At 68.7% G+C, this 111,635-nt stretch carries 105 protein-coding genes, 1 pseudogene and 1 riboswitch (2 of these 107 cut by a window edge); of the genes and pseudogenes, 38 read left to right on the top strand and 68 right to left on the bottom strand.

All coding sequences use genetic code 11. The annotated features are described in order from the left end of the window. The 5 genes from CGR01S_RS01985 to CGR01S_RS02005 form a co-directional block, all read right to left on the bottom strand. Positions 1-499, bottom strand: the 5' portion of a protein-coding gene (locus CGR01S_RS01985) for a YoaK family protein (protein WP_042421881.1). 308 nt of this gene lie to the left of the window's left edge; 499 of the gene's 807 nt are visible here — the first part of the coding sequence; it begins with the start codon at positions 497-499; its stop codon lies beyond the left edge, outside the window. A gap of 1 nt (position 500) precedes the next feature. Beyond that, positions 501-1,601: a glycolate oxidase subunit GlcE gene (gene glcE / locus CGR01S_RS01990; RefSeq protein WP_042421882.1), complete on the bottom strand. Its 1,101-nt coding sequence runs from the start codon at positions 1,599-1,601 to the stop codon at positions 501-503. Between the two features lie 286 nt (positions 1,602-1,887). Beyond that, positions 1,888-3,312: an ammonium transporter gene (amt, locus tag CGR01S_RS01995; protein ID WP_042421883.1), complete on the bottom strand. Its 1,425-nt coding sequence runs from the start codon at positions 3,310-3,312 to the stop codon at positions 1,888-1,890. A gap of 35 nt (positions 3,313-3,347) precedes the next feature. Further along, complete coding sequence (gene glnK / locus CGR01S_RS02000) at positions 3,348-3,686, bottom strand: P-II family nitrogen regulator (RefSeq protein ID WP_042421885.1); 339 nt, start codon at positions 3,684-3,686, stop codon at positions 3,348-3,350. 13 nt (positions 3,687-3,699) lie between these two features. Next, on the bottom strand, positions 3,700-4,431 hold the full coding sequence (locus CGR01S_RS02005; RefSeq protein ID WP_042421886.1) for a TorF family putative porin: 732 nt from the start codon (positions 4,429-4,431) through the stop codon (positions 3,700-3,702). Between the two features lie 191 nt (positions 4,432-4,622). Between CGR01S_RS02005 and CGR01S_RS02010 the strand changes: the two genes are divergently transcribed. The 4 genes from CGR01S_RS02010 to CGR01S_RS02025 all read left to right on the top strand — a co-directional run bounded on the left by CGR01S_RS02010 (position 4,623) and on the right by CGR01S_RS02025 (position 8,561). Further along, complete coding sequence (locus CGR01S_RS02010) at positions 4,623-6,161, top strand: YifB family Mg chelatase-like AAA ATPase (RefSeq protein ID WP_042421888.1); 1,539 nt, start codon at positions 4,623-4,625, stop codon at positions 6,159-6,161. Positions 6,162-6,439: 278 nt separating this feature from the next. Beyond that, on the top strand, positions 6,440-7,213 hold the full coding sequence (locus CGR01S_RS02015; RefSeq protein WP_042421890.1) for a ferredoxin--NADP reductase: 774 nt from the start codon (positions 6,440-6,442) through the stop codon (positions 7,211-7,213). Continuing rightward, the gene (locus tag CGR01S_RS02020) at positions 7,210-7,998 is read left to right on the top strand and encodes a transporter (protein ID WP_052382473.1); all 789 of its coding nucleotides are present in this window, start codon (positions 7,210-7,212) and stop codon (positions 7,996-7,998) included. The genes CGR01S_RS02015 and CGR01S_RS02020 overlap by 4 nt, the downstream gene beginning before the upstream one ends. Before the next feature lie 11 nt (positions 7,999-8,009). Continuing rightward, positions 8,010-8,561, top strand: coding sequence for a shikimate kinase (locus CGR01S_RS02025; RefSeq protein ID WP_042422307.1), 552 nt, complete (start codon positions 8,010-8,012; stop codon positions 8,559-8,561). Here CGR01S_RS02025 and CGR01S_RS02030 read toward each other — a convergent pair. Together CGR01S_RS02030 and metH are read right to left on the bottom strand one after the other, a co-directional pair. Next, positions 8,515-10,629 (bottom strand): putative bifunctional diguanylate cyclase/phosphodiesterase, encoded by a 2,115-nt coding sequence (locus CGR01S_RS02030; protein ID WP_052382474.1) that lies wholly within the window; start codon positions 10,627-10,629, stop codon positions 8,515-8,517. The genes CGR01S_RS02025 and CGR01S_RS02030 overlap by 47 nt on opposite strands. Before the next feature lie 104 nt (positions 10,630-10,733). Continuing rightward, complete coding sequence (metH, locus tag CGR01S_RS02035) at positions 10,734-13,475, bottom strand: methionine synthase (RefSeq protein WP_084690518.1); 2,742 nt, start codon at positions 13,473-13,475, stop codon at positions 10,734-10,736. Between the two features lie 31 nt (positions 13,476-13,506). Then, a riboswitch (S-adenosyl-L-homocysteine riboswitch) is annotated at positions 13,507-13,584 on the bottom strand. 183 nt (positions 13,585-13,767) lie between these two features. Here metH and CGR01S_RS02040 point away from each other — a divergent pair. Then, on the top strand, positions 13,768-14,184 hold the full coding sequence (locus CGR01S_RS02040; protein ID WP_042421892.1) for a hemerythrin domain-containing protein: 417 nt from the start codon (positions 13,768-13,770) through the stop codon (positions 14,182-14,184). Here CGR01S_RS02040 and CGR01S_RS02045 read toward each other — a convergent pair. Continuing rightward, the gene (locus CGR01S_RS02045; protein WP_156967483.1) at positions 14,177-14,641 is read right to left on the bottom strand and encodes a PACE efflux transporter; all 465 of its coding nucleotides are present in this window, start codon (positions 14,639-14,641) and stop codon (positions 14,177-14,179) included. The genes CGR01S_RS02040 and CGR01S_RS02045 overlap by 8 nt on opposite strands. 143 nt (positions 14,642-14,784) lie before the next feature. Here CGR01S_RS02045 and CGR01S_RS02050 point away from each other — a divergent pair, with 143 nt between their 5' ends. After that, positions 14,785-16,092, top strand: a complete 1,308-nt coding sequence (locus tag CGR01S_RS02050; RefSeq protein WP_042421894.1) for a Glu/Leu/Phe/Val family dehydrogenase — start codon at positions 14,785-14,787, stop codon at positions 16,090-16,092. Positions 16,093-16,184: 92 nt separating this feature from the next. On the opposite strand, the gene CGR01S_RS02055 is transcribed toward CGR01S_RS02050, so the two are convergent. The 16 genes from CGR01S_RS02055 to CGR01S_RS02130 all read right to left on the bottom strand — a co-directional run bounded on the left by CGR01S_RS02055 (position 16,185) and on the right by CGR01S_RS02130 (position 31,658). Next, positions 16,185-17,348, bottom strand: coding sequence for a hypothetical protein (locus CGR01S_RS02055; RefSeq protein ID WP_245616739.1), 1,164 nt, complete (start codon positions 17,346-17,348; stop codon positions 16,185-16,187). A gap of 130 nt (positions 17,349-17,478) precedes the next feature. Then, entirely contained in the window at positions 17,479-18,543 is a 1,065-nt protein-coding gene (locus tag CGR01S_RS02060) for a homocysteine S-methyltransferase family protein (RefSeq protein WP_042421896.1), read from the bottom strand. Positions 18,544-18,602: 59 nt separating this feature from the next. Beyond that, entirely contained in the window at positions 18,603-19,871 is a 1,269-nt protein-coding gene (hutI, locus tag CGR01S_RS02065) for an imidazolonepropionase (protein WP_042421899.1), read from the bottom strand. A 61-nt stretch (positions 19,872-19,932) separates the two neighbouring features. After that, positions 19,933-20,502: a HutD/Ves family protein gene (locus CGR01S_RS02070; RefSeq protein WP_042421901.1), complete on the bottom strand. Its 570-nt coding sequence runs from the start codon at positions 20,500-20,502 to the stop codon at positions 19,933-19,935. A 5-nt stretch (positions 20,503-20,507) separates the two neighbouring features. After that, positions 20,508-21,443, bottom strand: coding sequence for a formimidoylglutamase (gene hutG / locus CGR01S_RS02075; protein WP_042421903.1), 936 nt, complete (start codon positions 21,441-21,443; stop codon positions 20,508-20,510). 26 nt (positions 21,444-21,469) lie between these two features. After that, complete coding sequence (locus tag CGR01S_RS02080) at positions 21,470-22,252, bottom strand: amino acid ABC transporter ATP-binding protein (RefSeq protein WP_042421905.1); 783 nt, start codon at positions 22,250-22,252, stop codon at positions 21,470-21,472. After that, positions 22,249-22,917: an amino acid ABC transporter permease gene (locus CGR01S_RS02085; RefSeq protein WP_042421907.1), complete on the bottom strand. Its 669-nt coding sequence runs from the start codon at positions 22,915-22,917 to the stop codon at positions 22,249-22,251. Before CGR01S_RS02085 ends, CGR01S_RS02080 begins: the two co-directional genes overlap by 4 nt. A gap of 20 nt (positions 22,918-22,937) precedes the next feature. After that, the gene (locus CGR01S_RS02090; RefSeq protein ID WP_042421910.1) at positions 22,938-23,696 is read right to left on the bottom strand and encodes a glutamine ABC transporter substrate-binding protein; all 759 of its coding nucleotides are present in this window, start codon (positions 23,694-23,696) and stop codon (positions 22,938-22,940) included. A gap of 83 nt (positions 23,697-23,779) precedes the next feature. After that, the gene (locus CGR01S_RS02095) at positions 23,780-24,529 is read right to left on the bottom strand and encodes an IclR family transcriptional regulator (protein ID WP_174435679.1); all 750 of its coding nucleotides are present in this window, start codon (positions 24,527-24,529) and stop codon (positions 23,780-23,782) included. Between the two features lie 98 nt (positions 24,530-24,627). Next, positions 24,628-26,325, bottom strand: a complete 1,698-nt coding sequence (hutU, locus tag CGR01S_RS02100) for a urocanate hydratase (protein ID WP_042421915.1) — start codon at positions 26,323-26,325, stop codon at positions 24,628-24,630. 33 nt (positions 26,326-26,358) lie between these two features. Continuing rightward, entirely contained in the window at positions 26,359-27,894 is a 1,536-nt protein-coding gene (hutH, locus tag CGR01S_RS02105; protein ID WP_042421918.1) for a histidine ammonia-lyase, read from the bottom strand. 56 nt (positions 27,895-27,950) lie between these two features. Then, the gene (hutC, locus tag CGR01S_RS02110) at positions 27,951-28,742 is read right to left on the bottom strand and encodes a histidine utilization transcriptional repressor HutC (protein WP_042421920.1); all 792 of its coding nucleotides are present in this window, start codon (positions 28,740-28,742) and stop codon (positions 27,951-27,953) included. A 79-nt stretch (positions 28,743-28,821) separates the two neighbouring features. Further along, complete coding sequence (locus CGR01S_RS02115; RefSeq protein WP_042421923.1) at positions 28,822-30,168, bottom strand: sensor histidine kinase; 1,347 nt, start codon at positions 30,166-30,168, stop codon at positions 28,822-28,824. Next, on the bottom strand, positions 30,165-30,845 hold the full coding sequence (locus tag CGR01S_RS02120; protein ID WP_042421925.1) for a response regulator transcription factor: 681 nt from the start codon (positions 30,843-30,845) through the stop codon (positions 30,165-30,167). Before CGR01S_RS02120 ends, CGR01S_RS02115 begins: the two co-directional genes overlap by 4 nt. A 30-nt stretch (positions 30,846-30,875) precedes the next feature. Continuing rightward, positions 30,876-31,169 carry a hypothetical protein gene (locus CGR01S_RS02125; protein WP_042421926.1) on the bottom strand — a complete coding sequence of 98 codons (294 nt, stop codon included), beginning with the start codon at positions 31,167-31,169 and terminating at the stop codon, positions 30,876-30,878. Positions 31,170-31,184: 15 nt separating this feature from the next. Next, positions 31,185-31,658 carry a Spy/CpxP family protein refolding chaperone gene (locus tag CGR01S_RS02130; RefSeq protein WP_042421928.1) on the bottom strand — a complete coding sequence of 158 codons (474 nt, stop codon included), beginning with the start codon at positions 31,656-31,658 and terminating at the stop codon, positions 31,185-31,187. Between the two features lie 218 nt (positions 31,659-31,876). On the opposite strand from CGR01S_RS02130, the gene recQ reads away from it, so the two are divergent. Further along, complete coding sequence (recQ, locus tag CGR01S_RS02135; RefSeq protein ID WP_042421930.1) at positions 31,877-33,739, top strand: DNA helicase RecQ; 1,863 nt, start codon at positions 31,877-31,879, stop codon at positions 33,737-33,739. A gap of 42 nt (positions 33,740-33,781) precedes the next feature. Here the strand turns inward: recQ and ipdC are convergent, their stop codons facing one another. The 8 genes from ipdC to CGR01S_RS02175 form a co-directional block, all read right to left on the bottom strand. Beyond that, entirely contained in the window at positions 33,782-35,449 is a 1,668-nt protein-coding gene (gene ipdC / locus CGR01S_RS02140) for an indolepyruvate/phenylpyruvate decarboxylase (RefSeq protein WP_042421932.1), read from the bottom strand. Between the two features lie 4 nt (positions 35,450-35,453). Next, on the bottom strand, positions 35,454-36,890 hold the full coding sequence (locus CGR01S_RS02145; RefSeq protein ID WP_084690519.1) for a tyrosine phenol-lyase: 1,437 nt from the start codon (positions 36,888-36,890) through the stop codon (positions 35,454-35,456). Between the two features lie 277 nt (positions 36,891-37,167). Beyond that, positions 37,168-38,085 carry an amino acid ABC transporter substrate-binding protein gene (locus CGR01S_RS02150; protein WP_084690520.1) on the bottom strand — a complete coding sequence of 306 codons (918 nt, stop codon included), beginning with the start codon at positions 38,083-38,085 and terminating at the stop codon, positions 37,168-37,170. 171 nt (positions 38,086-38,256) lie between these two features. Beyond that, positions 38,257-38,937, bottom strand: a complete 681-nt coding sequence (locus CGR01S_RS02155; protein WP_042421934.1) for an anaerobic ribonucleoside-triphosphate reductase activating protein — start codon at positions 38,935-38,937, stop codon at positions 38,257-38,259. A gap of 9 nt (positions 38,938-38,946) precedes the next feature. Then, complete coding sequence (nrdD, locus tag CGR01S_RS02160; RefSeq protein WP_042421936.1) at positions 38,947-39,129, bottom strand: anaerobic ribonucleoside-triphosphate reductase; 183 nt, start codon at positions 39,127-39,129, stop codon at positions 38,947-38,949. An 85-nt stretch (positions 39,130-39,214) separates the two neighbouring features. Next, positions 39,215-41,233 carry a ribonucleoside triphosphate reductase gene (locus tag CGR01S_RS02165; RefSeq protein ID WP_042421939.1) on the bottom strand — a complete coding sequence of 673 codons (2,019 nt, stop codon included), beginning with the start codon at positions 41,231-41,233 and terminating at the stop codon, positions 39,215-39,217. A 134-nt stretch (positions 41,234-41,367) separates the two neighbouring features. Further along, entirely contained in the window at positions 41,368-41,778 is a 411-nt protein-coding gene (locus CGR01S_RS02170) for a hemerythrin domain-containing protein (protein WP_042421941.1), read from the bottom strand. Positions 41,779-41,831: 53 nt separating this feature from the next. Continuing rightward, positions 41,832-44,132, bottom strand: a complete 2,301-nt coding sequence (locus tag CGR01S_RS02175) for a nitric-oxide reductase large subunit (protein WP_042421943.1) — start codon at positions 44,130-44,132, stop codon at positions 41,832-41,834. Positions 44,133-44,374: 242 nt separating this feature from the next. Between CGR01S_RS02175 and norR the strand changes: the two genes are divergently transcribed. The 4 genes from norR (at position 44,375) to CGR01S_RS02195 (ending at position 48,778) form a co-directional block, all read left to right on the top strand. After that, positions 44,375-45,964: a nitric oxide reductase transcriptional regulator NorR gene (gene norR / locus CGR01S_RS02180; protein WP_042421946.1), complete on the top strand. Its 1,590-nt coding sequence runs from the start codon at positions 44,375-44,377 to the stop codon at positions 45,962-45,964. Between the two features lie 101 nt (positions 45,965-46,065). Next, a complete protein-coding gene (locus CGR01S_RS02185) occupies positions 46,066-47,349 on the top strand; it encodes an AAA family ATPase (RefSeq protein ID WP_042421948.1) in 1,284 nt (427 codons plus the stop codon). Positions 47,350-47,526: 177 nt separating this feature from the next. Further along, a complete protein-coding gene (locus CGR01S_RS02190; RefSeq protein WP_042421950.1) occupies positions 47,527-48,072 on the top strand; it encodes a hypothetical protein in 546 nt (181 codons plus the stop codon). Positions 48,073-48,079: 7 nt separating this feature from the next. Continuing rightward, a complete protein-coding gene (locus CGR01S_RS02195; RefSeq protein ID WP_042421952.1) occupies positions 48,080-48,778 on the top strand; it encodes an RNA ligase family protein in 699 nt (232 codons plus the stop codon). On the opposite strand, the gene CGR01S_RS02200 is transcribed toward CGR01S_RS02195, so the two are convergent. From CGR01S_RS02200 to CGR01S_RS02245, 10 genes and pseudogenes are all read right to left on the bottom strand, one after another. Then, entirely contained in the window at positions 48,752-49,450 is a 699-nt protein-coding gene (locus CGR01S_RS02200; protein ID WP_245616740.1) for an ABC transporter ATP-binding protein, read from the bottom strand. The two genes, CGR01S_RS02195 and CGR01S_RS02200, sit on opposite strands and share 27 nt — an antisense overlap. 22 nt (positions 49,451-49,472) lie before the next feature. Further along, on the bottom strand, positions 49,473-50,219 hold the full coding sequence (locus CGR01S_RS02205; RefSeq protein ID WP_042421956.1) for an ABC transporter ATP-binding protein: 747 nt from the start codon (positions 50,217-50,219) through the stop codon (positions 49,473-49,475). Then, positions 50,216-51,157 (bottom strand): branched-chain amino acid ABC transporter permease, encoded by a 942-nt coding sequence (locus tag CGR01S_RS02210; RefSeq protein WP_042421959.1) that lies wholly within the window; start codon positions 51,155-51,157, stop codon positions 50,216-50,218. Before CGR01S_RS02210 ends, CGR01S_RS02205 begins: the two co-directional genes overlap by 4 nt. After that, entirely contained in the window at positions 51,157-52,023 is an 867-nt protein-coding gene (locus tag CGR01S_RS02215; RefSeq protein ID WP_042421961.1) for a branched-chain amino acid ABC transporter permease, read from the bottom strand. Before CGR01S_RS02215 ends, CGR01S_RS02210 begins: the two co-directional genes overlap by 1 nt. Positions 52,024-52,034: 11 nt before the next feature. Further along, the gene (locus tag CGR01S_RS02220; protein WP_042421963.1) at positions 52,035-53,177 is read right to left on the bottom strand and encodes an ABC transporter substrate-binding protein; all 1,143 of its coding nucleotides are present in this window, start codon (positions 53,175-53,177) and stop codon (positions 52,035-52,037) included. Positions 53,178-53,194: 17 nt separating this feature from the next. Continuing rightward, positions 53,195-53,959, bottom strand: a complete 765-nt coding sequence (locus CGR01S_RS02225) for an enoyl-CoA hydratase/isomerase family protein (protein WP_052382477.1) — start codon at positions 53,957-53,959, stop codon at positions 53,195-53,197. Beyond that, complete coding sequence (locus tag CGR01S_RS02230; protein ID WP_084690522.1) at positions 53,956-55,554, bottom strand: class I adenylate-forming enzyme family protein; 1,599 nt, start codon at positions 55,552-55,554, stop codon at positions 53,956-53,958. Before CGR01S_RS02230 ends, CGR01S_RS02225 begins: the two co-directional genes overlap by 4 nt. Before the next feature lie 72 nt (positions 55,555-55,626). Then, the gene (locus CGR01S_RS16280) at positions 55,627-56,307 is read right to left on the bottom strand and encodes a TetR/AcrR family transcriptional regulator (RefSeq protein ID WP_084690523.1); all 681 of its coding nucleotides are present in this window, start codon (positions 56,305-56,307) and stop codon (positions 55,627-55,629) included. 405 nt (positions 56,308-56,712) lie between these two features. Then, positions 56,713-57,526: pseudogene (locus CGR01S_RS02240) on the bottom strand (IS5 family transposase); the annotation flags it as partial. Positions 57,527-57,598: 72 nt separating this feature from the next. After that, on the bottom strand, positions 57,599-59,053 hold the full coding sequence (locus CGR01S_RS02245; protein ID WP_052382479.1) for a diguanylate cyclase domain-containing protein: 1,455 nt from the start codon (positions 59,051-59,053) through the stop codon (positions 57,599-57,601). A 182-nt stretch (positions 59,054-59,235) separates the two neighbouring features. Between CGR01S_RS02245 and CGR01S_RS02255 the strand changes: the two genes are divergently transcribed. The 9 genes from CGR01S_RS02255 (at position 59,236) to CGR01S_RS02290 (ending at position 67,679) form a co-directional block, all read left to right on the top strand. After that, positions 59,236-60,435 carry a threonine ammonia-lyase gene (locus CGR01S_RS02255; protein ID WP_042421966.1) on the top strand — a complete coding sequence of 400 codons (1,200 nt, stop codon included), beginning with the start codon at positions 59,236-59,238 and terminating at the stop codon, positions 60,433-60,435. An 86-nt stretch (positions 60,436-60,521) separates the two neighbouring features. Next, the gene (locus CGR01S_RS16830; RefSeq protein WP_169742444.1) at positions 60,522-60,665 is read left to right on the top strand and encodes a hypothetical protein; all 144 of its coding nucleotides are present in this window, start codon (positions 60,522-60,524) and stop codon (positions 60,663-60,665) included. A 79-nt stretch (positions 60,666-60,744) separates the two neighbouring features. Further along, entirely contained in the window at positions 60,745-61,467 is a 723-nt protein-coding gene (gene queC, locus CGR01S_RS02260) for a 7-cyano-7-deazaguanine synthase QueC (RefSeq protein WP_042421968.1), read from the top strand. Positions 61,468-61,727: 260 nt separating this feature from the next. Beyond that, a complete protein-coding gene (locus CGR01S_RS02265) occupies positions 61,728-63,599 on the top strand; it encodes a phosphoenolpyruvate carboxykinase (GTP) (RefSeq protein ID WP_042421969.1) in 1,872 nt (623 codons plus the stop codon). Positions 63,600-63,737: 138 nt separating this feature from the next. After that, the gene (locus CGR01S_RS02270) at positions 63,738-64,736 is read left to right on the top strand and encodes a hypothetical protein (RefSeq protein WP_156967484.1); all 999 of its coding nucleotides are present in this window, start codon (positions 63,738-63,740) and stop codon (positions 64,734-64,736) included. Positions 64,737-64,764: 28 nt separating this feature from the next. After that, entirely contained in the window at positions 64,765-65,607 is an 843-nt protein-coding gene (locus CGR01S_RS02275; protein ID WP_042422323.1) for a metallophosphoesterase, read from the top strand. 35 nt (positions 65,608-65,642) lie between these two features. Further along, positions 65,643-66,065, top strand: a complete 423-nt coding sequence (locus CGR01S_RS02280; RefSeq protein ID WP_042421971.1) for a universal stress protein — start codon at positions 65,643-65,645, stop codon at positions 66,063-66,065. Between the two features lie 191 nt (positions 66,066-66,256). Next, positions 66,257-66,712, top strand: a complete 456-nt coding sequence (locus tag CGR01S_RS02285; RefSeq protein WP_042421972.1) for a fasciclin domain-containing protein — start codon at positions 66,257-66,259, stop codon at positions 66,710-66,712. Between the two features lie 28 nt (positions 66,713-66,740). Beyond that, positions 66,741-67,679: a fasciclin domain-containing protein gene (locus CGR01S_RS02290; RefSeq protein WP_042421974.1), complete on the top strand. Its 939-nt coding sequence runs from the start codon at positions 66,741-66,743 to the stop codon at positions 67,677-67,679. A gap of 77 nt (positions 67,680-67,756) precedes the next feature. Here the strand turns inward: CGR01S_RS02290 and CGR01S_RS02295 are convergent, their stop codons facing one another. The 3 genes from CGR01S_RS02295 to CGR01S_RS02305 form a co-directional block, all read right to left on the bottom strand. Next, positions 67,757-68,380 carry a TetR/AcrR family transcriptional regulator gene (locus tag CGR01S_RS02295; RefSeq protein WP_042421976.1) on the bottom strand — a complete coding sequence of 208 codons (624 nt, stop codon included), beginning with the start codon at positions 68,378-68,380 and terminating at the stop codon, positions 67,757-67,759. Between the two features lie 62 nt (positions 68,381-68,442). Continuing rightward, on the bottom strand, positions 68,443-69,369 hold the full coding sequence (locus CGR01S_RS02300) for a LysR family transcriptional regulator ArgP (protein ID WP_042421977.1): 927 nt from the start codon (positions 69,367-69,369) through the stop codon (positions 68,443-68,445). Positions 69,370-69,528: 159 nt separating this feature from the next. Beyond that, positions 69,529-70,461 carry a M14 family zinc carboxypeptidase gene (locus CGR01S_RS02305; protein WP_052382480.1) on the bottom strand — a complete coding sequence of 311 codons (933 nt, stop codon included), beginning with the start codon at positions 70,459-70,461 and terminating at the stop codon, positions 69,529-69,531. Positions 70,462-70,666: 205 nt separating this feature from the next. Here CGR01S_RS02305 and CGR01S_RS02310 point away from each other — a divergent pair, with 205 nt between their 5' ends. Beyond that, on the top strand, positions 70,667-71,149 hold the full coding sequence (locus CGR01S_RS02310; RefSeq protein ID WP_169742443.1) for a flavin reductase family protein: 483 nt from the start codon (positions 70,667-70,669) through the stop codon (positions 71,147-71,149). A 25-nt stretch (positions 71,150-71,174) separates the two neighbouring features. Here the strand turns inward: CGR01S_RS02310 and minE are convergent, their stop codons facing one another. From minE to minC, 3 genes are read right to left on the bottom strand one after another with little or no spacing between them, the layout of a single operon-like run. Then, a complete protein-coding gene (minE, locus tag CGR01S_RS02315) occupies positions 71,175-71,441 on the bottom strand; it encodes a cell division topological specificity factor MinE (protein WP_042421981.1) in 267 nt (88 codons plus the stop codon). 3 nt (positions 71,442-71,444) lie between these two features. Beyond that, positions 71,445-72,260 carry a septum site-determining protein MinD gene (gene minD / locus CGR01S_RS02320; RefSeq protein ID WP_042421983.1) on the bottom strand — a complete coding sequence of 272 codons (816 nt, stop codon included), beginning with the start codon at positions 72,258-72,260 and terminating at the stop codon, positions 71,445-71,447. Positions 72,261-72,302: 42 nt separating this feature from the next. Further along, complete coding sequence (gene minC / locus CGR01S_RS02325) at positions 72,303-73,052, bottom strand: septum site-determining protein MinC (RefSeq protein WP_042421985.1); 750 nt, start codon at positions 73,050-73,052, stop codon at positions 72,303-72,305. 118 nt (positions 73,053-73,170) lie between these two features. Between minC and CGR01S_RS02330 the strand changes: the two genes are divergently transcribed. After that, on the top strand, positions 73,171-74,094 hold the full coding sequence (locus CGR01S_RS02330) for a DMT family transporter (RefSeq protein WP_042421987.1): 924 nt from the start codon (positions 73,171-73,173) through the stop codon (positions 74,092-74,094). A gap of 105 nt (positions 74,095-74,199) precedes the next feature. Here CGR01S_RS02330 and CGR01S_RS02335 read toward each other — a convergent pair whose 3' ends face one another. After that, positions 74,200-75,567, bottom strand: a complete 1,368-nt coding sequence (locus CGR01S_RS02335) for a TrpB-like pyridoxal phosphate-dependent enzyme (protein ID WP_042421990.1) — start codon at positions 75,565-75,567, stop codon at positions 74,200-74,202. 107 nt (positions 75,568-75,674) lie between these two features. Then, a complete protein-coding gene (locus tag CGR01S_RS02340; RefSeq protein WP_042421992.1) occupies positions 75,675-77,771 on the bottom strand; it encodes an acetoacetate--CoA ligase in 2,097 nt (698 codons plus the stop codon). Positions 77,772-77,889: 118 nt separating this feature from the next. On the opposite strand from CGR01S_RS02340, the gene ubiM reads away from it, so the two are divergent. From ubiM to CGR01S_RS02360, 4 genes are all read left to right on the top strand, one after another. Beyond that, positions 77,890-79,125, top strand: a complete 1,236-nt coding sequence (ubiM, locus tag CGR01S_RS02345) for a 5-demethoxyubiquinol-8 5-hydroxylase UbiM (RefSeq protein ID WP_042421995.1) — start codon at positions 77,890-77,892, stop codon at positions 79,123-79,125. Between the two features lie 147 nt (positions 79,126-79,272). Next, positions 79,273-80,559 (top strand): solute carrier family 23 protein, encoded by a 1,287-nt coding sequence (locus CGR01S_RS02350; protein ID WP_042421997.1) that lies wholly within the window; start codon positions 79,273-79,275, stop codon positions 80,557-80,559. A 105-nt stretch (positions 80,560-80,664) separates the two neighbouring features. Further along, positions 80,665-82,182 (top strand): succinyl-CoA:acetate CoA-transferase ScpC, encoded by a 1,518-nt coding sequence (gene scpC, locus CGR01S_RS02355; RefSeq protein ID WP_042422000.1) that lies wholly within the window; start codon positions 80,665-80,667, stop codon positions 82,180-82,182. A 107-nt stretch (positions 82,183-82,289) separates the two neighbouring features. Then, positions 82,290-82,715 carry a hotdog fold thioesterase gene (locus tag CGR01S_RS02360; RefSeq protein WP_042422002.1) on the top strand — a complete coding sequence of 142 codons (426 nt, stop codon included), beginning with the start codon at positions 82,290-82,292 and terminating at the stop codon, positions 82,713-82,715. 153 nt (positions 82,716-82,868) lie between these two features. Here CGR01S_RS02360 and CGR01S_RS02365 read toward each other — a convergent pair whose 3' ends face one another. The 3 genes from CGR01S_RS02365 to CGR01S_RS02375 all read right to left on the bottom strand — a co-directional run bounded on the left by CGR01S_RS02365 (position 82,869) and on the right by CGR01S_RS02375 (position 85,694). Next, a complete protein-coding gene (locus tag CGR01S_RS02365) occupies positions 82,869-83,303 on the bottom strand; it encodes a bacteriohemerythrin (RefSeq protein ID WP_156967486.1) in 435 nt (144 codons plus the stop codon). Between the two features lie 42 nt (positions 83,304-83,345). Then, positions 83,346-84,920, bottom strand: coding sequence for a methyl-accepting chemotaxis protein (locus CGR01S_RS17165; RefSeq protein ID WP_281174248.1), 1,575 nt, complete (start codon positions 84,918-84,920; stop codon positions 83,346-83,348). Positions 84,921-85,127: 207 nt separating this feature from the next. Further along, positions 85,128-85,694, bottom strand: a complete 567-nt coding sequence (locus CGR01S_RS02375; RefSeq protein ID WP_042422010.1) for a cob(I)yrinic acid a,c-diamide adenosyltransferase — start codon at positions 85,692-85,694, stop codon at positions 85,128-85,130. A 172-nt stretch (positions 85,695-85,866) separates the two neighbouring features. Between CGR01S_RS02375 and CGR01S_RS02380 the strand changes: the two genes are divergently transcribed. After that, complete coding sequence (locus CGR01S_RS02380) at positions 85,867-86,205, top strand: EF-hand domain-containing protein (protein ID WP_042422011.1); 339 nt, start codon at positions 85,867-85,869, stop codon at positions 86,203-86,205. Between the two features lie 100 nt (positions 86,206-86,305). Next, a complete protein-coding gene (locus CGR01S_RS02385) occupies positions 86,306-87,730 on the top strand; it encodes an FAD-binding oxidoreductase (RefSeq protein WP_042422014.1) in 1,425 nt (474 codons plus the stop codon). A gap of 126 nt (positions 87,731-87,856) precedes the next feature. On the opposite strand, the gene CGR01S_RS02390 is transcribed toward CGR01S_RS02385, so the two are convergent. After that, the gene (locus CGR01S_RS02390; protein ID WP_042422016.1) at positions 87,857-88,678 is read right to left on the bottom strand and encodes a PaaX family transcriptional regulator; all 822 of its coding nucleotides are present in this window, start codon (positions 88,676-88,678) and stop codon (positions 87,857-87,859) included. 100 nt (positions 88,679-88,778) lie between these two features. Between CGR01S_RS02390 and CGR01S_RS02395 the strand changes: the two genes are divergently transcribed. The 8 genes from CGR01S_RS02395 to CGR01S_RS02430 all read left to right on the top strand — a co-directional run bounded on the left by CGR01S_RS02395 (position 88,779) and on the right by CGR01S_RS02430 (position 96,609). Continuing rightward, a complete protein-coding gene (locus tag CGR01S_RS02395) occupies positions 88,779-89,555 on the top strand; it encodes a crotonase/enoyl-CoA hydratase family protein (protein ID WP_042422018.1) in 777 nt (258 codons plus the stop codon). 81 nt (positions 89,556-89,636) lie between these two features. Continuing rightward, the gene (locus CGR01S_RS02400; RefSeq protein ID WP_084690525.1) at positions 89,637-91,205 is read left to right on the top strand and encodes a class I adenylate-forming enzyme family protein; all 1,569 of its coding nucleotides are present in this window, start codon (positions 89,637-89,639) and stop codon (positions 91,203-91,205) included. A gap of 68 nt (positions 91,206-91,273) precedes the next feature. Next, positions 91,274-92,485 (top strand): ABC transporter substrate-binding protein, encoded by a 1,212-nt coding sequence (locus CGR01S_RS02405; RefSeq protein WP_042422020.1) that lies wholly within the window; start codon positions 91,274-91,276, stop codon positions 92,483-92,485. A 62-nt stretch (positions 92,486-92,547) separates the two neighbouring features. Next, positions 92,548-93,351 (top strand): ABC transporter ATP-binding protein, encoded by an 804-nt coding sequence (locus CGR01S_RS02410; RefSeq protein WP_042422023.1) that lies wholly within the window; start codon positions 92,548-92,550, stop codon positions 93,349-93,351. After that, positions 93,344-94,054, top strand: a complete 711-nt coding sequence (locus CGR01S_RS02415) for an ABC transporter ATP-binding protein (protein ID WP_439644719.1) — start codon at positions 93,344-93,346, stop codon at positions 94,052-94,054. The genes CGR01S_RS02410 and CGR01S_RS02415 overlap by 8 nt, the downstream gene beginning before the upstream one ends. Before the next feature lie 4 nt (positions 94,055-94,058). Continuing rightward, on the top strand, positions 94,059-94,931 hold the full coding sequence (locus tag CGR01S_RS02420) for a branched-chain amino acid ABC transporter permease (protein ID WP_042422026.1): 873 nt from the start codon (positions 94,059-94,061) through the stop codon (positions 94,929-94,931). Between the two features lie 3 nt (positions 94,932-94,934). Further along, entirely contained in the window at positions 94,935-95,987 is a 1,053-nt protein-coding gene (locus CGR01S_RS02425; protein WP_084690527.1) for a branched-chain amino acid ABC transporter permease, read from the top strand. A 124-nt stretch (positions 95,988-96,111) separates the two neighbouring features. Further along, positions 96,112-96,609 carry a GNAT family N-acetyltransferase gene (locus CGR01S_RS02430; RefSeq protein WP_052382481.1) on the top strand — a complete coding sequence of 166 codons (498 nt, stop codon included), beginning with the start codon at positions 96,112-96,114 and terminating at the stop codon, positions 96,607-96,609. Between the two features lie 25 nt (positions 96,610-96,634). On the opposite strand, the gene CGR01S_RS02435 is transcribed toward CGR01S_RS02430, so the two are convergent. After that, positions 96,635-97,873 carry an MFS transporter gene (locus CGR01S_RS02435; RefSeq protein ID WP_042422028.1) on the bottom strand — a complete coding sequence of 413 codons (1,239 nt, stop codon included), beginning with the start codon at positions 97,871-97,873 and terminating at the stop codon, positions 96,635-96,637. 171 nt (positions 97,874-98,044) lie between these two features. Here CGR01S_RS02435 and CGR01S_RS16290 point away from each other — a divergent pair, with 171 nt between their 5' ends. Continuing rightward, positions 98,045-98,191 carry a DUF3149 domain-containing protein gene (locus tag CGR01S_RS16290; RefSeq protein ID WP_084690528.1) on the top strand — a complete coding sequence of 49 codons (147 nt, stop codon included), beginning with the start codon at positions 98,045-98,047 and terminating at the stop codon, positions 98,189-98,191. Between the two features lie 24 nt (positions 98,192-98,215). Here the strand turns inward: CGR01S_RS16290 and CGR01S_RS02440 are convergent, their stop codons facing one another. The 13 genes from CGR01S_RS02440 to mnmG form a co-directional block, all read right to left on the bottom strand. After that, on the bottom strand, positions 98,216-99,202 hold the full coding sequence (locus tag CGR01S_RS02440) for an alpha/beta hydrolase (protein WP_084690529.1): 987 nt from the start codon (positions 99,200-99,202) through the stop codon (positions 98,216-98,218). 14 nt (positions 99,203-99,216) lie between these two features. After that, entirely contained in the window at positions 99,217-100,191 is a 975-nt protein-coding gene (locus tag CGR01S_RS02445) for a YfdX family protein (RefSeq protein ID WP_042422032.1), read from the bottom strand. A gap of 15 nt (positions 100,192-100,206) precedes the next feature. Beyond that, positions 100,207-100,815, bottom strand: coding sequence for a penicillin-binding protein activator LpoB (gene lpoB / locus CGR01S_RS02450; RefSeq protein ID WP_042422034.1), 609 nt, complete (start codon positions 100,813-100,815; stop codon positions 100,207-100,209). A 21-nt stretch (positions 100,816-100,836) separates the two neighbouring features. Then, positions 100,837-101,229 carry a YcfL family putative periplasmic lipoprotein gene (locus CGR01S_RS02455; RefSeq protein ID WP_042422037.1) on the bottom strand — a complete coding sequence of 131 codons (393 nt, stop codon included), beginning with the start codon at positions 101,227-101,229 and terminating at the stop codon, positions 100,837-100,839. Between the two features lie 28 nt (positions 101,230-101,257). Beyond that, a complete protein-coding gene (locus CGR01S_RS02460) occupies positions 101,258-102,793 on the bottom strand; it encodes a COG3014 family protein (RefSeq protein WP_042422039.1) in 1,536 nt (511 codons plus the stop codon). Between the two features lie 257 nt (positions 102,794-103,050). Then, entirely contained in the window at positions 103,051-103,800 is a 750-nt protein-coding gene (locus tag CGR01S_RS02465; protein ID WP_042422041.1) for a class I SAM-dependent methyltransferase, read from the bottom strand. A gap of 9 nt (positions 103,801-103,809) precedes the next feature. Next, positions 103,810-105,117, bottom strand: coding sequence for a hypothetical protein (locus CGR01S_RS02470; RefSeq protein ID WP_042422043.1), 1,308 nt, complete (start codon positions 105,115-105,117; stop codon positions 103,810-103,812). A gap of 223 nt (positions 105,118-105,340) precedes the next feature. Next, positions 105,341-106,261: a ParB/RepB/Spo0J family partition protein gene (locus CGR01S_RS02475; protein ID WP_042422330.1), complete on the bottom strand. Its 921-nt coding sequence runs from the start codon at positions 106,259-106,261 to the stop codon at positions 105,341-105,343. Positions 106,262-106,266: 5 nt separating this feature from the next. Then, positions 106,267-106,806, bottom strand: coding sequence for an RBBP9/YdeN family alpha/beta hydrolase (locus tag CGR01S_RS02480; RefSeq protein WP_042422045.1), 540 nt, complete (start codon positions 106,804-106,806; stop codon positions 106,267-106,269). Positions 106,807-106,839: 33 nt separating this feature from the next. Beyond that, a complete protein-coding gene (locus CGR01S_RS02485; protein WP_042422047.1) occupies positions 106,840-107,649 on the bottom strand; it encodes a ParA family protein in 810 nt (269 codons plus the stop codon). 12 nt (positions 107,650-107,661) lie between these two features. Continuing rightward, a complete protein-coding gene (locus tag CGR01S_RS02490) occupies positions 107,662-108,276 on the bottom strand; it encodes a LysE family transporter (RefSeq protein WP_042422049.1) in 615 nt (204 codons plus the stop codon). A gap of 56 nt (positions 108,277-108,332) precedes the next feature. Beyond that, on the bottom strand, positions 108,333-109,010 hold the full coding sequence (gene rsmG, locus CGR01S_RS02495; RefSeq protein ID WP_042422050.1) for a 16S rRNA (guanine(527)-N(7))-methyltransferase RsmG: 678 nt from the start codon (positions 109,008-109,010) through the stop codon (positions 108,333-108,335). After that, positions 109,007-110,971, bottom strand: coding sequence for a tRNA uridine-5-carboxymethylaminomethyl(34) synthesis enzyme MnmG (mnmG, locus tag CGR01S_RS02500; protein ID WP_042422053.1), 1,965 nt, complete (start codon positions 110,969-110,971; stop codon positions 109,007-109,009). Before mnmG ends, rsmG begins: the two co-directional genes overlap by 4 nt. A gap of 218 nt (positions 110,972-111,189) precedes the next feature. On the opposite strand from mnmG, the gene CGR01S_RS02505 reads away from it, so the two are divergent. After that, positions 111,190-111,635: the 5' portion of an NADPH-dependent FMN reductase gene (locus CGR01S_RS02505; RefSeq protein ID WP_042422055.1), read on the top strand. 139 nt of this gene lie beyond the right edge of the window; only the first 446 of its 585 coding nucleotides appear in the window; the start codon lies at positions 111,190-111,192; its stop codon lies off the right edge, out of view.

The following is a 111,635-nucleotide window of genomic DNA, read 5'->3' on the forward strand; positions in this document are numbered from 1 at the left end:
CCAGGTCGGTGACCACGCCGGTCATGTGCGTGGTGCGGATCTGCGACGAGGACATCTTGGTCACCGTGGCGTTCTGCAAGCCCATGATGAAGGACAGCAGCAGCACGGTGACCGGCACGGCAAACGGCGTGCGCCAGTTGAGCGTGACCGCGCCGACCAGGCCGAACACCAGCATGAGCAGCGCCACCAGCAGCAGCGGCAGCGCATAGCTGCTGTGCAGGTGGCGCTGACGCGCCCAGTTGACCAGGATGGCGGTGAGCGCGGCGCCGCTGGTGAAGGCCAGCAAGGCGCCCACGGCGCCGAGCACCAGCACCATGTTGCCCAGCACCAGGTTGTCGGCCAGCATGGAGATGAAGCCCGTCATGTGCGAGGTGTAGAGCTTGACCACGAGGAAGCCGCCGGCGTTGACCGCACCCGCGTTGAAGGCCAGCAGCAGGCCCAGGCGCCGGTTGCTGGCCACCGTGCGGTGCTGGCCGGTGAGATGGCGGAAACGGCGCATGTCAGACGGTCATGCGGCCGGGGTTGAAGATGCCGGCGGGGTCGAAACTCTGGCGCAGCCGCGCATGGAGGGCGCGCAGCGCCGGGGAGAGGGCCTCGGCGTCCGCCGCAGCCCCGGCCGGCGGGCCGTCGGCCGCTCTGAACAGCGCAGCACTGCCGCCCGCCTGGCGGGCGGCCGCGCGCAGTGCGCCGCCCTGCCCGGGTGCGGCCAGCACCCAGCGCAGTGCACCGTGCCACTCGATGAGCGGCGGCGCCACGCCGCCCGGCAGCGCCAGCACGGGTGCGGTGGCCGGCAGCGACAGGCGCCACAGGTCCAGCCCGGCCTGCACCCCGGCGGTGAACCAGGGAAGGGTCTGGTCGCGGCAGGCATCCCAGTCGGCCGCGGCGCCGGGCTGGCGCTCGCCGCCCATGCTGCGGCATGCCGCCTCGACGGCCGCCGCGGCGCCGCGCAGGCGCACATACAGGGTGTCCACACCGGCATCGCGTACCCAGCAGCTCGCGTTGAGCGGCAGCGGCTGGCCGCCCCAGGCGTGCAGGCGGCGCAGCGCCTCGGCCTGATCGCATTCGAAGCGCAGCGTGGCCTCGGCCGGCGCCACGGGCAGCACCTTGAGGCTCACTTCGGTGATCACCCCCAAGGTGCCCCAGGCGCCCGCCATGAGGCGCGAGACGTCATAGCCCGCGACGTTCTTCATGACCTGGCCGCCGAAGGCCAGGTGCTCGGCGCGCCCGTTGATGAGCTTGAGGCCCAGCACATAGTCGCGCACGGCCCCCACGCTGGCGCGCGCCGGGCCCGACAGCCCGGCCGCCACCATGCCGCCCACCGTGCCGCCCGGGCCGAGCCGCGGGGGCTCGAAGGGCAGGCACTGGCGCTGCGCGGCCAGCGCGGCCTCCAGCGCGGCCAGCGGCGTGCCGGCGCGCACGGTGACCACCAGCTCGCTGGGCTCGTAGGCGACGATGCCGGCGCAGGCACGGGTGTCGAGCAGCTCGCCCTGCACGGCCGCGCCGTGAAAATCCTTGCTGCCGCCGCCCCGGATGCGCAGCGGCGCCGGGCGCGCCGCGGCGGCGCGCACCTGTTCGATCAGGGTGTGAAGGGCACTGTCCATAGCCTTGCATGGTAAGCCGTGGTGGCCGGCGATGCACCGCGGCCGCAGGCTCGCACGGCATGAATTTCCTGCAAGGCGGCCGTGAGTTTTCCGGCGGGGCCACGCAGCACAGGCCCGCCAGGCCGCGAAATGCTATTGATTGAATAGCTGCTGGCGCTTGATATACAAGCCCTGCGTGCCATTTTTGCCCAAAAAAAGACCCGCCGGGGGCGGGCCAAGCGCCCCAGGAGTCGCAGGGCATGGCACCCGGCCCTGGCGCCACCAGTCGCCCGGGCCGGTGCACGGGTCAGCGGGTGTAGGCCGCCTCGCCGTGGGAGGAGATGTCCAGGCCCTGCCGCTCGGCCTCCTCGCTCACGCGCAGGCCCACCAGCGCATCGGCAATCTTGTAGGCGACGAAGGCCACCCCACTGGACCAGACCACGGTGATGAGCACGCTCTTGGTCTGGATCCAGACCTGGGCGCCCACGGAGAAGGTATCGGGCGTCAGGCCGCCGGTGCCGCCCAGGTTTTGCGAGGCGAACACGCCGGTCAGGATGGCGCCGACGATGCCGCCCACGCCATGCACGCCGAAGACGTCGAACGCATCGTCGGCGCCGAGCATGCGCTTGAGGCCGCTGACGCCCCAGAGGCAGACCACGCCGGCGATCAGGCCCAGCACGATGGAGCCCATGGGGCCCACGAAGCCGGCGGCCGGCGTGACCGCCACCAGGCCCGCCACGGCGCCCGAGGCCGCGCCCAGCATGGAGGCCTTGCCCTTGTGCAGCGCCTCGCCGCCGATCCAGGACAGCGTGGCCGCCGCCGTGGCCAGCACGGTGTTGATGAAGGCCAGGCCGGCCACGCCGTTGGCGGCGCCGGCCGAACCGGCGTTGAAGCCAAACCAGCCCACCCACAGCAGCGAGGCGCCCACCATGGTCAGCGTCAGGCTGTGGGGCGTGAGCGCCTCCCTGCCGTAGCCGATGCGCTTGCCCACCATGTAGGCGCCCACCAGCGCGGCCATGCCGGCGTTGATGTGCACCACGGTGCCGCCCGCGAAGTCGAGCGCGCCATCCTTGGCCAGCAGGCCGCCACCCCAGACCATGTGCGCCATGGGGATGTAGCTGAAGCTGAACCACAGCACGGAGAAGATCAGCACGGCGGAGAAGCGGATGCGCTCGGCGAACGCGCCCACGATCAGCGCCACGGTGATGGCGGCGAAGGTGGACTGGAAGGCCACGAACACGTATTCCGGGATCGTGGGCAGCAGGCCCGAGAGGGTGTCGGGGGCGATGCCCTTGAGGAACATCTTGTCCAGCCCACCGAAGAACCGGCCTTCACCGCCGAAGGTGAGGCTGTAGCCATAGAGGGCCCAGAGCACGCTGATGAGGGCGAAGATCACGAACACCTGCACGAGCACGGACAGCATGTTCTTGGCGCGCGCCAGGCCGCCGTAGAACAGGGCCAGGCCGGGAATGGTCATGAGGATGACCAGCAGCGTGGAGGTGAGCATCCAGGCGGTATCGCCCGTGTCGAGCTTGGGCGCGGGCGCCGCGGCCTCGGCAGGGGCGGCGGTTTCGGCGGGTGCCGGGGCCGGCGCGGCAGCCGGGGCCGCAGGGGGCTCGGCCGCCGCGCTGGCGGCCACGGGTTCGGACGCGGCCGGCGCCTGGGCCAGGGACCACGACCCCGCGCCCAGCAGGCTCAGCCCCAGGAGGAAGGAAGCCAGGAGTTTTTTCATGGCGGTTCTCGCTTTCGGTGGAGGAGGGGTGGGGCTCAGAGGGCGTCCTCGCCGGTCTCGCCGGTGCGGATGCGGACCACCTGTTCGAGCGTGGAGACGAAGATCTTGCCGTCGCCGATCTTGCCGGTGCGCGCTGCGCTCTCGATGGCCTCGATGGCATGCTCCACCAGGGCGTCGGCCACGGCGGCCTCGATCTTCACCTTGGGCAGGAAGTCCACCACGTACTCGGCGCCGCGGTACAGCTCGGTGTGGCCCTTCTGGCGGCCGAAGCCCTTGACCTCGGTCACCGTGATGCCCTGCACCCCGATGTCCGAGAGCGCCTCGCGCACCTCGTCGAGCTTGAACGGCTTGATGATGGCAGTCACCATTTTCATTTTCAGGTCCTCCTCACAGGGTCTTGGTCAGGGTGACGATCAGGCGCGACTGATTGGCCGGGCCGAAATACGCCTTTTTGTTCGCGCCCACCACGGCCGCGCCGAGCGAGAGGCCGCCGCCGAAGTCGTAGGCCGCGCCCAGGCTGTAGTCCATGTAGTTGGGCACACCCGTGTCCCGGATGTCGCCGGCAAAGCGCGTGAAGCCCACCGAGGCCTTGAGCGTGACCGCAGGCGCGACTTCCTGGACGAACGCGAGGGCCAGGTAGCCCGTGTTCGTGCCCTTGCGACCCGAGCCGGCCTTGGCGCCGGCCCAGCCGAAGTAGTCCTTGGAGACGGTGTGCGAATACTTCGCCGTCAGCGGGCCCCAGGTGGCGGCGGCGTAGAGCTCGGTGGTGTTGCCCGAGGTGTTTCCGGGGTAGACGTAGGTGAGCGCACCCAGGTCCATGTCCAGCCCGCCGGCCTTGAATTTGTAGCCGCCGTACAGGTCCATCTCGATGGAGTTGCCGGGCAGCCAGTCCACGCTGGAGTTCCAGTTGCCCACGTACCAGCCGGAGTCGCCAAAGGTGTAGTCCAGCCCGCCCTGCACGGCGGGCTTGACGGCCCGGGCCTTGCTGGCGTCCTGGTCCTGGCCCCGGTACTTGTAGTTGGTGGTCAGGCCCAGGTTGCCGGTGAGCTGCGCGCTGGCAGCCAGGGGCAGGGCAGCGGCGAGGGCCAGGCCCAGGGCCTTGAGGGATGCGTGGTTCATGCTCACTCCTTTGAAGTTCTGTTGCGGTAAGCCCTCACAGCACAGACCATGCCAGGCCTGCGCAGGGGCCCGGCGCACTGCGCCAGCCCCGCAGCGGCTACAGTGCGCAAGGGCCGCGGCGTTTGCAATGCACCATGCTGGTGCATGCGCCGCGGGCTGGACCGTGCACTCGATTGGGGAGAACGCCACCGATGAGCCTCGCTTTGGTGCAAAGCCGCGCCCTGCTGGGGTTGGCGGCGCCGCCGGTCACCGTCGAGGTGCACCTGGCCAATGGCCTGCCGAGCTTCACCCTGGTCGGCCTGGCCGACGTGGAGGTGAAGGAGGCACGCGAGCGCGTGCGCTCGGCCTTGCAGAACGCCGGGCTGGAGTTTCCGCACAACAAGCGCATCACCGTCAATCTGGCGCCGGCCGACCTGCCCAAGGACTCGGGGCGCTTTGACCTGCCGATCGCCCTGGGCATTCTGGCGGCCAGCGGCCAGATCGACGCCGCGCGCCTGGCGGGCTGGGAGTTTGCGGGCGAGCTCTCGCTCTCGGGCGAACTGCGCCCCGTGCGCGGCGCGCTGGCCACCAGCCTGGCCCTGCAGACGCAGCAGGAACAGGCGCGCCTGGTGCTGCCCCCGGACAGCGCCGAAGAGGCCGCGCTGGTGCCCGCAGCGGCGGTCTGGCGCGCGCGCCACCTGCTCGATGTGGTGCGCCAGTTCGCCCCCGCCGATCCGGCGGCCTCCCCCGGCGCCGAACCCGACGGTGCCGGCGGCTGGTCCCGCCTGGCGCCCCAGGCCCCGCACCGCGCCGGCAGCTACCCCGACCTGGCCGACGTGAAAGGCCAGGCCGCCGCCAAGCGCGCGCTGGAGATCGCCGCCGCTGGCGGGCACAGCCTGCTCATGGCCGGGCCGCCGGGCGCGGGCAAGTCCATGCTGGCGCAGCGCTTTGCCGGACTGCTGCCGGACATGGAGGTACAGGAGGCGCTGGAGAGCGCCGCCGTGGCCAGCCTGGCCGGGCGCTTTGCCCTGGACGGCTGGGGCCGCAGGCCCACCTGCCAGCCGCACCACACGGCCAGTGCCGTGGCCCTGGTGGGCGGGGGCTCGCCGCCGCGGCCTGGCGAGATCTCGCTCGCGCACCATGGCGTGCTGTTCCTTGATGAGCTGCCCGAGTTTGCGCGCGCTGCGCTGGAGGCCCTGCGCGAGCCGCTGGAGACGGGGCGCATCGCCATCGCCCGGGCGGCCCAGCGTGCGGAGTTCCCGGCGCGCTTCCAGCTCATCGCCGCCATGAACCCCTGCCCCTGCGGCTTTGCCGGTGCGCGCGAGCGTGCCTGCCGCTGCACACCCGAACAGATCGCGCGCTACCAGGGCAAGCTCAGCGGCCCCCTGCTCGACCGCATCGACCTGCACGTGGAAGTGCCCGCGCTGGCGCCGCAGGACCTGCTGGGCGCACCACCGGGTGAGGCGAGCGCCGCCGTGCGCGCGCGCGTGGCCCAGGCCCGCGCACGGGCGCTCGCGCGCCAGGGCCGCACCAACCAGGCCCTGCAGGGGCAGGAGATCGACGCCCATGCCCAGCTCGAACCGGCAGCCGCGCAATTCCTGCAGACCGCTGCCGCGCGCCTGGCCTGGTCGGCGCGCGCCACGCACCGTGCCTTGAAGGTCGCGCGCACCATTGCCGACCTGGCGGGCACCCGCACCACCCAGGTGGCGCACGTGGCCGAGGCCATGCAATACCGCCGCCTGCTGCAGTGACCGCCCCCCGGTAGGGCGCCGCCGCGGCGGGCGCGCGGCGCTCTGGATCACGGTCATTGCACGGTTTGTTGGCGCAGATCAGACGCCCGGCCGCAATTCCCGCCGGCCCCGCGCGCCAGGCGCCGGCAAATCCCCGACAATTAGGGGAAAACCCGCGTTGCAATGCGCCCTGGCGAGGAATTTTGTTTTATTCCTTGCCGGAATAACAAATCGAAGAAACTAGCGCTATTGCCATTATTGGCTTTCGATTTTTCCTGCATCCAACCTCCGTCCATCCCATGAGCGCATTCCACGAAGAGCGTGTCCTTTCCGTGCACCACTGGACCGACCGCCTGTTCTCCTTCACCACCACGCGCGATCCGGCCCTGCGCTTTTCCAACGGGCACTTCACCATGATCGGCCTGAAGGTGAACGACAAGCCGCTGCTGCGCGCCTACAGCATCGTGAGCGCCAACTACGAGGAACACCTGGAATTCCTGTCGATCAAGGTGCCCGACGGCCCGTTGACCTCGCGCCTGCAGCACATCCAGGTGGGCGACTCCATCATCGTGGGCAAGAAGCCCACGGGTACGCTGCTCATCGACTACCTGCTGCCTGCCAAGCGCCTGTACCTCATGTCCACGGGCACGGGCCTGGCACCGTTCATGAGCGTGATCCGCGACCCCGACACCTACGAGAAGTTCGAGGAAGTGATCCTGATCCACGGCGTGCGCCAGGTGGCCGAGCTGGCCTACCACGACTACCTCACCCAGGAGCTGCCGCAGCACGAGTTCCTGGGCGAGCTGGTGCAAAAGCAGCTCAAGTACTACCCCACGGTCACGCGCGAGCCCTTCCGCCACCAGGGCCGCATCCCCGCCCTGATCGAGAGCGGCAAGCTGGCCGCCGACCTGGGCGTGCCCGCGCTCAACCCGCTGGAGGACCGCGTGATGCTGTGCGGCAGCCCGGAGATGCTGGCCTCGCTCAAGACGCTGCTGGAAAAGCGCGACTTCGAGGAAGGCAATACCACGCGCCCCGGCGACTTCGTGATCGAGCGCGCCTTCGTCGAGAAATGAGCCGCCTGCGCCCCGCCCTGCTCCGCCCGGCGCTGGCGCTGCTGGCCGCGGCCAGCGCCGCGCTGCCTGCCCTGGCCCTGCAGCCGCTGGTCACCGACGACACCGGCACCCAGGGTGCGGGCGGCCAGCAACTGGAGCTGTCCTGGAGCCGCGGGCGCCTGCACACGGGCGCCGGGCGCACGGCGGTGCACACCCTGGCGCCGACCTACACCTACGGCCTGGCCGAGGCGCTGGACGCCTACGCCAGCCTGCCCTACCAAAGCCTGCGCGGCGACGGCAGCCGCGCCCGCGGCTGGGGCAACGCAGTGCTGGGCGCCAAGTGGCGCTTCTGCGAGAGCCCGGCCCGCCGGACCAGCCTGGCCCTCAAGCCCGAGCTGCTGCTGCCGGTCAGCCCGGCGCGCGAGGCCGCCGGCCTGGGCGCGGGCAAGGTGTCGGCGCAGCTCACGGCCATTCTGAGCCAGGAGATGCCCTTCGGCGCCCTGCACGCCAACCTGGGCTGGGGCCGCGAGCGCAGCCACAACGCCGCGGACCAGGCAACGCTGCGGCGCGTCTCGATCGCCCCCGTGTGGTCGCTCTCGAGCACGTTCCAGCTCGTCGCCGACCTGGGCCTGGAGAGCCGCCAGGCGGACGGCAACGGCGTGCGCACGCATTTCGTGGAGCTGGGCGCCATCTACAGCCCCGGCCCGGACCTGGACTTCGCTGTGGGGGCCCTGCGCACGCAGGACAACGCCGCGCCGCGCAGCCAGGGCACGACGCTCACCGCCGGTGTGACCTGGCGCTTTTGATGCACACCGCCATGCCTACAACCTTCCCCACGCGCTGCGCGCTCGTCGGCATGCCCGGCTCGGGCAAATCCACCGTCGGGCGGCAACTGGCCCAGCGGCTCAAGGTGCCCTTCGTGGACCTGGACCAGCGGCTCGAGGAGTCCCTGGGCACCAGCATCCGCGCCTTTTTTGCTGCCGAAGGCGAGGAGCGTTTTCGCGCACTGGAAGCCGAGATGCTCGCCCAGGTGGCGCAGGAGGGCGGCGGCATGGTGCTCTCCACCGGCGGCGGTACCGTGCTGCGTCCCGAGAACCGCGCCGCGCTGCGCCGCTTCGGCACGGTGCTGTACCTGCGCGCCTCGCCCGACGACATCTTCCGCCGCATCCGCCACGACAAGACGCGCCCGCTGCTGCAGGTGGCCAACCCGCTGGAGCGCCTGCGCGAACTCTACGCCCAGCGTGACCCGCTGTACCGCGAGGCGGCGCATTTCACCATCGAGACGCACCGCCCCACGGTGGCCACGCTGGTGCACATGATCGTCATGCAACTGGAGCTGGCGGCCCCCCATCCGCCCGAGGCGGGCTGACGACCGCCCCGGCCCGGCGCTGGCGTTCCAGCCAGTCCAGCAGGGCCGCCAGCGGCATGGGGCGTGCGTACAGGTAGCCCTGGGCGGCGGCGCAGCCCTCGGCCTCCAGCAGCGCCCACTGCGGCGCGATCTCCACCCCTTCGGCCAGCGTCTGCAGGCCCAGGCTGCGCCCCATGGCGATCACCGCGCGGCAGATGGCCGCGTCGTTCGGGTCGGTGAGGATGTCGCGCACAAAGGACTTGTCGATCTTGATCTGGTCGATGGGCAGGCGCTTGACGTAGTTGAGCGAGGAATACCCCGTGCCGAAGTCGTCGAGCGAAAAGCCCACGCCCAGGGCCTTGAGCTCGTTCATGGTGGCAATCGTCTGTTCGATCTGCGTGAGCAGCATGCTCTCGGTGATCTCCAGCGTGAGCAGCGCCGGCGGCACGGCGCTGGCCTGCAGCAGCGCGCGCAGCTTGTCCACGAAGCCGTCCTGGTGGAACTCGCGCGCACTCACGTTCACGGCCATGGACAGGCCGGCGGTGCGCGCGTCCGCCTGCCACGCCCCCAGGGTGCGGCAGGCCTGGGCCAGCACCCACTGGCCCATGGGCACGATGAGGCCGGTTTCCTCGGCCAGCGGGATGAACTCCTGCGGCGGCACCAGGCCGCGCTGCGGGTGCTGCCAGCGCAGCAGCGCCTCCACGCCCATGCAGCGCCCGCTGGCATCGACCTGGGGCTGGAAATGCAGCTCCAGCTCGCCGTGCGGCACGGCAGTACGCAGCTCGGCCTCCAGCCGGGCGCGCGCGCTGATGCGCGCCTGGATCAGCGGGTCGAAGAAGCGCACCGTATTGCGCCCCGCGGCCTTGGCCTGGTACATGGCCAGGTCGGCGCGCTTGAGCACCTCCTGCGCGCTGACGCTGTGGCCGAGGAACATGGTGACGCCCACGCTGGCGCTGCCCTGGTAGAGCACGGAGTCGATGGCGCAGGGCTGGGCCATTTGCTCGAGCACCTGGGCGGCGATGCGGTCGGCCTGGGCGACGGCGGCCTCCAGCGTCTCGTCGAGCTGCTGCACGAGCAGCACGAATTCATCACCCCCCATGCGCGCCACGGTGTCGCCCGCACGCACGCAGGTGCCCAGGCGGCGCGCCATTTCGGTGAGCAGCCGGTCGCCCATGTCGTGGCCCTGGGTGTCGTTGAGGTTCTTGAAGTGGTCCAGGTCCAGGTAGAGCAAGGCGCGGTAGCGCCCGCTGCGCGCGCTCGCCGCCATGCTTTGCTCCAGCCGGTCGCTCAGCAGGCGGCGGTTGGGCAGACCGGTGAGCGGGTCGAAGAAGGCCAGTTGCCAGGCCTGCAGTTCCGCCTGCTTGCGCGCGGTGATGTCGCGCCACACGCAGTACAGCGCGTCGTGCCCCTGCAGCTCGATGCGCGCGAGCGTGACCTCGACGGGAAAGCACGCGCCATTGGCACGCCGGTGCTCCCACTCAAAGCGCACCACCCCATCGCGCAGGGCGCGCTGCATCATTTCTTCGGCCTTCTCGAACGAGGGGCGGCCATCGGGCTGGAATTCGGGCGAGAGGCGCGCGGGATGGCGCAGGATGTCGTCGCGCCGCGTGTAGCCCAGCACCTGCACGGCAGCGTGGTTGCAGTCGGTGAACTGCCCGTTCTCGATGAGCCAGCACGGATCGGGCGAATGGTCGAACAGGTCGCGAAAGCGCTTTTCGCTGTGCCGCAGCGCCTGGGCCTGGTCCTGCGGCGCGCCCTGCGCCCAGCGGCGCGCCGCCAGCACATGGGACAGTGCCAGGGCAAACCGCGCCAACAGAGGGTCGCAGCCGGCAAAGGCCTGCGGGTCGTGCAGCTCCAGGCACAGGGCACCGAGCGCCTGGCCGTCCAGGGCCAGGTCGAAGACCCGAGCCGGCGCCAGCGGGCCCGCGGCCGGTGCGGCGCGCCAGTGCACGCGGCGCACGCCGGGCAGGCGGGCCAGGACCGCCTCGAGGTGCGGCCCCAGGGCAGGCTCCGGCAGGGCGGCGGCCTCGGCCAGCAGCGCCCACAGGTGCTGCGCCCAGGTGTCGCCGTGCTCCGGGTCCATGGCCATGCCTTCGCTCCTGCGCTGAAGATGCCAAAAAGTGTCGTGCCAGGTGGCCGCGGCGTCAAGCCGGCCGGTGCGGGCCGCCGCCGCCCGCCCGGCAGCGCCGGCGCTCAGCCCAGGTTGGGCGCGAGCCGGCGGCGCAGTTCCTCGGCGTCCATGCCGCGGCGCCGGGCCATGTCCTGCACCTGGTCCTCGCCGATCTGGCCCACGCTGAAGTAGGTCGCCTGGGGGTGGGCCAGGTAAAAGCCGCTGACACTGGAGGCCGGAACCATGGCCATGCTCTCTGTCAGGTCCATGCCGATGTCCTGGGCGCCGAGCACGCGGAACAGGTCGCGCTTGACCGTGTGGTCCGGGCAGGCGGGATAACCGGGCGCCGGGCGGATGCCCTGGTATTTTTCCTGGATCAGCTCCTCGTTGCTCAGGCCCTCGCCCGCCGCGTAGCCCCACAGGTCGGTGCGCACGCGCTGGTGCAGGCATTCGGCAAAGGCCTCGGCCAGGCGGTCGGCCAGGCCCTTGAACAGGATGTTGCTGTAGTCGTCGAGCGCGGCCAGGAATTCCTGCTCCTTCTTCTCCGCGCCGATGCCGGCGGTGACGGCGAACAGGCCCGCATAGTCGCGGATGCCGGACTCCTTGGGAGCGACAAAGTCGGCCAGGCAGCGGCTGGGGCGCATGACACCGTCGATCATCTGCTTTTGCGCCTGCTGGCGCAGGCCGTACCAGGTCAGGAGGACCTCGCTGCGCGTCTCGTCGGTGTAGAACTCGATGTCGTCGCCCACGCGGTTGGCCGGGAACAGGCCGATCACGCCGTTGGCCGTGAGCCAGCGGCCTTCGATGATCTTCTTGAGCATGGCCTGGCCGTCGGCATAGACCTTGCGCGCCTCCTCGCCCACCACCTCGTCCTGCAGGATGGCGGGGTAGGCGCCGGCCAGGTCCCAGGTCTGGAAGAACGGCCCCCAGTCCAGGTACCTGGCAATCTCGGCCAGATCGAAGTTGCGGAACACGCGCCGCCCCAGGGCGCGCGGCGCCACGGGCGGCGGGTTGTCAAAGCGCAGCGGCGTGGCGTTGGCGCGCGCCTGCGCCAGCGGCCACAGCGGCACCTTCTTCTTGCGAGCGTGCAGCGTGCGCACATGCTCGTAGTCGGCCTGCACCTCGGCCAGGAAGGCGTCCCTGCCCTCGCCCAGCAGGCTTTGCGCCACGCCCACGCTGCGCGAGGCGTCGGGCACGTAGACCACGGGGCCGTCGTACTGCGGCGCAATCTTGACGGCCGTGTGCACGCGCGAGCAGGTGGCGCCGCCGATCAGCAGCGGGATCTTCTTGATGCGGAAGTACTCGTCCTTGTGCATCTCGCCGGCCACGTACTGCATTTCCTCGAGGCTGGGCGTGATCAGGCCCGACAGACCGATGATGTCCGCGCCCTCGGCCTTGGCCTTGGCCAGGATCTCGTGGCAGGGCACCATCACGCCCATGTTCACGACCTCGAAGTTGTTGCACTGCAGGACCACGGTGACGATGTTCTTGCCGATGTCGTGCACGTCGCCCTTGACGGTGGCGATGACGATCTTGCCCTTGCTCGACACGTCCAGGCCCGCGGCTTCCTGCTGGCGTTTTTCCTCCTCGATGTAGGGGATCAGGTGGGCCACGGCCTGCTTCATCACGCGCGCCGACTTCACCACCTGCGGCAGGAACATCTTGCCCGCACCGAACAGGTCGCCCACGATGTTCATGCCGTCCATCAGCGGGCCTTCGATGACGTGCAGCGGGCGCCCGCCGCCCTGCACCACGATCTGCTGGTAGGCCTCCTCGGTGTCCTCGACGATGAAGTCGGTGATGCCGTGCACCAGCGCGTGCGACAGGCGCTCGCCCACGGTTTTCGGATGCTCGGGCGTGCCGCGCCATTCCAGCTTCTTGCTGTCGTCCTTGGCGGCGCCCTTGGCGGCCTCGGCGATCTCCAGCAGGCGCTCGGCCGCGTCGGGGCGGCGGTTGAGCACCACGTCCTCCACGCGCTCGCGCAGCTCGGGCTCCAGGTCGTCGTACACGCCGACCATGCCCGCGTTGACGATGCCCATGTCCATGCCGGCCTTGATGGCGTGGTACAGGAACACGGTGTGGATGGCCTCGCGCACCGGCTCGTTGCCGCGGAAGCTGAACGACACGTTGGACACGCCGCCCGATACCTTGGCGCCCGGCAGGTGCTGCTTGATCCAGCGCACGGCCTCGATGAAGTCCACGGCGTAGTTGGCGTGCTCCTCGATGCCGGTGGCGATGGCGAAGATGTTGGGGTCGAAGATGATGTCTTCGGGCGGGAATCCCACCTCATCGACCAGGATGCGGTAGGCGCGCTCGCAGATCTCGGTCTTGCGCGCGAAGGTGTCGGCCTGGCCCTTCTCGTCGAAGGCCATGACCACGGCGGCTGCGCCGTAGCGGCGGATGAGCGTGGCCTGGCGCTTGAACTCCTCCACGCCCTCCTTCATGCTGATGGAGTTGACGATGCCCTTGCCCTGCAGGCAGCGCAGGCCGGCCTCGATGACCTCCCACTTGGAGCTGTCCACCATCACCGGCACCTTGGCGATGTCGGGCTCGGAGGCGATGAGGTTCAAAAAGCGCACCATCGCGGCCTTGCTGTCGAGCATGGCCTCGTCCATGTTCACGTCGATGATCTGCGCGCCGTTTTCCACCTGCTGGCGCGCCACCGACAGGGCCTGCTCGTACTGATCGTTCAGGATCATGCGCGCAAAGGCCTTGGAGCCGGTGACGTTGGTGCGCTCGCCGACGTTGACGAACAGGCTGTCCTGGCCGATGAACACGGGTTCCAGGCCGGAGAGCTTCATGGGAGGGGGAGGGGCAACGGTCATGGGACTCACCTGTGCTGCGGGTTGGAGAGAAGACAGGTGAGCGCCGTTGACAAGATCAGCCCAAGCCTGACGGGCCACGCACGGGCCCGCTGCAACGCTCCTTGGGAAGGCGGCAATTTTACTGCCCTTCCCTCGGGCGCCCGGCACCTGCGGCCCTGCCCCTGCCGCTGACCGGGATTCCCCCACCCCGGCAGCCCTGCGCACACCGGGAAAATGGTATCTTTTTGTACGCCATCGCACACGGGCAGCGACCCCACCGTCGCAGCATGGGCGCACCACCAGGAGACAACCGATGAATCTCGACCGGTTCAAGCAGCAGCATGTGGAGATCCTGCAGACCATTGCACAGATGCGCAAGCATGTGCACGCCGGCATCCCGGAAAACGCCGATGCCATCGCGCAGGGCATCATGGCCCTGCGCACCAAGGTGAACCTGCACCTGTCGGTCGAAGACCGGGTGCTGTATCCGCAGATCCACAAGCTGGAGGACGAGCGCCTGGTGCGCCTGGCCAAGACCTACCAGGACGAGATGCAGGGCCTGACCAGTGCCTTCGTGGATTTCTGCACCCGCTGGACCTTTGCCAACGCGATTGCGGCCCAGCCCGAGAAATTCCGCCAGGACGCCAACACCGTGATGAAGGCACTGCACGAGCGCGTGCAGCGCGAGAACACCGAGTTCTATCCCCGGCTGGAACAGTCCGTCAGCTAGCGGCCGGCGCGCCCAGCGCCGATGCGGGCAGGCCGAACACCTTGTCGAAGCCCCAGTTGAAGACAAAGGTGTAGCACAGGAAGAAGGCGATCAGGCCCAGGTCCATGACCAGCGCCTCCCACAGGCTGATGCCGAACCACCACGCGAACATGGGCACCAGCGTGACGACCAGCCCGCCCTCGAAGCCCACGGCATGCGCCACGCGGCGGCGCAGGCTGCGCCCGCGCACGCGCTGACGCGCCTCCCAGCGCTCGAACAGGGTGTTGAAGAACACGTTCCAGGCGATGGCCACGGCCGACGAGGCCACGGCCATGATGCCCGAATGCTCCAGGCCCTGGCCCGTGTAGCCCGCCAGCCCCCAGGTGACCACGGCGATGGCGATGAGTTCGTAGATGGAGACGTAGACCACGCGGCGGCGCAGGCCCTGCAGTCCGGGGATGGGCGGTGGAGAAGACATGGGAGCGCAATGGTAGCCGAGCCGCGCAGAGACCGTCGCGGTTATGCAAAGCGCGCATTACCCCACAAATCACCGGCCTTGGACAAGCGCAAACGGTGGGCATATTCTCTGCGGCTTGACTTGATCCCACGAGGAAACCCGCCATGTCGCATCCCAGCGGAACGCCCGGCAACATCACCCACCCCCTCCCCTCCTACCTCGACCCCCAGCACCTCGGTCCCTGGGGCATCTACCTGCAGCAGGTGGACCGCGTCACGCCCTACCTGGGCAGCCTGGCACGCTGGGTCGAGACCCTGAAGCGCCCCAAGCGCGCCCTGATCGTGGACGTGCCCATCGAGATGGACGACGGCACCATCGCGCACTTCGAGGGCTACCGCGTACAGCACAACCTGAGCCGCGGCCCCGGCAAGGGCGGCGTGCGCTTTCACCAGGACGTGACGCTGTCGGAGGTGATGGCCCTGTCGGCCTGGATGTCGATCAAGAACGCCGCCGTGAACGTGCCCTATGGCGGCGCCAAGGGCGGCATCCGCGTCGATCCCAAGAAGCTCTCGCGCGCCGAGCTCGAACGCCTCACGCGCCGCTACACCAGCGAGATCGGCCTGCTCATCGGCCCCACCAAGGACATTCCGGCGCCCGATGTGAACACCAACGGCCAGATCATGGCCTGGATGATGGACACCTACTCCATGAACGTGGGCGCCACCGCCACGGGCGTGGTCACCGGCAAGCCGGTGGACCTGGGCGGCTCCCTGGGCCGCGTGGAGGCCACGGGCCGCGGCGTGTTCACCGTGGGCTGCGAAGCGGCAGAGCGCATTGGCATGCAGATCGCCGGCGCGCGCGTGGCCGTGCAGGGCTTTGGCAACGTGGGCGGCACGGCCGGCCGCCTGTTCGCCGACGCCGGTGCCAAGGTCGTGGCCGTGCAGGACCACACGGGCAGCATCTACAACGCCCGGGGCCTGGACGCCGCCGCCCTGCAGGCGCATGTGCAGCAAACCGGCGGCGTGGCCGGCTTTGCCGGGGCCGAGGCCATGGCGAACGGCGATTTCTGGGGCGTGGACTGCGACATCCTCATCCCCGCCGCGCTGGAAGGCCAGCTCACCCAGGACAACGCCGGCAAGGTCAAGGCGCGGATGGTGATCGAGGGCGCCAACGGCCCCACCACCCCCGAGGCCGACGACATCCTCAACGACAAGGGCGTGCTGGTGCTGCCCGACGTGATCGCCAACGCCGGCGGCGTGACGGTGAGCTACTTCGAATGGGTGCAGGACTTCTCCAGCTTCTTCTGGACCGAGGACGAGATCAACGCCCGCCTGGTGCGCATCATGAAGGAGGCGTTTGCCGCCGTCTGGCAGGTGGCGCAGGAGAACAAGGTCTCGCTGCGCACGGCCACCTTCATCGTCGCCTGCAAGCGCATCCTGCACGCGCGCGAAATGCGCGGCCTGTACCCCTGATGGCCCCCTGACCCGCGTTTCGGAGCCCGGCCCACCCCGCCGGGCCTCCTGCGAAGAAGGCCCCTGGCGTCCGATCGGCGCCAGGGGTTTTTTCATGGCAGCCCGCCCCGCGCCGCCACCGGCGTGACCGTGCGCAAGGCCAGGCAAAAAGGCTGCTCGCAGGCTGCGCGCCCCGCGTAGGGGCAGCCGGGGGTGTGGCACAGCGCGGCCTCGCGGTCGCGGGCGGCGTCGGTGTCGCGCGGGGCCTGGCCGCTGGCCTGGAGCTGGGCCATGTGCAGCCAGGGGTCTTGCCGGGGCTGCAGCAGCTCGCGGCCATAGACGGTGGCCGCCGCCGCGCCCTGGCCCGGGGGCTGCAGGTCGAGCTGGAGCAGCGCGCTGGTGCGCGGCGCCTGGGGCCCTTGCGGCTGCAGCACCAGCGCCCAGGTGCCGGAGGCCAGGGCCGCCGGCGGGCCGGTGAACGCGCCCGCCAGTGGCGGCGGGGCCGCGGTTGCAGCCGCTGGGGCGGGCAGCGCCTGGAGCCAGGGCGCCGGCACGCGCAGCGCGAGCGAGAAGGCGCGCGCGCCCGCGGCGGTCTGCACCACGCCCTGGCCCACCAGCCAGGTCTGCAGGGGCGGCAGGCCGGGGGCATCCGGCGCGCCATCGACCAGGGGCAGCAGCGCCGCAGGCCAGGGCTGTGCGGCCCCCATGCGCTGCGGCTGCACGGATGCCGTGAGCTGCTGCACCAGCGCGGAGAGCAGTTGGCGCAGCGGTGCGCCCACGCCCGCGGCAGGCCAGGGCGCGCGCACGGGAACGGCGCCGGCCATGCCGGATGCGCCCGGCTGCGGCGCCGGCCTGCCGGGCACCGCGGGCACCGCGGGCACCGCGGGCACCGCGGGCACCGCGGGCACCGCGGGCGCAGGGGGCCGGGGCGCCGCCGGCGCATGGCCCTGGGACGCCCCGGGAGCGGCGCCCAGGTGGCTGCGCGCCTGGGGGGAGAGGTGCAGCGCGTCCTGCGCGGGAGGCGGGGGCGCTGCGGCGGGCCCGGGGGCCGCAGGGGACGGCAGGGGCATGGCGGCGGCAGGGGCGCCGGGCGGCAGGCCCGGGCTGGCGGGCGGCGGAGCGGGCGCGCGTTCGCCGCCCAGCAGCATGCCCTGGCGCTGCAGCGCGGCCTCCGCCAGCGCGAGGGCCAGGGCGGGCGGCGCGCCCCGGGGTGGGTCGAGGTTCACGGACATGCCGGCATGCGGGTGCGGGCCGCGTGCACGGGGGGTGCGCGGCATCCGCATTCTGCAACGTTTGCCCGCGCCGGGCCGGTGGCGCCCCCAAGCCGCTACTTGCTATTCATTCAATAGCTGCTTGCGCTTGCCTGCCATGCCCTGCAGGCCCATTTCACCCCATGCGGCGGCGGCTTCAGGCGGCTGCGGGGTAGAACAGCGGCCGGGCGCGCACCGGCGCCACGGCGCGGGCGATGGCGCCGATGTGCTCGGGCGTGGTGCCGCAGCAGCCGCCGACGATGTTCACCAGGCCTTCGGCGGCAAATTCGTGCACCAGGCGGCTGGTGACCTCGGGCGTCTCGTCGAAGCCGGTGTCGCTCATGGGGTTGGGCAGGCCGGCGTTGGGGTAGCAGCTGATGTAGGTGCCCTGCGCAGCCTTGGCCAGCTCCTGGAGGTAGGGACGCATGAGGGCGGCGCCCAGCGCGCAGTTCAGGCCCACGGCCAGGGGCTGGGCATGGCGCACGCTGTGCCAGAAGGCCGTGACGGTCTGGCCCGAGAGGATGCGGCCCGAGGCGTCGGTGACGGTGCCGCTGATGATGACGGGCAGGCGCTCGCCCGTCTTGTCGAATACTTCTTGAATAGCGAACAGCGCGGCCTTGGCGTTGAGCGTGTCGAAGATGGTCTCGACCAGCAGCACGTCGGCGCCGCCCTCGATCAATGCCTCGGCCTGCTCGAAGTAGGCGGCGCGCAACTGCTCGAACGTGATGTTGCGCGCGCCGGGGTCGTTCACGTCGGGGCTGATGCTGGCCGTCTTGGGCGTGGGGCCGAGCGCGCCGGCGACGAAACGCGGGTGCTCCGGGGTGGAAAACTTGTCGCAGGCGGCGCGCGCGAGCTGCGCCGAGCGCAGGTTCATCTCGCGCGCCAGATGGGCCATGCCGTAGTCGTCCTGGGCGATCGTGGTCGCGCCGAAGGTGTTGGTCTCGATGAGGTCGGCGCCGGCCGCCAGGTAGCGCTCGTGGATGTCGCGGATCACGTCGGGGCGCGTGAGCGAGAGCAGCTCGTTGTTGCCCTTGACGTCGCGCGGAAAATCCTGGAAGCGATCGCCCGCGCCGTCGGGCCCGGTGTAGCCCGCGCCCCGGTACTGCGCCTCGCCCAGCTTGAAACGCTGGATCATGGTGCCCATGGCGCCGTCGAGGATGACGATGCGCTTTTCAAGAATGGCGGGGAGCTGCTGGGCGCGGGTGTAGTGGAGGGCTTGCATGGGGTGGGATTGTAGGAAAGCCCCCCAAGACGCAAGCGCAGCGGGGTCTTGCGCCCTTGCTAGGGCAAGGGGGCGCCCGTGCCGTGCGCGATGCGCCCCTGGCGCACCACGGTGCAGGCCGGCCGCTGGCCCAGCCAGTAGGCCAGCTCCGCCAGCTCGTCCACGGGCCACAGCACGAAGTCGGCCGCGCGGCCCGCGGCCAGCAGGCCATGCGTGTCCTGCAGGCCCAGCGCCCGCGCTGCATGCCGGGTGATGCCGGCCAGCGCCTCGGGCACCGTCAGGCGGAACAGGGTGCACGCCATGTTGGCCATGAGCAGCAGGCTGAGGGCGGGCGAGGTGCCCGGATTGTGGTCGGTGGACACGGCCATGGGCACGCCCGCGGCGCGCAGTTGCGCGATGGGCGGCAGGTGCGTGTCGCGCAGGGTGTAGTAGGCGCCGGGCAGCAGCACGGCCACGGTGCCCGCTGCCTGCATGGCGGCAATGCCCTGCGGGGAGAGGTGCTCGATGTGGTCGCACGACAGCGCCTGGTAGCGCGCCGCAAGCTGCGCCCCGCCCATGTCGGAGAGCTGCCCGGCGTGCAGCTTGACGGGCAGGCCCAGGCGCTGGGCGGCGGCGAAGACCTGTTCGGTCTCGGCCAGTGAGAAGGCGATGCGCTCGCAGAACGCATCCACCGCGTCCACCAGGCCTTCTTCGGCAAGCTGGGGCAGCATCTGCTGGCACACCAGGTCGATGTAGTCCTGGCTGCGCCCGGCGTATTCCGGCGGCAGAGCGTGCGCCCCCAGGAAGGTGGTGCGCACCGTGATGCCCAGCGCGCCCCCCAGGCGGCGCGCCACGCGCAGCTGCTTGCGCTCGTGCTCCAAGGCCAGGCCGTAGCCGGACTTGATTTCGATGGCGCACACGCCCTCGGCCATCAGGGCCTGCAGGCGTGGCAGGGCGCTGGCGTACAGCGCGTCCTCGCTGGCCGCGCGCGTGGCGCGCACGCTGGAGACGATGCCGCCCCCGGCGCGCGCCACCTCCTCGTAGCTCGCGCCGTCCAGGCGCAGGGCGAATTCATGCGCGCGCTGGCCGCCGTACACCAGGTGGGTGTGGCAGTCGACCAGGCCGGGCGTGGCCCAGGCGCCCTGGGCGTCGTGGCGCGGCAGCGCACCATGGGCCGCGGGCAGCGCCTCCTGCGGGCCCAGCCAGGCGATGCGCCCGCCCTGCACCACCAGCGCGGCGCACGCGCCCTCGGCGACGGGCACATCGGGCGCGGCCAGGCTGCCGGCCAGGCGCAGGTTGTGCCAGATGCCGTCGGCGCTGGCGCGCCCCGGAGCTTGCATTGCCGTCATATTTGCTCCTGTATTGATAGCTGCTTACGCTTGTCCATAGAGCGCTGCAGGCCGATTTCACTCAAAACAGCGGGGCCACGCCCACCCAGGCCAGCGCGGCGTCCGCACCCGGCGCGGGGCACAGCGGCGCGCCCGGCTGGGCGGCGCTCCACCACAGGCCCTGGCCCGGGGCAAAACATTCGCCCGCGCGCTCCCAGCGCCCGGCCAGCACCATGCACAGGCCGGCCGCGGTGCTGCCGGGCACGCAGGCGGCGCGCAGCACCCGCAGGCTGCCACGCCACTGGCCGCGCCGCAGCATGAGGTTGAAGTCCTCGGCCGCGCCGGCGCTGAGGCGGCACTGCACCGGCGCTTCGCCCGCGAAGGCGAACGGCTCCCAGGGGCGCGCGAGCCAGTGGTCCACGCTGCCGTCGCTGCTCTGCAGGTGCACGCCCCGGCCCTGCAGCAGCATGATGTGCCGGTCCACCCCGGGAAAGGGCGAGAAGGCCCCGGGGGCCGCCAGGGTGGCCACGCTCACGCGCCAGCCGAAGTCCTCCAGCGCGGCACCGGGCGGCCAGCACACGAGTGCGCGCGTGGCGCCGCCGCCGTTCTTCCAGGGCGTGGCGGGGGTGGCGGCCAGGTCCAGGCGCTGCACGGGCCTCAAGCGCCGCGTGCCAGGCGGGCGGCCAGGCGGGCCACCACCTTGGCGGTCAGGCCATCGCGGTCGAAGGTGGGGTTGAATTCGGCCAGGTCCGCGGCCACCAGCTTGCCGCTGGCGAGCACGGCGTCGGCCACGGCCTGCACGCACCACAGCGGCACGCCCAGCGGCGCGGGCGCCGATACGCCGGGGGCGACGGCGCCGGGCAGCACGTCGATGTCGATGGTGAGGTACACGGCGTCGCAGGCCTGCAGGTCCTGCGCCAGCGCCGCCAGGGCCTGCGCCAGGCCGGCTTCGGTCTGCAGGGCGTCGTCCAGCCAGTAGCGCACGCCCAGCGCATCGGCGCGCTCGAACAGGGCCTGGGTATTGGCATAGCGGCTGATGCCCAGCACGCGGTAGTCGAACGGCCGGCCCTGGGCGGCGCACCATTCCTGGATCTGGCGGAACGGCGTGCCCGAGTTGCCCTCCCGCGCCTGGCGCAGGTCGAAATGTGCGTCCAGGTTGACGATGAGGATGCGGCGCGCGTCCGGCCGCGCCTGCGCCACGCCCTGGAAGCTCCCCCAGGCGACCTCGTGCCCGCCGCCCAGCACCAGCGGCAGACAGCCTTGCGCCAGGGCCTGGGCCACCTGCTGCGCCAGCGCCTGCTGCGCGGCGTCCAGGTCGCCGGCGGTGCAGGCGATGTCGCCCGCGTCCCACAGCGCCGGCTCGCCCAGCAGGGGCAGGTTGGCCAGGGCCTTGCGCGCGGCTTCGGGGCCCAGCGCAGCGCCGACCCGGCCGCCGTTGCGGCGCACGCCCTCGTCCACGGCAAAGCCGATCAGGGCCACGCCGCCCCGGCTGGCGCAGGTGAAGGGCTGCACCTGCTGGTGCCAGCGCCGGCTGGGGCCGGTTTCCTCGGCGTCGATGCGGCCTTGCCAGGCCGCTGCTTGTGTCGTCGTCATGGCGTATTCGTGTCCTTGGCGCAGGCTCAGGCGCGCGTGAGCACCGCCTGGAGGAACGAGCGCGTGCGCTCCTGGGTCGGCTGGGTGAAGATGGTGGCGGGCGGGCCGGATTCGATGATGCCGCCGCCATCCATGACCACCACCACATCGCCCACCTCGCGCGCGAAGTCCATCTCGTGCGTGACCACCATCATGGTCATGCCTTCGCGGGCCAGCACCTTCATGACCTGCAGCACCTCGCCCACGAGTTCCGGGTCCAGGGCCGAGGTGGGCTCGTCGAACAGCATCACGCGCGGCTTCATCGCCAGGGCGCGGGCGATGGCCACGCGCTGCTTCTGCCCGCCCGAGAGGCTGGCCGGCATGGCGTCCGCCTTGTGCGCCAGGCCCACTTTCTCCAGCAGCACGCGCGCCTGGGCCTCGGCTTCGGCCTGCGGCTGCTTGTGCAGCTTGCGCGGCCCCAGGGTGACGTTGTCGAGCACCGAGAGATGCGGGAACAGGTTGAAGGACTGGAACACCATGCCGACTTCTTCGCGCAGGGCGTTGAGTTCGCGCTCGGGCAGCATCTGACCCTCGTTGACCAGCGTGCGCCCGCAGATGTCGATGCGCCCGCCCTGGGGCTCTTCCAGGCCGTTGCAGCAGCGCAGAAAGGTGCTCTTGCCCGAGCCGCTGGGGCCGATGACGACGACCACCTGCGAGGGCTGCACGTCGAAGTCGATGCCGTTGAGCACCACATGCTCGCCATAGGCCTTGCGCAGGCCGCGGATGCGCACCATGGGTTCGGTGCTGGAACTTGCGGTATGTCCCTTCATTGGACCATCCCCCCTGCGCGCAGGCGCAGCTCGATGTGGCGCAGCGCCAGGGTGGTGGCGCCCGTCAGAATGAAATACACCACGGCAATCGCCAGGTAGACCTCCAGCGAGCGGTAGGACACGCTGATGATCTTCTGCCCCTCGTGCATGAGGTCGTGGATGGTGAGCAGCGAGACCAGGGCCGAGTTCTTGATCAGGGCAATGAACTCGTTGCCCAGCGGCGGAATCATGCGCACGATGGCCTGGGGCAGCACCACGGTGCGCATGGCCATGCCCGAGGACATGCCGATGGAGCGCGCTGCCTCCATCTGGCCCTTGTCGATGGACTGGATGGCGCCGCGCACGATTTCGGACACATAGGCGCCGGAATAAATGCCCAGGCCGATCACGCCGCACACGAAGGCGGGCAACAGAATGCCCAGTTGCGGCAGGCCGAAGAACAGCAGGAACAACTGCACCAGCAGCGGCGTACCGCGGATGGCCGCCACATAGGCCGTGCACACGCCGTAGACGAGCCGGTTGCGCGGGTTCAGGCGGCCGATGCCTGCCAGCAGACCGAGCACGCAACCCATGAGCAGCGAGACGGCGGTGACTTCAACCGTCACCACGGCGCCCTGCAGCAACTGGGGCCATCCGGCCCAGACGGGGGAAAAATCGAGTTCCATGGATCAGTCCATCCCAGGCATCACTTGGTGGCGGCGCTGCCGCTGAACCACTTTTTCACGATGGCGGCATAGGTGCCATCGGCCTTGAGCTTGGCAATCGCCGCGTTGACCGCCTTGGTCAGCTCGGGCGTGTCCTTGCGCAGGGCCATGCCGTATTCCTCGGTGGTGAGCTGCTCCTCCAGCACGCGCAGGCCGGGGCGCGTGCGCACGTACTGGTAGGCCGCGGGCTTGCCCGTCACGGCGGCGTCGGCACGGCCGATGTCCACCAGGTTGAACATCTCCTGGTTCTTCTCGACTTCGACGCGCTGCACCTTGGGGTAGTTCTGCGTCAGAAAGCCCACCGATTTGGTGCCCACCTGCACGGAGACTTTCTTGCCGTCCAGGTCGGCCAGCTTCTTGATGGTGGTGTTGTTGTCCTTGACCATCACCACCAGGCCGCCGGCGTAGTAGGGCTCGGTGAAGTCGACGACCTTGCGGCGCTCGTCGGTGATGTAGATGGCCGAGACGGCCATGTCGAAGCGCTTGGACATCAGGCCCGGGATCAGGCCCTTGAAGTCGATGTCCACCCACTCGACCTGCTTGCCCATGGCCTTGCCGATGGCCTCGACGAGTTCGATGTCAAAGCCCGTGCGCTTGTTGTTCTCGACGAACTCCATGGGCGGGAAGGTGGCGTCCGTGCCGACGCGCAGCACGTTGTCCTGGGCGTGCGCGCCCAGCGTGCTCAGCGCCAGCGCGGCCAGGGTGGAAATCAGAAAGGGACGGCGGTGGGTGGTGGTCATGGCAAGGTCTCCGTGGGGGGGGGTCAGGGGTTCAGGGAAGTCACACTTTGGGGGGTGCGGTGGCGGGGCATGGGGCGGCGGCGTCAGGACGGCGCCCACTGGCGCGCGATGCGGGCGGCAGCGACCACCACCATGCGGATCAGCTCGGGCTCCTGCCCTTGCGCCCGCAGGATGGGGGCCATCAGCGTGATGGCGCCGACGGCGCGGCGCGACGCATCGAACAGCGGCACGCTGCAGCCCCATACGCCGGCATCGACCTCACCGGCGCTCACGGCAAAGCCCGCGCGGCGGATGGCGTCGAGTTCGTCCTGCGCCGCCTGGCGCTCGGCCGTGCCCGGGCCCCATTCGCGGTCGAGCACCGCCGCGCGGGCGGCCTCGGGCAGGTGGGCGAGCACGCACTTGGCCGAGGCCCCGGCGCGCAGGGGCACGCTGCGCCCTTTCTCGAACGAGCAGCGCAGCGAGTGCTGGCTCTCCACCATGTCCAGGCAGATGGCCTTGTCGTTCACGGCGACGATCAGGCCCACGCTCTCGTGCGATTGCTGCGCCAGCTCGACCATGCCGGGGCGCGCCTGGCGCACCAGATGGGACGCCAGATCGAAGCCCAGAGCGAGCTGCAGGCTCAGCGGACCGGGCGCGTAGTGGCCGTCGCTCTCCAGCACGAAACCCCAGCGCTTGAGCCGCGCCAACTGGCGGTACAGCGTGCTGCGCGCCAGGCCCGTGCGCTCCATGAGCTCGGCCACGGCCAGCGCCTGGCCGTGCTGGGCCAGCACGGCCAGCACCTGCAACACACGGTCGGAGGTGGGAACGGCGGGAGGGGGCGCAGTCTTTGACATGGCGGCAGTATCAAAGAATGCGGTCCCAATTTCCAGATTCTTTTTCCCATTGAATGGGACTGCGCCCGCCTATTTGACAACCCTAGGGAAAACCCTGATCAACGCAGCATGGGCAGCTTGAGCCCCTGCTTTTTCGCTGTGGCGATGGCCAGCTCGTAGCCCGCGTCCGCATGGCGCATCACGCCCGAACCGCAGTCGTTCACCAGCACGCGCGCCAGGCGCTCAGCCGCCGCATCCGTGCCGTCGGCCACGATGACCATGCCCGAGTGCTGGCTGTAGCCCATGCCCACGCCGCCGCCGTGGTGCAGGCTCACCCAGGTGGCGCCGCCGGCGGTGTTGAGCAGGGCGTTGAGCAGCGGCCAGTCGGAGACGGCGTCGGTGCCGTCCTTCATGGATTCGGTCTCGCGGTTGGGGCTGGCCACGCTGCCGGTGTCCAGGTGGTCGCGGCCGATGACGATCGGGGCCTTGAGTTCGCCGTTCTTCACCATCTCGTTGAAGGCGAGGCCCGCAAGGTGGCGCTCGCCCAAGCCCAGCCAGCAGATGCGCGCGGGCAGGCCCTGAAAGGCGATGCGCTCGCGCGCCATGTCCAGCCAGCGGTGGGTGTGCTTGTTCTCGGGGAACAGCTCCTTGATCTTGGCGTCGGTCTTGTAGATGTCCTCGGGGTCGCCCGAGAGGGCCACCCAGCGAAACGGCCCCTTGCCCTCGCAGAACAGCGGGCGGATGTAGGCAGGCACGAAGCCGGGGAAGTCGAAGGCGTTCTGCACGCCTTCATCGAACGCGACTTGGCGAATGTTGTTGCCGTAGTCCACCGTGGGGATGCCCATGGCCTGGAAGTCGAGCATGGCCCGCACATGGACGGCGCAGCTTGTGGCGGCGGCGGCCTTGAGCGAACCATGCTGCGCGGGGTCTTTCTGCGCGGCCTGCCACTGCGGCACGGTCCAGCCGCTGGGCAGGTAGCCGTGGATGAGGTCGTGCGCGCTGGTCTGGTCGGTGACGAGGTCGGGTTTGATGCCCCCGGCCTGGGCGCGGCGCACCAGCTCGGGCAGGATGTCGGCGGCGTTGCCCAGCAGGGCGATGGAGACGGCTTCCTTCTTGCCGGTGTGTTCCTTGATCAGCTCGATGGCATGGTCGATGTCGCGGGCCTGCTTGTCCACGTAGCGGGTGCGCAGGCGAAAGTCGATGCTGCTTTGCTGGCACTCGATGTTCAGCGAGACGGCGCCGGCCAGCGTGGCGGCCAGGGGCTGGGCGCCGCCCATGCCGCCCAGGCCGGCGGTCAGGATCCACTTGCCCGAGAGGTCGTTGTGGTAGTGCTGGCGTCCGGCCTCGACGAAGGTCTCGAAGGTGCCCTGCACGATGCCCTGGCTGCCGATGTAGATCCAGCTGCCGGCGGTCATCTGGCCGTACATGAACAGGCCCTTGCGGTCGAGTTCGTTGAAGTGCTCCCAGGTGGCCCATTGGGGCACGAGGTTGGAGTTGGCGATCAGCACGCGCGGGGCGTTGGCATGGGTCTTGAACACGCCCACGGGCTTGCCCGATTGCACGAGCAGGGTTTCATCGTCGTTGAGGTCCTTGAGCGATACCAGGATCTGGTCGAAGCACTCCCAGTCGCGCGCGGCGCGGCCGATGCCGCCGTAGACCACGAGGTCCTGCGGGCGCTCGGCCACCTCGGGGTCGAGGTTGTTCTGCAGCATGCGGTAGGCGGCCTCGGTGAGCCAGTTCTTGCAGTGCAATTGGCTACCGCGCGGGGCGCGGATCACGCGGGAGGCATCGTGGCGGGGGTCGGTGGTGGTGGTCATGGCAAGTCTCCGGGGGTGTGCAACCAAGGGGGTTCAGGCGGTGTGGCTGGGCAGGCAGGCCAGCAGCGGCGCGGGCCAGGTGCTTTGCTGGGCCCAGGCGCGCATGGCTTCGATGTCGGGCGCCAGGTAGCGGTCCTGCTCCAGGAAGGCGACGCGGCGGCGGATGGCGGCGAACTGTTCTTCCACCAGCGAGGACGATGGCAGCGAACGGTCGAATTCCATGCCCTGCGCGGCCGACATGGCCTCGATGCCCACCATCACCGCCGCGTTGCGCACCATATCGAGCAGGCGGCGCGCGCCGTAGGTGGCCATGGAGACATGGTCCTCCTGGTTGGCCGAGGTGGGCAGGCTGGTCACGCTGCTGGGGTTGGCCAGACACTGGTTCTCGGCGGCCAGGGCGGCGGCCGTGACCTGGGCGATCATGAAGCCCGAGTTCACGCCGCTCTCAAGGATCAGGAAGGCCGGCAGGCCCGACAGGCCGGGGTCGAGCAGCAGCGACAGGCGGCGCTCCGAAATCGCCCCGATCTCGGCCACGGCCAGCGCGATGATGTCGGCCGCGAAGGCCACGGGCTCGGCGTGGAAGTTGCCGCCCGAGATGACCTCCCCGGTGTCGGTGAAGACCAGTGGGTTGTCCGACGCCGCATTGGCCTCGGTGCGCAGCACGCGCGCGGCGTGCTGCAGGTTGTCCAGGCAGGCGCCCATGACCTGGGGGATGCAGCGGATCGAATACGGGTCCTGCACGCGGCCGCAGTGCGGGTGCGAGGGGTCGATCTGGCTGCCGTCGAGCAGCGCGCGCACGGCGGCGGCCACGGCGATCTGCCCGGCCTGGCCGCGCGCTGCGTGGATGCGCGCGTCGAACGGCTTGACCGAGCCCTTGATGGCTTCGAGCGAGAGCGCGCCGGCGACCAGCGCGGCGCAGAACACGTCTTCCGCACCGAACAGGCCGGCCAGCGCCAGCGCCGTGGACACCTGCGTGCCGTTGAGCAGCGCCAGCCCTTCCTTGGGGCCGAGCACGAAGGGCTGCAGGCCCACGGCGGCCATGGCTTCGCGCCCCGGCACCACCTTGCCATTCACCGTGGCCTGGCCCTCGCCGATGAGCACGCAGGCCAGGTGCGCCAGCGGCGCCAGGTCACCCGAGGCGCCCACCGAGCCCTTGGCCGGGATGACCGGCAGCACGTTGGCGTTGGCGAGCGCCAGCAGCGCATCGACGATCTCGGGGCGGATGCCCGAATGCCCACGCGCCAGGCTCACGGCCTTGGTCGCCAGCACCAGGCGCACCACGCCGTCGGGCAGCGCCTCGCCCGTGCCCACGCTGTGCGACAGCACCAGGTTGCGCTGCAGCTCGGCCAGGCGCTCGTGGGCAATCTTCGTGCTCGCCAGCTTGCCGAAGCCGGTGTTGATGCCGTAGACCACCTGGTCTTCAGCGACGATGCGCTGCACCGTGGCCTGCGCGGCGCGCATGCCGGCCTGCGCCGAGGCGTCGAGCGCCAGCGGCACGGCGCCTGCGTGAATGCGGCGCAGCTGCGCCAGCGTGACATGGCCGGGGTCGAGGGTGAGAGGGGTGGTCATGGTGCCAGTCCTGTCTATACAAGTAGGTGTCAAAGAAAAAAGGCCAACGATCAGGCTTAACCAGCCACCGGGTGGCCGTCGGTGCGGAAGCGGCTGCCGAGCCGGTAGCGCGAGGCCGGGTGCAGGCAGCGCACCACGGTCACGGGCACGCCGCGCGACCAGGTGCGGCGCGTGAGCAGCAGGCAGGGCTCGTGCGCCGGCATCTCCAGCAGCGCGGCCTGCTCGGGGGTGGGCAGCACGGCATCCACCACATGCTCCACCTGGTCGAAGGGCACGCTGCGCAGCAGGTATTCGGAGGGCGGCACGGCGGCGAAGTCCTGCGCCAGAAAGTCGGGCGCCATGGCCGGGTTCACATGGCGGTCTTCAAGCTGCACCGGCACGCCGTTCTCGCGGTGCACGCACTGCGTGTGGAACACGGAAGCTCCCGTGCCCAGGTCCAGCGCAGCAGCCACCTCCAGCGTGGCGGCGGCGCGCCGGGCGGCGAGCACGTCGCAGCGGTAGTCGTGCCCGCGCTGGCGGATCTCGCTGGCCAGGTTGGCGATCTGCAGCAGCGTGGACTGGGGCTTGTCCTCGGCGACGAAGCTGCCCACGCCGGCCACGCGCACGATGCGGCCTTGCTCGACCAACTCACGCAGCGCGCGGTTCACCGTCATGCGCGAGATGCCGAACTGTGCCACCAGCTCGTGCTCGGAGGGCAGCCGGTCGCCCGCGCGCCAGCTGCCGTCCTGGATGCGGCGCACGATGAAGTCTTTCACCTGCTCGTACAGCGCCAGGGCGGGCACGGCCGCCGGGCTGGAAGCCGGGCGGCGGGAAGGGCTGGCGGAGCGGGGCGAAGTGGTGCGGGTCATGGTGCGATGAACTTGTATATACAGGCTAACCGAAATCCCCCGCAAGGGTCAACCCCCGGGTTGCCCGGGGACGGTGGACTCAGCCCGCGGCCGTGCCGGGCGGCACCGGCAGCACCACCCGCGCCTCCAGCCCCGGCTGGGCGTTGCGCAGTTCCAGGCTGCCGCCATGCGCCTGCGCCACCAGGCGGCACAGGTACAGACCCAGGCCCACGCCGCCGGTGGCGCGCTGGCGCGCGCTGTCGGGGCGGTAGAAGGCCTGCGCGAGCTGGGCCAGGTGCTCCGGCGGCACGCCGGGGCCATGGTCGCGCACGGTGATTTCAAGCTGTTCGTCCTGCCAGCGCAGGTGCAGCTCGGGCGGCGGTGTGCCGGGCTCGCTGTGGCGCAGGCTGTTGTCGAGCAGGTTGCGCAGCAGCAGGCGCATGCGCGCGCGGTCCAGCGGCAATGCCGGCAGCGTGGGCGGCGCCTGCACGCGGATGGCGCCGGCGCCGGGGTGGCGGTCGCCCAGTTCGACGATGACATCGCGCGCCAGCGCGGCCAGGTCCACGGGCTCGCGGTGCAGCGCGGCATGGGGGGCGGCGAGGCGCTCGCTCTCCAGCAGGTCGGTGATGACGCGCGCCATCTCGCCCAGGTCGCGCAGCAGCGCCTGGCGCTGCGGCTCGGTCTCGGGGACTTCGGGCAGCAGCTCGGCGTTGAGGCGCGCGCGCGTCAGCGGGCTGCGCAGCTCGTGGCTCAGGGCCAGCAGCAGGGCGCGCTTGGCATCCAGCATCTGGCGGATGTCGCTGCCCATGGTGTTGATGGTGGCGGCGAGCTGGCCCAGTTCGTCGGGCCTGTGCGCGTGGCGCACGGGGATGGGCGGGTCGAACGCGCCCGCGCCGAAGCGCAGGGCACCGGCGCGGATGTCGTCGAGCGGGCGCAGCAGGCGGCGCACGTAGAGGTAGGCCAGCGCCGTGAGCGCCAGCAGCACGCCCAGCGTGAACCAGGCCATGCGCGGGCGGCGCTCCCAGGCGAGCACGCTGAGGCCGAATTCGAGCCGGTGCCCGTCGGCCGTGCGGCGTTCGAGCAGGCCCTGCATTTCGTCACGGCCGCGCCAGCGCTCCAGGTGCGGGCGCGGGGCCAGGTCCGGGTGCGATTGCCATTGCACCTGCGGGCCGGTGATGCGCAGGGTGATGGGCAGGCGCTGGGTGAGCGCGCGGGCGCGCTCCTCGCTGGGCGGGCTGCCGACCTCCTGTGCCAGGCGGTCCACGTAGTCGGCCAGCAGCGGGCGGGCGGCCGCGCGCCAGCCCGTGGCCACCACGGTCTGCACGCCGCCGATGAAGGTGACCGCCAGGCCCAGGGCCAGCAACAGGAACACGGTGACCAGTCGCCAGCGCAGCGAGCGCCGCAGCGTCGCCCAGGCGCGGCGGTGCGGCGCCTGGGTGCGGTTCACGGCTGCTCCCGGCGCAGGGCGAAGGAGTAGCCGGCGTTGCGCAGGGTCTTGATGCAGTCCAGCGGTTCGAGCTTCTTGCGCAGGCGGCTGACCACGATGTCCACGGCGCGCGTGTAGAGCTCGGCCTCGTGGCCGCGCAGCTGGTTAAGGATGTCGTCGCGACTGAGCACGCGCCCGCTCTCGCGCGCCAGCAGGTGCAGCAGCTCGAATTCGGTGCCGGTGAGCTCCACCGGGCGGCCCTGGCATTGCACGCTGCGGCGCACCGGGTCGATGCGCAGGCCCTCGAACACCAGCGGCCCCGCCGCCACGGCCACGGGACGGCGGCGGCGCAGCACGGTCTGCACGCGCGCGACGAGCTCGCGCGGCTCGAAGGGCTTGGGCAGGTAGTCGTCGGCGCCGAGTTCGAGGCCGACGACGCGGTCCGTCACCTCGCCGCGCGCGGTGAGCATGAGCAGGGGGATGTCGCTGCGCTGGCGTATGGCGCGGCACAGGGCAAAGCCGTCCATCTCGGGCAGCATGACGTCGAGGATGGCGGCGTCGAAACCGCCCTGGGCCAGCCGCTCCAGCCCATCACTGGGGCGCAGCGCCTGCTCCAGCACCAGCTCGTAGCGCCGGAAGTACGCCGCCAGCGGCGCGCCGAGCTGTTCGTCGTCGTCGATGAGCAGGATGCGGTGCATGGGTGCATTCTCGCGCACGGCCTCTGGCCCTCACGCCCTGCGGGCCTGCGCGCGGTGGCGCAGGATCATCTGCCGCAGGCGCCGCTGGGCCGGAGCGTGCAGGGCGTCGAAGCGGTCGGCCGCCTCCAGCAGCGCGGGCAGCGTGTGCGCCGCCTGCTGGGGCCGGCGCGCCACCAGACCCAGGGCGTGCTCGCGGTCGAAGCGCGGGCCCCAGACCAGCGTCAGCAGTTCGTCGTGCGGGCTGGACTCGTCCGCCAGCAGCGCCGGGCCATGGGCCCGCCATGCGCGCGCCAGCCGGTGCAGGGGATCATGCGGGGCGGTCATGGCGCGGCTCCCGCTTCAGCCGTGGCGGCCCATCCAGCCGCGGCGCCGCTCCATGAAGTCGCGCAGCTTCTGCTGCTGCTCGGGGTGGAGGCTGTCGTAGAAGTCGGCCATGGCGGCGATCACGCCCGGCCCGCCCGCCTGCACGGCGCGCAGCCTGTCGTCGAGCAGCGCCTGGGCGCGGGTGCGGTCAAACCGGGGGCCGGCCACCAGGGCGCGCATATCGGCACGCGGGTCGCCCGCCGGGCCCGCCATGGCGGCGCGCTGGGCCTGCAAGGCGTCGGCCAGCGCGGCGAGTTTCTGCTTCTGCGCCTCGTTCAGGTCGAGCTGGCGGCCGATGCGCTCCATCACCTTGCCGCGCACCTCGGCCATGCGCTCGGCGTCCATGGGGCCGTGGCGGTGGTCATACCTGCCCGCGCAGGCGGTGAGTCCGCCGGCGAGGACGAAAGCGCCCAGCAGGGCGGCGAGGGTTTTCTTGATCCAGGGTTGCATGGTGCAGGTCCTTTGTCGGAACGGCGTGGAACATGGCCCCCATGGTGCGGCGCGCACGCCATGGCGTCTTCTCCGCGCGGTTTCGGTTTATTTCGGTTTGTTTCAGGCGCGGGCGATTGCCGATAATCACGCCCGGTGCAGCGCCCGCACCGTTTCAAGCAAAATCGGCCTCCAGCGCTTATGCAACAAGCGCTGACAGCTATCAAATCAGCAGCATCTTGTCCCCCGCCCACTCCATCCTGAAAGACGTTTTCGGCTACGAGCGCTTCCGCGGCCCGCAGGAGTCCATCGTGGAGCATGTGGCCGCGGGTGGCGACGCGCTGGTGCTCATGCCCACGGGCGGCGGCAAGAGCCTGTGCTACCAGGTGCCGGCCATCGTGCGCCAGCAGCAGGGCCTGGGGGTGACGGTGGTCGTCTCGCCGCTGATTGCGCTCATGCACGACCAGGTGGGCGCGCTGCACGAGGCGGGCGTGGAGGCGGCCTTTCTCAATTCCACGCTGGACTGGCAGCAGACCCTGGACGTGGAGCGGCGCCTGGCGCGCGGCGCCATCACGCTGCTGTACGCTGCGCCCGAGCGCGTGACGACCGAGCGCTTCCTGGGCCTGCTCGACGACCTGCACGCGCGCGGGCAGCTCGCCCTGTTCGCCATCGACGAGGCGCACTGCGTGAGCCAGTGGGGGCATGACTTCCGCCCCGAGTACCGCCAGCTCGCGGTGCTGCACCAGCGCTACGCGGGCGTGCCGCGCATCGCCCTCACGGCCACGGCGGACGCGCTCACGCGCGCCGACGTCCTCGCGGGGCTGCAGTTGCAGGACGCGCGCCTGTTTCTCAGCAGCTTCGACCGGCCCAACATCCGCTACCGCATCGAGGAGAAGAAGGAGCCGCTGGCGCAGCTGCTGCGCTTCATCGAGCGCGAGCACGCGGGCGATGCCGGCGTGGTGTACTGCCAGTCCCGCAAGCGCGTGGAGGAAATGGCCCAGGCCCTGCAGGACGCGGGCGTGCACGCCCTGCCCTACCACGCCGGCCTGCCCGCCGAGGTGCGCCAGGCGCACCAGGACCGCTTTCTGCGCGAGGACGGCGTGGTGATGGTGGCCACCATCGCCTTCGGCATGGGCATCGACAAGCCGGACGTGCGCTTCGTCGCGCATGTGGACATGCCCAAGAACATCGAGGGCTACTACCAGGAGACGGGCCGCGCCGGGCGCGACGGCCTGGCGGCCGATGCCTGGATGGTCTACGGCCTGCAGGACGTGGTGAACCAGCGCCGCATGATCGACGACGGCGAGGCGGGCGAGGAATTCAAGGCCGTGATGCGCAGCAAGCTCGACGCCCTGCTCGCCCTGGCCGAGGCCACCGGCTGCCGCCGCCAGCGGCTGCTGGCCTACTTCGGCGAGCAGTCCGCGCCCTGCGGCAACTGCGACAACTGCCTCGCCCCTCCGGCCGTGTGGGACGGCACGGACGCGGCGCGCAAGCTCCTGTCCACCATCTACCGCGTGCACGAAGCGAGCGGCCTGACCTTCGGCGTGGGCCACCTCATGGACATCGTGCGCGGCAAGCTCACCGACAAGGTGCGCCAGTTCGGGCACGACCAGCTCTCCACCTTCAACCTGGGCGCGCAGTATTCCGAGGCGCAGCTGCGCGGCGTGCTGCGCCAGTTGCTCGCCCTGGGCGCCGTGGGCGTGCAGCGCGTGGCCATGGAGAACGGCCACAGTTTCGACACGCTGACGCTCACGGCGGGCTCGCGCCCCGTGCTGCGCGGCGAGCAGACCGTGCTGCTGCGCGAAGCCTCGGCGCACGCCGCGCCCAAGAAGGCGCGCCGCGCCGCCGCCCCGCCCGTGGCCGCCGCCAGCCTGGGCGCCGACGCGCAGGTGCGCTTCATCAACCTCAAGGCCTGGCGCGCCGAGGTGGCGCGCGCGCACAACCTGCCGGCCTACGTGATCTTCCACGACGCCACGCTGGCGGCCATCGCCGAGCGCTGCCCGGCCACGCTGGAGGACCTGCAGGGCATCAGCGGCATGGGGGCGAAGAAGCTCGAGGCCTACGGCGCCGAGGTGCTGCGCGTGTGCGCGCAGGGCGGCTGACGCACGCGCGCCAGGCGCCATGCGGCACCTGGCGCTGCAGCCTCAGGCCCGGGCGTGCGCCGCGGATGCGGCGCGCGCGCGCAGCGCGTGGATGCCCGCGGAAAAGCGCTTGAGCGTGGGCGTGCTGTCGCCCGGCGGGATCATCATCTCGATGAGCTGGAAGCGCCCGCGCTCGGCGAAGGCGGCGTCCAGCGCAGCCTGGAACTCGGCCCGCGTGTGCACGCGGTGGCCGCGCCCGCCCAGGGCGTCGGCCGCCTGTGCCAGGTGCCAGTCGCCCAGCGCGGCGCAGCGCGACTCCGTCTGGAAGGCGCGGATCATCTCCCAGGTCTGGTTGTTGAGCACGATGACGATGGGGTCCAGGCCCAGGCGCGGGCAGTTGCCCAGCTCCCAGCCCGTCATCTGAAAGGCGCCGTCGCCCACCAGCACCACGGTGCGCTCGCCCAGCGCCACCTGCGCGCCCATGCCCGCCGGCACGCCAAAGCCCATGGTGGCGTAGTAGCCCGGCGCCACCAGCAGCGTGGGCAGCAGCTCCATGGCCGCGAACAGGCAGTCGCCCATGTCCGAGACGATGGGCATGGGCCCGTGCGCGCGGATGCGGTCGTTCAACGCCCGGCTGAGGTCGCCCGCGCACAGCGGGGCGTCGTCGGCCAGGAGGCCGGTGGGCGGCGGCGGTGCGGCCGGTGCGGGTTCGGCCGCCACCACGCGCCCTGGCGGCACGCGCTCGAGCAGGGCCTCCACCAGCGCCGCCAGCGGAATGTTGGGGTACAGGTGGTGGCCCACGCGCACCTCGCGGTGGGCGGCGATCAGGGCGCGGCGAAAGTCCATGCGCTGGGCCGAGACGCCGAAGTTCACGTCCGAGAGGATGGCGCCCAGCATCACCGGCAGGTCAGAGTCGTCCAGCAGCGCCGTGGTCGCGGCGTCGCCCGCCACGCCCAGGTAGGTGCCGCGCAACTGCACGCCGCGGCGCAGCGCATCGTCCGCCAGCAGGCCGCGCCCCATGAAGGTGGTGAGCACCGGAATCTGCAGGCGGCGCGCCAGCTCGGCCACCTTGTCCTCGATGCCGAAGCGGCGCACTTCCACGTCCAGCACCAGCACGGGCCGGCGGGCCGCGCGCAGGCGCGCCAGCCATTCGTCGGCGCATTCCTGCACTGCCTCGTTGCTGTAGGCGCTGGGCGGCAGCACGGGCACCTCGGCCATGGGGGCGAGGGCCATGTCGCGCGGCACTTCGATGAGCACGGGCTGGGAATACTCGCGGCAGCTGCGCAGCACGCGGGCGATGTCCGCGGGCGCGGTGGCCGGGTCCGAGAGGCGCACCTGGTCGCAGGTGATTTCCTGGTAGATGCGCCACTGCGAATCCACATGCCGCACCTGGTGGTGCAAGAGCAGGCCGGCGTGCGCCTCCACCGCGCCGGGGCAGCCCGCCAGCACCACCAGCGGCGAGCGCTCGGCGTAGGCGCTGGCCACGGCGTTGACCGTGTTGAGCGCGCCCGCGCCGTAGGTGACGGCCACCACGCCGATGCCGCCGTGCATGCGCGCGGCGGCATCGGCCGCAAAGCCCAGGCCGGGCTCGTGGCTCAGCGTCACCAGGGGCAGGATGCCGCTCTCTTCGATCTGTGCGAACAGCGGCAGGATGAAGTCCCCGGGGATGCCGAAGATCTCGCGCGCGCCATGGTTCTTGAGCGCGCGCAGCAGCGAGAGACCGAGCGTCATGGGTTCAGGCGGTCTCGAGTTCGGCCACCTGCGGCGCCGCCGCGGGCCGGGACGCCGTCTGCGCGACCAGGGGCTCGAAGCGCGCGGTGAAGAAGCGCAGGAACTTGGGCTCGTACACCATCTTCATGCCCCGGATCTCGTGGCGGCGCGCGTACAAGTCCTTGCAGGCCTGGGCCACCACATCGAGGTGGGCATAGGTGTACACGCGGCGCGGGATGGTCAGGCGCACCAGCTCCAGCTTGGGCCGGTGGTGCTCGCCCGTCTGCTTGTTGCGCCCGGCCGAGACGATGCCGCGCTCCATGCTGCGCACGCCGCTCTCCAGGTAGAGCTGCGCGGCCAGCGTCTGGGCAGGGAATTCGTCCTGCGGGATGTGGTCGAGGAACTGGCGCGCATCCAGGAACACGGCGTGCCCGCCCACGGGCTGGACGATGGGGATGCCCGCGGCCACGAGCTGGTCGGCGAGATACCGGCACTGGGCGATGCGGTGGTGGATGTAGTGGTAGTCCACCGACTCCTCGATGCCGCGCGCCATGGCCTCCATGTCGCGCCCGGCCAGGCCGCCGTAGCTGGGCATGCCCTCGAACAGCACCACCATTTCGCTGGCGCGCTGGTAGAGCTCGTCGTCGTTCATGCACAGGAAGCCGCCGATGTTGACCAGGCAGTCCTTCTTGCCGCTCATGGTGCAGCCGTCGGCGTAGCTCATCATCTCCTTGAGGATGTCGCGGATGCTCTGGTGGTGGTGCGTGGCCTCGCGCTCCTTGATGAAATAGGCGTTCTCCACGCAGCGCGTGGCGTCGAACATGACCTTGATGCCCAGCGGCGCGCACAGCGCATGCACGGCGCGCAGGTTGGCCATGCTCACGGGCTGGCCGCCGGCCAGGTTCACGGTGACGGCCACGCACACGTAGGGAATGCGCTCGGGCCCCACTTCGTCGATGAGCTTTTGCAGCTTGGCAATGTCCACATTGCCCTTGAAGGGCAGGTCGATCTGCGAATCGTGCGCCTCGTCGATGATGATGTCCACGAAGGTGGCGCCGTTCAACTCCTGGTGCGCGCGCGTGGTCGTGAAGTACATGTTGCCGGGCACGTAGTCGCCGGGCTGGATGCACAGGCGCGAGAGCAGGTTCTCCGCGCCGCGGCCCTGGTGCGTGGGGATGATGTGCTTGAAGCCGTAGTACTCGCGCACGACTTCCTGCAGGTGGATGAAGTTCTTGCTGCCGGCGTAGGCCTCGTCGCCCAGCATCATGCCGGCCCACTGGTTGTCGCTCATCGCCGTGGTGCCGCTGTCGGTCAGCAGGTCGATGTAGCACTGCTGCGAGTTGAGCAGGAAGGTGTTGTAGCCCGCCTCCTGGATGTACTGCAGGCGCTGCGCGCGCGTGGTCATGGCGATGGGCTCGACCACCTTGATCTTGTACGGCTCGGCGGGGTAGGACGGGTGCATGGATGTCTCCGGAAATGGGGGAAGGGAGCTGTGCGCACGGCGGGAGTCAGGGATGCATTTGATTTAAATCAAAAATCATCCGCGCATCGCCATGCACACGCTGCGAGACATGCACTGTATTTCCTAGTACTTAAAATTTATTTTTTATATTTTCATTTTTACGCAATTTTCATGCGAAGCAATACAAGCCGCCGCACCCCGGCTGGGTGTGCGGCGGCGGGTGGGGCACCCCAGGCAGCGCCCTGGGCAGGGGGCCTGCGGCGCCGGGGCCATGGGCTCAGGGCTGCTGGTAGAACTCCAGCGGCTTGTCGTTGGGTTGGGCAAAGAGCTGGCGCAGCGTGCCGCCCAGCGGCAGGTTCAGGCTCACGTTCTTGGGCGGAATGGGGCTCACGAACCACTTGGCGTAGAGCTTCTCCATCTCGCCCGACTGCATGAGGCGCGTGATCACGCCATCCACCGCGGCCTTGAAGGCGGGATCGTCCTTGCGGAACAGCAGCGCAATGGGCTCGGCGCCCAGCGGTTCGCCCACGATGCGGTAGCCCTCGGGGTCCTTGGAGTTGGCGATGATGCCCGCGAGCAGGTTGTCGTCGAGCACAAAGGCCTCGGCGCGGCCCGATTCGAGCAGCATGAAGCTCTCATGGTGGTCCTTGCCCAGCACCGTCTTGATGGGCGTGCCCACCGCGCGCTCCTGCTTGCGCAGCAGTTGCACGGCCGTGGTGCCGGTGGAGGCGGCCACGGTGCGCCCGCCGAGCTGGCTGATGGACTTGAGGTCCGCGTCCTTGCGCACGGCCATGCGCACCTCGCTAACGTAGGTGGTCACGGCAAAGGCCACCTGCTGCTGGCGCGCCAGGTTGTTGGTGGTCGGGCCGCAGCCGATGTCCACCGTGCCGTTGCTCACCAGGGGCATGGTGCTCTGTGCCGTGATGGCCATGTATTCGAGCTTGGCCGCGGGCACGATCTCCTTGAGCACGCGCTCGCACAGCTCCACGTGGTAGCCCACGAACTTGTCGTTCGCGCCCAGCGCATAGGCCATGGGCGGCGAGGCCTCGCGCACGCCCAGCACCACCTTGCCGCTGGACTTGATCTTGTCCAGCGTGGGCGATGGGGCCTGTGCATGGGCCGCAGGCAGGGCCAGGGCGCAGGCGATGGCGGCCGCGGCGGTGATCCAGGCCAGGGGGGTGTAGGGGCGTGCCATGGGGGGTTGTCTCCTCAGGTGTTGTGAATGGCGTTCTCGCGGGCCGGGCGCGCGCCCGGCCACGAGCTGGCACTATCCACGGACGCGGCATGGGCGCATAGCGCCATTTAGGAACGACCTCGTGACTAATCCGAACGATGCACGCCGCGGCCGCCGGTGGCAGCGCGGCCTTCAGGCGCGCAGCGCGAAGTGCTGGAACAGCGGCTGCAGGCGGTGCTGGTGCGCGTGCAGCGCGGCCTGCGCGCGCGCGGCGCTGCCCGGCGCGCGCGCATCCGCACAGGCCTGCAGCACCCAGTGGCGCACGCCCAGGGCGGCCAGCTCCTCGCCCAGGGACAGCAATTCCTCTGCGGGGAACAGCCCGGGGTGCCAGGTGGTCCGGCACTCGTGCGTCACGCCGCTGGCCAGCAGCCGCGCGAGCGACTGGCGCACGCGCGCACCGGCGCCGCGCGCGGCGGCGATGGCGTCCAGGCGCGCCCACGGCGCCTTGATGTCCAGCCCCACCCAGTTCAGCAGCGGCAGCACGGCCGCCAGGCGCTCGGGGTACATGCCGCCGGTGTGCAGCGCGGTGGCGTAGCCCAGGGCGCGCACGGCGGCCAGCGCCTCGGGCAGCGCCGCCTGCGCCAGCGGCTCGCCGCCCGAGAACACCACGCCGTCGAGCAGGCCCCGGCGCTTGTGCAGAAAGGCCCACACCGCCTCCGAGCCCAGGGCGCCGGGCGCGCTGGCGTCGAGCAGTTCCGGGTTGTGGCAGTAGCCGCAGCGCCAGGGGCAGCCCTGGCAGAACACCACGGCCGCGAGGCGGCCGGGAAAGTCGATGCTGGTCAGCGGCGTGAGGCCGCCGATGCGCAATGCCATGGCCGCGCCTCAGCGGGCCTCGGCGAAGAACTGACGCTCGTTGTGCTCGCCCTGCTTGCCGATGTTGAAGCTGGCCACGGGGCGGTGGTAGCCCATGACGCGGGTCCAGACCTCGCAAGGCTGGCGTTCGGCGTCGCTGAGCTGCACGTCAGCAAAGGCCGCGGCGCTTGGTTCGGGGGTGTGGTGGTTCATGCGGAACTCCTGGGGGGTGAATGAATTGCTATGGATTAAATAGCTGCTGGCGCTTATCCATCAAGCGCCAGAGCCACTTTTTGCTTCAAGCCGCGAGTCGCTCGCGCTTGGCCTGCAAACGCTCGGCGTCGCACTTCGGGCAGAACGGGTGCTCGCCCTCCAGGTAGCCGTGCGTGGGGCAGATCGAGAACGTAGGCGTGACCGTGATGTAGGGCAGGCGGAAGTTCGTCAGTGCCCGCCGCACCAGCTCGCGGCAGGCCGCGCCGCTGGACAGGCGCTCGCCCATGTAGAGGTGCAGCACGGTGCCGCCGGTGTACTTGGACTGCAGCTCCTCCTGGCGCTCCAGCGCCTCGAAGGGGTCGTCGGTGAAACCCACGGGCAGCTGCGAGGAGTTGGTGTAGTAAGGCTGGCTCGCGGTGCCGGCCTGCACGATGGCGCTCCAGCGCTTCTTGTCCTCCTTGGCAAAGCGGTAGGTCGTGCCCTCGGCGGGCGTGGCCTCCAGGTTGTAGAGGTGGCCGGTTTCTTCCTGGAAATCGACGATGCGCGCGCGCACATGGTCGAGCAGGCGCACGGCGAGCTGGTGGCCGCGCGCGCTGGTGATGTCGTGCGCGTCGCCGGTGAAGTTGCGCACCATCTCGTTGATGCCGTTGACGCCCAGCGTGCTGAAGTGGTTGCGCAGCGTGCCGAGGTAGCGCTTGCTGTAGGGGAACAGGCCCTGGTCCATGAGGCGCTGGATGAGTTTGCGCTTGGTCTCCAGGCTTTGTTTGCCGAGTTCGAGCAGACGGTCGAGCGCGGCCAGCAGCGCGGGTTCGTCGCCCGCGTGCAGAAAGCCCAGGCGCGCGCAGTTGACGGTGACCACGCCGATGCTGCCGGTCTGCTCGGCGCTGCCGAACAGGCCATTGCCGCGCTTGAGCAGCTCGCGCAAATCGAGCTGCAGGCGGCAGCACATGGAGCGCACCATGTTCGGCTCCAGCTCCGAGTTCACAAAGTTCTGAAAGTACGGCAGGCCGTACTTGGCGGTCATCTCGAACAGCGCGGCGGCGTTGTCGCTCTCCCACGGGAAATCCTTGGTGATGTTGTACGTGGGGATGGGGAAGGTGAACACGCGGCCCTTGGCGTCGCCCGTGGTCATCACGTCGATGTAGGCGCGGTTGATGAGATCCATCTCGGCCTGCAGCTCGCCGTAGCAAAAGGGCATTTCCACGCCGCCGATCACGGGCACCTGCGCGCGCAGGTCTTCGGGGCAGGTCCAGTCGAAGGTGAGGTTGGTGAACGGCGTCTGCGTGCCCCAGCGCGAGGGCACGTTGAGGTTGTAGACCAGCTCCTGGATGCACTGGCGCACGGCCGCGTAGTCCATGCCGTCCTTGCGTACGAAAGGCGCCATGTAGGTGTCGAACGATGAGAACGCCTGCGCGCCCGCCCACTCGTTCTGCAGCGTGCCGAGGAAGTTGACGATCTGCCCCACGGCGGAGCTCATGTGCTTGGGGGGCCCCGCCTCCACCTTGCCGGGCACGCCGTTGAGGCCCTCGTGCAAGAGTGTGCGCAGCGACCAGCCCGCGCAGTAGCCGCTGAGCATGTCGAGGTCGTGGATGTGCAGGTCGCCGCTGCGGTGCGCCTCGCCGATCTCGGGCGTGTAGACATGCGAGAGCCAGTAGTTGGCCGTGACCTTGCCCGCCACGTTGAGGATCAGCCCGCCGAGCGAATAGCCCTGGTTGGCGTTGGCGTTGACGCGCCAGTCGGCGCGCGTGAGGTACTCGTTGATGGACGACTCCACGTTCACCAGCGTCTGGTGGTCGGCGCGCAGCGTGGCGTGGCGGTCGCGGTAGGCGATGTAGGCGCGCGCGGTCTGCAGGTGGTTGGCGGCGATCAGCGTGTGCTCCACCACGTCCTGGATCTGCTCGATGCCGGGCGCCTCGCCGTGGAAGCGGTGGATCAGCACCTTGCCCACCTGGGCGGCCAGGAGCTGCGCCTCGTCGGCGCCGAACTCGCCTGTGGCCTGGCCGGCGCGGGCAATGGCCGACTGGATGCGCCCGGCGTCGAAGGGCGTGCGCGCGCCGCTGCGCTGCAGGACCTCGCGCGGCAAGGGGGTGACGGGGGATTCCATGGCTACCTCCGGGACTAAATCACTAAATATAGTGTTTATGATGCATTGCAAGCACTATAGGTAGTTTGATCAAAAACAAAAAGACCCGCCAACGGGGGTGGCGGGCCAGAGCCGGGGCCGGCGCGGCTGGGAGGCTACAGCGCCTCGATGCGCGGATAGAACTCGTGGTTTTCGCGCTGCATGCGCTCATGCACCAGGCGCAGCACGCGGTTGGCGTCGTCGCGGAAGCCCTGCTCGTCGCGGCGCAGGCTCTCGGCCAGGTTCCAGCGGCGCGCAAAGGCCTCGTAGGCCTGGGCGATGGGGCCCATGTCGCGCTGGTATTCCTGGCCCATGCGCGCCAGAACGGGGTTGTTGCCACGCTGCAACGCAGGGTACAGCGCCTGGTCTTCCACGGCCAGGTGCAGCTTGATGGTGGAGCTCATGGCCACGATGAGCCGGGCGATCTCGGCGGCGTTGTGCGCCACCCCCGCATGCGCGAGGCTGCGCAGGGCGGCGATGCTGCCCAGGATGCTCACGTGCTGGTGTTTGAATTTGTCGATGTTCATGGGTTTCTCCGTTGCAAAGACGGCGCGGGCGGCCGGCCCCCCGCGCCCAAGGATCAGCGCCGCGCGCCGGCCAGCGGGGCTCCCGTGGGTTCGGCCGGGGTGCGCGTGCCGAACACGCCGATCACCACCTGCCAGGCCATGGCGAGCGCGCCGACGATGAAGACCACGTCGCCGAAGGTGCGCACCCAGCGCAGCTGCTGCAGCAGCGGCTGCTGCATGAAGGCTTCGCTGCGCGCATGCCACAACCCCTCGGTGAAGCTGGCGTGGAACTGGATCAGGCCTATGGGCAGCAGGCTGGTGGCGATCATCAGCACCAGGCCGGCGTTGAGCCACCAGAAGCCCGTCTTCATGAGGCGCTCGTTGAACTCCAGCTCCGGACGGATGTAGCGCAGCACCAGCAGCGTGAAGCCCAGCGCCAGGAAGCCGTACACCCCGAACAGCGCAGCGTGCGCGTGCACCGGCGTGGTGTTCAGGCCCTGGATGTAGTAGAGCGAGATCGGCGGGTTGATCATGAAGCCGAACACGCCTGCGCCCAGCATGTTCCAGAACGCCACGGCGACGAAGCACATGAGCGGCCACTTGAGCCGGGCCATCCACGGCGCGCGCTGCTGCAGGCTCCAGTGCTCCCAGGCCTCATGGCCCAGCACGACCAGCGGCACCACCTCCAGCGCGCTGAAGGCCGCGCCCACGGCCATGACCGGCGTGGTCGTGCCCGAGAAGTACAGGTGGTGGAAGGTGCCGGGCACGCCACCCAGCATGAACAGCGAGGCCGAGGCCAGGCTCGCCGCCGTGGCCATGCGCGGCGACACCAGCCCCAGCGTGGAGAAGATGAAGGCCAGCGCCGTGGTGGCAAAGACTTCAAAGAAGCCCTCCACCCACAGGTGCACCACCCACCAGCGCCAGTACTCCATCACCGACAGGTGGGTGCGCTCGCCGTAGAAGAAGCCCGCGCCGTAGAACAGGCCGATGGCCACCACCGAAGCGGTGAGCAGCGCCAGCAGGTTCTTGTCGCCGCCGGGCCGGCGCAGCGCCGGCACGATGCCGCGCAGCATGAGCACGAGCCAGAACGCGATGCCGGCAAACTTGCCGATCTGCCACAGGCGCCCCAGGTCCACGAACTCATAGCCCTGGTGGCCCAGCCAGAAGTTCCATTCGGGCGGCATGATCTGGGCAATGGCCAGGTAGTTGCCCACGAACGAGCCCACCACCACCACGACCAGCGCCCAGAACAGCACGTCCACGCCCAGCTTCTGGTAGCGGGGGTCCTTGCCGCCGTGGATCAGTGGCGCGAGGAACAGGCCTGCGGCCAGAAAGCCCGTGGCGATCCAGAACAGCGCGCTCTGGATGTGCCAGGTGCGCACCAGTGCGTAGGGGAACCACTGCGAAACGTCCAGGCCGTAGAACTTCTGCCCCTCCACCGTGTAGTGCGCGGTAAAGCCCCCCAGCAGGACCTGGAAGGAGAACAGCGCCACCACCAGGAACAGGTACTTGCCCAGGGCGCGCTGCGAGGGCGTGAGCGCGATGCGCGCCAGCGGGTCGTGCGGCGGGGCGGCGGGGTCCTGCTCGTCGTGCTTGCGCAGGAAGGCCCAGGCCCAGATCAGAAAGCCCACGCCGGCCATCATGACGACCACGCTGGCGACGGACCAGATCATGTTCTCCGCCGTGGGCTGGTTGCCCACCAGCGGCTCGTGCGGCCAGTTGTTGGTGTAGGTGGCGCCGGTGGCGCCGCCGTCCTGGGCGGGGCGCTCGGTGGCGGCGGCCCAGGCCGTCCAGAAGAAGAAGCCCGCCATCTGTGCGCGCCGCTCGGCGCTGGGCAGGGTGTTCTCCTTCATGGCGTAGTGCTCGCGCGTCTTCTGGTACTGCGGCGCGTCGCTGAACAGCGCGCTGTAGTACGCCGCATTGCGCGCCATGGCCTGCGCGCGCAGGGCGGACACCGTCACCGCGCCCGTGGCCGGGTCGTAGGTGTTGGTGCGGTACTCCGTCTTCAGGCGCGCGCGCAGCACGGCCTGGGCATCGGCGTCGAGCTGGTCGAAGGGCTTGCCGTGCTGCTGCTGCGCGGCCAGGTCCAGCCAGGCCAGCAGCTCGCGGTGCAGCCAGTCGGCCGTCCAGTCGGGCGCCTGGTAGGCGCCGTGGCCCCAGATGGAGCCGAGCTGCATGCCGCCCACCGACTGCCAGGCGGTCTGGCCGTCCAGAATGCTCTCTTGCGTGTAGAGCACGCGGCCGTCCTCGGTCTGCACGGTGTGCGGAATGGGCGGCGCGGTGCGGTAGACCTCGCTGCCGTAGTAACCCAGCAGGCTGAAGCAGACGATGAGCACGCCGATCAGCGTGAACCAGAGCTTGCGGTAGTTACCCATGGCGCACCTCCGGGTGGCGCATGTGCTGTGCACGCACGCGCGATGCCTGGGCGGCCTGCCCTCTCTGGGGCCTGTGGATGTTCACGATCGATGTTTTCATGGGGTGGGTGTGCCAGAGTGAATGACGCTACTGCTCTTGCACGCTCCGGGCCAGGTTGGCAGGCCCTGCAAATCAAGGGTTTACCCGTGTCATGGTATGGTTTACCCTAAAACCATTTGGTTTTATTTACCTGAGTCGGGTCATGAACACCCTTTTTGACGCTCCCTGGCTGGTGGACCTGGCCACCCAAATGCCCCCCCAGCAGCGCCTGCAACGCCTCATCGGCGGCCTGCGCGCGCATTTCTGCTGCGGCGCCGTGGCGCTGCTGCGGCTGGAGGAAGGGCATCTGCGCCCCATGGCGGTCGATGGCCTGGTCAGCGAGGCGCTCGGGCGGCGCTTTGCCGTGCACCAGCACCCGCGGCTGGCGGCCATCCTGGCGCGCGCCGGCGAGATCACCTGCTTTGACCACGACAGCAGCCTGCCCGACCCCTACGACGGCCTGCTCGACACCCTGGTGGGCGAGCCGCTGCCCGTGCACGACTGCATGGGCGTGGCGGTGCAGGTAGACGGACGGCCCTGGGGCGTGCTCACGCTGGACGCGCTGCAGACCGGCACCTTCGACGCCCGCGCCCGCGCCGAACTGGCGCGCTGCACCGTGCACGTGCAGGCGGCCGTGCGCGTGACGCGGCTGGAGCAGCAGGTGCAGGCGCTCAGCCGCGCCTCCAGCCAGCTCCCGGGCGAATCCGCCGACGAGCAGGACCTGCGCACCGCGCTGGACGACAGCGAGATCCTGGGCCAGAGCGAGGCCCTGCTGCGCCTGCAGCACGAGGTCAAGGTGGTCGCGGGCTCGGACCTGCCCGTGCTGCTGCTGGGCGAGACGGGCGTGGGCAAGGAGCTGTTCGCGCGCTTCCTGCACCGCCACTCGCCGCGCCGCCACAAGCCGCTGGTGCACGTGAACTGCGCGGCGCTGCCCGAGTCGCTGGCCGAGAGCGAGCTCTTCGGCCACCGCCGCGGCGCCTTCTCCGGTGCGGTGACCGACCGGCCCGGGCGCTTCGAGGCGGCCGAGGGCGGCACGCTGTTCCTCGACGAAGTGGGCGAGCTGCCCCTGAGCGTGCAGGCCAAGCTGCTGCGCACGCTGCAGAACGGCGAGATCCAGCGCCTGGGCGCCGACGAGCCGCGCCGCGTGAACGTGCGCGTGGTGGCCGCCACCAACCGCAGCCTGCGCGACCACGTGCGCGACGGGAGCTTTCGCGCCGACCTGTACCACCGCCTTTCGGTCTACCCCGTGCCCATCCCGCCGCTGCGCGAGCGCGGCGACGACGTGCTGCTGCTGGCCGGGCGCTTTCTGGAGCTCAACCGCGCCCGCCTGGGCCTGCGCAGCCTGCGCCTGTCGGCCGACGCGCAGGCCGCGCTGCGCCGCTACCACTGGCCAGGCAATATCCGCGAACTGGAGCACGTGATCAGCCGCGCCGCCCTCAAGGCCCTGAGCCGGGGCGCGCGCCAGCACCACATCGTCACGCTCGAAGCCGCGCTGCTCGACCTCGATGCCCTGCAGGCCGGCGCCGCGCCGGCCCCCGCGCCCGCAGCGCCCGCAGCGCCCGCCCTGGCGCCAGACGGCGCCGGCACCGCCGCGCCCCGGACGCTGCGCGATGCGCTCGACGCCTGCCAGCGCCACAGCATCCAGGCGGCGCTGGAGCGCCACGCCGGCCACTGGAGCCGCGCCGCACGCGAGCTCGGCATCGACCCGAGCAACCTGCACAAGCTCGCCCGGCGCCTGGGGCTCAAGGCCTGAGCAGAGCCACGGACTCCTTCTGAGCTATATTTTCGATAGCTTGCCGCGCTCGTATTCACTGCCCTGCAGGCCTATTTAACTATGAACCAGAGGACCGCGCGATGATCGACCAGCTCCACCTGCGCCGCATCAAGGCCTGGCACGACAGCGGGCCCGTGCAGCTGGCGCCGGTGACCATGCTGCTGGGCAGCAACTCCTCGGGCAAGTCCACGCTGCTGCAAAGCCTGCTGCTGCTGCGCCAGACGGCCCTGGCGCCCGACCGCAGCGTGCACCTGAACCTGGGCACGGACGAGGGGCGCGACGCGGTGCACATCGGCCGTTTTGCCACCCTGCTGGCGCAGGGCCTGCCGGCCCCGCAGCACTGCAGCATCGCGCTGCAGTGGCAGCGGCCCGAGGGCGAGCGCGGCGCGCGCGGGCGCTACGCCTGCACCTGGGGCGCCACCGCCCAAGGCGCGCCGGTGGTGCAAACCCTGGAGCTGGCCAGCGTGGCGCGCAGCTTTCGGCTCGTGCGGCGCGCGCACGGCGCCTACGCCCTGTATGTGGACGGCGCCACCCGCCCGCGCGGCGTGGGCCCCGAGTTGGCGCCCGAACGCGCCATCGCCCTGCCGCCGCAGGCGCTGGCGCTGCTGGGCGCCGACGCGCAGCACCTGCAGGACCTGAGCCTGGCGCTGTACCGCACGCTCGAATCCCTCATCCACCTCGGGCCGCTGCGCCGCCTGCCCGCGCGCGAGCTCGCCTGGAGCGGCGCCGCCCCGGGCGAACTGGGGCCGGACGGCCAGCACGCCGGCGCCGCGCTGCTCGCCAGCGCCCTGGTGCGCTCGCCGCAGCAGGGCAGCGTGCTGCGCAGTGTGGCGCACTGGCTGGAGCGCATGGGCATGGCCGAGCAGCTCAGCGTGCAACCCGTGGGCCGCACGGGCCGCTACGAACTGCGCGTGCACCACGACGGCGTGGCCGCCAACCTGCGCGACGTGGGCGTGGGCGTGGCCCAGGTGCTGCCCGTGCTGGCCGTGGCCTACAGCGCCGCGCCGGGCAGCACCGTGCTGGTGGAAGAGCCCGAGCTGCACCTGCACCCCCTGGCCCAGGCCGTGCTCGCCGAAATGTTTGCCGAGGTCAGCCAGCAGCGCCAGGTGCAGTTCGTGGTGGAGACGCACTCCGAGCACCTGTTCCGCCGCATGCAGACCCTGATCGCGCGGCGCCAGGTGAGCACCGCGCAGTGCCGCATGCTGTTCGTCGAGCGGCGCGGCGCCCAGGCCGTGCTCACGCCGCTGGACGTGGACGCGTTCGGCGCCGTGCGCAACTGGCCGCCGCGCTTTTTTGGCGACGCCATGGGCGAGGCGCGCGAGCAGGCCCGGGCGCGCTTGCAACGCCTGCGCGAAGAAGCATGACAACCCCCTGGGGCGCTTCGCGCCTTCCCCCTTCTCGGGCAGCGCTGCGCGCTGCGCAAGGGGGACGCCACCAGCGCCTGAACCTTGAGGTACTGGCGGCCCTTGCGCGGTGGCCGCTGGCCTGGCCGCGCCATCTGCATGCAACACAGACACCCTGCACCGAAAGGAACCATTGAGATGCAGGCCCGCCTGGTGGATACCAATGTGCTCATCGTCGCCAGCGCGGCCGACGCGGGCTCGCCCTTTCACGCCGAGGCCACACCCGTGGAGGAAGTCGCCCTGCGCGCGCAGGTGCTGGACTGGCTCGAAGCCTTCGAGGCCGACCCCGCGCGCCACGCCGTGCTTGACGTGGACTGGCTGGTGTGCGGCGAATACCGCCACAAGCTCACCGAGCAGGACTACGGCTGGCTGGCCATGATGCACAAGATGGACCGTGGCGAGGTCGTGTGGGTGGACGTGCTGCTCGACAGGAACGGCAACGCCGTGCTGCCGCCCGAGCTCGCCGCGGCAGTGACCGACCTGGCCGACCGCAAGATGGTGGCCGCCGCGCTGGCGGCGCTCGACGCCGGCCACCCCTGCCGGCTCGTCAACGCCAGCGACACCGACTGGATCGACTGCGAAAGCGCGCTGCGCGCCGTGGGCCTGGAAGTCGAGCACCTGCTGCCCGCATGGCTGCTCGCGCGCTGGCGCCGCAAACACCCGCCCGAACGGCGCGCAAAATAGCCTGTCTATGCCCGAATTCTTCCGCTTCCCCCACACCCCCCACATCGCCTGGCTGGCCACGGGCGCGCCGCGCGACGACAAGGTGCTCTCCGCCGCCGAGGCCGACGAGCTCCTCAGCGGCCCCGTGGTGCTCGAGGAAAAGCTCGACGGCGCCAACCTGGGCTTTTCCGTCTCGCCCGACGGTGTGCTGCGCGCCCAGAACCGCGGCCAGTACCTGCCCCAGCCCTTCCACGGCCAGTTCGCCCGCCTGGGCCCGTGGCTCGCCGCGCACGAGGACAAGCTGTTCGATGGCCTGGGCGCGCACCTGGTGGCGTTTGGCGAATGGTGCGCGGCGCGCCACTCGCTGGACTACGCCGCCCTGCCCGACTGGTGGCTGCTGTTCGACGTGTACGACCGCCAGGAGCAGCGCTTCTGGAGCACCGCACGGCGCAACGCCTGGGCGGCCGAACGGGGCCTGGTCACGGTGCCGCGCCTGCACGCGGGCGAGGCCACGCTGGACCAGTTGCGCGACTGGGTGCACAGCCGCCACAGCCAGTTCCGCCAGGGCCCGCTGGAGGGCATCGTCATCCGCCGCGAGAACGCCGATTGGCTGCAGGCCCGCGCCAAGCTGGTGCGTGCGGATTTCACGCAGACCATCGAGGCGCACTGGCGCACGCGCGCGCTGGAGTGGAACCGGGTGTTATTGCCCCAGAAGGCTGAGGAGTAAATGGGGGTCGCGCACCACCTCGTCGGAGGTGTATGAATCCGAAACGGCCCCCGACTCGACGACATACGCCCGGCTGGAGCACTTGAGCGTCGAATAGACGTTCTGCTCCGCGATCAGGATGGAGCAGCCCTGGTTCACGATGGCCAGGATGGTCTCAAAGAGCTTGTCGGTCATGATGGGAGAGAGCCCGAGCGAGGGCTCATCCAGCAAGAGCAATTTGGGCGCACCCATCAGGGCGCGCGCAATGGCGACCATCTGCTGCTCGCCCCCGCTCAAGGTCCCGACCTCCTGCTGACGGCGCTCACGCAGGATGGGAAACAGCGCCTCCAGCTTGGACAGTTCCTCCTGCAATTGGTGCTTGGACAGCCGGCGCTGGAACGCACCCAGGGTGATGTTGTCCAGCACGCTCATGCGCGGGAATATCTGCCTTCCTTCAGGGCACAGGATCAGGCCATTGCGAACGGCGGTCGCGGTATCCCAGGCACTGCAGTTTTCTCCGTTGAATTCCACCTCTCCCGAGGTCATGGCCTGGACGCCGGAAATGGTCTTGAGCAAGGACGATTTGCCTGCTCCATTGGTGCCAATGAGTGCCACGCACTCCCCCCGTTCCACGCGCAGCGATGCGTTCGACACGGCCACCTTTTTCCCGTAGGAAACGGAAAGTCCGGACACGCTCAGTAGTGCTTGACTCATTTCAGTTATGCCCGAGATAGACTTCACGAACCAGAGGGTTGCTCAGCAAGCTCTCCGGGTTGCCGCTGGCGACATACTTGCCGGCGGCGATGACCGTGATGTCATTGCAGATGTCCATCACCAGGCTCATCTTGTGATCGATGAGCACCAGAGTGATGCCTTTGGCTTTCAGGCTGCGCAGGAATTCCTTCAAAAGGTTCACCTCGGCCTCGATCAAACCGCCCGACGGCTCATCCAGCAAAAGCAGCTTGGGCTGATTCACCAGCGCCATGCCAATGCTCAGTTTCTGGAGCTCCAGGTTGTTCAGGTCGGCGGGATATTTGTCCCGCAGCGGGGCCAGCCCCGTGAGCTCCAGCACCGACGCCACTTGCCGCGCCTCCGCATCGGTCAGCCGGGATCGAATCCAGGACTTGAGCGATGAGGCCGGACCGTACGCGGCCGCCTGCAGGTTCTCCTCCACGGTGTGATGCGCGAACGACTGGGAGGATTGAAACGTTCTCCCAATGCCCAGGCGGCACTTGCGAAATGCACCGAGGGTGGAAACATCCTGGCCCTGGTAGTACACCTTGCCGGCGCTGGGCCGGATGACACCGGCGATCGCATTGAACAAAGTGCTCTTGCCGGCGCCGTTCGGGCCGATCACCCCATAGATGTCGCCGGTGTGCACCGAGAAACTGACCTCAGACACCGCACGCAGGCCGCCAAAGGACTTGCTCAGGCTCTCGACTTTCAAAAGAACTTCGCTCATGCACGCCACTTTCGAATCTGGCCTGTCCAATCGACAAGCTTTCCATAGATGCCCGACGGAGCACGCTGGACCACGACAATCAGAATGGCACCCATGATCACCAGCCGGTACTGCTCCGCATCGCGCAGGATCTCGGGGAGGATGGCAAAAATGAAGGCACCGATGATGATCCCGCCGATGCTGGTGCGCCCCCCGATGATCAGCGCCATCAGCGCAGTGAATCCAAGCTCATAGCCGGTCACGGCCGGGTTGATGTAGGTGAGAAACACCGCATGGAACGAACCCGCGATCGCGGCAATGGACGCGCTGACCACGAATGCCAAAAGCTTGGCGGTCGAGATGTCGATGCCAATGGCGTCCGCCAGCAAGGGGTTGTCCCGGATGGCCCGCAGGCGGCGGCCGAAGGCGGAGCGCATCAGCCAGAAGTAGACGGCGGCGATGATCAGGGCGGCAGTGGCAATCAGAAAATAGAAAGCCAGGGCTTGCTGCTCCGGGAACCCATCGAGCACGCCCGGTTTGGCGATATTGGAGATCCCGAGTTCGCCGTGGGTAATGGCCAGATTCTTGGACGCGATGTGAATGAGCAGCGCAAACGCCATCGTGGCAATCACGAAGTAATGCCCCGCCAGCTTCAGTGTGAGCACGCCGATCAAGAGTCCAAAAAGGGCCGCCAGCGCAATGCCCACGGGAATGCTCCACCAGAAATTGAACCCGTGGTCCACCGTCAGTACCGCGGTGGCATAGGCACCGACGCCGAACAAGGCACCATGCGCCACCGATACCAGACCGGCATGCCCGACGGCGATATCGACCCCGATGAACAGAATGACAAAAATCAGCAGTTGGGTGGCCAGTTGGAGGTGGTAGTCCGATCCGGAAAAGAACGGCACCAGCACAAAGAAGACGACCAGCCACACGAGCAAGGATTTGCGCTCCATCATCCGACCCTCCCGGCCTTGCCAAACACCCCGCTGGGCTTGAATATCAAAATCGCGATCAGGAAAATGATCGAGTAGGCATCGCGGATGTGGGGCGAGAAATACGCAGATCCGAAGGACTCTGTGATGCCGACGAAGAGCCCGGCCACCAGGGCGCCATTGATGGAACCCATACCGGCCATCACCACGATGATGAAGGCCTTGAGGACCAGGAAATCCCCCATCGTGGGATAGACCTGAGAGATGGGCGCCAGCAGCCCGCCAGCCACCGCCGACAGACCACTGCCCACCGCCATCGTCAGCATCGCGATCTTGCGCGGCGAGATACCCACCACGAGCGCGCCGAACGGGTTCTGTCCGGCCGCACGGATCGCGCGCCCCAGGCGCGTCTTCGTCAGGAAGACGTTCAGGCCAATGACCGCCAGCAGGACGCCGGCGATGATGATCAGGCGCTGATAGGTGACCCGGGCCCCCATGATTTCCACCGCACCGGCGACCGGCGGCTCCACCACCATCGGGTTGGGTCCGAAGGCCAGCAAGGCAATGCCTTGCAGTATCAGCAGCAAGCCGAAGGCTGCGATGAACAGCGTGGCATGGGGCTTGTCGCGAAGCGGTTCGAAAACCAGATGCTGCACGATTGCGCCCAGCCCCATGCCGACCAGAACCGACAACGCCAGGGCCGTAAAGTACGAAAACTCGTTCGATGTCAGGTAGGCCAGCGCATAGGCCGAGATCATCGCATGCGCGCCAAAGGCGAATTGCGGTATTTCCAGGACCCCGAATACCAGCGCCAGTGACACTGCCACAAGTCCGTAGACACACCCTGCCATCAATCCATTGGCAAGAATTTGGGCGAAATCGTGCATGACCTTAAGCTTTAGTTGAGGTTGTCCATCTTTCCGGCGTCAAGGAAGCGGCGCGGAAAGACATTGGCCACGGTTTCGCCGTTGGCTTGAAGGCTGCTGATGCCAAGCAGGTTCCAGTCACCTGCCAGGACTTCGCCCAAGGACTGGCGAATCTTGGCGGCGTCGGTGGTGGTGCCGGCTTTTTCCATGGCCTTGAGCACCCACATCGTCTGGCCATACCCGTCGGCGCTGATCACCGTCGGATCGGTTTTGCTGACCTTGGCGTACTGCTCCTTGAAGCGCTTCACGGGTGCGCTGTCGAGGTTCCACTGCGAACCCAGGAAGTAGGAGTTCTTGTACTGGTCGGCCTTGACGAACTTGCCCAGTTCATCCGGATCGCAGGCCAGGTCGATGATGAAGTCGCCGGTGAACCCCAGTTCGCGCGCTTGCTTGATGATGGGCGCGATCGCCGGGCAGGCGCCGGGCAGCCCGATGAGGTCCGGCTTGTCGCGCAGCAACGAGGTGATCTGCGGATAGAAGTCGGTCGTGCCAATCACCCAGGTGGACAGGGCCCCGACCTGCCCCCCGGCCTTCTTCCAACCCTCGGAGAAAGTTTCGACCCAGGCCTTGCCGAACTCGTCCTCGCTTTGCATGAAGCCCACTTTGCTGCTCTTGCGACCTTCGTTCTTGAAGACTTGCGCAAACTTGGCGGTCAGGCCGGGCATGTAGCTGTAGGTGTTGTACCAATAGCGCACCACCAGGGGGTTGTTCGCCTGCACCAGCTTGTTCGATGCAGAGGAAGTGACGACGACGAATGGAGGATTGGAGGTGGCGTTGAAGCCGATAATGGGGAAGGTCTCGATGCTGGTCGCCATGACCATGGCGGCCACCTTGTTCTGCGATGACAGCCGGCGCCCGCAGGCCGCCGACTTGGCCGAATCGGCCTGGGTGTCGCAGAACACGGCTTCGACTTTGTGGTTCTTGCCACCCACCGTGATGCCGCCCGCGGCATTGACTTCCTGGAGCGCCGTATTCACTCCGTTGACGAAGTTGGTCCCAAACTGGGCCATGGTGCCGGATTGGATGGCGGGCACGCCGATTTGCACGGTTTGGGCCATGGCCAGCGCCGGGGCGCAGGACAGCAGTGCGGCTTGAATAATCGTCTTGAGTTTCATGGGTTTTCTCCGGTGTTTCAGGACTTGAATCGCTTCGAGTAGTTGGTTCGGACCGTCTTCGCTTCTTCTTCCACGTCCACGAACAGCATCGTGAACAGGTCGCTGGCCGGGTTGGGCATCAGACCGCGCTCGGCTTCACGGATCGTCGAGAGCGAGCTCAGCAGCAGCGAACTGGGGCGCTTCACCACATCGGCGACGATCTCGTCCACAAAGGGCATCAGCTTGTCTTCTTCGAGTACGCGGGTCACGAAGCCTTCCATGTACGGGCTGGATGCCGTCACCTTGTTGCAGGTCAGCACCATCTCCGCCGTGCGCGTGATGCCGATATAGCGGGCGATCGTGGCCACGCCGCCCAAAGAGAACGGGATGCCCATGTCCAGTTCCGGCACATAGAAAATGGTGTCCGGCGTGGCGTAACGCAGATTGCAGACCGCAGCCAGCAGAAAACCGGCACCGACCACGTAGCCCCGCAGCGCGCAGACGGTGACCACGGGCAGCTCATTGATGCGCGCGAATGCGTTTTGCATGCGCTTGTTGGCGATCCAGATGCTCTTGGTATCCGTGGCGCTTTGTTCGCAGGCTACGTCAAACCCGGCGCTGAAGTTCTTGCCTTCACCGCTGAACACAATGCATTTGACGTCTGGTCGGGCGGCCAATTGCTCGGCAGCCGAAGCCAGTTCCTCGCACATCTCCGGAAGCAGGGCGTTGTACTTTGCGGGTCGATTCAGGCGGATGTCGGCCCGGCCGCCATCGACGTTGACGAGAATGTGCTGGTAACTCACTGGGTTTCCTTATAGAGATTGGTATAGGTGCTTCGAATGACGTGTTTCTGCACCTTGCCTCCGACGGTCTCGGGCAAGGCGTCCACAAAGACGTATTGCTTGGGCTGCTCAAAGGGCGCCAGGCGCTGCTTGGCCAGCTCCCTCAGCTCCTTGTCGTCGACGGCAGCGCCGGGTTTTCGCACCACGAAGGCGGTGACGGCCTCCCCCCAGCGGTCGTGCGGAAGGCCCACGATCGCGGTCTTGAGCACTGCCGGGTGGGCATTGAGAATGGCCTCGACGCGGATGCAGGTGACGTTTTCACCGCCGGTCTTGACGATGTCCTTGAATCGGTCGGCAAGAATGCGCTGCCCTTCTTCGCCCCACTTGAAAGCGTCACCGCCGTGGAACCAGCCGCCGCGGAATGCATCGCGGGTGTCCTCGGGTTTCTTGTAATAGCCCGCCATGAGTGCCGGCGAGCGGTAGGCCGCCTCGCCCACAGAGAAATCACCCATCGGAATGGCCTGGCCGTCCGGCCCCGCGATTTTTGCGGCCATGAGGCCATGCGGCTGGCCAACGTAGTTTTCCTGCGGCGAGGTGCGCTGGAAGAGCTCGGGGTGCTTCTCTATCCAGAAGCGGTGCGCGCAGACGACCTCGGTCTGCCCGATGATTTCGATGAATTTGACCCCTTCGCCGAGATGACGGCGTGCCTTGGCATGGAGTTGCGGATTCATCGGCGCCCAGCCAAAGATGACGGTTTTCAGGCTCGCAGCGGAGAGATCGCCGTCTTTTTCGAACTCCGCCGTGACAGCGTCGATCGCTTGGGGTGCCCCACCCCAGAGTGAGGTCACTTTTTCTTGGTCGATCGCTTCAGCAAGCAGACGCGGATTCATCCTGCGGCCGATGACGGCCTTGCCGCCCGACATGATGGTGTTGTAGATAATGCCGTCGCCGACGTGGTAGATGATCGGCAGGAACGAGCACATCACGAAATCGGATTCGTAGTCGATGCCGATCATGCCGATGCCATTGAAGCTCAGGGCCGCGAACATGGTGTTGGTGTGCGACACCATGACGCCCTTGGGCGTGGAGGTGGAGCCAGACGTGAACAACAGCTCCCAGATATCGTCACCATGGATCTCCACTTCGGGCTCGGCGTCCGATGCCTCGGCGACGAACTCGGCGAATGTGCGCATCGGGGCGTCCTTGGCGGCAAGCCTGATCTGGTGCAGGACCGGGATTTTGGTTTTCGCCGCCAGACGCATCACACGGTCGGCAAAATCCGAGTCCGTCACGAGCGCTGCCGGCTCGCACAGTTCAATCAATTGTTCCAGTACGTCGTCGCTGAGGTTGGGATTCACCGGTGCGACCGTCACCCCCGCTTTTGCCATACCGATCTTCGCAAGAATGGCCTCTGCCGAATTCTCACAAACCATCACGACAATGCGCCCCGCGCTCACGCCGGCAGACCGCATGGCATTTGCGTATTGATTTGCCAGAATATCCGCCCGCGCGGCGGTCAGCTCCGCGTTATCAGGTGATTCGTAGGCCCCGTCCCAGGCGCGCAAGACCTTACGCATCGGATCGGCCCATTTGATTCGCTCGAACAGGTCGCCCATGGATACCCGATTTCAACGATCGGTATTCCGCCGTCCGCGCAAGGAATTCACATCTATTTTCACTTCTGTCTCCTAAATAACCTTCAATACCAGTTCGTAGATCTGGTTAACCACCTCGTCGTTATCGATGCTGCGCTCGCCCATTCGATAAAGCTCGCTTTTGGTCTCTACCATGGAGTAAATCATTTCTACCACCAGGGAGGGACGCGTTCCGTGCGTGATGCCGTGGTTGTTCTCCTGTATTTCTCGAATCGTAGACTTCATTCGCCCAATGTATTTTTTGTTGTAATCTATGAGCCTCGAGCTCCGAAAATAATGGTCACGGCGCAGTTCCAAATAGAGATTTGCGATGGCGACATCCTGGCACAAGCACCGGAGGTTGTGTGCAATGCCAAATCGGATTCGATCGTAGGGATTCGCTATTTCCGCGAGACTGACTTCATATTCGCGCAACGTTATTTCGTACCAAGCGCAAATTACCGCCTCAAGAATTTCTTTTTTTGATCGATAAAACTTGTACAAAGCCCCTTCGGCCAAACCCGCTTCTTTGGCGATCTCGCTGATCGAACCTGCGTGGTATCCCTTCTCACGGAATACCTTGAGCGCTGCTGTCTGGATCTGCTGCTCCCGCACTGCCTTGGGCAGGCGCTGGTTTCGTTTTTGCCGCGCCTGTGCAGGCTCCGGCAGCTCGCCCGCATGGCCGTCGGCCGTCGGGCGAGCGTCTTTTGCGCGGGAGGTCGATGGCTTGGGCATGACTTAGTGAGCGGTGTTCATTTATTAGTGAGCGGCGCTCATCTTATGGGCGGGAAGCCCCTTTGGGACTAGTAAAAACCCTGATGAAACACCCCCTTCGGCCACGCTCCAGATCTGTGCGAGACAGGAGGATAGCCTTCGCCTCATCTCGATGATGAACACAAAAGAGGCATGTTCAGCATAAAATAAACACTGATAGACTCAAAAGACACGAAACAACCAACCGATCCGCGGCGCGTGGCATGCACGCCCCACCCTCCCAAGACCGGTATCTGACCTGGGCCAGCACGCCAGCAGCCTCCTGCCAGCCCGCCCCTGACCGCGCCCGTGGAGACAGCCGGGCCCGCCGTCGGCCCCATGACCAGCGCCCTGTCACCCCATGGCGGTGACAGTCTTTTGATCCCACACCTTCGCCCGGATGCGGGCCTTGGTGCGTTCGAGCTGGTCGATCAGCGCATCCACGGGCTTGTCCTTGTCCTTGTCCAGGGCGCGGCGCAAACCCGGGCGCATGACCACATGCCAGCGCACGGTTTGCCGAGCATCAGGGCGCTTGTCCACCCCTGGGTAGCCTGCGTCGCCAAAGGCGTGCGTCTCCTGCCCTTGCAGCAGGCTGTGGGCTTCGATCACATCACCGACGTTGCCACTGGTGCCTCGCACCGTGTGCACTAGGCCCGAATCTGCATCCACTCCAATGTGGGCCTTCATGCCAAAGTACCACTGGTTGCCCTTCTTGCTTTGGTGCATCTCGGGGTCGCGCTCGCCGCTTTGGTTCTTGGTGGAACTGGGTGCTGCAATGAGCGTGGCATCCACCACCGCGCCCGCTTTGAATTGCAGCCCTGTGGCTTGCAGCAGTGCATTGACGGTGGCCAGGATTTGCTCAGCCAGCTTGTGGCGCTCGAGCAAGTGACGAAAGCGCAGGATGCTCGATTCGCTGGGGATGCGCTCGTCCCAGTGGGACAGGCCTGCAAAGTCACGAATGGCTGGCACGTCGTGCAGCGCTTCTCCCATCGCCGGGTCACTGAGCTTGAACCATTGCTGCGTGAAGTGGATGCGCAGCAGGGTCTGTACTGCAAAGGGCTGCTGGCCCCGGCGCCCGCCCTCGGCGGGCATAGGGCTCTATCGGCGAGACCAGTTCAGCCCACGGAACCACCAACTCCATGGCATCCAGGAATTCGCGCTTGCGGGTGCGCTTGACGGTGTTGCTCAGGCCCAGGCTGATTCAGTGCATTGAACAAATGTTGCACTTGGACTCGAATCCGCCCTTATCTATCCAGCGCGGGCCGCTATTGTTTTAGACAGGCCCGTGCCGATGCTGCGGTCGCACTGTCGCACCGGGCCCGAACTGGATGCGGTTGCGTCCCTCCTCCTTGGCCAGGTACATCGCCGCGTCTGCCCGGTCGACCACAGCGCTCTGGGGCTCGTCACGCCCGTGGAATACCGCCACGCCAATGCTGGCGGTGCATTGGTGTCTGATGGCCGGAGCGGAGGGTGCTACCTGGAGCATATAGGGCTCAGCCAGGCGGGTGCGGACTTTCTCCGCGATGGCTGCGGCCTGTTCGGAGGCCTCGCCGGGCTGCGTGCTCAGTTCGCACAGCAGCACGACGAACTCGTCGCCGCCAAAACGGGCTACGGTGTCGGCTTCGCGCACGCAGGCTTTCAGGCGCTCGGCCACTTCGATCAGCAGCAGGTCGCCTACGCCGTGGCCGTGGGTGTCATTCAGAGGCTTGAAGTTGTCGAGGTCGAGGAACAGCAGCGCGCCATGGCGGTGGCTGCGCTTGCTGGCCGACATGGCCTGCTCGAGGTGCTCTACCAGCAGGCGGCGGTTGGCCAGGTGGGTGAGGGGATCGTAAAAGGCGAGCTGGCGCACCTGCTCTTCCAGCCGCTTGCGCTCGGTGATCTCGCGCGTGATGCCGTGGTAGCCGATGATTTCGCCCTGCGCGTTGCGGTCGGGCTTGGACATGACCTCGCCCCAGATCAGGCGGCCGTCCTTGCAGCGGTGCTGCACCTGAAAGTTCAGAAACCCGACCGGCGCGCCGGACGCCTCCTCCTGTGCGCGGCGCGCGATCATGGCTTTCACTACGGCGACGCCTTCGTCGTTGAACATGTCAAACACATGGTGGCCCAGCACTTCGTCGGCCCGAAAGCCGCGCAGACGCTCGTCCGCCGGGCTGATGTAGTTGACGATGAGCCGGGCGTCGGTGCGCCACAGCACATCCTGCGCGTCTTCCGTGAGCAGGCGGTAGAGCGCCTGGCTGTCGTGCAGCGCCCGGGTGCGTTCGGCCACCAGGGCCTGCAGGGCGCTGTTCTGCTCCTGCAGGCCTTTGAGGGGGTAGACCTCACCGTCCTGCGTACTCTGGTAGGGGATGGAATAGCTGCAGTGCACGATCAGCCACACCTCACCTTCGCGGCGGAAGATCAGCACCAGCCGTGCCACTTCTTTCGACAGCTGGTGACCGCCGCTGGGCAGGTGGATGTGGAAGAAGGCGGTGGTCACCACCACGTCTTCGCTGAGGTCCTGCAGCGCGAGGTCGAGCATGTCGATGCGGATGCGGCCGGGCACCTGGGCAAAGTCCTGACGGGTGATGCGGACCCATTCGTCGCGGTCGTGGATCAGCCGGGTTCCGCTGCCAGGGTAGCCACTGAATTCCTGGCTGAAGCGCGTGGTCAGGCGGTCATCCCGTGCGGCGTACATCTCGATGTACTCGTCGAACAGCTCGCGAATCTTGCGCTGGCGATCTGGGTGCATGGTGCTGAAAATCCTGGTGGCTGGGAGTATCCGGACAGCGCCCATGACCGTTGCAAGGCACGCAGCACGATACGCCTTGTTACTCTACACCGCCACCGGGCAGAACGGAGGACGCACAGCGCGGCGGCGCATCACGCAAGAATGCCCCCCGCCATGGGGCATTTGTTGCCACAATGCCGGACATGATCACCCTTCAAGACATCCAGGAGGCCGCATCCCGCCTACAAGGCCAGGTGCTGGAGACCCCCTGCGTGGAATCCCGCACGCTCTCGCAAATCGTGGGCGCGCAGGTGTTCCTCAAGTTCGAGAACCTGCAATTCACGGCCTCGTTCAAGGAGCGTGGCGCCTGCAACAAGCTGGCGCAGCTCACCCCCGAGGAGCGCGCGCGCGGCGTGGTGGCCATGAGCGCGGGCAACCATGCCCAGGGCGTGGCCTACCACGCGCAGCGCCTGGGCCTGCGCGCCGTGATCGTCATGCCGCGCTTCACGCCCGGAGTGAAGGTCGAGCGCACGCGCGGCTTTGGCGCCGAGGTGGTGCTGCACGGCGACACGCTGGAGGAGGCGCGCGCGCATGCCTACCAGCTCGCCGATGCGCAGGGCCTGACCTTTGTGCACCCCTATGACGACGAGGCCATCGCCGCGGGCCAGGGCACGCTGGCGCTGGAGATGCTGCGCGCGCAGCCGGACCTCGACAGCCTGGTCATCTCCGTGGGCGGCGGCGGCTTGATCGCCGGGGTGGCCACGGCGGCCAAGGCGCTCAAGCCTGGCATCGAGGTGGTGGGCGTGCAGACGCTGCGCTTTCCTTCCATGGTCAACGCCGTGCAGGGCACGCAGCACCCCATGGGCAGTTCCACCATTGCCGAGGGCATAGCCGTGGGCACGCCCGGCCGGATCACGCAGGAGGTGGTGGCCCGCCTCGTGGACGAGCTGCTGCTCGTGGACGAGGGCGATATCGAGCAGGCGCTGCTGATGCTGCTGGAGATCGAAAAAACCCTGGTCGAGGGCGCAGGCGCGGCCGGGCTGGCGGCGCTGATCCGCCACCCCGAACGCTTTCACGGGAAGAAGGTGGGCCTGGTGCTCAGCGGCGGCAACATCGACCCGCTGCTCCTGGCGGCCATCATCGAGCGCGGCATGGTGCGCTCCGGGCGGCTGGCGCGCATCCGCGTGAGCGCGCGCGATGTGCCCGGCGCGCTGGCGCGCATCACGGCCACGCTGGCCGACGCGGGTGCCAACATCGAGGAGGTGCACCACCAGCGCGCCTTCACCATGCTGGCGGCGCAGAATGTGGAGATCGAGCTCGTGCTGCAGACGCGCGGCCATGCGCATGTGCAGGAGCTGCTGGGCCACCTGCACGGCGCGGGCATGAGCGCCTCGCGCATGTAGGGCGGCGCCACCCGATTGCCCCGGCCGCTGCACGGCGCGCGCGGTGGCGCTAGAATTTTCGCCACATCAACCGACGGAGACCTGCCATGTCGCACCCCAGCACCGCCGCAGCCGCCAGCGCCACCCCCGATCCGGTGGAAGAGGTGGTTCCCTACATTCCCGTGGTGCTGCCCGTGGTCGGCGCCATCATGATCTTCCTGCTGGCGATGATTGCCGTGACCATGGCCTGAGGCCGGTCCGCGCTCCCGTCCTGCAAGCCCCGCCCGGCGGGGCTTTGCTGTTTTTGTCCGTTCCCTGAAGGTGCCCTCCATGCGCAATGGCCATGCCCTCGTCCTGTTCTCCGGCGGCCAGGACTCCACGGCCTGCCTGGCCTGGGCGCTGACGCACTTCGGCCGGGTGGAAACCGTGGGGTTCGACTACGGCCAGCGCCACCGCGTCGAACTGCAGGCGCGCCAGGAGGTGCTGGCGGCCCTGCGCGCGCAATTTCCCGCCTGGGCGCCGCGCCTGGGCGCGGACCACCTGCTCGACCTGTCGGTGCTGGGCCAGATCAGCGACACGGCGCTCACGCGCGCGAGCGCCATCACCCTGGACGCCGCGGGCCTGCCCAACACCTTCGTGCCCGGGCGCAACCTGCTGTTCCTGCAGATGGCGGCCGCCCTGGGCTACCGCCGCGGCCTGCACACGCTGGTCGGCGGCATGTGCGAGACGGACTTCTCCGGCTACCCCGATTGCCGCGACGACAGCATCAAGGCGCTGCAGGTGGCGCTCAGCCTGGGCATGGGCCAGCGCTTCACCATCGAGACGCCGCTCATGTGGCTGGACAAGGCCCAGACCTGGGAACTGGCGCGCACGCTTGGCGGCGCGCCGCTGGTGGACCTGACCGTGCGCCTCACGCACACCTGCTATCTGGGCGAGCGCGGCGCCCTGCACGCCTGGGGCCATGGCTGCGGGCACTGCCCGGCGTGCACCCTGCGACGCCAGGGCTTCGAGCGCTGGCGCGCAGGCGCACCGACGCCAGATATCAATGCATAACATCATGCATCTTTTGCATGATTCTACCCCCTGTCTGACAGACAAATTTTCAGCAGCTTCTTAAAATCGGCATCCCGGCTAGTGCGCGGCATTGGCGTGCCGGCCGCAGGTACCGCCCCGCCTGCCTGCGGCGTGAGGGGAAAGCCGTTTTTTCAAAGGCAGTGCCCGGGTGGCCATGCCGCGCAGTGGCGTGGCCAGGATGGCGTTCTGGCCCGCCCGCTTCCTTTGAAAAACCGTTTTTCAACTTCAGGAAGCTTCCGATGAACGCACCCACCATGCAGGGCTTGAATATCAACGCCCCCGCTTACGTCAAGAACGCCCGCCTGCTCGCCTGGGTGGCCGACATGGCCGCCCTGTGCAAGCCCGACCGCATCTACTGGTGCGACGGCTCGCAGGAAGAGTACGACCGCCTATGCCAGCAGCTCGTCGACGCCGGCACCTTCAAGAAGCTCAACCCTGCCAAGCGTCCGGGCAGCTTCCTGGCCTGGTCCGACCCGTCGGACGTGGCGCGCGTGGAAGACCGCACCTTCATCTGCTCGGCCAGGAAGGAAGACGCTGGCCCCACCAACAACTGGATGGACCCGGCCCAGATGCGCGCCACGCTGCAGCCGCTGTTCGACGGCTGCATGCAGGGCCGCACCATGTACGTGGTGCCGTTCTCCATGGGCCCGCTGGGCAGCCACATCGCCCACATCGGCGTGGAGCTGACCGACAGCGCCTACGTCGCCGTGAACCAGAAACTGATGACGCGCATGGGCAAGGCCGTGTACGACGTGCTGGGCGTGGAGGGCGAATTCGTGCCCTGCATGCACACCGTGGGCGCCCCGCTGGCCGCGGGCGAGAAGGACCAGACGAGCTGGCCCTGCAACCCGACCACCAAGTACATCGTGCACTACCCCGAAACGCGCGAGATCTGGTCCTACGGCTCGGGCTATGGCGGCAACGCCCTGCTGGGCAAGAAGTGCCTGGCGCTGCGCATCGCCTCCACCATGGGCCGCGACCAGGGCTGGCTGGCCGAGCACATGCTGATCCTGGGCGTGACCAACCCCCAGGGCAAGAAGTACCACGTGGCCGCCGCCTTCCCCAGCGCCTGCGGCAAGACGAATTTCTCCATGCTCGTGCCCCCGGCCGGCTTCGACGGCTGGAAGGTCACGACCATCGGTGACGACATCGCCTGGATCAAGCCCCATGCCGACGGCAAGATGTACGCCATCAACCCCGAGGCCGGCTACTTCGGCGTGGCCCCCGGCACCAACACGCTGACCAACCCCAACTGCATGGCCAGCCTGGACAAGGACGTGATCTTCACCAACGTGGCCCTCACCGACGACGGTGACGTGTGGTGGGAAGGCATGGAAAAGGACCAGGGCAAGCTGCCCGAGCACCTGATCGACTGGCAGGGCAAGGACTGGACGCCGGAGATCGCCAAGCAGACCGGCGCCAAGGCCGCGCACCCCAACGCCCGCTTCACCGTGGCCGCGACCAACAACCCGGCGCTCGACCCGCAGTGGGACGACGCGAGCGGCGTGGCCATCGACGCCTTCATCTTCGGCGGCCGCCGCTCGACCACCGTGCCCCTGGTGACCGAGGCCCGCACCTGGATGGAAGGCGTGTACATGGCCGCCACCATGGGCTCGGAGACCACGGCCGCCGCCTTCGGCGCCCAGGGCGTGGTGCGCCGCGACCCGTTTGCCATGCTGCCCTTCTGCGGCTACAACATGAGCGACTACTTCCAGCACTGGCTCGACATGGAGCACAAGCTGGAGGAATCCGGCCACAGCCTGCCGAAGATCTTCTGCGTCAACTGGTTCCGCAAGGGTGAGGATGGCAAGTTCGTCTGGCCTGGCTACGGCGACAACATGCGCGTGCTCAAGTGGATGCTCGACCGCATCGAGGGCCAGGCCCAGGGCCAGGAGACCATGTTCGGCATCGCGCCGCGGTACGAAGAAATCAACTGGACCGGCCTGAGCTTCACGCCGGAGCAGTTCAAGACCGTGACGAGCATCGACAAGGCGGCCTGGGCCGAGGAGTTCAAGTCGCACGACGCGCATTTCGAGCTGCTCTCCTACCACATGCCGCAGGAGCTGATCGACACCAAGGCCGCGCTGGAGCAGCGCCTGGCTGCGCTGTAAAGAAAACCCCGGCGGGCGCCAATCACGCACCGCACGGGCGGGATTGGCGGTGCCGGGGGCCACGGTGCGGGTACCATGGCGGCCCCGGACCCCACCGGCACGGCGCGGCGCGCGGTGCCCTTCCTACGCTGCCCTCCCATGACTTCCCCATCCACGGCACGGTTGGCCTGCACGCTGGCCGCACTCCTGCTGGCGCCGGCTGCACAGGCCGCGCCACCCGCCACGACCGAGGGCACGGCCCACTTCCTCATCGTCGACGCGCAGGACGCGCCCATTGCCGGCGCCACCCTGGCTGGCGCATGCGAAGCGCGCCTGGGGCCGTTCTGGAACGCCGAAAAGCTGCTGACCCGCTGGTCCTGCACCAGCGACGCCGATGGCGTGTGCAGCGCGCGCATCGCCACGCTGGCACAGCCGGACGGCAAGCCGGTGGAATGCCGCGGCACGGAGCGCAGCACCCTCACCGAGAAGGGCGCCAGCGCAGCCCGCATCAGCTACCACGCCTTCTTCCCCAAGGGGGTGGGCACCAGCCACACCCTGCTCAAGAAGGGCACGGCCTGGAAGGATGGCGAATACCTGTTCAAGGCCATTCCCAACCAGGCGGCCTTTGAGTCCGTGGCTCACCGCTATCGGATCGGGCACTATGCGCAGCGCATGCGCACCGGGCCCGCCCCCGGCGGCCAGGGCACGCTGCTGAGCACGCAGGCGGCGCACCACCAGGAGAGCGCCGACTTCCAGAACCTCACCTACCTGAGCGCCGTGCGCGGCGGCCCGGCCGGAGCAGCAGCGGTGCGCGTGAGCATGGTGCTGACCTATGTGGACTACACCTTCCACCGCTACGCCACGGCACGCTTCGACGGCGCCGCAGGCCCGCAGACCGCGGCCCTGACCGCGCAGTCGGACAAGACCACCTGCAACCTGCGCGACCTGATGGAGCGCAAGTGCACTTACCGCGAAGACCTGGAATTCACCATCGACGCCGCCCTGGCGCGCCAGCTGGCCGGCCGCTACGCGGCGCAGCCGCATGGCAACTGGGTGCTGCGCATTGCCTCGGCCCAGGGGCACGAGCGCAGCCTGCCCGTGGCCTACGCCGAGCTGGCCGCCCTGGTGGCGGCACTGGATGCCCCGGCCCAGCGCTGAGGCGCACCAGGGCGAGCGGCCGGCGGCCATGCAGATCCAGCTCCTGTCCGACCTGCACCTGGAGGCGCACCCCGAGTTCCACCCCAGCCCCGCCCAGGGTGCCGACGTGCTGGTGCTGGCGGGCGACATCGGCTCCTACCAGGGCGGCTCGCGCCTGGCAGGCCGGCATTTCGGGCTGGAACGCTTCTCCCCCTTGCCGCAATGGGCCGGCTGGCCCGTGCCGGTGGTGTATGTGCCTGGCAACCACGAATACGACGGGCTGGACTTCGACACCGCGCACGCGCGCCTGCAGCACACCTGCAAGCAGCTCGGCATCCACTGGCTGGAGCGCTCCAGCCTGGTGCTGCAGGGCGTGCGCTTCGTCGGCACGACGCTGTGGTCCGACTTCGACGCCCTGGCCCTGCAGCAGGGCGGCACGCTGGCGCAGCAACTCGAAGCGCGCGGCAAGGCCCAGCGCGCCGCCAACCACTACCTGAGCAAGACGGGCACCCTGTGGCAAGGCCAGGCCATGCTGGCCGAGCAGGTGCGCGCCCAGGGCCGGCTCTGCATGGACTGGCTGCACGCTGCGCTGCAGGCACCGCACGCCGGCCCTACGGTGGTGGTGACGCACTTCGCCCCCAGCCTGCGCAGCCGCGATCCGCGCTACGGACTCACGCCGGGCACGGCGGCGTTCTGCAATGCGCTCGACGACTGGCTCGTCCACGCCGACCTGTGGCTGCACGGGCATGTGCACACGCCCTGCGACTACCGCGTGCACGCCACGCGCGCGGACGGCCGCCCCCATGCCTGCCGCGTGGTGGCCAACCCGCTGGGCTACCGGCGCAAGGGCGAGCAGGCGCTGTTTCGTGCACACTGCTGCATCGCCGTATGATGGGCGCTGCTTGTTGAACTCTCCCGGAGGCGCACATGAACATTCTGCTGGCTGTCGATGGCAGCTCCTACACCAAGAAGATGCTGGCCTACCTGGCCGCCCACGAAGAGCTGCTGGCGCCCACGCACGCCTACAGCGCCGTCACGGTGCAGGCGGCCCTGCCGCCGCGCGCCCGCGCCGCGCTGGGCAAGGAGGCCGTGGACCGCTACTACGCCGATGAAGCCGACAAGGTCTTCAAGCCGGTGAACAAATTCCTGGAGCGCCATGGCTTCAACCCCAAGTGCATCGCCAAGGTCGGCAATGCGGGCGAAGTGATCGCCTCGGTGGCCGATGGGGGCAAGTACGACCTGCTCGTGATGGGCTCGCGCGGCCACGGCGCGCTGGCCACGCTGGTGCTGGGCTCGGTCACCACGCAGGTGCTCGCGCGCAGCAAGATCCCGGTGCTCATCGTGCGCTGAGTGCAGCGCCGGGGCGGTACGGACCGCCCCACCCCACCCTCCTGCCCTGCCGTTGCGGGGTTTTTTTGCGTCCAGAAGTAACCGTACGGTTATTGAATAACTGATGAGTTTACTTTGGTACCGTTTGGTAATACATTCGCTCCACGCCCATCCTGGCGTGCCATTTCGACCGAAACCAAGAGGAGCGACCCATGAAAAAGACCCTGATTGCACTCGCACTGAGCGCCGGCGCCTCGCTGAGCGCCATGGCCCAGGACATCGTGGACACCGCCGTGAAGGCGGGCAATTTCAAGACCCTGGTCGCCGCCGTCCAGGCCGCGGGCCTGGTCGACACCCTCAAGGGCCCCGGCCCCTTCACGGTGTTCGCGCCCACGGACGAAGCCTTCGCCAAGATCCCCAAGGCCACCCTGGACGGTCTGCTGGCGGACAAGGCCGCGCTCACCAAGGTGCTGACCTACCACGTGGTGCCCGGCAAGGTGATGGCCGCCGACGTGAAGGCCGGCAAGGTCAAGACCGTGGAGGGCCGGGACCTCACCGTCTCCACCACCATGGGGGTGATGGTGGACCAGTCCAAGGTCATCGCCACCGACGTGGCCGCCAGCAATGGCGTGATCCACGCCATCGACACGGTGCTGATGCCCAAGTAAACCCCATCCCTTTGCGAGGAGCAGCCCCATGAACATCCCCCTGAACCGCCGCAGCGTGCTGCTGGCTGCCGCCCTGGGCGCGAGCAGCACGCTGCTGCAGGCCTGCGGTGGCGGCGACGACACTCCCGAGCGCAACATCGTCGAGCTGGCGCAAAACACCCCCGACCTGAGCATCCTGGTGGAAGCCGTGACCGCAGCCGGCCTGGCCTCCACCCTGAGCACGGGCGCGCTGACCGTGTTTGCACCCACCAACGCGGCCTTCGCCGCCCTGCTGACCGAGCTGGGCATGACCAAGGAAGCGCTGCTGGCGGACAAGGCACTGCTCACGGCCGTGCTGGGCTACCACGTGCTGGGCAGTACGGTGCTGCGTGCCGATGTGCCGCTGGGCAAGGCCATCACCCCCCTGTCAGGCGGCTTCTTCAAGATCGAGTCTGCCGGCGGGCTCCAGATCACGGACGGCCGCAACCGGGTCAGCACCATCACCGCCACCGACATCCTCGCCAGCAATGGCGTGGTGCACCTGGTGGACCGCGTGCTGCTGCCCGCGAACCAGGACATCGTGGTCACGGCCGCGGCGCTGCCGGACTTCAGCATCCTCGTCGAAGCCGTGGCGGCTGCCGGCCTGGCGGGCACGCTGCAGGGCACGGGCCCCTTCACGGTCTTTGCCCCCACCAACGCCGCGTTCGCCGCCCTGCTGACCGAGCTGGGCCTGAGCAAAGCAGCCCTGCTGGCCGACACCGCGCTGCTGACCAAGGTGCTGACCTACCACGTGGTCCCCGCCCGCGTGCTCAAGGCCGAAGTGCCGGTCAACACCGCCATCACCACCGTGCAAGGCCAGACCTTCACGGTCAGCGCCAGCCTGGCCATCACTGACCAGAACATGCGCAGCAGCAACATCGTGGCCACCGACGTGTTCGCCAGCAACGGCGTGATCCACGTGATCGACAAGGTCCTCCTGCCCCGCTGAAGGGCGCAGCCGGGCCGCGGGCCCAGAGTCAGCAAAGCCCGGCGTGCCGGGCTTTTTCCGTGGTGCCGTGCCGGCCGCTAGGGCGTGGGCCTGGCGGCCAGACCGTCGAAGCAGGTGCGCACCACCAGGTCCACGATCTCGGCGTCGGAGTACTGGCCCCCTTCCTTGAGGAAGCCCACCACCGGATCGCACGCCCGCGCGTACAGCGTGTAGAGCACGACCAGCGGCGGCAGTGCCGGGCTGATCACGGCCTGCGCCTGGGCTTCGGTGATCCAGGCGCCGATCCGGTCGCTCACGGCGATCAGGCTGTCGAGGTATTCCTTGTTGGCCATGAGCACCGCCCGCAGCGTGGAGTTGCGGCTGGGCAGCAAGGGCATTTCGTTGGTCAGCAGCCGCTCCAGCGACCAGCGCACCAGCGCGTGCAGCTTGTCCAGCGGCGCCATGTCCGCGGACAGGCTGTCCAGGTAGGCCTGCACGCGCTGCAGGATCTGCACCATGGCAGCGCAGCACAGCTCTTCCTTGCTCGCAAAATGCTTGTACAGGCTGGCCTTGGCGATGCCTACCGCGTTGGCCACGTCGTCCATGGTCATGGCGTCGTAGGCCTTTTCGCCGAGCAGGCGGCAGGCCGCCTGCAGGATGGCGTCCTCGCGGGCCTGGTGCATCTGCTCCTTGAACGAAAGTCTGACGGTGGGCGACGGCATGGTCCCGATCTTATGCAAGCCGGTAGAAAAACAAATGCCTCAGTTGTTTTGCAACCACGCTGTCATTGCGGTGAATCACAGGGCACCAGGTCGCGCGCCGAGGCTTCGGTCAGCGCCTGGGTGAGGGCGTCCAGCACCTCGGACTCCAGGTTCCAGCAGTGCCAGTAGAGCCGGATGGGCAGCACGTGGCCCGGTGCCACGTCCACGATCTGGCCCTGGGCCAGGGCCTCGCGCGCCAGCAATTCGGGCAGCACCCCCACGGCCCAGCCGGCCTTGACGGCGTGCAACTGCCCCTCCGAGCTGGGCACGAACAAATGGTTGAGCGCCACCCGCTTGAGACCATGGGCCCGGGCGACGAATTCGGCCGCCATGTCGTCCTTGCGGTTGAACGACAGGAACGGCACCTCGCGGAAGTTGTGCGCCGTCAGCCCCTGGGGCAGATGCTTGTGCGCAAAACTGCTGGATGCCACGGCCACGTAGCGCATGATGCCCAGCGGCACCATGCGGCAGCCGCGCATGGCCTGCTTGAGCGTAGTCACGCAGCCCAGCACATGGCCCGAGCGCAGCCATTCCTGCGTGAAGTCCTGGTCGTCGACGACGATCTCCAGCGGCAGGCGCTGGCGCACGAGGTCGTGCAGCGCATCGAGCGCCCAGGTGGCGATGCTGTCGGCATTGATGGCGATGGAGATGCGCTCGTCCTCGCGCCCGCTGCCGGGTGTGCTGGGCGCCAGCTCCTGCAGGTCGCGCTCCAGGTCGGCACGCAGCAGGCGCAACTGTTTGGTGTGCTTGAGCAGCAACTGCCCCGCCGAGGTGGGACGCAGCGGGCGGCTGCGCACGATGAGCACCGAGCCCACCTGCGCCTCCAGCGCGCGCAGGCGCTGCGAGACGGCCGACTGGGTGACGTTGAGCCGCTGGGCCGCGCGCTCGAACCCCCCTTCTTCCACGATGGCAGCCAGGCATTCGAGGGCGGCGGGATCGTAAGTGCTCATGGTGGTGCGTACGCCTGCGGCGCTTCGGTCGGGGCGCAAATTATAAGCAGCACTGATATTTTTTCAGCAATGTTAATGCCGCCATGGGCGATGGCGGCGCAAAGCAGCTCTATTTTCAATAGCTGACAGCGCTTACTCTGAAAGGGTCTGCGGCCATTTTCAATCCTCTCTGCGCATCGGGCCCGGTGCGGCCAGGTCGGTGTTGAGCAGCCGGGTGTCCATCCAGCGCAGCAGGTCCTGCCACATGCTGTGCACCTCGGCCGCGCGCGGCGGCTTGAGCGCGTGGTCCAGCTCGATGGTGACCACCGGCATGCCCTGCTGCACGCCGCCGTAGTGCCCCAGCGAGCCGGGGAAGACGCCCACGCGGTCCAGGCGCAGGCGGCCCAGGCGCTGGGGCGGCTCGTGCGGGCCGTCGAAGTCGAGCACGCCGTAGGGCGCGTGGATGCTCACCACCAGCTGCGGGCGGAATTGGTCCATCTGCGCGTGCAGGAACTGCGACTCGGGCTCGGACAGCGGCGCCGGGCCGGGCCAGCGGCGCGGGTCCTTGCGCGTGCGCTTTTCCCAGTACAGCGGTGCGTCGCGCTCCCAGCCCGGGGTGTCGAAATTGCGGTTCAGGTCCACGCCGCGTGCGTTCACGCGCGTGGGGCGCGGCGCCAGCAGGCCGTCCGGGTTGAGCACGGGAATGAAGCGCCAGTGCACCGGCCGCCCGGACTTTTCCGCCAGCCCGATCCACTGCAGCGCCAGCGCCGCCGAGGTCAGCTCGTCGCCATGGATGGCGCCCACGACCAGCACGCGCAGCCGGTCCGCGGCGGCGTCCGGGGCGGGCGGGACCACGTCGCGCCAGAACAGCGGCCGCCCCTGCTGCGAACGCTGCCCGCTGGGCTCGAGCCGCGCGGCGCTGCACTGGCGCTGCGTAACGCCCGGCAGGCGCTCCAGGAACAGGGCGCAGGCCGACGGGCTGGCGCCCGCCTGCGGCGGTGCGGACGCGCCCAGCGGCACCGCCGCCAGCAGCAACAGGCCTGGCACGAGGGCCCGGGCCCGCCGCCCGGCAGGCACCCGCCAGGGCAGGGCGGGCAGCACGGTCAGCGCCATGGCCGGACGGGGCGGCGGCAGGCGCCGGGAGTGGCAAGAGGGATGGGGAACGGCATGGAGCAGATCAGGCGGACCGCGGGCAATACCCTGCGGCCCCAGGAGAGTGCAGCGAGCCGGAGATAATAGCGCCCACCACCTTTTGCCTTCCCAGTTGCGCCCTAATCCGCCCCATTTTTCCGCCCGCGAGTTCCGTGACGCGCTCGGCATGTTTGCCACGGGCGTGACCATCGTCACGGCCCGCGGGCCCGACGGCGCCCCCGTGGGCCTGACGGCCAGCTCCTTCAACTCGGTGGCGCTCACGCCGCCGCTGGTGCTGTGGAGCATGGCGCACCAGACCTCGTCGCTGCCGGTGTTCAACCAGTGCACGCATTACGCCATCCACGTGCTCACGGTGCAGCAGCGCGAGCTGGCCGAGCGCTTTGCCACGCGCGGCATCGACCGCTGGGCGGGCGTGGCCTGGCAGCCCAGCGCGCAGGGCGTGCCCCTGATCGAGGGCGTGGCGGCGGTGTTCGAATGCGCCAACCGCAGCCAGTACGTGGAGGGCGACCACACCATCTTCGTCGGGCAGGTGGAGCACTGCAGCCACCGGCCGGACGCCTCGCCGCTGCTCTACCACGGCGGCATGTTCTACACCGAGCACCCGCTGGGCCGCCTCTCGCCCACGGTGGCGCGGCCGCTGCACAAATAGCCCGCCGGGCGCCCCCGGCGCGGCGCTACTTGGCGGCGTCGGGCAGCTCGATCTTGACCTCCAGCACCTCCAGGTTGTCCTGGCGCTCCAGGTGCACCTTGATGTCGCTGGGGTTGATGGCGACGTACTTGGAGATCACGGCGACGAGCTCGCGCTGCAGCGCGGGCAGGTAGTCGGGTTCGGCGGCGCTGCGGCCGCTGCGCTCGTGCGCCAGGATGATCTGCAGCCGCTCCTTGGCGACGCTGGCGGTCTTTTTCTTCTCGCCGAGCAGGAAGGACAGAAAGGATGCCATGGCTTACTTCGCTCCGAACAGGCGTTTGAAGAAGCCCGGCTTTTCCGCCTCGATGAAGCGCAGGGGCCGGTCCTCGCCGAGGAAACGGGCGATCACGTCCTGGTAGGCCTCGGCCACGTCGCTGCCCTTGGCATGGATGGCGGGGATGCCCTGGTTGGACGACTGCAGCACCGCCTCGGACTCGGGGATCACGCCGATGAGCTTGATGCGCAGAATGTCCTGGATGTCCTCCAGGCTCAGCATCTGGCCGTCCTGCACGCGGCTGGGGTTGTAGCGCGTGATGAGCAGGTGCTCCTTCACCGGCTCCTGGCCCTCGATGGCGCGCCGCGTCTTGCTCGCCAGCATGCCCAGGATGCGGTCGGAGTCGCGCACGGAGGAGACCTCGGGGTTGGTCACCACCAGGGCCTCGTCGGCGTAGCGCATGGCCAGCAGGGCGCCGCTCTCGATGCCCGCGGGCGAGTCGCAGACGATGTACTCGAAACCCATCTCGGCGAGGTCCGCCAGCACCTTCTCCACGCCTTCCTGCGTGAGCGCGTCCTTGTCGCGCGTCTGGCTGGCAGCGAGCACGAACAGGTTGTCGCACTGCTTGTCCTTGATGAGTGCCTGGTTCAGGTTGGCCTCGCCCTGGATGACGTTGATGAGGTCGTACACCACGCGGCGCTCGCAGCCCATGATGAGGTCGAGGTTGCGCAGGCCGACGTCAAAGTCGATGACGGCGGTCTTGAAGCCACGCAGGGCGAGGCCCGAGGCAAAGCTGGCACTGGTGGTGGTCTTGCCCACGCCACCCTTGCCGGAGGTCACGACGACGATTTTGGCCATGTGTAGGGGTCTCTTGGGGGGGTTGATGGTGAGTGAAAAGGATCAGAGCGGCTCGATGAGCAGCTTCTCGCCGTCGAGCCGCACCTGGGCGGGTTTGCCGCGCACGCTCTCGGGCAGCTCGGTTTCGGTGGTGCGGTAAATGCCCGCGATGGAGACGAGCTGCGGCTCCAGGCAGGTGGAGAAGATGCGCGCCGCGGTGTTGCCGCGCGCGCCCGCGATGGCCCGGCCGCGCAGCGGCGCGTAGACGTGGATGTTGCCGTCGGCGATGACTTCGGCGCCGAAACTCACCACGGCCATGACGATGAGGTCGGTGCCGCGCGCGTACACCTGCTGGCCCGAACGCAGCGGCTTGTCGACGACGACCGCGCCCGGCGCAGCCACCGGGACTTCGACGGGCACCTCGACGCGCACCTCGCGCACCACTTCCTGCACCACCTCGCGCACCTCACGGGCCGGCGGCGCCTCGGGCGCGGCGATCAGGCCGGCGGCCTGCGCCGCCTCCATCTGCGCCGGGCTGCCGCCGCGCACGGCCACGGGCCGGGTGCGGTGGGCGCGCAGCGCAGCGCACAGGGCGGCGAAGTCGATGGCCTCGGCGGCCTCGCGCACGGGCGCCAGGTCGATGAGCACGGGGTCGTTGTCGAAAAACTCTGGGTCTCCTGCCAGGCGCTCGGCCAGATCGGCGGCAAACACCGCGGCGTCGGTGGTCTTGAGCACCACGGCCACCGCGGGCAGCTGGGCGCTCTTGAGGTCGAAATGGGAGGTGCGGGAGTGGCCCGCCGTGGTTACGGCCATGGACTGCAGGGTGGAATGGGCGGGCGCGGGAGCGCTCCAGGGTGCGGCAAGTGTACCGTCTGGGGCCGTTGCCGCGGCGACAGGCGCGCCGGCGCGCGCGCTCCGATAATGGCGCCCCATGGCCCCCACCCGCAAGCACCACCTCGACGCCCTCGCCATTTCCATCCTCCTGGCCTGCTGCCTGTTCTGGGGCTTTCAGCAGGTGCTGGTCAAGGCCACTGTGGCCGAGGTGGCGCCCATCTTCCAGGCCTTCGTGCGCTTTGCCCTGGCCACGCTGGCCGTGGCCGCCTGGTGCCTGTGGCGCGGCGTGCCGCTGGGCCGGCAGGGCCAGCCGCGCGGCTCGGTGGCCGCGGGGCTGCTGGCGGGGGCGCTGTTTGCGGCGGAGTTCGCCTGCATCTACATCGGGCTGCAGTACACCACGGCCTCACGGCTGACCGTGTTTTTGTACTGCTCGCCGTTCTGGGTGGCGCTGCTGCTGCCGCGCCTGGTGCCGGGCGAGGGCCTGCGCGGCTGGCAGTGGCTGGGCCTGGCGGGCGCTTTTGCGGGCGTGGCCCTGGCGCTGGGCGACGGCCTGCTGGGCACGACCAACGCCGCGCTGCCGCGCGCCTGGCTGGGCGACCTGCTGGGCCTGGCCGCCAGCCTGATGTGGGCGCTGACCACGCTGGTGCTGCGCGCCACGCCGCTGGGCCGGGTGGACCCGGCGCGCCAGTTGTTCTACCAGGTGGCCGTGAGCACGGCCGTGCTGCCGCTGCTCTCGCTCGCGCTGGGTGAGCGCTGGAGCCTGGACTGGAGCGCGTTCGCCAGCGTCTCGCTGCTGCTGCAGGCGCTGGTGGGCGCATTTGCCAGCTACCTGGCCTGGATGTGGCTGCTCGTGCACTACCCGGCGACGAAGATTTCGGTGTTTGTCTTCCTCACCCCGGTGTTCGCCCTGCTGTTTGGCACGCTGTGGCTGGGCGAGCACGTGACGCCGGGCCTGCTGACCGCGCTGGCGCTGGTCGCGGCGGGCATCGTGCTGGTGAACCGCAAGCCGGCACAGGCTTGAAGAGAAAATAGCTGCCAGCGCTTGTGGGGTAAGCGCTGGAAGCTATCAAATCAAGAGCAATTTGTGGCCCGCCCCGGCGCTGCGCCGCGGCTGGCCTGCCGCCTCTCAGGGGGCGTTGACCGCCGGCAGGCCGGACAGCGCCATGGCCAGTTCCTTCTCGTCGTAGGACTCTTCCTTGAGTTCGCCCGCGAAGTACTTCTGGTAGGCCGCCATGTCGAAGTGGCCGTGGCCGCACAGGCCGAAGAGGATGGTTTCGCTCTTGCCCTCGCGCTTGCAGCGCAGGGCTTCCTCGATGGCGCCCTTGACGGCGTGGTTGGCTTCGGGCGCGGGCACGATGCCCTCGGTGCGCGCGAACAGCACACCGGCCTCGAAGCACTGGTTCTGCGTGTAGGCCACGGCTTCCATCAGGCCCAGCTCCTTGGCGTGCGAGACCATGGGCGCCATGCCGTGGTAGCGCAGGCCGCCGGCGTGGAAGCCCGGCGGCGTGAAGGTGCTGCCCAGGGTGTGCATCTTGGTCAGCGGCGTCATGTGGCCGGTGTCGCCGTAGTCGTAGGCGTACTTGCCGCGCGTGAGCGAGGGGCAGGCCGCGGGCTCCACGGCCACGATGCGCGGCTTGGGGCCGCCGCGCAGGCCGTGGCCGATGAAGGGGAAGGCCAGGCCGGCAAAGTTGGAGCCGCCGCCGGTGCAGCCCACCACCACGTCGGGCCAGGCGTCGGCCATCTGCATCTGCTCCATGGATTCCAGGCCGATCACCGTCTGGTGCAGCAGCACGTGGTTGAGCACCGAGCCCAGCGCGTACTTGGTGTCCTCGCGCTGCACGGCCAGTTCCACGGCCTCAGAGATGGCGATGCCCAGGCTGCCGGGGTGGTCGGGGCGCTGGGCGAGCACGCTGCGGCCGTACTGCGTTTCGGTGGAGGGCGAGGGCAGGCAGCGCGCACCGTAGGTCTCCATCACGGCGCGGCGGTAGGGCTTCTGGTCGTAGGACACGCGCACCTGGAACACCAGCACCTCCAGGTCAAACAGACTGCCCGCGAACGACAGCGAAGTGCCCCACTGGCCCGCGCCGGTCTCGGTGGTCAGGCGCTTGACGCCGGCCTGCTGGTTGTAGAAGGCCTGCGGAATGGCGGTGTTGGGCTTGTGGCTGCCGGCCGGGCTCACGCCTTCGTACTTGTAGAAGATCTTGGCGGGCGTGCCCAGGGCCTTTTCCAGCCGGTGCGCGCGGTACAAAGGCGCGGGGCGCCACAGGCGGTATATCTCGCGCACGGGCTCGGGGATCTCGATCTCGCGCTCGGTGCTCACCTCCTGCAGGATCAGCTCCATGGGGAACAGCGGCGCCAGGTCGTCCGGGCCCACGGGCTGGTGCGTGCCCGGGTGCAGCACGGGCGGCAGGGGCTGGGGCAGATCGGCCTGCAGGTTGTACCAGGCCTTGGGCATCTGGCTTTCTTGCAGCAGGAACTTGGTTTGACCGCTCATCGCTGGGTTCTCCTTGGGTGGGTGGGGACGGGTGGCGCACAGCCCATGGCCTGGCCGCACGCACGGCCGGGCCATGGTAGCAGCGCGGGGCTGCGGGTTTTCCTGGGTCAGGCCGGGACGGAGGCCGCCCGCCGCGCGGCGAAGTCCACGTACCAGTCCAGGCAGCCGGGGTTGGCCATGGCGTCGCGGTTGACCACCTTCTCCAGCGGCTGGCCCAGCAGCAGTTTCTTGATGGGCAGCTCCTGCTTCTTGCCGCTCAGGGTGCGCGGCACCTCGGCCACGGCGACGATGTCGTCGGGCACGAAGCGCGGCGACAGTGCCGTGCGGATGGCGCCGCTGATGCGCGCGCGCAGGGCCTCGTCCAGCACGTGGCCGGGGCGCAGCACCACGAACAGCGGCATGTAGCTCTCGCGGCCCAGGTATTCGAGGTCCACCACCAGGCTGTCGAGCACCTCGGGCAGGGCCTCCACGGCGCTGTAGAGCTCGCTCGTGCCCATGCGCAGGCCGTGGCGGTTGATGGTGGCGTCCGAGCGGCCATAGATCACGCAGCCGTCCTCCAGGCGCGTGCCGATCTGGATCCAGTCACCATGGCGCCAGACGGCGCCCATGGCGGCCGGGCCGTCACCGCCGCCGGGCCGGCGGCCGTGGCCGGGCGGGTACATGTCGAAGTAGCTCGCCAGGTAGCGCGCACCGCTGTCGTCGCCCCACAGGTACAGGGGCATGGAGGGAATGGGCTGGGTGCACACCAGCTCGCCCACGGCGTCGTACACGGGCCGGCCCTGCTCGTCCCAGGCCTCGACGGCCGCGCCCAGCATGCGGCACTGCATCTTGCCGGGGGTCTGCGCCAGCTCGCGGCTGCCGCCGATGAAGGCACCGGCGAAGTCGGTGCCGCCGGAGATGTTGCACCACCAGATGCCGTCGGGGCGGCCGCCGTCCACCCCGGCCTCGGCCATGAAGCGCGTGCCCCAGGCCTGCACCTCGGCCGAGAGCGGCGAGCCCGTGGAGCCCAGGGCGCGGATGCGCCGGAGGTCGCCGCACTGCGCCGGGGTGATGCCCGCCTTCATGCAGTTGGCGTAAAAGGCCGCGCCGGCGCCGAAAAAGCTCACGCCGGTCTCGGAGGCGAAGCGCCACAGCAGGGCCCAGTCGGGCCGCTCCTTGCTGCCCGCAGGGTTGCCGTCGAAGATGACGCAGGTGATGCCCGCGAGCAGGCCGCCGACCTGGGCGTTCCACATCACCCAGCCCGTGGAGCTGTACCAGTGGTAGCGCTCGCCCCAGCTGTTGGGCGCGTAGCTGCAGCCCAGGTCGTTGTGCAGCGCGCCCAGCTGTAACTGCACCAGGATCATGCCGCCATGGCCGTGCACGATGGGCTTGGGCAGGCCGGTGGTGCCGCTGGAGTAGACGATCCACAGCGGGTGGTCGAACGGCAGCCAGAGCGGCTCGAACAGCGCGGTTTCAGCCTCTTCCTTGCCCACAGCCCTTGCCCAGCTTGCGCAACCAGCTACCGAAACCGTAGCATCGAGATTGCCCCACAGCAGCGTGTGCTGCACCGTGGGCAGGCCCGCGCGCAGCTCGGCGAGCACGCCCAGGCGCTCGTGCGCGCGCCCGCCATAGACCACGCCATCGGCGGCGATGAGCACCTTGGGCTCGATCTGGCGGAAGCGGTCGAGCACGGCAGCCGTGCCCATGTCGGGCGCACAAATGCTCCACACCGCGCCAATGCTCACGGTGGCGAGGAAGGCGACGATGGCCTCGGGCACATTGGGCAGGTAGGCGGCCACGCGGTCGCCCGGCTGCACGCCCTGCTCCTGCAGGTGCAGCGCCAGCGAGGCCACCTGGCGGCGCAGCGCGGGCCAGGTCATCTCGCGGTGTTCGCGCCGCTCGTTGCTGCTGACGATGGCGGGCATGCCGGCGGCGTGCGCGGCGTCCACGTGGCGCAGCACCTGGTGCGCAAAATTGACCTGCGCCCCGGGAAACCACTCGGCCTGCGGCATGCGGTTGTGCGCCAGCACGGCGCTGTGCGGCGTGGGCGACTGGATGTCGAAATAGTCCCAGATGCTTTGCCAGAAGGCGTCCAGGTCGGTGGTGGACCAGCGCCACAGGGCGTCGTAATCGGCAAAGACCAGGCCGCGCTCGCGCTGCAGCCAATCCTGGTACAGGCGGATTTGCGGGATGTAGGGCGGGGGGGTGGTGCGACGTGTCTCCATGGCGACGCAGCGTAGCACCGCACGCACCCCGGCGCCACCCGGCAGCGTCGCGCAATCGACAGCAGGGGATTGCGGCGCCCGCCGCGCCGGCGCCCGCGGGGCGCACTACCATTGCCCCATGCAACACAGTGACGTCCTCATCGTCGGCGCGGGCCCCGCGGGTCTGTCGCTGGCCATCGCCCTGGCGCAGGCCGGGTTCACCGCCACGCTGGTCGAGCAGCAGGAGGCCCCGGCCCTGGCGGCGCCGGCGCCCGATGGGCGCGAGATCGCCCTCACCCACCCCAGCGTGGCCCTGTTGCAGCGCCTGGGCACCTGGGATCTGCTGGCCCCCGAGGAAGTAGGCCTGCTGCGCGCCGCCCAGGTGCACGACGGCCCCGTGGGCCGCCAGAGCGCCATGCACCTGCACGCAGGCGGCAGCGGCGTGGAGCACCTGGGCTGGATCGTGCCCAACCACGCGCTGCGCCGCACGGCCTACGCGGTGGCCGCGCGCACGCCGGGGGTGCAGATCATCACCGGCGCGCGCGTCACGCAGGTGCACACCCAGGGCGGCGCGGCAACGCTGGAATACACCCCTGCCGGCGCCAGCGCCCCCGAACGCCTGCACGCCCCGCTGCTGGTGGCCGCGGACAGCCGCTTCTCGGCCACGCGGCGCAGCCTGGGCATAGGCGCCTCCATGCACGACTTCGGGCGCACCGTCATCGTCTGCCGCATGCGCCACGAGCAGCCGCACGGCGAGATCGCGCACGAGTGCTTCGGCTACGAGCGCACGCTCGCCATCCTGCCCCTGCCCGACGATCTGGTCGAACGCGGCCCGCAGTGCTCCGCCGTGGTGACGGCGGGCACGGCCGAGGCGCAGGCCCTGCTGGCGCTGCCGCCGCAGGACTATGCCGCGCAGGTGCAGCAGCAGTTCCAGCAGCGCCTGGGCGCCATGCGCCTGGTGGGCGAGCGCCATGCCTACCCGCTGGTGGCCGTGTACGCGCACCGCTTTGCCGGCACGCGCTGCGCGCTGCTGGGCGACGCCGCCGTGGGCATGCACCCGGTCACGGCGCATGGCTTCAACCTGGGCCTGGCGGGCGTGCAGACGCTCACCCGCACCCTGGCCGAGGCGCGCGCGCGCGGCCAGGACATCGGCGACCCCGGCGTGCTGCAGCACTACGCCAGCGCCCACCACCGCCACGCCTGGCCCTTGTTCCAGGGCACCAACGCCATCGTGCGCCTGTACACCGACCCGCGCCCCCTGCCCCGCCTGCTGCGCCAGGCCGTGCTCGCGGGCGCCCGCCGCCTGCCGCCGCTGCAGGCGCTCATCGTGAGCCAGCTCACCGGGCGGCGGCCCGCCTGGCCGACGGCGTCCTGACCGGGCAGCCGCGGCCCGAATCACTTAGTTTTTGATAGCTGCCAGCGCACCATCCACGGGCGCCAGCGGCTTTTTTTGCCATAAATCCTGCGCACGGGCGCCAAACCCTCTACCATCGCTGCACTTTTCCTTACAAGGAGTCCAACAATGGGAATGTTTCAATGGACCGAGCGTGCGGCCGGGGTGCTGCAATCGGGCGGGGTGATCGCGCCGGACGAGCGCCTGCCCTGGCCGCAGACGGGGCTCATGGGCGTGCAGCACGTGATCGCCATGTTCGGCGCGACGGTGCTCGCGCCCATCCTCATGGGGTTCGACCCCAACCTGGCCGTGCTCATGAGCGGCATCGGCACGCTGATCTTCTTCCTCATCACCGGCGGCAAGGTGCCGAGCTACCTGGGCTCGTCGTTCGCCTTCATCGGCGTGGTGATCGCCGCCACGGCCTATGCGGGCCAGGGGGCGAACGCCAACATCGGCGTGGCGCTGGGCGGCATCATCGCCTGCGGCGCGATCTACGCGCTGGTGGGCGTGGTGGTGCACCTGGCCGGCACAGGCTGGATCGAGCGCTTCATGCCGCCCGTGGTCACGGGCGCCGTGGTGGCCGTGATCGGGCTCAACCTGGCGCAGATCCCCATCAAGAACATGGCGGCCAACAACTTCGAGAGCTGGATGCAGGCGCTCACCTTCGTCTGCGTGGCGCTGGTGGCGGTGTTCACGCGCGGCATGGTGCAGCGGCTGCTGATCCTCGTGGGGCTGCTGGTCGCCAGCGTGGCCTACGCCGTGCTGACCAACGGCCTGGGCCTGGGCAAGCCGCTGGACCTCTCGGGCGTGGCGCAGGCGGCCTGGCTGGGCATGCCGCAGTTCCACGCGCCGGTGTTCAGCGCGCCGGCCATGCTGCTCATCGCGCCGGTGGTCATCATCCTGGTGGCCGAGAACCTGGGCCACATCAAGGCCGTGACGGCCATGACCGGCCGCAACCTGGACCAGTACATGGGCCGCGCCTTCCTGGGTGACGGCATCGCCACCATGGTGAGCGGCGCCGCCGGCGGCACGGGCATGACCACCTATGCCGAGAACATCGGCGTGATGGCGGCCACGCGCATCTACTCCACCGCGGTGTTCCTCGTGGCCGCGCTGATCGCCGTGCTGCTGGGCTTCTCGCCCAAGTTCGGCGCGCTGATCCAGGCCATCCCGCTGCCGGTGATGGGCGGCGTCTCCATCGTGGTGTTCGGCCTGATCGCCATCGCGGGCGCCAAGATCTGGGTGGACAACCGCGTGGACTTCGGCCAGAACCACAACCTGCTGGTCGCAGCGATCACGCTGATCCTGGGCACGGGCGACTTCACGCTCAAGTTCGGCGACTTCGCGCTCGGCGGCATCGGCACCGCCACCTTCGGCGCCATCCTGCTGCACGCGCTGCTGCGCCGCGGCCGTTGACTGGCCAGCGGTCACCCTAGGGTAAACCCTCGGATTCAGGGACGCCCCGGATACACTCCGGGGCTTGTTCCGCCGCCCGCAGCGCGGCTTCCCAGGAGTTTGCCCATGTCTGACCACCCACGCATCCACCACCCCGCCCTGCGCCAGCGCATCATGTCGGCCGACGAGGCCGCCGCGCTGATCCCGGCAGGCGCCAACGTGGGCATGAGCGGGTTCACCGGCTCGGGTTCGCCCAAGTCCGTGCCGCAGGCGCTGGCGCGGCGCATCGAGAGCCTCAACGCCCAGGGCCAGGGCTTCAAGATCGGCCTGTGGACCGGCGCCTCCACCGGCCCCGAGCTCGACGGCGCGCTCGCCCAGGTCGACGGCATCGAGATGCGCATGCCCTACCAGTCCGACCCGACCTGCCGCCAGCGCATCAACGCCGGCCAGATGCAGTACATGGACATCCACCTCTCGCACGTGGCGCAGTTCGTGTGGTTCGGCTTCATGGGCCACCTCGACGTGGCCGTGGTCGAGGTGGCCGGCATCCTGCCCGACGGGCGCCTCATTCCGTCCGCCTCGGTGGGCAACAACAAGACCTGGCTGGACCTGGCCGACAAGGTGATCCTGGAGGTCAACCACCGCCAGAACGCGGGGCTGGAGGGCATGCACGACATCTACTACGGCACCGACCTGCCGCCCAACCGCCGCCCCATCCCGCTGCTGCGCCCGGACGACCGCATCGGCGAGGCCTACCTGCGCTGCGACCCGAACAAGGTGATCGCCGTGGTGGAGACGCACGCGCCCGACCGCAACCCGGCCTTCACGCCGCCCGACGCAAACTCGCAGCGCATCGCCGGCCACATCATCGACTTCCTGCAGCATGAGGTGAAGGCCGGGCGCATGCCCAAGGACCTGCTGCCGCTGCAGTCGGGCGTGGGCAACATCGCCAACGCCGTGCTCGCGGGCCTGAACGAGGGGCCGTTCGAGAACCTCACGGCCTACACCGAGGTGCTGCAGGACGGCATGCTCGACATGCTGCGCTCGGGCAAGCTGCGCAGCGCCTCGGCCACGGCGCTGTCGCTGAGCCCGCAGGCCGCCGCAGAATTCAACGAGAACATCGATTTCTACCGTCAGCGCATCGTGCTGCGCCCGCAGGAGATCAGCAACCACCCCGAGGTGATCCGCCGCCTGGGCCTGATCTCGATGAACGCGATGATCGAAGCCGACATCTACGGCAACGTCAACTCCACGCACCTCATGGGCACCAGCATCATGAACGGCATCGGCGGCTCGGGCGACTTCGCGCGCAACGCCTACCTGTCGATCTTCATGACGCCCTCGCTGGCCAAGGGCGGCGCCATCTCCTGCATCGTGCCCATGGCCTCGCACGTGGACCACACCGAGCACGACGTGCAAATCCTCGTCACCGAGCAGGGCCTGGCCGACCTGCGCGGCCACTCGCCCTCGCAGCGCGCGGACATCATCATCGAGCGCTGCGCCCACCCGGACTACCGCGACGCGCTGCGCGACTATGTGGCCCGCGCCAAGCGCGGCAGCACGGGCCAGCACACGCCGCACCTGCTCGACGAGGCCCTGGGCTGGCACCGCCGCTACGTGCAAACGGGCAGCATGCAAGCCTGAGCGCCGGGCACGGCCGCACGTCACGCCAGCGACGCCCGGCCGTGCGCGCAACGTCCCATAATGGCCTCTCCCGCGCGGCCCGGCCGCGCCCGCACACGACCCGCACCATGCCGACGATCTGGAAAAAACCCATCTCCCTGGAACTGCTCAACCAGACCAACGCCCACACCGCCGCCACCCACCTGGGCATCGAGATCACCGAGGTCGGCGATGACTTCCTGCGCGGGCGCGTGCCCGTGGACGAGCGCACGCGCCAGCCCTTCGGCATCCTGCATGGCGGAGTGAGCGTGGTGCTGGCCGAGACGCTGGGCTCCATCGGCGCCTTCTACGCCTGCCCCGAAGGCCACCGCGGCGTGGGCCTGGACATCAACGCCAACCACATCCGCGCCGTCAGCAGCGGCTGGGTGACGGGCACGGCGCGCGCCGTGCACATCGGCCGCACCACGCAGGTGTGGCAGATCGACATGGAGAACGAGGCCGGGGAGACCACCTGCGTCTCGCGCATCACCATGGCGATCCTGGGGCCGAAGTAGAGAACACCCCCCTGTGCGGCTGCGCCGCTTCCCCCCGCTCTCGCAGGGCGGCGCCCTGCGGGCAGGGGGACACCGCCAGCGCGGCGGGGCGGCCCTTGCGCGGCGGTCGCTGGCTTGGGCCCGCGCCCGTTGCCTGCCGCCGTCGGGCGGCCCTCAGGCGCGCTGCCGGGGGGTGCGCGTGGCTTCGCGTTTTTTCTGGCGCAGGAAGACGGCGATGTCCTTGTCGTAGCGCCGGATGTGCAGCGAGAGCCAGTCGCGCAGCAGGGTCGAGAGCCGGGGCGCCACGGTGATGCTGCCGGCGTGGTATTTCTCCTGCAGGCCGCGCAGGTCGGCGACGAAGCTGTCGTGCCCCGCCCGGTGCTGGGCCAGCTGCGGGTAGCCAAGGGTCTCCATGTAATGTTCTTCGCGCCGGATGTGCTCCAGCGTGTCGCGCACCAGCTCGTCCAGGAGCCGGGCCACGACCTCCTGTCCCCGGCCCTCGCTGGTGGCCGTGTGCAGTTCGTTGACCTGGCGCACCAGCGTCTGGTGGTCCTGGTCGATCGGCCCCTGGTCGATCTCCATGTCGGATGCCCATTCGAAATATGCCACCGTCGGTCCTCCGTCTGCTTGTAACGCCTGCGCCCTGGCGGCTCAGGCCGCGCCCTGGTACGACAGGGAAGGGGTTTCCTGCCCCAGCTTGAACACGCTGATCGACCGCACCAGGCTCTGTGCCTGGTGTTCCAGGGCCTGGGCGGCGGCCGCGGCCTGCTCGACGAGCGCGGCGTTGGACTGCGTGACCTGGTCCATCTGGCCCATGGCCTGGTTGATCTGGTCGATGCCCGCGGACTGGTCCTGGCTGGCCAGGGTGATCTCGCCCATGATGTCTGTCACCCGGCGCACGTTGACCACGATTTCGTCCATGGTGCTGCCGGCGCGCTCGACCTGCTGGCAGCCCTCGGTGACGTTGTTGACCGAGGCCTCGATCAGGCCCTTGATCTCCTTGGCGGCCTCGGCCGAGCGGCTGGCCAGGCTGCGCACCTCGCTGGCCACGACGGCAAAGCCCCGGCCCTGCTCGCCCGCGCGCGCGGCCTCGACGGCGGCGTTGAGCGCCAGGATGTTGGTCTGGAAGGCGATGGAGTCGATCACGCCGATGATGTCGGCGATCTTGCGCGAGGAGGTGTTGATCTGTTCCATGGTCTGCACCACCTGCGAGACCACCGAGCCTCCCTTGACGGCGACCTGCGAGGCCGACTCCGCGATGTGGTTGGCGCGCTTGCCGTGCTCGTAGTTCTGCTTGACGGTGTCGGCCAGTTCCTCCATCGAGGCGGCCGTCTGCTCCAGCGCGCTGGCCTGCTCCTCGGTGCGCGAGGACAGGTCGGTATTGCCCGCGGCGATCTGGCTGGTGGCCGAGGCGATGGCCTCGGAGCCGCGGCGCACGTCGGCGACGATGCGCACCAGGCTGTCGTTCATGTTGCGCAGGGCCTGCAGCAGCTCGCCAGTCTCGTCGCGCCCCGTGACCTCGATCTGGCTGCCCAGGTCGCCCGCCGCCACGCTTTGCGCCACGCGCACGGCGCGGCGCAGCGGGCGGGTGATGGACACGGTGATGGCGTAGGCCAGTGCGGCGCCCAGCAGCAGCGCGGCCCCGCCCAGCACCAGCATCACGGTGCGCGCGCTGCGGATGTCGGCCAGCGCCTGCTGGCCATCGGTCTCGGCGAGCTTGCGCTGCAGTGCGGTCAGGCCGTTGATGGGCTCCTGCAAGGCGTCCAGCGCGGGCAGGGTCTCGGACTGGAGCAGGGCCACCGCACCGTCGCGGTTGCCCGCATCGACCAGTTCGGCCACGCGCGTGAACGACTGCACGTACTTGCCGCGCAAGTCCTTGAGCCGCGCCAGCAAGGCCTTGCCTTCGGGCAGGTAGACCTTGCGGTCGAGCAGAGCCAGGGCGTCGTCGATGGTCTTCTTGTTGACGCCGATATCGGCCTTGATGGCCTGCAGCCGCGCCGCATCGGTGGCCAGCACCAGCTCCATGGTGCGGCGCGCGTTGGCGCGCGTGGTGGCATTGATGACGTTGGCAGCCTCGGCCTTGACCCAGTCGTCCTCAACGATGCGGGTATTGAGGTCCGCCACCGAGCCAAAGCGCAGCAGCCCCACCACGACGATGGCCAGCATCATCACGATCAACAGGCCGAATGTCAGGCCCAGGCGCGTGCCGATCCTCACGTCGCTCATCCGCATATGCACCCCCGTTCTGGCAAGCATTTGTAAACGGACGATTCTGCCCGTTTTCGTAGCGCACGCTACGGTCACAGGCCGGCCAGATCGCGCAGGGGTTTGCGGACGCCCCATGCGGGCGCCGCCAGAGCAGGCATGAAAATAGGCCTCAGCGCTTATGGGGCGAGCGCAAGAAGCTACATTTTTAATAGCGAAACGGCAGACTCACTCCTGTTGTGCGCGCGCCAGACGCTCGCTCTTCCAGTACACGTCGTCGCCGCCATCCATGCGGTTGAGCACGCGCGCGAGCACGAACATCAGGTCCGAGAGGCGGTTGAGGTAGTGGCGCGGCGTCTCGCGCACCGCCTCCTGTGCGCCCAGGGCCACCACGGCACGTTCGGCGCGGCGCGCCACGGTGCGGCACACATGCGCCTGCGCGGCAGCGCGCGTGCCGGCGGGCAGGATGAACTCCTGCAGGCGCGGCAGCGCCGCGTTGTGCTGGGCCAGCGCCTGGTCGAGCTGCAGCACGGCGGACTCCTGCAGCAGCGCGAAGCCGGGGATGGACAGCTCGCCGCCCAGATTGAAGAGCTGGTGCTGCACGTCGATCAGCAGCTCGCGCACCGCCTGCGGCAGCGGCTCGCACAGCAGCAGGCCGATGTGGGAGTTGAGCTCGTCCACGTCCCCCAGCGCCGCAATGCGCGGGTGGCTCTTGGGCACGCGCGTGTTGTCGCCCAGGCCGGTGGTGCCATCGTCGCCGGTGCGCGTGGCGATCTGTGTGAGTCGTTTGCCCATGGGAAGCCTCCTCGCGGTGAGGACCGCATTGTGCGGGAGCGGCAATGCCCCTACCGGCGTTACATGGCGCTCGGAAATGTTGTCGCGGGCAACAGCAGGCAAAAGGGCTGGCCCCGGGCGCCGGGCTGCGCTGCAATGAAGCCGTGTCCCACTCTGGTCGAGGATTCATCCGATGAAGCCCGCAAGCCCGCGCCCCTTCGCATTCGACGCCCGCAGCGTGCTGCTGTTCGCCGCCCTGGCCATGGGCGCCGCCGCATCCGTGCGCGCCCAGACCCCGGCGGCCCCGCCCGCGCCGCGCACGCAGGCCTCGCCGTTCAGCGCGGGAGCCGCGGCGCCGGCAGCGTCGCCCGCCGACGCGGCCTTCGAGCGCGCCGACACCAACCACGACGGCCAGCTCAGCCCCGAGGAAGCCCAGGCCCTGCCCGCCATCGCCGACCGCTTCGAGCAGCTCGACAAGAACCGCGACGGCATGCTCTCGCGCGAGGAGTTCTACGAAGGCGCGAAGTACTGACGCCGCCTGGCGCCCCCTGCCCGCCGCGGGGCAGCGCAGGGCGGTGCAGGAACGGGCCCCGGGGACGGGTGGTATTCTTTTCCCCCACCAGGAGACCCCCATGAACGCCCCCGCCGACGCCACCCACCTGCTGCCCACCATCGCCCTGCGGCCCGTGCCGCAGGCGCTGCTCGATGCGCTGGCGCAGCGCTTTGGCGCGCAGTGCTCCACCGCCCTGGCCGTGCGCGAGCAGCATGGCCGCGACGAAGGCTCACTGCAGGCGCCGCCGCCTGCGGCCGTGGTGTTCGCCGAGAGCACGCAGGACGTGCAGGACGCCGTGCGCCTGGCCGCGCAGTACGGTGTGCCGGTGATCCCCTACGCCGCGGGCTCCTCGCTCGAAGGCCACCTACTGGCCGTGCAGGGCGGCATCAGCATCGACCTGAACCGCATGAACCGGGTGCTGAGCGTCAACGCCGAGGATCTGACGGTGACGGTGCAGCCCGGCATCACGCGCAAGCAGCTCAACGACGCCGTCAAGGACACGGGCCTGTTCTTCCCCATCGACCCCGGCGCCGACGCCAGCATCGGCGGCATGGCGGCCACGCGCGCCAGCGGCACCAACGCCGTGCGCTACGGCACCATGCGCGAGAACGTGCTCGCGCTGGAGGTGGTGATGGCCAGCGGCGAGGCCATCCGCACCGGCACGCGCGCCAAGAAGAGCAGCGCGGGCTACGACCTCACGCGCCTGCTGGTGGGCAGCGAGGGCACGCTGGGCATCATGACCGAGCTGACCATCCGCCTCTACCCGCTGCCCGAGGCGGTGAGCGCCGCGATCGGCTCCTTCCCCAGTATCGAAGCGGCGGTGCGCACCGTCATCCAGACCATCCAGCTGGGCGTACCCATTGCGCGCTGCGAGCTCATCGACCAGCACGCCGTGCGCGCCGTGAACCGGCACAGCAAGCTCCACCTGCGCGAGGAGCCGCTGCTCCTGATGGAATTCCACGGCTCACCCGCCAGCGTGCAGGAGCAGGCCGAAACCGTGCAGGCCCTGGCCCAGGAACAGGGCGGCACGGCCTTTGAGTGGGCCACCACGCCCGAGGAGCGCACGCGCCTGTGGACGGCGCGGCACAACGCCTACTTTGCCGCGCTGCAGACCAAGCCCGGCTGCAAGGCCATCACCACCGATGCCTGCGTGCCCATCTCGCGCCTGGCCGATGCGCTGCTCGCCTCGGTGCACGAGGCCGACGCCAGCGGCCTGCCCTACTTCATCGTGGGCCATGTGGGCGACGGCAACTTCCACTTCGGCTACCTGATCGACCCGGCCCTTCCCGCCGAGCGCGAACGCGCCGAGCAGCTCAACCACCAACTGGTGGCGCGCGCCCTGCAACTGGGCGGTACCTGCACGGGCGAACATGGCGTGGGCGTCCACAAAATGGGCTTTCTGCGCGACGAGGCCGGCGAAGGCGCCGTGGCCATGATGCGCGCCATCAAACAGGCGCTGGACCCGCAGAACATCATGAACCCGGGCAAGATCTTCCGCCTGTGAACCCGCGGCCCGGAGAATCCGTTCACGCTTTTTTCAAGACGCCCGCTGCCTCAACGCTGAGTTGAGAGCACAGCCTGTGCTGGCCCGGCCTCGAATGCTCGATGCAAGCGCATGGGAATTGGGGAATCAGGTCTTCTCGTCCTGCGGCAATGCCATCCAGGTCTGCCACAGCACCACCGCCTCGCGCTGATACTCCTTCATCCTCTGCACAAGCGCCGCATGCGCATCGGATGTCATCAGTTCTGGTGGCAGCAAAGGGTCGCGGACCAGGCTGCTGATCACCGCACGCCCCAACAACAGCGACTCGCGCACCGCAGCGTCCAGCTTGATTTTCAGCAAGCGCTTGCCACTTTGCTCCAGCGCCTTGTGCTGGCGCTGGTAGTTCGCCAGCAGCGCTTCGACATCCCACAGCCGGCACGCTTCCGCCTGCCGCGCCGCATCCAGTCCGTCCATGCGGAACACCAGTGCCTGCGGCGCAAGCCCCAGTTCCAGTAGCTGCGCGCGCACCGCCGACACGCCGCCCCGGAGGTTGTCGGGCCGTACATGCAGACCTGGCTGGAATGGCACCAGCCCGCGCAACTCCAGTGCCAGACTGTGGCGGCGCCAAGCGGTCTTGTCCGAGCGCAGGACACCGGCATCCTGCACTGCCAGCCAGTGGCCGCGCCAGGCAACCGCTTGCGCTCCCTTGTGCTGCCAATCGTCGACATCACGCGCCAGCGCGGGGCCTGAGCGGTTCAGGGCATAGCTACCACGTGCACTGTGGGCGATCTTGCCCTGGTCAACCAAGCGAGTCAGGCCAACCCGGATTGCAGTGGGCGTCATCCCCATCAAGCTGCCGGCACGACACATCACCGATACGGGCAAGCTGCTGCCGTGCGCCATCAGCAGGTCCAGGATCAAGTCGGGCGCCGCCGGCGAGATAACCTTGATATTACATATAGTTTCCATGTTTGCGTAATAAAGAAATATTTCTTAGCATAGCCTTAAATTGAATTTATATGTAATTTTGACTGAGCCCAAACTCGGCCCAACAGCAAAGGGGGAAGCGATGCCCATCGTGTCATTCAGTGTGGACGAAGCTGTCTGCACCATCACCATCAACCGGCCGGAAAAACGCAATGCGGTCAACGGCCCAGTGGCCGCAGAACTGCGCACGGCCTTCGAGCGCTTTGAGAGTGACCGTGCATTGCGCGTCGCCATCCTGACCGGGGCCGGAGGCCATTTTTGCGCCGGAGCCGACCTGAGCGCGACCTCCGACCCCATTCTGCGCAATGAACTCGACCCGGATGGCGGCGGCAGCGGACCGATGGGCCCATCGCGCATGGCGCTGAGCAAACCATTGATTGCCGCGGTTAACGGCTATGCCGTCGCTGGCGGCCTGGAACTGGCCTTGCTGGCCGACATGCGGGTGGCCGACGAGGATGCCACCTTCGGCGTGTTTTGCCGACGCTGGGGCGTACCGCTGATCGACGGCGGCACTGTGCGTCTGCCGCGCGTGGTCGGCATGGGCCGCGCGCTCGACCTGATACTGACCGGCCGCCCGGTGACCGCGCCAGAGGCACTGGCAATGGGCCTGGTCAACCGCATCACCCCGCCCGGCGGCGCCTTGGCGGCGGCACAGGAACTGGCACGCCAGATCGCTGCCTTCCCACAGCAATGCATGCTGGCCGATCGCCGCTCAGCGTATGAGCAGTGGAGCCTGCCACTGGCCGAAGCGATACGCCGCGAAGGCGCACAAGGCACGCCGATGGTGTCTGCTGAAGGTGAGGCCGGCGCTGCCCGCTTCATGCAGGGCGCCGGTCGCCACGGCAAGTTCAGTGACTGAGCCGAAGCCGCAAGCTCGCAGGAAATTGCAGTCCCCCTTGCCTGCGCTGCCCGATTTGCTTTTCGTCCCCAAGAGATCCTCATGAATTCCACCGCCGCTTTCCCCGCATCCGCCCCAGCGCAAGCCAGCAGTCCGACCTACCATGAATTGATTCGACGTGGTGCGCAGCAACACGGAGCACGCACCGCGATCGTATTTGGCGATCGCAGCATGAGCTTCGCCGAAGTGGACAGCCTCAGCAGCCGACTGGCGCATGCACTACTGGCTGGTGGCATTGCGCCGCGCACCCGGATCGGCCTGCTGCTCAACAACTGCCTGTACAGCGTTCCGCTCGATTTCGCCTGCGTCAAGGCGGGCATCAACCGCGTGCCGCTGAATGCACGGCTGTCGCTGGAGGAACACGCCCGGATGCTGAAGGAAACGGGCTGCCAGTACCTGATTTTCGGCGCCGACCTGGTCGAACGCGCCGAGGCCTTGGGCGCAGCGCTGCCGTCGCTCCAATGCCTGGGGCTGGATACCAAACTGGCGGACGGGCGCGACCTGATCGAAGAGGCGCAACAGCAGCCGGCGAGCTGGCCCGAGATCGAAGTGCGCCCGGACGACATCGTCCTCACGCTGTTTACTTCGGGCACCACCGGCACCCTGAAGGCCGCGCAGCACACCCAGTCGTCGTATGCGGCGATCTGTCGCAATGTGCTGTTGAACCTGCTGCCCGCGACGCAGGACGACTCGATGCTGCATGCCGCTTCCATGATCCACGCCAGCGGTGTGTTCGTGCTGCCGTTCTGGCTGCGTGGCGGCCGCACCGTGATTCTGTCCGGCTTCGAACCGGGCCAGTTCCTGCGCACGATTCAGGCCGAGCGCATCACCGCGATCAACCTGGTGCCGACCATGATGCAGATGCTGTTCGAGCATGCCGACATCGCCTCGACCGATGTCAGTTCGCTGCGCACCGTGATCTACGGCGCCTCGCCGATGCCGCGCGCGATCATCCAACGCGGCATGCAGTTGTGGGGTCAGCACCGCTTCTGGCAATACTACGGCCAGACCGAAGTTCCGCTGTGCCTCGCGGTGCTGCGGCCGGAAGACCATCGCGAAGAATTGCTCGATGCCTGCGGCCAGCCGGCCATCGATGTCGAGATCAAACTGGTGGACGACGCTGGCAACACCGTGCCACAGGGCACGCCCGGCGAAATCGTGGTGCGCGCGCCATCAGCGGTGTCTGGCTACTACAACGCCGGTGAACTGACTGCAGACACTTTCCGCAAGGACGGCTGGGTGCATACGCGCGATGTCGGAGTGTTCGACGCCAACGGCTACCTGTTCCTGAAGGACCGCACCTCCGACATGATCATCAGCGGTGGCTACAACGTCTATCCACGGGAAGTTGAAAACACCCTGATGACCCATCCGGCAGTGCGCGAATGCGCGGTGATCGGCCTGCCGCACGACAAATGGGTGGAGATCGTGGCGGCGGCGGTGGTGCTGAAGCCAGGCCAAGACGCCAGCGAGGCGGAACTGATCGCACACGTGGCAGCGCACCTGGCTTCGTACAAGAAGCCGCAGCGGGTGTTGTTCGTCAGCGAGATTCCCAAAACGGCTGTCGGCAAGCTCAACCGCAAGCAGTTGCGCGACCAATACCGGAACTGAATCGAAGCTGGGGCCGGGCTGAACAAAATACTGCAGCACAACACAGACAACCAACTAAGGAGATCAGCATGCGTTTTACACAATCCCGGGCATTGGCGACATCCATAGCCACCATTGCCTTGGCCGGTATGAGCATCGGCGCCCACGCGCAAAAAAAGTATGACACTGGCGCCAGTGACACCGAAATCAAGATCGGCAACATCGCTCCTTATTCCGGCCCGGCCTCCGCCTACGGCACCGTACTCAAGGCGGCCAACGCTTACTTCAACAAGATCAACGCCGAAGGCGGCATCAACGGCCGCAAGATCAAGTTCCTGTCGCTGGATGACGGCTACAGCCCACCGCGCGCAGTCGAGCAAGTGCGCAAGCTGGTGGAGCAAGAAGAAGTTCTGGCCATCTTCGCGCCACTGGGCACGCCGACGAACACCGCCGTCCGGAAATACCTGAACGCGAAAAAAGTGCCGCAACTGTTCGTCAGTTCCGGCGCCCAATGGGGCGACTACAAGACCTACCCTTGGACCATGGCCTGGAATGTCAGCTACCTGAACGAGGCGCAGATTTACGCCCGTCATATCCTGGCTGACAACCCCAAGGCCAAGATCGCCATCCTGTCCCAGAACGATGACTACGGCAAAGACATGGTCAAGGGCCTGATGGACGGCCTTGGCGACAAGGCCAAGAGCATGGTGGTGACCCAGGCGACCTACGAGGTCAGCGACCCCAGCGTGGACAGCCAGATCGTCACTCTCAAGGCGTCCGGCGCCGACACTTTCCTCAACGTCACTTCACCGAAGTTTGCGGCGCTGGCAATCCGCAAGGCAGCCGATATCGGCTGGAAGCCGAAGCAGTATTTGTCCAACGTGGCCAATTCGGCGACGGCGGTATTGAAGCCGGCAGGACTGGAGAATTCCACCGGCATCATTTCCGCCGCCTACATACGCGATCCCATGGATCCACGCTGGCAAAGCACCAAGGAGTACAAGGATTACTTCGCATTCATGAAAAGCCATTTCCCCGATGGCGAAGCGGCCGACACCCTGAACGTCATCGGCTACTCCATGGCGCAAACGCTGGTGCAAACCTTAACGCAGGCCGGTGACAACCTGACGCGCGCCAACCTGATGAAGGAAGCCGCGAGCCTCGACATGAGCTTGCCGATGCTCTATCCAGGGATCAAGGTGAAAACCTCGGCGAACGACTTCTACCCGATCGAAGGCATGCAATTGATCCGTTTCAACGGCACCGCCTACGAGCCACTCGGCTCCGTCATCGGCGAATAGGCAGGCACCTCTTCCATACCCGCTCCTGCTCCTGCTCCTGCTCCTGAAACGAGAGTGCCTGCATGTCAACCCATCCCAGCCACAACGAAGGCCGGCCACTGCTGGCGGTCGAAGGTGTATCGGTGCGTTTCGGCGGCATCGTCGCCCTCGATCAATTGTCATTCGAGGTCGAGTCCGGCCACATCTGCAGCCTGATCGGGCCGAACGGCGCCGGCAAGAGTACCTTGTTCAACTGCCTGTCACGGATCTACGAGTGCGGTAGCGGCAGCATCACCTTCGACGGCCAGCCGATCTCCACCTTGCCGCGCCACCGGATGGCGGTGACGGGCATAGGCCGCACCTTCCAGAACCTTGCGTTGTTCAAAAGCATGAGCGTCATTGACAACGTGCTGGTCGGTTGCCACAGCCGGCACCAGGTCGGCTTCCTGCGGGCCACGCTGCGCCTGCCGGGCGCCGCCCGGATCGAGGCGACAGCGCAGGAACGCGCGCGCGAATTGATCGATTTCCTCGACCTGGGCGCGGTCGCCGGACGGCCGGTCGCAGACCTGCCGTTCGGGTCTCAGAAACGGGTCGAGTTGGCGCGGGCGCTCGCGGCCCAGCCGAAACTGCTGCTGCTCGACGAACCGGCTTGCGGTCTCAACCATGAAGAGGTGGGGAGGCTGGGGGAACTGATCCGCAATATCCGCGACCACCTGGGCATCACTGTCTTGCTGGTTGAACACCAAATGAACCTGGTGATGGGTATTTCCGACAAGGTGGTGGTGCTCAACTTCGGCCGCAAGATCGCCGATGGCACGCCGGCCGAGGTGCGCCGCCACCCCGAAGTCATTCAGGCCTATCTCGGGGGTGAGCGTGCCGCTGCTTGAAGTCAAGGAATTGCGCGCCGCCTACGGCGCGAACGAGGTATTGCAAGGCATCGACCTCCAGATCGAGGAGGGATCGATTACGGCGCTGCTGGGCGCCAATGGCGCGGGCAAGACCACCACCCTGCGCGCACTGTGCCAGGTGATGGTCAAAACTGCAGGCTCGATCCAGCTCGGCGGCACCCGCATCGAAGGCAAATCAACGGAAGAGATCGTGCGCCTGGGCATTGCCCATGTGCCGGACGGGCGCGGTACCTTTCAGGCACTGACGACCGAGGAAAACCTGCGACTGGGGGCCTACCTGCGACGTGACAAGGCCGCGGTAGCGGCCGATTTCGAACGCATCTACAGCTACTTTCCGCGCCTGAAGGAGCGCCGTTTGCAGCAGGCCGGCACCATGTCCGGCGGCGAACAGCAGATGCTGGCGATCGGCCGCGCGCTGATGCTGCGGCCACGTCTGTTGCTGCTGGACGAACCCTCATTCGGCCTGGCACCGCTGGTCGTGCGTGACATCTTCGAGATCATGAAACGCATCAACCAGGAGGAAAAGGTCTCCATCCTGCTGGTTGAACAAAACGCCATGCTGTCGCTGGAAGTGGCCGACTCGATCTACCTGCTGGAAACCGGACGCATCGCCCTGCACGGCACGCCGCGGGACATCCGCGACAACGACACGGTCCGCCGCGTCTACCTTGGAGGGGCATGAACCCATGGAAGCCTTGCTGCATCAAGTCCTTTCCGGCCTGGCTACCGGCGGCATCTACGCGAGCATTGCGCTGGCGCTGGTGATGATTTACCAATCCACCCATCACGTGAATTTCGCCCAGGGCGAAATGGCGATGTTTTCGACCTTCCTAGCCTGGATGATGATCCAGGCCGGGGTACCGTACTGGATTGCCTTCGCTGCCACGGTCGCGCTCTCGTTTGCACTCGGCGCCCTGATCGAAGTGGCGGTAATCCGGCCCATGCGGCAGGCACCGATGCTGTCGGTGGTGGTGGTTTTCATCGGCCTGATGGTGCTGTTCAACAGCCTGGCCGGCTGGCTGTTCGGCTACACCATCAAACAGTTCCCTAGCCCGTTTCCTCCCGACGCGTGGTACGGAAGCGCCTTCATGACGCCGCATGAGGTGGGGGCAATCGGCGTCACGCTGATGGTGATGACCGTGCTGTTCCTGTTCTTCCGCTATACCCCGCTCGGGCTGGCGATGCGGGCGGCAGCACAGAATCCAGCCTCCTCCCGCTTGGTCGGTATCAACGTCAACCATATGCTGATGCTCGGCTGGGGACTGGCCGGTGCAATCGGCTCGATCGGCGGCATGATGGTGGCACCAGTGGTGTTTCTTGATCCCAACATGATGAGCGGCATTCTGCTGTATGCCTTTGCCGCAGCGCTGATCGGCGGCATCGACAGCCCGGCAGGCGCCGTCCTCGGCGGCTTTGTGGTGGGCTTGCTGGAAAACCTCATCGGCACCTACGTGGTCGGCACTGAATTGAAGTTGTCGGTGGCACTGGTGCTGATCGTCGCTGTGCTGATCGTGCGTCCTTCCGGCATCCTCGGAAAAACCATCGTGACCAAGGTCTGAGCCATGTCCATCGATACACTTGCGCCCCTCGCTGCCGCACCCATCCGGCGTGGCCTGACCAGGTCTGGCTGGATACTGTTGCCAGCGCTGCTGACGGCATTGGTTTTCCCGTTCCTCGTCAAGGACTACTTCCTGTTCCAGGCCACCATGATGCTGTCATATGCGGTGGCATTGCTCGGGCTGAATATCCTGACCGGCTACAACGGGCAAATCTCCCTCGGCCACGGCGCCTTCTTTGCAATGGGTGCGTACACGGCGGCGATCCTCATGGACAGTGCCGGCCTGCCGTATTGGGCCACGATTCCGGCGGCAGCAGGAATCTGCTTGCTGGTTGGGTATCTGTTTGGCTTGCCGGCGCTAAAGCTTGAGGGTCTGTACTTGGCACTCGCCACCTTTGCGCTCGGCGTCGCGCTGCCGCAGTTGCTGAAGTACAAGCATTTGGAGGTCTGGACTGGCGGCGTGCAAGGCATCGTTTTGATGAAGCCGGATGCGCCATTCGGACTTCCACTGACCCCTGACCAGTGGCTGTACCTGTTTGCGCTGGGGGTGGTGCTGCTGATGTTCTGGCTGGCCCACCATCTGCTGCGCAGCGGAATCGGCCGCGCCATGATCGCGATCCGCGACAACCCGTTGGCGGCGGAAACCATGGGTATCGACAATCGTCACTACAAGGCGACGGTCTTCGGTTTTTCCGCTATGTATACCGGTATTGGCGGTGCGCTGTCAGCGATTGCAGTGCAATTTGTCGCCCCCGACTCTTTCACAGTGTTTCTCTCGATCTCGCTGCTGGTGGGCATCGTGGTTGGCGGTCTCGCCACCATCGCCGGCGCGTTCTACGGAGCGGCGTTCATCATGTTCGTGCCCTCCCTCGCCGAAAACATATCCAAGGCGGCACCCGCGGCCGTGTACGGTATCGTGCTGATTCTGTTCGTATTCATCCTGCCAGGTGGAGTTGCAGGCTTGATGGACCGGCTCAGCCGGCGATTCGGGACGCTGAAAGCTTGCCCCAGTGAGCTCACAAACTCCAGGCCTGCTGCGACCTGTGTAGCGCGGTGATTCTCTGGTGATGGGAGCGTGGGCGCATTACCGCGCTCGCTTGCAGCACCCGCTGCCTATCGCTCTGTGCCGTCAACGCCTATTTCCGGGATGCTGTTTCGCCAATACACTGGTCAGCAGCACCATGGACACCCGCATCACCGAAGGCTACGCACCGGGCTGCATAGGCCGCATTGCCCAGTTGCACGCCCACTACTATGCCGCCAGCCACCAGTTCGGCGTGGCCTTCGAGGCCCTGGTGGCAAGCGAGCTCAGCGCGTTCTGCCTGGCGTACCACAGTGGCCGCGACGGGCTCTGGCTGGCGCAGGAGGAGGGGCGCATCGAGGGTTCGGTGGCGCTGGATGGCGCGCAGGCGGCCGATGCCGGCGCGCACCTGCGCTGGTTCATCGTCTCCGATGCGCTGCGCGGCCGGGGCACGGGCCGGCAGTTGCTGCAGCGGGCGCTGGATTTTTCCGACGCCTGCGGTTACCGCAAGGTGTCCCTGTGGACGTTTGCCGGCCTGCACGCGGCGCGGCATTTGTACGAGTCGTGCGGCTTCCGGCTGGTGCACGAGGCGGCGGGGTCGCGCTGGGGCACGCGGGTGACCGAGCAGCGCTTCGAGCGCCCGCGGCCCACGCCGTGAGGCGGCCTGCGCGCGGCGCGCGGGCTCAGCGCCCTTTGCGCGCCGCCACGCCGCCGCCGACCAGCGCCGCCGACACCACGCCCAGCGCCAGGGCCAGGGCCGAGCCGTGGAAGATACCGCCCGTCTGGCCGTGGTCCAGCAGGGCGCCGAACACCGGGGCGGCCAGGGCAAAGCCGATGTCCAGTCCCGAATACACCGTGCCGTAGACGCGGCCGGTGGCGCCGGGTGGCGCGGCCTGCTTGATGAGCATGTCGCGCGAGGGGCCTGCCAGCCCCGTGCCCAGCCCGGCGAGCGCGGCCACGGCCAGGGCCGCCATGCCGGGCAGCACGCCGCTGCCCACCAGCACCAGCAGCGCCGCCGAGGCCAGCAGGCAGATGGCAATGATCTTCTCCAGCCGGGCGACGCGGCTCACCAGAAAGCCGCCCACGACCATGCCCGCCGCGCCGCACAGCATGTAGCCCGTGACCACCAGGGCCGTGGCGCTGAGCGGCAGACCGTACATCTGCTGCAGCGCCGGGCTGGCAAAGCTCTGGATGGCGCTCAGGGCGCAGGTGCTCCAGAAGAAGAAGGAAAAGCACAGCCACACCGAGGGCAGGCGCAGAAAGGCCATGGGGTGCTCGCCGGCCTGGGCGCCCGGCGCGTGGGCCTGGCCGGCGCGCGCGCCGTGGCGGTCGTCGATGGCGCTGCGCTGCCACAGGAGCAGCACCAGCACCGCTGCGGCCAGCACGGCCGCCGCCAGGGCGGCCGTGCGCCAGGCGCCGGTGGCGCTGGCAATGCCCGCCAAGAATACCGGCGCCGCCGCCCAGCCCAGGTTGCCGCTGATGCCGTGCACCGAGAAGCCATGGCCCAGGCGCGCGGGCGAGACGCGCTTGTTCAGGATGGTGAAGTCCACCGGGTGGAAGGGCGCGTTGCCCAGCCCGGCCAGCGCCGCGGCCAGCACCAGCCCCGCATAGCCCTGCGCCAGGCCCGCGGCCAGTCCGGCCAGCACGAAGCAGCCCAGCGCCAGGAACAGCACCGGGCGCGCGCCCACGCGGTCGACCACGAAGCCGGCCAGCGCCTGGCCCACGCCCGAGACGATGAAGAACACCGACACCAGCATGCCCAGCTCGGAGTAGCTCAGGCCGAACTCACGGATGAACCACGGAAACAGCGGCGGCAGCAGCATGTGGAAGAAATGCGAGGTGCCGTGCGCCAGCCCGATGAGCGCGATGGTGTGCGCGTCCTGGCGCAGCGGAATGGGTGCGGAGGCGGTGGCGGTGGTCATGGCGGCGATCTTAGACGCTTGTGCAAGAGCCCGTCCTGCGCGCCGCCCGCCCTGCCCTGCGGGCCGGAGGGCCTATTGCGACCATGGTTATTGTTTGACCCTCATCAAGGCGCCGCACGGCAACCCGGCCACAATGACCCTAAACAAAATGTGTGTTTGACAGGGAACCCCATGAAAGCGCTCTCCGACCTCTTCTCCACCGACTACGGGCTCATGAGCATCATCGGCATTGCCATGATGATCAGCGGCATTCTGGGCTTTGCGGTCGTCGTTCGCCGCAAGATGAACGAGACCGATCCTGCGCGCTCCCGGAAGTAAGCGCGTGCCTCCATCGGGTGGCGCCTAGGATCGCGGCGCACACCAGCCCTGCGCCGGCTGGCGGGCCCATTGCTCCAGGCGCGCCCACAGCCACTGCACGCCGTCGCCCTGCGGCGACTGCAGGCCGTGGTCGGCCTGCGGCAGGCGGTGGCTGCAAAACGGGGCCGTGCGGCTTTGCGCCTGCGCAGCAAAGCGTTCGTAGGCGGTGGGCGGCACCAGCGCATCCGCGTCGCCCCACACCTGCCACAGGGGCCAGGGCCCGTCGATGAGCGGCTGGGCCACGCGCCAGTGCCACAGGGCGCGCCAGTAGCGCAGGCTGCGGCCCTGCACCACCGCGGTATCCGGCTGCGGCCCGTCCTGGGCCTGCTCCAGCGCCTGCCAGGCGGCCTGCGCACCCTGGCGCTGCGCCTGCAGGTGCGCGGCGTCGCGCGGGTCCAGGCCGCTGGCGGACAGCAGCACCAGGCCGGCCAGGCGCGGCACCTGCGGCGCCAGATGGGGCAGCAGCTCCCCGCCCTCGGAAATGCCCACGAGCACGGTGGGCACGGCATCGGCGCGGCCCGGCCGGGCGGCCCAGGCCTGCAGCGCGGCCCGGGCGTCGGCCCGCCAGGTGGAGAGCGCATCGGCCTGCACGAAGCGGGCCGGGCATTGGTCCGGCGGCGTGCGGTCCAGGGGGTGCACGCCGCGCTTGTGCAGCACCAGCACCTCGGCGTGCAGCAGCCCGGCAAAGTAGCGCTCGGCCAGGGGGGCCAGGCCCGCGCAGCCCGATCCGGGGATGACGAGCACGCGGTAGCGCAGCGGTGGCACGCGCGCCGCACGCTCCAGCGCCCACAGGCGGGTGCCCGCTTCGCTGCCGGGCAGGGCCTGCAGCGCCCAGGGCGGCGCCAGCGCAGCGCCGCCGGGAGGCCGGGAGACGGGCTGCGCGCATCCGGCCAGGAGCAGGCTGGCGCACAGCGTCCAGGCCCCCACGCGCCGGGCCTGTCGGGGCGGCCTGCGCCGCTCGGGGGGGCGCATGCGCACGGCGCGGGTCAGCGCAGGATGATGACCTGCTCCTGCGGCTGCGGCGCCGCGGGCTGGGGCGCCTGCGGGTAGGGCTGGCCGCCCTGCAGGGGCGGCGGCTCGGGCCGCACGCCGCGCGAGAGGTTGGCGTCGGTGTAGCCCAGTTGCGTGACGAGCTGCTGGTACACGTCCTGCGCCAGGCTCAGCGAGGTTTCCTTCATGACCTTGGCGCGGTTGGGCGGGGCGATGTCGCCGCGGATGGAGAGGATCTTGGTGTCGTTGCCTGCGCCCTGGGCCGAGAACGCGGCCTTGATCTCGTAGGTCTTGGTGTTGATGAGCGAGAAGTCGGCCAGCAGTTGCAGGCCGTACTGGCGCGTGGCGCTGGTCGTGCCCTGCAGGGGCGAGAGCGCGTCGGTGAAGTCGATGCTGGAGACCACGCCGAAGAGCACGTAGTCCGCGCCCTTGAACTCGCCCTTCTGGATGCGGGTGATGATGGCCTTCACGTCGGGCTGGCGCACGGGCTGGGCCATTTTGCCGCCCTGCACCTGGTTGAGGACCTGCTCGGCCTTGCTGGGCTGGGGCGTCCCGCCGTCAAAACCCCGGCCCTGCACCAGCTTGAAGTAGGTGCCCTGCAGGATGGCGCCCTTGATGTCGTTGGTGTAGCCGCCCAGCTCGCGCTGCTCGATGTAGCTGTAGCGCCCCGCGACGAAGGTGCCGCTGGCCTGCTCGGAGGCCTGCATGGAGCCCTGGCTGGAGTGCGAACCCGCGCCGCTGTAGGGCCCATGGCTGTAGCCGCCGCTGTGGCTGCCCTGCGCGCTCATCTGGCTGCTGCGCTGGTACTGGCCGGCCATGAAGTACTCGGACACGCGCTCGGAGTAGGCCAGGTCGGTCACGGCGATGCGAGGTGCCGCCCCGCCCTGCTGGGCGTGCGCGGGCAGGCCCCAGGTGAGTGCCGTGGTGGCCACGAGCGCACAGGCGGCGGCCAGGGTGGTTCTGCGTTGCATGGTGTGGTCCTTGGATCAGCGGCTGCTTGTCTTGCGGATTTCTTTTTCGTCCTGCCATTCGATGGTGCCCTCCTGCACGTCGAACAGCTTGAGCGTGAACTTGTAGAACACGTCCTTGGTGGTGGCGCTTTGCTTGACGATGCTGGTGAGCTCGCCTTCCATGCTGTACTTGGCCGCCGTCATCTGGCCGATCTTGGCGGTGCTGTTCTGCTTGTACAGGCCGCTCTGGTTCTGGCGCTGCAGCTCGTCCACGCCGGCCTGCATCTCGTTGATGGAGCGCACGAAGCGCACCTTGCCGGACTTGACCAGCGCGGTCTGGATGGAGTTCATGACGTTGGTGGTGTCGATGTACTCGCTGGTCTTGTTCTTGACCGTGGAGATGGTCACCGTGGGGCGGCCCTGGAAGATGCCGGTCTCCAGCAGGCTGCCGGTCATCTTCTCGGCGATCATCTGCAGGTCGGTGGAGCCGAATTCATTGGTCACCAGCTCCACGCCCTTGGCATCGCCGTAGTTGACCTGGCGGTCGAAGCGGATCACGGGGGAGGAGAGGTTCTGGCAGCCGGCCAGGGCGAGCGTGCCGGCGGCGAGCGCGAGCAGCAGGGCTTTGCGTTGCAGGGTGTTCATAGCTTGTACCTCGTGCGGAGCTCAGCGCTCCACGTTCATTTCAATGCGGAAATCGGTGGCCACGCTCTGGGGCGCGACGCTCTTGATGGTCTGCTGGCCCAGGCCCAGCATGCGCAGTTGCTTCCAGGATTCGCCATCGCCGACCTGGTTGCCCACGTTGTCCAGCCACTTGAAGCGGTAGAACACGGTGCGGTCGCTGCGCACCATGTTGGCCAGGTCGGCCTGCACGACGAGCACGTCGTTCCTGCGCACGATGCGGATCTCGCGCACGGCGATGTCGTTGGCTTCGCCGCGCAGCGCCACCTTGGAGGCGACGGCAATGGGCGTGGCCGGGTCGTGCTGCTGGGCCTGCGCGCCGCCGGCGAGGGCCAAAGCGGCCACGCACAGCGCGGCCAGGGTCTTGCGGTGGGTCATGGTGCTCCTTGGGTCAAACAGGGTTTACTTACTGCACGGCGGCCTTGTGCGCCGCGGCCTTGGGGACGGGCGCCGCACCGGGCCTGCGCGCGCTGCGCGGGGCCGCCTTGGGGGGCGTGCCGGGCGGCTCGGCGGCCGGCGCCACGGGCGCCGCCGCTGCGGGCGCGGCCGCCATGGCGGGCAACTGCCCCAGGCTGGCCACTTTGCCGGTGAGCACGCTGTTGTGGTAGATGCGCAGCGGCACCAGGGCGTACTGGCCGTCGATCTGGATGGGCTCGGGCAGCGGGCGGCCGTTGATGCTCACGCGGTGCTCGCCCGGCGGCAGGTAGCCGCGCGCCACGTACACGCGCCCCGGCAGCATGCGCCACATGCGGTCGTCGGCCTGCTCGGTGGCCACGGTGGCGGCAGCCGCGATCAGCCCGCCGATCAGGCCGCCGCGCTTTTGCATCTCGTTCTGCAGCACGCCCTTGGCGATGGCGCGCGTCATGCCGCGAAACACCATGCCGGGCATTTCGTCCTTGAGGGCGCGGCGCGCCATCACGTTCACATCCACCACTTTTTCCAGCTTGAGGTCGAAGCCCGCCACCGAAATCTGGCCCAGCAGCGGGTCGTTGGACGGCTCGATCACCGGATAGGACACGCTCACTGCCACCACGCCGCTGCCCGTGGGCACCGGCAGGGTGAAGGCCTTGGGCTTGCGCGCCGGAGCGTCGCCCGCCTCGACGAGGAAGAGCACGTCGGTCATGCGCTGCTTGCGCTTCCAGGTGAAGCTGGTGCGTGCGTCCAGGCCGCGCAGGCCCTCTTCGAGCACGCCGGTATTGGGCTTGAGCTCGATGGCCTTGCGGTAGCCGGGCGCGGCCAGGCCGGACTCGCCCAGCACCTCGTACAGAAAGCCGGCCAGGTAGTGCGACAGGGCGTTGGAGTAGCCGTTCTTGAGCTCCAGCACCTCGGGGTCGTTGAGCGTCTCCACCGGGTAGCCGTTGAGCTCCTTGCTGCCGGAGGTGGCGCCCTTGGCCTTGGCCTCCTCCTCGGCGGCCAGGGTCTCCTTGGCGCGGAACTCGGCGATCACGGCCTCGCGCTCGTGCGTGCGCTTGATGTCCACGCGGGCGTTTTCGAAGTCCCCCTGGGCGATGCGGTTGAGCGCCAGGCGCGTGGTGAGCCAGACCTTCTCGTAGTCCTGGCCCTCGTAGGGCTTGAGGCGCTCGCTGATGAGCGCCGCGCCCACCGTGCCCAGCAGTTTTTCCGGGCTGGTCTTGGCGGTGTCCTCCCACTCCTTGACCTTGGTGTCGGCGCGCAGGAAGGCGCCCGTGCTGTCCTCGTAGCGGCGGTCCATGCGCAGCAGCTCGCCGCGCTCCAGGTTGTAGAGCAGGGCCTTCTTGTCTTCTTCGGTGGTGACCGAGGCGTCCAGCCGGGCCAGTGCCGCCGGAATGCCGGCAGACTGCCCCGCCGTCTGCATTTCAGTGGCGAGCTTGTCGTGGCTGGCCATGTTGGCACAGCCGGTGAGTGCTGCGCCCAGCAGCAATGCGCCCCACAGGCGCGCGGGGAAAAGGTGCCAGGGTGTCATGCTTGTCCTTGTTCTCTCGGGTGGCAAAGCCCGCAGGGGCCCGGCCGCGCGCAGGCGCGCTCCGGGCGGGGCATGCCGTGGTGCCGCCTGCCCTCCCACAGGGACGCAGCACCCGTTGCAGCATTCCCCTGGCTGCCCTGCAATGGGTGGTTGGATGTCGATAGCCAGGAACAAATGTAGCAAAAAGCGACCCCGGTTCCGCACCGCCCTGCCGCGCGGCGCCGCCGATGGGGGACACAGAGATCAACCGCCACGGCTCAGCCCCGCACCGCTGCTGCCAGGGGCAGGCGGTATATCCAGACCACGCGCCCGCCGGGCAGGCGCAACTGCCCCTGCGCCAGCGTGCCGGGGACGGCGAACTCCAGGCTCACCAACCAGCTGCCGGGCGGCATTTCGGCCTGCGCCTTGGCGCCGGCCCGCGCCATGCTCTCGGGCCGCTGGAACAAATACACCAGCGCATAGGCCGACCAGTCCTGCGCCCACATGTCGGCGCGGCGCACGCGCGCCCAGCGGCAGCGCAGGCCGCACAGCAGGCGCAGCAGCCAGCTCCACTCCACGCCCTCGATGCGCGCATGCGGATAGACGCTGTGCAGCGCGATCAGGCCGTCGCCCAGGCCGCAGCCGGCGTCGAGCACGCGGGCGCCGGGCGCCAGCGGTGCCACGGTGTTGAGCCCGCGCAGCGCATGGCGCGGCGTGGGGAACACGGGCGCATCGCGCCAGGCGTTGAGCGGATAGACCACGAGCAGCAGCCCCAGCGGCACCAGCCAGGCCCAGGGCGGCACGCTGGCCCAGCCCGTGAGCGCCAGCGCCAGAGGAAAGCCCGCCGCGATCAGGCCGCGGCGCCACCAGGTGCTGCCCCACAGGCTGGCGGCCACGGCCACGGCGCTGGCCGCGAGCAGCGCCCACACGGGCGAGACCACGCGCTGCAGGCCCGTAAAGACCAGCCAGGCCATCGCCCACGCCAGCAACGCGGGCAGCGGCCAGGGGGGGCGGGGCAGCACGGGCATGCGGCGGACTCAGCGGCCCAGAATGCCGCGCAGCAGGTTGCCCGGGTTGAGCAGAGGCCCGGGAGCAGCGCCGCGGTCATCGGCGGGCTGGCCGGCCGGGGCGGGCGCCGACTCCTGCGGGTCTGCGCGCAGGCCGCCGCGCGGCGCGGCGCTGCCCGTCTCCTCGCCCAGCATGGCCAGGGTGTGCGCCTTGACGCGCACACGCACGGCCCATTCGGGCGTCCAGGGGGCCTTGGGATCGGCCGGGCGCGGCGGGTGCACGATGTGGCTCTCGCCGCCGTAGGCCATCATGCGCAGCATGGGCGCCGCATCGCGCCCGCCCGCGGCGAAGATGCCCTGGGGAATGGCGCACTGCGTGGCCTCGGCCGGCAGTAGCACGCGCTCCTTGACCCAGCGCTCGATGGTGGCGTTGGGCAGGTAGTCGAACAGGCCCATGCCGGTGTCCGGCGTCTCGGCGCTGGACCACATCACCATGTCGTCGCCCTGCTGGGCCATGGCGTGCAGGTAGTAGGCGCGCGCATGGCGCACGCTCTGCCACTGGGTGGCAATGCTGTCCTGCACGCGGCCCGTGGTGCGCAGGTCGATAGGGGGCATGAGGTCCTGCGCGCTGGCGAGCGCAAAGCGCATGGAGGCAGGCACGCCCTCGCCCAGCACCTGGTGCTCGCCCACGAGCGAGCCGTCGCGGGGCACGGCCAGGGACGCGCGCTCGTTCGGGTACAGCGCATGGCCGGGGCCCACGCGCGCGCCGCGCTCGGGCACGGCACGCCCGGCAAAGGCCTGGGCAAAGTCTGTGGGGCGCGCGCGCGCCAGGTCGAGCACGCGCGGTTGGCCGGCACGCACGCCGGTGCCGCAGCCCCAGTAGATGAGGATGCGGCCCTTGGGCTGCTCGCGGCTGTATTCCTCCGGCACATCGCCGGGCTCGGCGCGCTCGGCCGGCTGCGCCTTGGGCGGCAGCAGCGGCAGGCTCTCGCCCATGCGCAGGCCGGGCGGTATGGCCTGGCGCGCCTCCACGCCCGGGCGCAGGCTGTTGTAGAGCGCGATGTCGATGATGCGCGGCGGCATGATGGACATGCCGCGCGCCATGCCATAGCTGGTCTGGCCGGCCATGCCCGCGGCGCGGCCGCCGCCCATCATGCCCAGGAGGCCGCCGCCCATAGGCATGTCCATCTCGGGCATGCCCGCCATGCTGCCGGTGGACAGGTCGATCCACAACTGGGTCTTGGGGGCCTTGGCAGGCTGGGCGCAGACGGCGGCGCCCAGCAGGCACAGGCTGGCGGCCAGTGCGGCCGGGCGGACGAAGGCGTGGAGATGGGTCATGGGTGGCTCCGGTGCGAAAAACACCTGCCCGAAACCGCCGCACCGCGCCGGCAAGGCGGCGCCCCGGCGCGCAGGTGTTTCTGCAGGTATCAGCGCAGTGTAGGCCTGCGCCTGCCGTTTTTCACCTGTGCCCGTGCACGCATGCCCGCGGGCCGTGCGCAATGTCACGCCCGCCCGGTGCGGAGCGTGGCCTGCGCGCCACAGGGCCGCGCCGGGCCGCCGCTCAATGCCCGCGCAGACGCTCGATCAAGCCGTTCAAAGCGTCGAGCGACCCAAACTGGATCGCCAGCTCGCCCATGTCTTCCACGCGGCCGGCGCGCTTGACGCGCTTTTTCACGCGCACTTCCACCTCGGCCATGAGCAGGTCGGAGAGCTCTTCCTCCACGCGCCGGATGTCGCGCGACTTTTCCTTCTTGGGCTTTTGCGGCACGAGGGCGAACTCGGCGCCGATCTTCTTGACCAGCGCCTCGGCCTCGCGCACCGAGAGCTTCTTGGCGGCAATCTGGTGGCCCGCCGTGATCTGCGCGGCGCGGTCGAGCGCGAGCAGCGCACGCGCGTGGCCCATGTCGATGTCGCCCGCCATGAGCATGGTCTGCACCGGCTCGGTCAGGTTCAGCAGGCGCAGCAGGTTGCTGGCGGCGCTGCGCGAGCGGCCCACGGCCTGGGCGGCCTGCTCGTGCGTGAGGCCGAACTCCTTGACCAGGCGCTGCAGGCCCTGGGCCTCTTCCAGCGGGTTGAGGTCTTCGCGCTGGATGTTCTCGATCAGCGCCATGGCGGCGGCCGCCTCGTTGGGCACCTCGCGCACGAGCACGGGCACCTCGGCCAGGCCCGCCAGCCGCGCCGCGCGAAAGCGCCTCTCGCCAGCAATGATTTCGTACTTGCCAGCGTGCGCGCCCTCGGCCAGGCGACGCACAAGGATGGGCTGCATGATGCCCTGGGCCTTGATGCTCTCGGCCAGCTCGTACAGGGCGCCCTCGTCCATGCGCGTGCGCGGCTGGTACATGCCGGGCACCATGTCGTCCAGGCGCAGGCTGCTGGGCAGGCCGGCGGTGGCGGCCTGCGCCTGCTCGGTCGCCTCGGCCACTTTGGGGCCAAGCAAGGCTTCGAGTCCGCGGCCGAGGCCCTTGGGTTTCTTGGTGACCATGGTGTTCAATCTTTCACAAGGGTTTGCAGCAGCGCCCTGCCCTCGGGCCAGGCGCCCAGGCCGGATTCGGCATTGATGTGGCCGCACGCGCCCAGGTCCACGAAGCGCGCCCCCCAGTCGCCGGCCAGGACCTGGGCGCGCTCGAGGCGGCAGTAGGGGTCGTTGCGGCTGCCCACCAGCACGGCGGGAAAGGGCAGGCGCTCTCGCGCGATGGGCGCCCAGCCGGGGATCCAGGCGGCGACGTCGGCCTGCTCCACATCGCCCGGGGCCACCAGCAGCGCACCGCGCACCTTGGCCGTGTGGCGCGAGTGCGCCGCCCACCAGGCGGTGAGGATGCAGCCCAGGCTGTGCGCGGCCAGCAGCACGGGCGCGGGGCTGTCGGCCACCACCTCGTCCAGGCGCGCGGACCAGTCGCCGCGCAGCGGGCGCATCCAGTCGTGCTGCTCCACGCGCTGGTCGCCGTGCAGGCGCTCCCATTCGGTCTGCCAGTGGCCGGGGCCGGAGTTCTGCCAGCCGGGCAGCAACAACACCTGGGGAACTTGCATACTATGAATTCGATAGCTGCTGGCGCTTGTCCATCAAGCGCCAGAGGCCGATTGGGCTTGAACTTTGGGCGCCGCCATGCGCTGCACGCGCGCCACCATTTCCTGGGCGAACTCCACGAAGGCCTGGCTGCCCTTGGCTGCGGGGTCGAACACCACGCCGGGCAGGCCGTAGCTGGGCGCCTCGGCCAGGCGCACGTTGCGCGGGATCACGGTGTCGAACACCTTGTCGCCAAAATGGCCCTTGAGCTGCTCGCTCACCTGCTGCTGCAGGGTGATGCGCGGGTCGAACATCACGCGCAGCAGGCCGATGATCTGCAGGTCGGCATTGAGGTTGGCATGCACCTGCTTGATGGTGTTGACCAGGTCGGTCAGCCCTTCGAGCGCAAAGTACTCGCACTGCATGGGCACGATGACGCCGTGCGCCGAGCACAGGCCGTTGAGCGTGAGCATGGAGAGCGAGGGCGGGCAGTCGATGAGCACGAAGTCGTACTCGGCATCCACCTGGGCCAGCGCGGCCTTGAGGCGCTTGTCGCGGCGCTCGAGTTCCACCAGCTCCACCTCGGCACCGGCGAGCTCGCGGTTGGCGCCCAGCACCCGGTAGCCGCATTTCTCGGACAGCACCGCTGCCTCGTTCACCGAGGCGGATTCGAGCAGCACGTCGTACACCGACAGCTCCAGAGCGCGCTTGTCCACGCCCGAGCCCATGGTGGCGTTGCCCTGCGGGTCCAGGTCCACCATGAGCACGCGCTGGCCGATCTTGGCCAGCCCGGCGGCCAGATTGACCGTGGTGGTGGTCTTGCCGACGCCACCCTTCTGGTTGGCCACACAAAAAATCTTTGCCATGGGAGAGCCGCTTTACTTGGAGACCGCCAGCTTGATGCCGAAGCCGATGAGGAACACGCCCGCCAGCTTTTCCAGCGCCCGGGCGATGGTGGGGTTGGCGCGCATGCGCTCGGCCAGGTGGTGCGTGAGCAGCACCACCACCAGGCCGTACAAAAAGGTGAGCAGCGCGATGGTGGCCGCCATCACGCCGAAGGTCAACATCCCTTGGTGGCGCACCGGGTCCACGAACAGCGGGAAAAAGGCCATGTAGAACACGATGGCCTTGGGGTTGAGCAGGGTGATGAACGCCGCCTGCTTGAAGTAGTGGCGCGGCTCGATATGCAGCACGGGGGCGGCGCCGGGTTTGGCCGTGAGCATCTTGAAGCCCAGCCAGGCCAGGTAGGCCGCGCCCAGCCACTGTACGGCATGGAAGGCGGTCGGGTAGGCCACCAGCAGGGCCGCCACCCCGGCCACCGCGGCCCACATCAGCACCTGGTCGCCCGCAATCACGCCCAGCGTGGCCGCCAGGCCGCCGCGCACCCCGCCCTTGCCGGTGGAGGTGACGAGCGCCAGATTCCCCGGCCCGGGAATGGCCAGGAACAATACGATGGCGGCGACGAAGGCGCCGTAGTCTGCGATGCCGAACATGAGGGGGTTTCCTGAAAACGGGAGCGGCGCCGCAGTGGCCGCCTGAGGGTCCGAGTTTACGCGACCGCCCCGCCCTGCCCCACCCCCGGACGCATCCAGACGATGCAGCGCTCGGCATCCAGTCCGGGCACGGTGAGCGGTTCCACGTGAAACACCTGCACCGTGGGGGGCAGCGCGGCCAGCTCGTCCGCCGGGTGCTTGCCCTTCATGGCCAGCCACACGCCTTGCGGCGCCAGCGCCGCGCGCGACCAGGCGGTGAAGTCCAGCAGCGAGGCAAAAGCACGGCAGCTCACCACGTCGAACGGCCCGGCCAGGTTCTCCACCCGCGCATGGATGCCGTGCAGATTGGGCAGGCGCAGGGTCGCCGCGGCCTGCTGGATGAAGGCCGCCTTCTTGGCCACGGTATCGACACAGCTCACGTCCACACCCGGGCAGCAGATGGCGAACACCACCCCGGGCAGGCCGCCGCCCGAGCCCACGTCGAGCAGGCGCAAGGGCGCCGCGCACCCGGCCTGCGCGATATGGCGGCGCAGCGGCCCCACGGCGGCCAGGCTATCGAGCAGATGGTGGGTCAGCATTTCCTGCGGGGCGCGCACGGCCGTGAGGTTGTAGACCTTGTTCCACTTCTGCAGCAGCGCCAGGTACTCCAGCAGGCAGACGAGCTGCGCCTCGTCCAGCCCCAGCGCCAGCGCCTCGGCGCCCGCGCGCAGGCGCTGCAGCAGCACCTCGCTCATGCGGCCACCCCGTCGTCGCTGCGGGCGAAGCCCTTGAAGCCGCCCTTCTTCAGATGCACCATGAGCAGCGAGATTGCCGCGGGCGTCACGCCCGAGATGCGCGAGGCCTGGCCCAGGGTTTCGGGCCGGTGCTTTTGCAGCGTCTGCCGCACCTCGATGGACAGCGCCGTGACCTGCATGTAGTCCAGCTCCTCGGGCAGGCGCAGCTTTTCCAGGTGGGCGGCGCGCTGCACTTCGTCCTTTTGGCGGTCGATGTAGCCCGCGTACTTGGCGGCGATCTCCACCTGCTCCACCACCGGGCCACTCAGATCGCCCAGCGTTTCACGTGAAACATCGGCCGCGGCGTACTTGCCGCCGCCCAGCGACATGAGCCGGCCGTAGTCCACATCGGGGCGGCGCAACAGGTCGAACAGGTTGTATTCATGCTCGATGGCCTTGCCGAGCACACGCTCGGCCTCGGCCGCCTCCAGAATGCGCGGATTCACCCAGGTGGTCTTGAGGCGCTCGGTCTCGCGCGCCACGGCGTCGCGCTTGCGGCTGAAGGACGCCCAGCGCGCATCATCCACCAGGCCCAGGCGCCGGCCGGTCTCGGTCAGGCGCAGGTCGGCGTTGTCCTCGCGCAGTTGCAGGCGGAACTCGGCGCGGCTGGTGAACATGCGGTAGGGCTCGGTCACGCCCTTGGTGATGAGGTCGTCCACCAGCACGCCCAGGTAGGCCTCGTCGCGCGCGGGCAGCCAGGCGCCCTCGCCCCGGCACTGCAGCGCGGCGTTGATGCCGGCAAACAGCCCCTGCGCCGCCGCCTCCTCGTAGCCCGTGGTGCCGTTGATCTGGCCGGCGAAGAACAGGCCCTGGATCTGGCGCGTCTCGAAGCTGCTCTTGAGGGCGCGCGGGTCGAAGTAGTCGTACTCGATGGCGTAGCCCGGGCGCAGGATATGCGCGTTCTCCAGCCCGCGCATGGAGCGCACCAGGGCGTACTGGATGTCGAACGGCAGGCTGGTGGAGATGCCGTTGGGGTAGAACTCGTGCGTGGTGAGCCCCTCGGGCTCGAGGAAGATCTGGTGGCTGTCCTTGTCGGCGAAGCGGTTGATCTTGTCCTCCACGCTGGGGCAGTAGCGCGGGCCCACGCCCTCGATGCGGCCGGTGAACATGGGGCTGCGATCAAAGCCACTGCGGATGATCTCGTGCGTGCGCGCGTTGGTGTGCGTGATCCAGCACGGCACCTGGCGCGGGTGCATGGCCACCGAACCCATGAAGCTGAACACGGGGAGCACGCCTTCGTTCACGCCGCCGGGCATGCCGTCGCCGGGCTGCGCTTCGCATTGGGAAAAGTCGATGCTGCGCCCGTCGATGCGCGGCGGCGTGCCCGTCTTCAGGCGCCCCTGCGGCAACTGCAGCTCCTTGAGCCGGGCCGAGAGCGACACCGCCGGCGGGTCCCCGGCCCGGCCAGCCGCGTAGTGGTTCAGGCCCACGTGGATCTTGCCGTCCAGGAAGGTGCCAGCCGTCAGCACCACGGTACGGCCGCGAAAGCGCACGCCCACCTGCGTGACGGCGCCCACCACGCGGTCGCCCTCCACCATCAGGTCGTCCACCGCCTGCTGGAACAGCCAGAGATTGGGCTGGTTCTCCAGCATGCGGCGGATGGCAGCCTTGTAGAGAACGCGGTCGGCCTGCGCGCGCGTGGCGCGCACCGCCGGGCCCTTGCTGCTGTTGAGGATACGGAACTGGATGCCCGCCTCGTCGGTCGCCAGCGCCATGGCACCGCCGAGCGCATCCACCTCTTTCACCAGGTGACCCTTGCCGATGCCGCCGATGCTGGGGTTGCAGCTCATCTGCCCCAGCGTCTCGATGTTGTGCGTGAGCAGCAGGGTCTGGCAGCCCATGCGGGCCGCGGCCAGCGCAGCCTCGGTGCCGGCATGGCCGCCGCCGACGACGATGACATCAAATTCCTGGGGGTACAACATGACAAACTCCGGGGCCGCACAGACCCGTGTCGGGCTGGGGCAGGGAAAGAACGGGCGCAAGGGGGCGATTTTCCCACCTTTGCCCCGGCCTTGCCCGCACTACCCCCAGGCGCCCCGCCCGGGTGGCCCTTGTTCCACGTGAAACCACGGCCCGGCGCCGGCCAGGGTCTTGCGCGCCGTACAGGAATCGTGCGCAATGCCTGTGCTCCAATCCCGGCATGTCCCAACTCCTTGTTTTCGCGGGCAGCACCCGCCAACAATCGTTCAACCGCCGCCTGGCACGCGTCGCCGCGGGCATGGCCCAGGAGGCCGGCGCCCAGGTCACCCTGCTGGATCTGGCGGACTTCGACATCCCGCTCTACAACGCCGACCTGGAGGCGCGCGGCACCCCGCCCGACGTGCTGCGCCTGAAGCAGGCGCTGTATGCGCACCCGGCCTGGATCATCTGCTCGCCCGAATACAACGGCAGCTACACCGCGCTGCTGAAGAACGCCATCGACTGGGCATCGAGCCCCGTCAAGGCCGACCCCGCCTGGCAGGACGGCATCAAGCCCTTCCGCGGCAAGGTGGTCGGCATGCTCAGCGCCTCGCCCGGCGCCCTGGGCGGCCTGCGCTCGCAAAGCCACCTCGCACCGCTGCTGCTGCTGCTGGAATGCTGGCTCGC

The organism is Comamonas granuli NBRC 101663, assembly GCF_000739995.1.
Taxonomy (GTDB): Bacteria; Pseudomonadota; Gammaproteobacteria; order Burkholderiales; family Burkholderiaceae_C; genus Simplicispira; species Simplicispira granuli.

Excerpts from the sequence above, each read along its gene's own strand:
- glcE (WP_042421882.1), bottom strand. The coding sequence starts at position 1,601 with ATGGACAGTGCCCTTCACACCCTGATCGAACAGGTGCGCGCCGCCGCG.
- hutG (WP_042421903.1), bottom strand. The coding sequence starts at position 21,443 with ATGACGACGACACAAGCAGCGGCCTGGCAAGGCCGCATCGACGCCGAG.
- CGR01S_RS02130 (WP_042421928.1), bottom strand. The coding sequence starts at position 31,658 with ATGCAACCCTGGATCAAGAAAACCCTCGCCGCCCTGCTGGGCGCTTTC.
- CGR01S_RS02470 (WP_042422043.1), bottom strand. The coding sequence starts at position 105,117 with ATGACCCATCTCCACGCCTTCGTCCGCCCGGCCGCACTGGCCGCCAGC.
- norR (WP_042421946.1), top strand. The coding sequence starts at position 44,375 with ATGAACACCCTTTTTGACGCTCCCTGGCTGGTGGACCTGGCCACCCAA.
- ipdC (WP_042421932.1), bottom strand. The coding sequence starts at position 35,449 with ATGACGCTCGGTCTCTCGCTGCTGCGCGCGCTCAAGAACCATGGCGCG.
- CGR01S_RS02310 (WP_169742443.1), top strand. The coding sequence starts at position 70,667 with ATGTTTGCCACGGGCGTGACCATCGTCACGGCCCGCGGGCCCGACGGC.
- CGR01S_RS02095 (WP_174435679.1), bottom strand. The coding sequence starts at position 24,529 with ATGTCAAAGACTGCGCCCCCTCCCGCCGTTCCCACCTCCGACCGTGTG.
- CGR01S_RS02300 (WP_042421977.1), bottom strand. The coding sequence starts at position 69,369 with ATGAGCACTTACGATCCCGCCGCCCTCGAATGCCTGGCTGCCATCGTG.
- CGR01S_RS02275 (WP_042422323.1), top strand. The coding sequence starts at position 64,765 with ATGCAGATCCAGCTCCTGTCCGACCTGCACCTGGAGGCGCACCCCGAG.
- CGR01S_RS02290 (WP_042421974.1), top strand. The coding sequence starts at position 66,741 with ATGAACATCCCCCTGAACCGCCGCAGCGTGCTGCTGGCTGCCGCCCTG.
- CGR01S_RS02185 (WP_042421948.1), top strand. The coding sequence starts at position 46,066 with ATGATCGACCAGCTCCACCTGCGCCGCATCAAGGCCTGGCACGACAGC.
- CGR01S_RS02255 (WP_042421966.1), top strand. The coding sequence starts at position 59,236 with ATGATCACCCTTCAAGACATCCAGGAGGCCGCATCCCGCCTACAAGGC.
- CGR01S_RS02445 (WP_042422032.1), bottom strand. The coding sequence starts at position 100,191 with ATGCAACGCAGAACCACCCTGGCCGCCGCCTGTGCGCTCGTGGCCACC.
- CGR01S_RS02025 (WP_042422307.1), top strand. The coding sequence starts at position 8,010 with ATGCCTACAACCTTCCCCACGCGCTGCGCGCTCGTCGGCATGCCCGGC.
- CGR01S_RS16290 (WP_084690528.1), top strand. The coding sequence starts at position 98,045 with ATGAAAGCGCTCTCCGACCTCTTCTCCACCGACTACGGGCTCATGAGC.
- CGR01S_RS02220 (WP_042421963.1), bottom strand. The coding sequence starts at position 53,177 with ATGAAACTCAAGACGATTATTCAAGCCGCACTGCTGTCCTGCGCCCCG.
- CGR01S_RS02145 (WP_084690519.1), bottom strand. The coding sequence starts at position 36,890 with ATGCACCCGTCCTACCCCGCCGAGCCGTACAAGATCAAGGTGGTCGAG.
- minE (WP_042421981.1), bottom strand. The coding sequence starts at position 71,441 with ATGGCATCCTTTCTGTCCTTCCTGCTCGGCGAGAAGAAAAAGACCGCC.
- CGR01S_RS02285 (WP_042421972.1), top strand. The coding sequence starts at position 66,257 with ATGAAAAAGACCCTGATTGCACTCGCACTGAGCGCCGGCGCCTCGCTG.
- CGR01S_RS02270 (WP_156967484.1), top strand. The coding sequence starts at position 63,738 with ATGACTTCCCCATCCACGGCACGGTTGGCCTGCACGCTGGCCGCACTC.
- CGR01S_RS02195 (WP_042421952.1), top strand. The coding sequence starts at position 48,080 with ATGCCCGAATTCTTCCGCTTCCCCCACACCCCCCACATCGCCTGGCTG.
- CGR01S_RS02165 (WP_042421939.1), bottom strand. The coding sequence starts at position 41,233 with ATGGAATCCCCCGTCACCCCCTTGCCGCGCGAGGTCCTGCAGCGCAGC.
- CGR01S_RS02030 (WP_052382474.1), bottom strand. The coding sequence starts at position 10,629 with ATGGCCATGGACCCGGAGCACGGCGACACCTGGGCGCAGCACCTGTGG.
- hutH (WP_042421918.1), bottom strand. The coding sequence starts at position 27,894 with ATGACCACCCCTCTCACCCTCGACCCCGGCCATGTCACGCTGGCGCAG.
- glnK (WP_042421885.1), bottom strand. The coding sequence starts at position 3,686 with ATGAAAATGGTGACTGCCATCATCAAGCCGTTCAAGCTCGACGAGGTG.
- CGR01S_RS02435 (WP_042422028.1), bottom strand. The coding sequence starts at position 97,873 with ATGACCACCGCCACCGCCTCCGCACCCATTCCGCTGCGCCAGGACGCG.
- CGR01S_RS02205 (WP_042421956.1), bottom strand. The coding sequence starts at position 50,219 with ATGAGCGAAGTTCTTTTGAAAGTCGAGAGCCTGAGCAAGTCCTTTGGC.
- CGR01S_RS02190 (WP_042421950.1), top strand. The coding sequence starts at position 47,527 with ATGCAGGCCCGCCTGGTGGATACCAATGTGCTCATCGTCGCCAGCGCG.
- queC (WP_042421968.1), top strand. The coding sequence starts at position 60,745 with ATGCGCAATGGCCATGCCCTCGTCCTGTTCTCCGGCGGCCAGGACTCC.
- amt (WP_042421883.1), bottom strand. The coding sequence starts at position 3,312 with ATGAAAAAACTCCTGGCTTCCTTCCTCCTGGGGCTGAGCCTGCTGGGC.
- CGR01S_RS02430 (WP_052382481.1), top strand. The coding sequence starts at position 96,112 with ATGGACACCCGCATCACCGAAGGCTACGCACCGGGCTGCATAGGCCGC.
- CGR01S_RS02085 (WP_042421907.1), bottom strand. The coding sequence starts at position 22,917 with ATGGAACTCGATTTTTCCCCCGTCTGGGCCGGATGGCCCCAGTTGCTG.
- CGR01S_RS02120 (WP_042421925.1), bottom strand. The coding sequence starts at position 30,845 with ATGCACCGCATCCTGCTCATCGACGACGACGAACAGCTCGGCGCGCCG.
- CGR01S_RS02090 (WP_042421910.1), bottom strand. The coding sequence starts at position 23,696 with ATGACCACCACCCACCGCCGTCCCTTTCTGATTTCCACCCTGGCCGCG.
- CGR01S_RS02050 (WP_042421894.1), top strand. The coding sequence starts at position 14,785 with ATGTCGCATCCCAGCGGAACGCCCGGCAACATCACCCACCCCCTCCCC.
- scpC (WP_042422000.1), top strand. The coding sequence starts at position 80,665 with ATGTCTGACCACCCACGCATCCACCACCCCGCCCTGCGCCAGCGCATC.
- CGR01S_RS02380 (WP_042422011.1), top strand. The coding sequence starts at position 85,867 with ATGAAGCCCGCAAGCCCGCGCCCCTTCGCATTCGACGCCCGCAGCGTG.
- CGR01S_RS02060 (WP_042421896.1), bottom strand. The coding sequence starts at position 18,543 with ATGCAAGCCCTCCACTACACCCGCGCCCAGCAGCTCCCCGCCATTCTT.
- CGR01S_RS02055 (WP_245616739.1), bottom strand. The coding sequence starts at position 17,348 with ATGCCGCGCACCCCCCGTGCACGCGGCCCGCACCCGCATGCCGGCATG.
- CGR01S_RS02210 (WP_042421959.1), bottom strand. The coding sequence starts at position 51,157 with ATGGAGCGCAAATCCTTGCTCGTGTGGCTGGTCGTCTTCTTTGTGCTG.
- CGR01S_RS17165 (WP_281174248.1), bottom strand. The coding sequence starts at position 84,920 with ATGAGCGACGTGAGGATCGGCACGCGCCTGGGCCTGACATTCGGCCTG.
- CGR01S_RS02230 (WP_084690522.1), bottom strand. The coding sequence starts at position 55,554 with ATGGGCGACCTGTTCGAGCGAATCAAATGGGCCGATCCGATGCGTAAG.
- minD (WP_042421983.1), bottom strand. The coding sequence starts at position 72,260 with ATGGCCAAAATCGTCGTCGTGACCTCCGGCAAGGGTGGCGTGGGCAAG.
- CGR01S_RS02440 (WP_084690529.1), bottom strand. The coding sequence starts at position 99,202 with ATGCGCCCCCCCGAGCGGCGCAGGCCGCCCCGACAGGCCCGGCGCGTG.
- nrdD (WP_042421936.1), bottom strand. The coding sequence starts at position 39,129 with ATGAACCACCACACCCCCGAACCAAGCGCCGCGGCCTTTGCTGACGTG.
- CGR01S_RS02175 (WP_042421943.1), bottom strand. The coding sequence starts at position 44,132 with ATGGGTAACTACCGCAAGCTCTGGTTCACGCTGATCGGCGTGCTCATC.
- CGR01S_RS02010 (WP_042421888.1), top strand. The coding sequence starts at position 4,623 with ATGAGCCTCGCTTTGGTGCAAAGCCGCGCCCTGCTGGGGTTGGCGGCG.
- CGR01S_RS02455 (WP_042422037.1), bottom strand. The coding sequence starts at position 101,229 with ATGACCCACCGCAAGACCCTGGCCGCGCTGTGCGTGGCCGCTTTGGCC.
- ubiM (WP_042421995.1), top strand. The coding sequence starts at position 77,890 with ATGCAACACAGTGACGTCCTCATCGTCGGCGCGGGCCCCGCGGGTCTG.
- CGR01S_RS02350 (WP_042421997.1), top strand. The coding sequence starts at position 79,273 with ATGGGAATGTTTCAATGGACCGAGCGTGCGGCCGGGGTGCTGCAATCG.
- CGR01S_RS02460 (WP_042422039.1), bottom strand. The coding sequence starts at position 102,793 with ATGACACCCTGGCACCTTTTCCCCGCGCGCCTGTGGGGCGCATTGCTG.
- CGR01S_RS02150 (WP_084690520.1), bottom strand. The coding sequence starts at position 38,085 with ATGGCACGCCCCTACACCCCCCTGGCCTGGATCACCGCCGCGGCCGCC.
- CGR01S_RS02005 (WP_042421886.1), bottom strand. The coding sequence starts at position 4,431 with ATGAACCACGCATCCCTCAAGGCCCTGGGCCTGGCCCTCGCCGCTGCC.
- CGR01S_RS02425 (WP_084690527.1), top strand. The coding sequence starts at position 94,935 with ATGTCCATCGATACACTTGCGCCCCTCGCTGCCGCACCCATCCGGCGT.
- CGR01S_RS02080 (WP_042421905.1), bottom strand. The coding sequence starts at position 22,252 with ATGAAGGGACATACCGCAAGTTCCAGCACCGAACCCATGGTGCGCATC.
- CGR01S_RS02280 (WP_042421971.1), top strand. The coding sequence starts at position 65,643 with ATGAACATTCTGCTGGCTGTCGATGGCAGCTCCTACACCAAGAAGATG.
- CGR01S_RS02480 (WP_042422045.1), bottom strand. The coding sequence starts at position 106,806 with ATGCAAGTTCCCCAGGTGTTGTTGCTGCCCGGCTGGCAGAACTCCGGC.
- CGR01S_RS02405 (WP_042422020.1), top strand. The coding sequence starts at position 91,274 with ATGCGTTTTACACAATCCCGGGCATTGGCGACATCCATAGCCACCATT.
- CGR01S_RS02360 (WP_042422002.1), top strand. The coding sequence starts at position 82,290 with ATGCCGACGATCTGGAAAAAACCCATCTCCCTGGAACTGCTCAACCAG.
- CGR01S_RS02330 (WP_042421987.1), top strand. The coding sequence starts at position 73,171 with ATGGCCCCCACCCGCAAGCACCACCTCGACGCCCTCGCCATTTCCATC.
- CGR01S_RS16280 (WP_084690523.1), bottom strand. The coding sequence starts at position 56,307 with ATGCCCAAGCCATCGACCTCCCGCGCAAAAGACGCTCGCCCGACGGCC.
- CGR01S_RS02465 (WP_042422041.1), bottom strand. The coding sequence starts at position 103,800 with ATGCCCGTGCTGCCCCGCCCCCCCTGGCCGCTGCCCGCGTTGCTGGCG.
- CGR01S_RS02340 (WP_042421992.1), bottom strand. The coding sequence starts at position 77,771 with ATGGAGACACGTCGCACCACCCCCCCGCCCTACATCCCGCAAATCCGC.
- CGR01S_RS02015 (WP_042421890.1), top strand. The coding sequence starts at position 6,440 with ATGAGCGCATTCCACGAAGAGCGTGTCCTTTCCGTGCACCACTGGACC.
- rsmG (WP_042422050.1), bottom strand. The coding sequence starts at position 109,010 with ATGAGCGAGGTGCTGCTGCAGCGCCTGCGCGCGGGCGCCGAGGCGCTG.
- CGR01S_RS02215 (WP_042421961.1), bottom strand. The coding sequence starts at position 52,023 with ATGCACGATTTCGCCCAAATTCTTGCCAATGGATTGATGGCAGGGTGT.
- minC (WP_042421985.1), bottom strand. The coding sequence starts at position 73,052 with ATGGCCGTAACCACGGCGGGCCACTCCCGCACCTCCCATTTCGACCTC.
- hutU (WP_042421915.1), bottom strand. The coding sequence starts at position 26,325 with ATGACCACCACCACCGACCCCCGCCACGATGCCTCCCGCGTGATCCGC.
- CGR01S_RS02040 (WP_042421892.1), top strand. The coding sequence starts at position 13,768 with ATGAATCTCGACCGGTTCAAGCAGCAGCATGTGGAGATCCTGCAGACC.
- CGR01S_RS02400 (WP_084690525.1), top strand. The coding sequence starts at position 89,637 with ATGAATTCCACCGCCGCTTTCCCCGCATCCGCCCCAGCGCAAGCCAGC.
- metH (WP_084690518.1), bottom strand. The coding sequence starts at position 13,475 with ATGACCGTTGCCCCTCCCCCTCCCATGAAGCTCTCCGGCCTGGAACCC.
- CGR01S_RS02385 (WP_042422014.1), top strand. The coding sequence starts at position 86,306 with ATGAACGCCCCCGCCGACGCCACCCACCTGCTGCCCACCATCGCCCTG.
- CGR01S_RS02490 (WP_042422049.1), bottom strand. The coding sequence starts at position 108,276 with ATGTTCGGCATCGCAGACTACGGCGCCTTCGTCGCCGCCATCGTATTG.
- CGR01S_RS02375 (WP_042422010.1), bottom strand. The coding sequence starts at position 85,694 with ATGGGCAAACGACTCACACAGATCGCCACGCGCACCGGCGACGATGGC.
- CGR01S_RS02390 (WP_042422016.1), bottom strand. The coding sequence starts at position 88,678 with ATGGAAACTATATGTAATATCAAGGTTATCTCGCCGGCGGCGCCCGAC.
- CGR01S_RS02420 (WP_042422026.1), top strand. The coding sequence starts at position 94,059 with ATGGAAGCCTTGCTGCATCAAGTCCTTTCCGGCCTGGCTACCGGCGGC.
- CGR01S_RS02485 (WP_042422047.1), bottom strand. The coding sequence starts at position 107,649 with ATGGCAAAGATTTTTTGTGTGGCCAACCAGAAGGGTGGCGTCGGCAAG.
- CGR01S_RS02265 (WP_042421969.1), top strand. The coding sequence starts at position 61,728 with ATGAACGCACCCACCATGCAGGGCTTGAATATCAACGCCCCCGCTTAC.
- CGR01S_RS02245 (WP_052382479.1), bottom strand. The coding sequence starts at position 59,053 with ATGCACCCAGATCGCCAGCGCAAGATTCGCGAGCTGTTCGACGAGTAC.
- CGR01S_RS02045 (WP_156967483.1), bottom strand. The coding sequence starts at position 14,641 with ATGTCTTCTCCACCGCCCATCCCCGGACTGCAGGGCCTGCGCCGCCGC.
- CGR01S_RS02125 (WP_042421926.1), bottom strand. The coding sequence starts at position 31,169 with ATGACCGCCCCGCATGATCCCCTGCACCGGCTGGCGCGCGCATGGCGG.
- CGR01S_RS02155 (WP_042421934.1), bottom strand. The coding sequence starts at position 38,937 with ATGGCATTGCGCATCGGCGGCCTCACGCCGCTGACCAGCATCGACTTT.
- CGR01S_RS02020 (WP_052382473.1), top strand. The coding sequence starts at position 7,210 with ATGAGCCGCCTGCGCCCCGCCCTGCTCCGCCCGGCGCTGGCGCTGCTG.
- CGR01S_RS02295 (WP_042421976.1), bottom strand. The coding sequence starts at position 68,380 with ATGCCGTCGCCCACCGTCAGACTTTCGTTCAAGGAGCAGATGCACCAG.
- CGR01S_RS02475 (WP_042422330.1), bottom strand. The coding sequence starts at position 106,261 with ATGGTCACCAAGAAACCCAAGGGCCTCGGCCGCGGACTCGAAGCCTTG.
- CGR01S_RS16830 (WP_169742444.1), top strand. The coding sequence starts at position 60,522 with ATGTCGCACCCCAGCACCGCCGCAGCCGCCAGCGCCACCCCCGATCCG.
- CGR01S_RS02395 (WP_042422018.1), top strand. The coding sequence starts at position 88,779 with ATGCCCATCGTGTCATTCAGTGTGGACGAAGCTGTCTGCACCATCACC.
- CGR01S_RS02305 (WP_052382480.1), bottom strand. The coding sequence starts at position 70,461 with ATGGCGCTGACCGTGCTGCCCGCCCTGCCCTGGCGGGTGCCTGCCGGG.
- lpoB (WP_042422034.1), bottom strand. The coding sequence starts at position 100,815 with ATGAACACCCTGCAACGCAAAGCCCTGCTGCTCGCGCTCGCCGCCGGC.
- mnmG (WP_042422053.1), bottom strand. The coding sequence starts at position 110,971 with ATGTTGTACCCCCAGGAATTTGATGTCATCGTCGTCGGCGGCGGCCAT.
- CGR01S_RS02410 (WP_042422023.1), top strand. The coding sequence starts at position 92,548 with ATGTCAACCCATCCCAGCCACAACGAAGGCCGGCCACTGCTGGCGGTC.
- CGR01S_RS02170 (WP_042421941.1), bottom strand. The coding sequence starts at position 41,778 with ATGAACATCGACAAATTCAAACACCAGCACGTGAGCATCCTGGGCAGC.
- CGR01S_RS02335 (WP_042421990.1), bottom strand. The coding sequence starts at position 75,567 with ATGAGCGGTCAAACCAAGTTCCTGCTGCAAGAAAGCCAGATGCCCAAG.
- hutC (WP_042421920.1), bottom strand. The coding sequence starts at position 28,742 with ATGACCCGCACCACTTCGCCCCGCTCCGCCAGCCCTTCCCGCCGCCCG.
- hutI (WP_042421899.1), bottom strand. The coding sequence starts at position 19,871 with ATGACGGCAATGCAAGCTCCGGGGCGCGCCAGCGCCGACGGCATCTGG.